Origin of the sequence: Nocardia rhamnosiphila NBRC 108938 (assembly GCF_000720425.1) — a bacterium.
GTDB lineage: Bacteria > Actinomycetota > Actinomycetes > Mycobacteriales > Mycobacteriaceae > Nocardia > Nocardia rhamnosiphila.
Genome location: NZ_JOAJ01000002.1, coordinates 453,942 through 569,284 on the forward strand (window position 1 = coordinate 453,942; position 115,343 = coordinate 569,284).

Genomic DNA, 115,343 nt, shown 5'->3' on the forward strand with positions numbered 1-115,343 from the left:
AATGAAGCGGGCATTACTTGCCGAAGCAGCTCAGGTGACGTCTGGTTCCACCTCCGGCACCAACCTGCGACACGCACCCCAGAGGCCATCTCTCTGAACATTCCAGGCCACCCGACGTGCATCGGGGCACGTCGCCCCGCCGTGTCGCCATGAGGACGACACCTACCGTCTACTCTCCGGCACTTCGAGACCGCGAGCACCTCGTCAACGCGCTGGTTCAGCATGCTGCCGGTAGAAGGAACGAACATTGGCAGATCGCGAGCTCTTCCCAAGGCAGACCGCTAGTCTTGTGCCGATCGATAATCGTCTGCCGCCCTACGACTTCAGCGATATCCAGCACATTTTCATCAGGGACACCATGAATCTGACTTCCGCCATCGAACGGTTCGACCGCGCCGGGTACGCCACACATATCGCAGAGGCCCACGAGCAGAGGACATTCGTTCAGAAGGCCTTCCCGCTCGATGATTGGCCGACGCTTCCCCTCGAGCGTTACGCGCTCGGCATGAACGGTGAGTCCTTCTGCCGAACATTGGAGTACGGTACTCCGGCACTCGGCAGTATCAGCGGCGGTAGCGCTGCCAAACACATCATGTTCCGGCACCGCACGGGTGAGTGGCGCCTCGCCACCTCGCTCGCGGGAATGTCCGTGGACGAGGCCTGGCAGCACCTGCGAAAACAGTTCGTGACCGCCTTCGAGATCGCTCAGCGTGGAGACTTCGCCGAACTCGACGACCTCGATGTGCTGTTGTCGGGCCCGGCACTGGTGACCAAGTCGCTGGCGACGTATTTCCCGCAACACTTCCTGCCCATTTACAGTGCCGCACACCTGCGCCACTACATCGAGGTCCTGAGGGGAGTTCCCGAGCCCAACGTTCCTGCCTGGCAGGCCAATCGACAGCTCGGTGAACTCGTCTCGAGCCGAGACGAATTCGTCGGCTGGTCGCCGGACGAGGTGGCTCGTCTGCTCTACGAGTTCTTCGACCCCCGCGCACGCAAGCGCCGCATTCTGAAGGTCGCTCCGGGCAACGATGCCCGGCTGTGGCCGGACTGCCTCGCCAATTCACATATCTGCGTCGGATGGGATGAGATCGGCGATCTCACCGAGTACACGAGCGATACCGAGTTGCGGGACGTCATGGACGCCACCTATCCCGAGCGAACCGGCGCGAACCTGTCGAAAGCTCGAAATTTGATCAGCTTCCGTGATCTCGAGGCGGGTGACCTGGTGGTCGCCAACAGAGGGATCGGTCACGTGCTGGCAGTCGGAACGGTGACGGGCGGCTACCGGTTCGACGACGACCGCGCCGAGTACAAGCACCTCGTACCGGTGGAGTGGGACACCACCTATGAGCGTGACCTTCCGGCTAACATGCCCGGCTGGCGGCAAACCTTCGCGAAGGTCACCGAGAAGTTCTTGGCGGAGCTGGAACCGACGTCGAACTCGTCCCAACCTGTCGCGTTCAATCGCGCACTGCCCCAGGATATTGCGCGTGTCCTGGGAGAACTCGAGCGCAAACGTCAAGTGATCCTGCACGGCCCACCCGGAACCGGGAAAACACGGTTGGCGCTGCGGACCGCACTCGCGATGACCGGCCGGTCCGGGTCGATCGACGCACGCGATGAGCGGGACGCGATCAAGGCAGTGCTGGGTACCGACATGGTCCAGCTGGTCACCTTCCACCCTTCCTACGGTTATGAAGACTTCATCGAAGGCTTCAAACCCGACCGGAATCCCTCGACCGACGGCCTACGCCTCACCCTCACCGACGGCCTGTTCCGCGCCCTGTGTGCGACCGCCGAAGCCAGTGCAGACGAGACGTTCCTCCTCATCATCGACGAAATCAACCGCGGTGACCTGCCACGTATCTTCGGGGAGACCATTACGCTCCTCGAATCCGATAAGCGCGGGCTCGAGCTGACCTTGCCGATCAGCGGGCGAAAATTCGCGGTCCCGGCCAATGTCCGGATCATCGGCACCATGAACACGGCGGATCGCAGCGTCAGCCACCTCGACGCCGCGATCCGCCGACGCTTCGCCTTCGTTCCCGTGGACCCGGACCCCGATGCGCTGTCCGGCGCGGTCGGACCGCTGGATCTGGGACAATTCCTGAGCGCACTCAACGCCCGGATCGGTCGCATCCTCGACGCCGACCATCACATCGGTCACGCCTATCTACTGCGTGGCGGAGAGCCGGTGGCCACGGAGGAAGAACTCGCCGCCGCCTTCTACTCGGATATCGTCCCGCTGCTGGAGGACTACTGCATCGGCAGGGTCGAGCTGCTGCGAGAGATCCTCGGCCGGCTCGCCGATAAGGACACCGCACGACCCGCCCAGATCGCCGTCGCCGACCTGCCCGGCGAACTCGCGGCCGAATACATTTCGACGGTGTCCGGTGCCGAAACCTGATCCTTGCCCGCACCATGACAGGGCCCACGGCCTTTGCCGCATCACGCTGCCGGAATACGGCTCGGTGATCGTCCCCGGGGACCATCTCACACTCCATGATCACGCACGGCTCACCGGGGGTGACAAAAGCCGCCGCATCTGCGGGGTTACTCCGCATCGCGACGGCTGGCGAATCACCGCCCGAGAGATTGTCGGTGTGCTGCGCCTGACGCGTATCCACCTGAATATCGCCCCGAAGATGGCATTCACCCGTAACTCATTGCTGCGCTGGACGGCGTATGCGATGAATGTCCCGGTGCCGCACGAAACCACGACGAGGGCCTGGCAGACCGATCGCACCGGCTTCACCGACCTGGTCGCCGCGGCGCTGCTCGCGGAGTGCCGGAGCCTGCTTGGTTACGGGCTCCGGCGTGACTATGTGCGCAACGCACGAATATCGCCGGTACTTCGCGGCCGGCTCGATGTGATGGCCCAGGCCACCAAACGCTACGGGATGCTCGACACCCTGCATGTGCACACCTTCGACCGTGAGACGGACATCTGGGAGAACCGCTTGTGCGGCCATGCCCTGCGGGCAGCCGGCAAAGCAGTCGCCGACCCTCGGCTCGCCCGCGAGCTCATATCCGTCGCCGACGAATTCCCGGCCTCCGGATCAGTCGCGACGGTTCTCCGCGCTCAGCTGAGGGCCCGCTATACCCCGTTGAACTTGCACTACCGTCCCGCCCACCTGTGGTCCGCCTTGATTCTCCGCGGCGGCGGGGTGAGCGACCTGCTCATCGACGCCGGAAACGCCGCGGACAGTCTTCTGTTGGATATGCCGCGACTCTGGGAGAAGGTCGTGGTCCGGCTGACCGCCGACTCGGCACCTGCCTTCGCAGCACCCGTGTCGCCGACCGATCGCTCGAGAATCAAGATATGCGGTGATCTGTCGAACCAGTCATCGTTCCGTCCGGACGTCCTGTTCCGAATGCAACAAGCCGACGGGGACGCCATGCTGCCCATCGATGCGAAGTACAAACACTACCATCGCACCTCGCTGGCCGCGGCCGATCTGCACCAACTCCTGACCTACGTCGCGGGCTATGCGCCCGAGGAGGCACCGATCGCCGCGATCATCCATCCGGCCCCCGAGTCCGGCGGGTTTCGGACGGTGCGCGTCCACGGCAACGGTCGTGAACTCGGCGCGGTGCGAGTCTTCGGTGTGGACACCGACATGCCGCCGGCCGCGGCGACCGAATGGCTCACGACCAAGCTGTGGACCGACGAATGAACACAGTCAGTAGAACAACGTGATCAGATCGCGCGATCTCTTGACCGGCCGCCTTCACCGGGCGGTCGTTCAGGAGCGCTGGTAGATCATGGCGGTGAATTCTTCGGCATGCCGGCCCGATACCTCGAAGGTGACTGTCGTGGGTTCGGCGGGACCATGGTCTCCGATCACCGGGCCGGATATCACCGAGAGGGTGAACTCGCGCATTTCCGGTAAGGTCAGCGCACCGAGTTGCCGCTGCTCCCAGCCTGTCCCGAGCAGCGCCCTGACACCGAACCTCTTACCGACCGACCTATCGTCTGATGGCCGCCACGCTCAGTACTTCGTCGAAATCAGCCCGAGCCCACGCGATACGCTGAACCTGTTGCCTTCTCAACCACGACGATCCCGCGCACGCTAATCTTCACGTTGGGATGTAGCCGAGAACGCCGCAGGCCTCCAGTTTGGTTTGGGAGCAGTTCTACAGTCGTACCGACTGCTCCCTATCAGTAGGATCAAGGAGAGACTCGTGGCCGCGCCGACTGTGATCATCGACCTGTCGCCTGTAGTTCGTCGCGGCGGCAGAAACGATTGGCGTCACGTCGAGATGGTTGTCAGGGCTTGGCGCGAGCAGAAGGACCCCGGCGCGGTCTTTTACGGCATTGCCGACAACAGCCTTAGACACCGCATGGATGGATACGGCAATCAACGCCTCGCAGAGTGGAAGCGGCGCGGCTGTGCACGATCCGTTCCGTATGCCGATTCGGAAGTGCTTGAGCTGGCTGAGGCGAATCCTGAGGCTGTGATCATCACGACGGACTTGTTCCGTGATCATCGCCGGACTTTCCCGTGGCTCCAGGGAAGCACCCGTCTGCTGCAGCCCGTGATCAGCGGACCGAACGTCACGTTTATTGAACTCGACTTCTCACCAATACCTCATTACGAAGTCTCCTGGCGAGCAGAGGAGGCCGACCTGAAGCCGAAGGGTCTGACGACGCCTCAGGCCCGGCGGGCTCTTCTGGACGAGTGGGCGTGCACCGACTCGACCTGTGTTTGGGCTGCAGCGCCCGTCATCGACGATGATCCGCGCTATGAGGATGGTCGAGTCTGCTGCCCCGAGTGCCGCACTCCAGCGCGTAGGGTAGGCGCGCGTGAGAACACGCGCGAGGTCGTCGTGCTTCTCGGGGATGACGAAGTTGACCGAATCCCCATTGCCGAAGGCACATCGCTTTTCGTAGGCCGGGGCAGAGGCGAGGACCGTTACGACGTCCGGGCCATCCTGGACGATCGACACTCCGCGCTTGTCAGTCGCGACCACCTCTGCCTTTCCAACCGGTCCGGCCGTCTTATCGTCGAAGAACTCGGCTCCAGAAACGGCACTGCTCTGATCAGGAAGGGCGGAAACGAATCGCGGCTTCAGCCTGGCGTTCTGCAAACGCTCGAGGCGGCCGATCGGATCAGCCTCGCACGCGACGCGCTGCAGATCCGTCCCTCAGGTCGAAAGCGCGCCCGCGGACGGTACGCCCCCGATCTCACCACTGCACCCTGGCTACTCAATGCAGACGCCGAAAGGAACTGAGCCGCAATATGTCATTACTCGATTCCTATGATCCTGTCGCGGCTCGCATCCTCCCCGTGGTCCTTCTATTGGACACGAGCGGGAGCATGCGTGAGGACGACAAGATCGATGTCCTCAACGACAGCGTGACCGAGATGATCGAGGAGCTCACCTCGGTCGACGCCGGCCACGGGTTCATCACTCTGAGTATCATCACTTTCGGAGACGAATCCGCTAACGTCGTGACCAATAACGTCCCTATCGCCGACATCGAGTTCACGTCCCTGAAGGCACGCGGACGGACGCCCCTGGGTGATGCTCTCCGTGTGACGCGGGAACTGATCGAGGACCGGCAAGCATTCCCCTCTCGCGCCTACCGCCCGACGCTCGCCCTCGTCTCCGACGGCATTCCGACCGATCCCAGCTGGGAGTCAGAGCTCGAGCACCTGTTGAAGAGTGAGCGAGGCGCCAAGGCCACACGCTTCGCGCTCGCAATCGGCGCCGACGCGGACAGGGAACTTCTCGGCCGGTTCAGCGGCGGCGAGGTTCATGAAGCGAGCGAAGCGGCACAGATCAGGAACTTCCTCAGATTCGTCACAACAACCATCACACAAGTGACGTTGTCGGTCTTCGAGCCCGATGTACCCGCTCAGTCCGACTCCGCAGAATCTATCCTTCGGCTGCAGAGCGACGATGCCTACTGAACTACGGGTCACGGACGAGACGGAGGTCGAATTCGTGCTGGGGTCGAAGATTGCCGAGGGGGCCCAGGGCGCGGTCTTCCGCGTCGACGGGCACCCCGGGTATGCCATCAAGCTCCTGAAAAAGTCCGAGGACTTGGAGCGGATCGCCGCTGTTCGGCGGCTTCCGCTGGACGGTTTGCCGGTCGCCGCACCGCTCACACTGATCCGCAACGGCGGCGAAGGCTACCTGATGCGTTTGGCAAGCGACATGACGCCTATCCGGGAGCCCTACCTCCCGCGTGAGTTCGGCGCTCGCGAGACCAACGCTCGTTGGTATCTCGAGACCGGAGGCCTCCGACGTCGCCTCGCCATCGCTGCCAACATCGCTCACAGCATCTCAGCTCTGCACGAACGAGGCCTCGCCTACGTCGACCTGAACCCGAACAACGTCATGGTGTCCGATGATCTGAGCCGTACGGAGACGTGGCTCATCGACACCGACAATCTGACCTCACGATCGAACCCGAAGTCGGACATACTGGGCTTTCCTGGATACGTGGCGCCAGAGAGACTCAGACGAAGCGCACCACCTTCCACACTGGCCGACAGCTATATCCTGGCGATCCACGTTTTCCGCCTTCTCGTGATGCGACATCCTCTCGAGGGTCTGGCTGCCGAGGCCGTCGATGGCGACACCGCACGTGACCGGATGGACCGGGGTAACTTCCCCTACGTCTCAGACCCTGACGACCGCTCGAACCAGCTTCCACCGCGAAGCTTTCCCGCTGGGCTCTTCCCTTTGGTGATGAGCGGACGGATGCGTCATTTGTGTGAACGGACTTTCGGCGACGGCAGAACAGACCCCTCCAAACGTCCTGGTTCTGCCCGTTGGCGCGACGTGCTCTTCAGCGCCTTGGACAACGTTGTCAGCTGCGCGAACGATTGCGGTTGGACCTACTACAGGCTGCAGGTCGGTTGCCCGAACTGCGGTGCCGACACCCCACCGACTGCGCTCATCACCGTCTACTCCGGCACGGCCGAGCAGCCACTGGCTGCTCGGGATTCGTTTGTCGTAACCTCCGACGCTGAAACCAAGGTTATGCCCCGCCATCTATGGGGTCGGCACGACCAGCCCGACCCCGTTGTCACATTCTGGCCGGTCCGTGGGGGCTTCGAACTCAGGACATACGACGATGCGAGGGTGACCGACGGTTCCGGCAGAGATGTTGCGAGTATTCCAACTCCCTCCCGTGGTGACGTCTATCGAGTGCGTCTCAGCGTGCCCAACCGCCCCAGCCGCTTTCTCGCGCTCCGATCGGTGCAACCGGCATGAAGTTGAGTCAGATCGCGTGCACCGCCGAACGCGCTGTGCGGCTCATACCGGTCCACTCGGTCCAGATCGAGGACGGCAAACCCGTCCGGCTCACAGTTACGCCGACGGGTGTCACCATCCACCATGACACCTACGTCGCGGCCTGCGAGCGCCCCGACCTTCAGGATGCCGAGTGGCTCGAGACGGCGTGTGAGTCCGGTTCGTATATCGCCGAACTGCTTACCTCATCGCAGAAGGTGATCGTTCGAGTCCTCACGTTCGCTGGGTTTCAGCGTTGGCCCGATGGCCGAATGGTCGGCGTCGACGACACAACCGTCGAGGACGTCAACCGGTCTCGTGGGCGAGCAGACGCTCCAGCAGAAGTCACGCAGTGGCTCGCCGGTGAATTGACACTCGATACCGGTGAGCCCTTCGCAGTGGTCACTGCCGGCGATGGCGAATTCGGTGCTGAGGCATTCCGCCTCGTCGGCGCCACGATTGTGGCCGACGTCCGACTGATCGATGACCGCCTGATCATTACGCGAGTCACCCACCGTACGCACAATTCAGAGCGCGGCCTCATCCTGGTGCGGGGAAAAGTCGCTGTTGTCGATGCGACACGGATGGGACGGATCAGCGCGGCCGAGAAACAAGAGATCAAACGTTTAGCGGAAGCGGACAACGCGTACCTGGCGGTCTGGGAGGAGTACAACGAGCTCGAACGCGAGGCCGCGCGCCAAGCAGCGCGCGACATCGGATGGGCCGACTACGACCGGTTTCGAGTCCGTGGCGATGGCTTTCTGGAATTCGAGCTGGTTCGGCACCCGCGTTCGGACGCGCTGCGCGAGCGCATCGGGCGCGATACGGTAGGGCTCGAGGCAGCCGCAGGGGTCGCATTCAATGACGAGGAGACCCGCGATGCCGTGATCGGTACAGCGTGGGTCACGGCCGAGGGAACGATTCGGTTGCGCCCGGACAAAACCTATCAGGACGGCACACTGCCCCAGCGCGGCACGATCGCCGGCGCTTTCACTCTGGACAGAATTCGCATCGAACGGCGTGAGAGGGCCAAAGCGCGGATCGCCCATGGCGAGACCGTCCCGGCTCGTCAAATGGGGCTGATTCTCGCAGATCAACGGCTCGATCCCATGGGTCGGGTGCGGCGTTACGCGCCGCTGTCACACCGAGTCCGGCAGATCCTCGGCGGAGAGCCCACGGAAGCTCAGGTGCAAGCGATCGATCTCGCGATCAACTCACGCGACATTGTGTTGATCCAGGGCCCGCCCGGTACCGGAAAGACACGCGTGATCGCCGCCATCCAGGCGCGCCTCACTGAACTCAACAAAGACGCTCCCGCACTTAACAAGCGGGTACTGCTCACCAGTTATCAGCACGACGCGGTCGCCAACCTTGTTCAGGCGGCCGATGACGGAAACCTTCCGCCGGTCAAACTGGGTCGAGCCGCAGGCGTTGACGACGAGACGTACCTCACTGCCTGGATCAACGACCTACAAGCACGGCTCGCCGAGCGGTACGAAAATGTTCGCCCCAACAAGGCGGTGCGCGCCCGCAAGGCTCTTATCGATCGCAGCAACGCATACCGTCGACAACCCTTCGATGTCGGTAGCACCGTGGATTTATTGAAGTGGCTTGCCGGGCAACTGGATCTCGTCGGTAGTGACGTTGTGCACGAGGCGGGCCGCTTGGCGAATCAGCTCGAGCACACCCTCGGAGCCGCATCCACTTCTCCCCGCTCGCAGGCCCTTGTGGCGCGACTGGCACGTTCCTTGCGTTCGTCGCCCGAGGGATATGCCGACGACGGCGACGTCACAGCGATGCGGGCCCTCTCCACTTCCGCCGTGTTCGATCTCTTGACCGACTCTCAACGGAACGTGTTGGAGATGGCCGCACGAGGTCAGGATGCCACGATTGCCGCACGCCGGCTTGCCGAGATAAAGCGAAGCCTGCTCGACCGACTTCTCGACGCCCGCGCGCGATCGAGCGTGATCGCGACGATGCCCACCGTCGAGGCCCTTCTCCAGCGTGCCCTCCACTCGGCCGATGAGGAAGTGGCGCTGGCCACGACTCCCATCGACCTCGCCGTCGAGCGGTTTCGTGATGCCGTTGAGCATCGGCCGGCGGCGATTCGACACTCGCTCCAGGCTCATACGCGTGCCTTGGCCGCTACCTGCCAGCAGGCGGTTTCGAGCAGCATGCGAGAGGCGCAATCGGTTCTGTTCGACACTGTGATCGTCGACGAGGCAGCCCGCGCCAATCCACTCGACCTCATGGTGCCGCTGAGTTTGGCGAAGGAACGTATCATCCTCGTCGGTGACCATCGGCAGCTCCCTCAATTGCTCGATGACAGTATCGTGCCGAGGTTGTCATCACGCCACGACGCGAATGTCGTCTCGGCCGTCCTGCAGAGATCGATGTTCGAGCGGCTGTTCCTCAAGCTCCGCGAAACGGAACACCGTAGCGGCACGAAAAGGGTTATCACCCTTGATCGACAGTTCCGCATGCACCCCGTGCTGGGTGCCTTCATCAGCAGGCAGTTCTACGCGCCCTTCGGTGAGCGCTTGAGCAACGGAAATCCGGATACGTCCTCGTTCGCGCACAACATCGCAATGTACGGCCGAGCGGCGTGCGGGTGGATCGATGTACCGGTGGCGAGAGGGGCCGAGCAGCGGGCCGGTACAAGCATAAGCCGACCGGCGGAGGCATCGATGATCGTCAGCGAACTGATGGTCGGCCTGCTGTCGTCATCTGAACTCACGTTCGGCATCATCACCTTCTATTCGGGTCAGGTCACCGCGATCTGGGAGGCCATGGCCGAGTCCGGGCTCGCTGTCAGGCAAGGCGACAACTTTGACCTCAACCCATCGATTCCTTGGTTGCGTACGAACCGTGACCTGCCCCGTGTCCGTATCGGGTCCGTCGACGCATTCCAGGGCCGTGAGTTCGATGTGGTCTATTTGTCGACAACGCGGTCGCGTAAACCAGGCTCCGGACGACGATCGAACCCGTACGGATTCCTTGTCCTGCCGAACCGGCTCTGCGTTGCCATGAGCCGGCAACGCAAACTTCTGGTGGCCGTGGGCGACGCCGCGATGATGACCTCGCCGGAAGGCCGAGAGGCAGTTCCCGCACTTGCCGCCTTCCACGACCTGACAGGGGGCGAGCATGGCTTCCGCCGAGCGGCGTGACCTCTCCGCGTACACACTTGCCGACTTAACATGGAGAATCCGGCATGTCGTGCTGACCCCAGCGGTCCGTTGGCGTGTGGTTGTCGAGCAGGTCAGAAAAATCGACCACGATGTCATTCTCGAAACTGTCCTTCGCTTGAGGGCGGCTGGAGAATCTTCCCCTGGCCGCATCGCCGACCTCCTCCAACTACCCGACGACTTGATCCGGCACCTCCTCGCGCAAGCGGTGACCGAGAAGTGGCAGGTGGCCGCCGGCGGGCAGCTCCAGGCGAACAGCTCACAGGTTGCTTGGGTCTATCGCGATCTGGCGACAGGGGAACTCTGGCCTGATCCGGCTCCGGAGGTGCCGCCACTACCCGTGCGATTCACCTCGGTCTTTCGCGGACGATTCGACCGCGGTACCGCCGGACGACCCATCTCCGTCGAATGCCTCCTGCTCGACACCGATGAGCACGATGTGGCGGAGCCGACCGGCATCGAGCTCGCCCGATTCAGCCGAGCTTCAGCGGACCGCAGCAGGCGAACCGCGATTGTCAGTTCTGGCGAATTGTGCCTTGTCGCGAGTCCGGTCGTCGGTCTGACGGCCGGGTACGCCATTGAGACCACACGGGGCATTCCCCACTTGAGCTTGACTCGTCACCTCGTCAAAGCGAGTCAAGAGCACCAAGCGGTGTCTCGCTGGCTCCATGAGGTTCCGGAGGCCGAGGCCCCGCCTTCCACGGATTTTCCTCTGAAGCAGGCGATCGCCGAACTGCGCGACATAGTCGGTGCACTGCGAACCCTTCAACATGCGGCAGACGAATTCGAAAGCGTTCTCAGCCGCGTCGAACTCTGCTTGAGTCGGTTTGTTGATCAGTATCAATACCTGCACGGCCTCGATACGAGCCTTGACCCGTCACCAGCCGACGCGGCCGTACTCAGCACCGGGTTCGAGCTCGATCGAGATGCCGCCGAGCTCCTGGCACGTTCGAAGCGTGGCACTCTTGGTCATAAAGTTTCCCGCCTGCTCCTGATCGAGGGGAGAGGGAACCCGCACAACGAGCAGATGCTGCGGCGTCTGGCAGCGTCCTCGGCTGAATGGCTGGCCGCTACACGCGCCCACAACTCTCATGTCTCACTGACTCAATTGGTAGACGCCACAATCGCGTTATGCGATCGGCTCATCACCGTATCGGAGAATGCTGATGTCCAGCAAGCAGGCCAAAGGACGCGATGCTGCCCGGAACGCCGCCAGGCTGGCTGAGGTCGAAGCCGCTCTTACGGCATGTCCAGAACCCCCAGAAGACGTCGTCGCCGAACTCGACAAGGTCGAGCTCGCCGAATCCGAAATCGGCACCGCTGTCCAGCTTCGTAACGCATGGATGAAGGTCAAGGAGCGAGAGGCCGGATGGCGGAAGGCCACGGAAAAGGCCGAGAGTGAGGCGAAGGCTCTTCAGGAGGCGCGCGATGCCCTCTCGACAGAACGGGACGTGCTTGCCGAACGCGCCGATCGGCTCGCGAATCGGGAATCCGAGCTTGTCCGTGAAGCCCTATCCATCGAAGAACAGCGCTCGGCGGCGAAGGCCGGCTTCGCCGCCGAACTGCGATCGCTCACCCAGGAAGCCGCTCAACTCCGCGACAATATCCTGGCCGAGGCCGCCAAAATCGAGTACGAGGCGATGGTGCGTGCTCGGGACATCGTCGCCGCGGCTCAGCGGGATCTGGAGGCCGAGCGCGCCGAACTCGCCGACAAATGGGTCGAACTTCGTCGCCGGCAGGTCGACCTGCGCGAACGCGAAGCGCGGATCGAAGCAGATCTCTCGTTCGCACAGGCGAAGGAATTGATGGTGGCTGAGCAGTTCGAGCGACGATTGGAGGCGCGGGTTGCCACCGTAAGTGATCAATTGGATGAAGCCAATCAGCTTCTCGAGTTGGAGCGTCGGCGCAGGGGAACGCGGGAGCAGGAGCTGAAAGACCTTCGTGCGGAGTTGGCGCGATACAACGAGGACCCGGACACCATCAGGCGCCGGAACGATGACTTGGTGCGGCAAGTGCGTGACCTCCGCGACGAACTCTCCCGGCGACCGCCCGCCGATGAGGTAGCGGAGTTGAGGCAGCGGGCCCAGACGGTCACTGAGGCCCAGGCGGAAGCGGCGCACTGGCAACAGCAGCACGACGCGATCGACCGACAGCTTCGTTACCAATTGATAAACGTCGGCGAGCTCGAGGTACTGCGCGACGAGCGTGAGGCGCTCACCGCGCAGCGCGAGACTCTCAGACAAGCAATTGAGCAGCACCGAGGGGACTGGGAAGAGTTGCAAGCCAGGGAAAGTTCCACGGAACCGTTCCCCGCTTGCTCCGCCTACGATCGGGACGACGTACTGTCGCGTCCTACCGCTACTCGGGACTTCGACACGTTGGCGGAGCTCGTCGCCGAGGTCCGCAACCGCATGGCAACCGACTCGACCACGGCCTTCTACTACTCCGAGTCCGATGTACGTCTCTTCCTCGCCGGATTGGCTTCGAGTCGGCTCCATCTCCTCCAAGGCATCTCCGGAACTGGTAAAACGAGCCTGCCCCGCGAGTTCTTCAGGGCCCTCGGAGGTGATGCCCAGATGATCGAGGTGCAGGCCGGCTGGCGCGACAAGGACGATCTCTTCGGCTACTACAACGCCTTCGAGAAGCGCTTCGTCGAGAGCGAGTTCACCAAGGCGCTCTACCGAGCACTGCTTCCTGCCAACGCTGACAGGCCGATGGTCATCGTTCTGGACGAGATGAACCTGGCTCATCCGGAGCAGTACTTCGGTTCGATGCTTTCGATTCTCGAGAATGCTGTCACCGAGCCGGGCCACATCGATTTGCTCACCAGCGTTCTACCCGGGCTTCCAGAACGATTCTCGGGGTCCCGCCTTCCTTTGCCACGCAATGTTTGGTTCGTCGGAACCGCGAACCATGACGAGACCACTGTCGCCTTCGCGGACAAGACGTATGACCGCGCGCATGTCCAGGAACTCCCGCCGCAGCACAAGCCGTTCGAGGCTCGCCGGCAAGGACTCGCTGACCCCATCTCGTTCAGGGCACTGGAGTCCGCGTTCGTCGAGGCCGGACGTGACTGCGCCGACGAGGTCGAGGAAGCGAAGCAGCTCCTGAACAAAGGCCTGCACGGTGAATTCGCACGTTTCGGTGTCGGTTGGGGAAACCGTTTCGAACGGCAGCTCGAACGGTTCGTTCCTGTGGTCCTCTACGGTGGCGGGAGTCTTACCGAGGCTGTGGACCACCTCGTGGCGACCAAGCTCGTTCGTAAGCTCAAAGACCGATTCGAAATTCGCCCTGATGATTTGGACCAACTCGCCGATAGTATCGAGAAGCTCTGGAAGCTCGATCAGGAGAGGCCGGAAAAGTCGATCAAACGAATCCGTGCCGAGGCCGATCGCCTCCGTGAAGGTTACCGAGCGTGACTCCCCCGCACGATCGCCTGACTGCTGAACCCGGCGAACCCGAGAGCGGGTGGACCGGCAGATGGGCCGAGGGGGCCATACACATCGTGGACACGGCGAGCGGCAGCACCAACAGGGATGCGGTCGAGTCGGACGACCTCGATGCGCTCATGGCTCTGGCACAAGGCCTCACGGACGCCGTGCTGTCCGGTTCGTGGCACAAGGGCAGCCGGGTGCCCCTGCTGTCCGGACGTGACGAGGAGAGCCTTCAACTCCATGCCCGGGAACGAATCCTTGAAACGAACTTGCCTTCCATCGCCCGCGTGTGCGAGCGGTTCGTCACGAGACTCGGCGAAAGATCGGAGCTCCTTCCGGTTGCCAGGGTGAAACGCCCCGCTCGAAAGGCGTTGGAACGCTTGTCGGCTCACACCGAGGATTGGGCGGCTCGAACCCTCTCCGGTCCGGTACCACGCCGGGCGCTGGCAGCGACTCGCGAAGAGAACGCCGACCTGTACGAGAACCGGATGGTGACCGAGCTCGTACATCCCATCCTCACGACCGCTTTGAGTCAACGAATCCGCCGCCTTCACCGGCTGACGTCCGACCTCGCAGATCTCGAGAAGGCCAAGGACGAGGGCACGCATCACCGCCGTCATCGCCTCTACGCATTCTGGGGAGCGGACGCGGCCCGGGCTGCCGAGTCATCGACTCGCACTGCTCAGACCCTGCGGGTGCTCGAGGCACTCGCCGCCAGGGTGCAATCTCTGCGAGGAAGCACCCTGGTCGAGACACTACGAGGTCGCCGAACGGGCCGACGCGGCCTCCGAAACACCAACGTCATCGCCAACGACAGGCACTACCGGGCCGCTGGCATGGTTTGGTCGGCCTACGAGCGGGAGCCGGAAGTCGACGAATCTCCAGAAAAGCGAGCGAGCCGGTTTCGGTCCAGACACCAAACGTTCGACATTTATGTCTTCGGTCTGGTCATTCGCGCGCTCGGCGATCTCGGTTATTCCCCCGACGAGGATGAGCTGCCGGGCGAACACGGGCCCGTCACTGTACGCGGCCCGTGGGGGGCGGTGGATCTCGCTCGAGGCCCCGACGGCGTCATCGTCCTCACGAGTCATCATCAGAGTACGCGCTTCGTGCCGTTACTCGACCTGGTCGGCCCGAATGACGAGCCGCAGACCATCGCTCGCAGATGGGCATCGGTGGAGGGCGCGGCCAAGAGCTGGACAGTGGTGGTGAATTTGGCGGCCGACGAGGCGATCCGACGGTTGCCTCGTGAACTCGCGATCGCTATGAGCTCCGTCGGACACGACGGCGTGAATCCAGAGCAGACCGTCACCTGCCTGCCCGTGTCTCCTTTGGAGACCACGAGCCTCGAGCGCGTCGCCCGCGCGGTCGCCATCGCTGTGCAGGTACCGGCCCTACTCGACTATCCCCGAGCTATCCTGCCAAGCGGGGCTCGGATGTCCGGCCGCCTTATTGATTACGTGATGGACGCCGATATCGCCCAACTCGGGTTGAGCCCACTGTTCCACCGCCCGAGGAAGGGCGAGATTGCTATCAGGCGTCCGCTCACCGGCTCAGAGCAGACCAAGTTAGATGCGACGATTCGTCGACTCTCGGACCGAGCGAAGTCCCCGGGATGGGAGCGCGACCTGATCACCGAGATCGAGTCACTGCGCTCGGCGATCGAGAGCACGGCCGCTTCAACAGCGGAACTCCTGACCTGCCCGCTGTGTGCGACTCGCGGCGATACGACCCGAGTCGGCCGCGATGCCGACATCTTCATGATCACATGTCGCTCGTGCGAGGCGAGGTGGGGTCACGAACGGTGTGGTCGATGCGGAGAGCGCATTCCGATCATTGAACCTGAGCGCCAAATTCGGAATCCCGATGTGACCGGTCCCGGATGGATCGAACGCATCTATGGTCGGGATGCGCTGTCCTCCCCCTGTTGGGCACGTACTGTCCCGGGACGATATATCTGCCCGGAATGCCGATCATGTTCCGTATCGACGGCGCGGGAGGGAGTCGATTGCGTTCGGTGCCAACCAGTAGAGAATGGACTGCCCCGGACCGTTGGTTGACCTCAGGGCTGAGGGACCGCGCCGGTGGACGAACGGGCGGTGTTCACCGCGGTCTTGTTCGATAATTCGGCATGCCGCCCGGTTCGGACATGCGGTATCCGCGGGCCGCGTGCGGTCAGAACGCTATCAGATCGCAGCACTCACGGCCGAAACCTTGTCCTCTCGGGCCTGAGCACACCTGCTGAGAAGCCGCGCGAAGAAGGTAGCTGTGCAATCTGCATCCAGCATCGACGCGCGTTACGGATGGTGCGCAGTCCGCCTGATCTTTGTCTTCTCGCCGACGACAGTGGTCGCCCCGACGGGATCGGATGTGCGGGCGGCGAGGCTTGCGCGGGCAAGGTGCTCCGGAAGTGCCGCGGAGAACTTCAGCCCCCGTACCGCGTTTGCGTCAACGGGGGGAGGCGGCCCGCCCCTAGCCGCGCGGAGCTCGGCCAGCCCCGACCTGATCTCGCTGACCGTGAGGTCGGAGTGGAGGCGCAGCGATTCGGCGGTGATCTTCTGCCGTGCCGGTACGAGGTCGGTGGCCCACGCGGCAAGGGTGCGGTTGACCTTGCTCCCCGCCCAGGTCCACCACCGCCAGTCGTCCCGGCTGTCGCGGGTGATCACGAATGAGTCTTCAGCGACATGGTCTCGGCGTAGCAGGCGCTGGTCCTCGAGACTGACGACCGCCCGCTTCGTGAGAGTCACTCCAGCGGGGACGGCGCCGAGCAGGACCTCTCTGATTCCACGGGTGATGGCGAACGAGGAACCGTCGGGTACCGAACTCCACTTGGCGCGGCCGGCGATATCGGTGGCTTCGACGTATACCTGCCGTCGCTTCCAGTCGGTATGCGTAACCTGCCACGACCTACCGGCCAGGAGCAGGATTCGTGGGCCTTCGACAACATCGGTGAGGACGCTCGATTCCACCGAGCCGATTTCTTGTCGCCCCGCGAACACCGTGAACTCCGGCGCGGCCGTGAACACGGCGAGGAGGTCCATGAAGTGGCGTCGGCCGAAGTGCTGCTCGGCTTCGGGCCCGATGAAGGCGCTGCCGGCGTCGTGTTCGAGGAACCCTCCGGCCAGCAGGTGGTCGAAGATTTCCTGTCCGTCGGCATCGAACAGTGGGAGCCGTCCCCATGCCTGTTGCCAGCCACTGAGCGGCACCCGGCGGGTTTGCAGGGCCGCTGCCAGTAATTGCTGGGCGGCGATATGCCGCGGTTCCGGGGTCGGGACCACGGGCTCGACCCACCCCGAAGCCCAGCACTGCAACATCCCGAGTGTGTCGAGGACAGCTTGGTCGGTGAGGCCGAGGAAGAGGCAGTTGCGGGTTGTGCCGGGCCGGCGACCGGTGCGGCCGAGCCGCTGCAGGAACGATGAGACCGTGCGCGGTGCGTTGATCTGGATGACGCGATCCAGATCGCCGACGTCGATGCCCAATTCAAGGGTGGAGGTGGCGACGATGACGCAGTCGCGAGCTTCGGCGAACGCCTGCTCCGATTCGCGGCGTTCCGCGGCGGACAGCGACGAGTGCGAGACGAAGGTGGTGATCTCGCGTCGGCGCAGCTCGGCGCCGAGTTCTTCGGCGAGGCGGCGGGAATCTACGAAGACCAGGCGCTTCTCGCCCGAGTGAAGTGCGGCGATCACCTTCGCGGCGTTCTCGACGCTACCGACGGAATCTACGGTGATCTCCGGTGCGACGGCGCTGCCGAGCACTGCGGGGGCAATGACCCGGCCGGGTCCGGTGGTTCCACCCTGGAGCCAGCCGAGAAGCTGGTCCGGGTTTCCGACGGTGGCGGACATGCCGACTCGTTGCAACCGCCTGCCGAGGAGTGTTTCGAGGCGGGCGAGGACTGCGAGCAGATGCCAGCCGCGGTCGTCGCCGGCGAATGCGTGCACCTCGTCGACCACTACGGCCCGGAGTCCGCTGAGCAGTTCACCGGCGTCCACGCTTTCGGAGACCAGCATGGATTCCAGAGATTCGGGGGTGGTGAGCAGGATGTCGGGCCGGTCGCGTTTGATGCGGCCACGGACCGATTGGCTGACGTCACCGTGCCAGTTCATCGCGGACCGGCCGAGCCATTCGGCGTACTCGGCCAGCCGGGGCTGCAGGTTGTTGAGCAGTGCTTTGAGCGGGCAGATGTAGAGCACCGAGATTCCGGTCCATCGCTCGGATTGCATCCGCGTCAGCAGCGGGAAGACCGCGGCCTCCGTTTTGCCGCCAGCGGTGGGCGCGAGCAGGATCGCGTCGGACCCGTTGATGATGGGCGAGACGGCTTCGGCCTGGAGCGCACGCAACCCCGGCCAGCCGAGCGTATTGACAATGTGGTGCTGCAGGGCGGGATCGAGCCGGTCGAATCCCGTCACCTAGAGCTCCACATCGTCGGCGCTGACCGCGCCGCGCTCGGTATCGGTGAGCTCCGTGGTGGTGACGGTCAGCGCATAGTGCTGTCGTGGATCGAAATCGGGGAATTGGTCGACTCGGTCGAGAATGTCGAGGACCAGTTTCTTGAGGAACAACCGCGGCGAGATACCGACCTGACCGCCGAGTTTTCCGGCGACAGCCGAGGCGAGGGCGCCAAGGTACGCGTCATCCACGAGCGTGCGAATGCGTTCAGGTGCCTGTGCACCCTCGGCGTATACCGAGCGAACCCGCATACCGACTTCGACGAGCCGGTCGAGGTCGAATCCGGCGAGCCGGATCTGCGGAGCCCGCGGGTTGTCGAACCGGGCGTCGGTGGTGAAGTCGGTGTGCAGGCGCTGAGCGAGCGGCGGAAGCGACTGGATGCCGAGCCGGCCGTCGAAGAAGGCGGGAGTACCGGTGATGAGCAGGTACAGGCCCGGGTAACGACCGGAATCGAGTTCGTCGATCCACTGCCGCAGCGCATTGAGCGCCTTGGCCCGGCTGTCCGAACGCATCCGCTGCAGTGTTTCGACCTCGTCGATCACCAGCAGCAGACCGGGATGCCGTGCGCCTTCCAGTACGGCGAGCAGGCCCTGCAGGAAACCCATCGCCAGGAAATGGTCTACGTCCTGGCGCACTCCGGCCGCACGCTTGGCGCCGGCACCCACGTGTGGTTGTCCCCCGAGCCATGCGACCAGTGCATCCGCTGTCGCCGCGTCACCCGAGGTGAGGGCGGCACGGTAAGCGCGCAGCACCATCGGATACACCGGGGTCGCCGAAGCGACCGTGGCGAGACGCCGTTCGAGCAGCGTGTCCACCTGCTCGACCGTGGCCTCTTCCACCCCGGCGGCCGCCGCGGCGTCCTCTTCTATCCCGAACAGCCAGGCGTCCAGCACATTACGGAATGCCGACGGTGGAAACGCCGCGGTGCGCAGTGACTCGGTGGTGCGCCGATAGACGGTTTCGAGTTTGTGCAGCGGCGTTTCCAGCTCGCTGATCTGTACCTCGGCCACCGCCAAACCGCGGCGCATCGCCCGCTGCTGCATCCATCGGGCGAAGAACGTCTTACCGGACCCGTAGTCACCGCGTACGGCTTTGAACATGGACCCGCCCGCCGCGACGGCTTCGAGGTCCTCGTCGACAGCGGGTACGAACCTGTCGATGCCTACAGCGAGCGCATCGAGGCTGCCGGCCGGGACGGTGCCCTGGCGCAGTGCCTGCAGGATCTCGCGCCGCCGGACCGGTGACAGCGCGCTCACGGCGCCACCCCGTACTGTTCGAACATCAACCCGGCTTCGAGTTCGACCTCGGTCCCGTTGTCGGATAGCACCACGACACCATCGGTGTTGAGTACCTGGGCGAGCACTGCGATCGCGGGACGCGCGCGGGTGGGTTTGACCTCGAGGACCTCGGCGGCACGCTGCAGCGGCAGGCGGCCGTTATTGTCGACCAGATCCCGCAGCAGCCGGCCGATCGCCGGCTTCTGGAATTTCGGCCGGAACTGCTGATACTGCTGTTTGAACAGTTCGCTGCCCAGCAATTCGGCGATGCGGTCTCGTTCGGCGGGCGCCGGTCCCCGGTCTGCGACTGGGGCTCCCAGATCGAACAATACGTCGGAGGACGCCGCGGGCTGCACTGCGGGAGCCGGTTTCGGTCGCCCAGTGGGCTTGCTCACGACCGGAGCCGGTGTCGGCTCGGGGTCCTTCCGCGTATCCGTCCACCATGCGGGTTGCGGCGGCGGCACCACCTCGAGCTCGAGATGTGGCGGTACAGCACCGTTGACCAGGATGGTCACCGGGATGATCGCCTCGGCCGGCGAACCACCACCGTGGTAGCCCGCTTTCAGTCCGGTGTAGCGCAGCTGTTCGTCCACGGCCAGAATCGCCCGGTTGTTCGCGGAGAGCACGCGCTCACCGGTGATGAGAATTTCGTCCTCTTCGGCCGCAGGACCCGCAACGGATGCCGGCCGGTACCGAGCGGAGACCTGCTGTCCACGCTGCACGCTCGGTTGTTCGCGCCGTTCGACGACGTGCCCGTGATCGCTCACCAGGACAACGGTCCGGCCGACAGCGGCCGCTGCAGTGAGCAACGGTCCGAGATGTTTGAAGCTCGACGTCCGCCAAGCCGTTCCGATCGGGTCGGATCTGTCCAGCGCATCGTCGATATCGTTGAGCACACAGGCGACCACCGGCCGGTGGGCGGTGTCGTTGACGGCGTCACGCACCACATCCGACAGGGACTGGGCGCGGGTGACCAGGTCCATCTCGGCCTTATGGAACAGTACCGGCGCGACCGTCCCGAATCCGTTGCGCTGCAACCAATTCGAGAATCCCGATCGCTCCTTGTCCTGCCCGCCTTCGGCGAGTACGCCGCTGAGCAGCGAACACCGCGAGAACTTGGTGACGGTCGGCAGCGCGGCGAGCGCCGTATGCGGCCACGGGATGGTGGTCGATCGGCATTCCTGCCATTGCGGTCGATGACGGCGCAGCGCATCCACGACCACTTCGTTGGATACCGCCGCGCTCATCCCGTCCGCGATCACGAGCAGTACCGGCGACGGCTTCGGGCCTTCGGAGGTGACACCGTGGAACCCGCCGGTGGGTCCGGAGGGTTTGGCGGTGAGTGGTTTGACGATGCGGTCGAGGACATCTTCGATCGGAAGCAGATCGCCCGAGTCCGGCCGGTGCGCACCCTCGGCGCGGAGTTGTTCGGCGAACAAGCGGTCGGCTTTCCGGCGCTCGGCACGCACAGTGCCCATGATCCGGTGGGTGGTCTCGGCGAGGCGGTGGTCGTCGGCGCCCACGAACGCGTCATTGACCGCGTCGTCCACCCACGACAGATCCTGCCGGTAGTAGGTGAGCCAGTCGGCGAGTCCGCCGGGGGTCGACCAGGCAAGGTCGCGGCGGCGCAGCAGTCGTAATGCGGCCGCACCCACCTGGACGTCGCGGGGTGCGTCCGGGGTGCCCACCCGGGCGGCGCGGTGGGCGACTACATCCGCCCACGCATTCTCCGCGGCGCCGAGGTCGCGGGAATCCACGGCCGCGGCGAGTGCCGCCGCGAATTGCGCGATACGGGGTGCCAGCGCCATCGGCAGCACATCCGAGCGGGCGACCAGCGGCTCGGCCCGCAGCCGGCGCACGGCGTCTTCGGCCCGGCGCAGCACCTCATCGGGCACATCGGTGCCGGTCACCGCGAGCGCCGCGGCGTTCCCCCAGGTGGTGAGCTGCTGTTCGGTGAGCGTCTGCCCACCGAGCTCGACCTCCAGCAGCGTCCGCACCTTGATGGTGATATCGCGTGGCGCGCTGAACGACGCGCTGCTGTCCCCCAGCAATGCCGCGACCAAACCCAGTGGCACGAGTTCCCCGGGCCCGCGCGTGCGCCATACGGTGACGAAGGTCGGTCCGAGGGGACCGAGCCGGTTGCCGATCCAGGTGTAGAACTGTTCGAGCAGGGCGGGATCGGTGTCCTGCCGCCACACGTCGAAGCGCGCGGTCGCCGCCGTATCCATCGACCACAGTGCGATGTGGTGTGGGGTGTATTCGGCGGGCCGCAACAGGAATTTGTGTTCCGAGAGCTTTGCGAAAAGGTGGTCGTTGGTGAGGACGCCACGTGGCGCGGGTGCCTGTGGGCCGTCGAGGTCACGCAGGGCCGCGCGGGCGGCCTCGTTGTTCAGCGACAGCAGATGGAACTCCTGGCGGGCAGCGCGGAACAGCTCCCGCAGCGCCGGCCACGGGTCCAAGTTCGACAGGCGGCCGGCAGTGAGATGTTCGAGGACACCCACGGGCAGGTCGCCGGATTGACAGTCGGTGAGGATGACCACCCAGTCGGCGCGATGCCGTTCGGTGAGTGCGTCGCGGATCGCGAGCACGCTCGTTGCGGTGCGGACGCGCACTGTTTGCCCGTCCATCTCGAACGTCTCCGGACCCGACCACACCGGGACGGCCGCTATCGCCACCACGCCGCGGGCATGGTTCTTCTTCTGGAATCCGGCGATCTGGCCACGCACCGCCGAAAAGTCCGCTTCGGGCAGAACCGCCGTGGTCACGGCTCCACCTTATTGATGGTGACCGTGAACGTGGCGTTCGGTTCGGTGGCGAGAAGTTCGAGCATCCGCTTCTCGACAGCGGAGAAGCCGTCCCGGCCGCTGATGGTGAAGGTATGCAATGACGCACTGGTCTCCGGCCGAGCCGGGACGGGCGGTGCGGGCACCGGCGCGGGTTGCGGCTGCGGGGCCGGTGCCTGCGCGACACCGGTCTCGAGCCAGGTGTTGCGGGCGTCGTCCGCGACGCGCAGGGCTTCGCCGAGCGGGCGCGACAGTTCGTGCTCGACGAAGGCGGCCGCGAGGGCGTTGACGATCGACCGCGCCTGCCGTCCCCGGTCGTCCGCGCCGGCTGCCGCGGTGCGCAGGATATCGAACCGATGCAGGGAGTACCTGCTCACCGTGTCGGCGACCACACCGGCGGTCGTGGCACTCTTCCCGGCTTCCAGGTCGGTGCCGGTGAGCGCAGTGGTCGCGATGGCGTCGACCACGGCGAGGTTGTCGAGATGGTTGAGGCGTGCGTCGAGCATGCTGTTCAGCTCGCGGGCGAGAGCGAGCCGCTCACCGGATTCGAGTCCGAGATACCGGTATGCCTCGGTGAGCACGTCGATGAGCCGCACCCGGTCGGCTCGCCCGGCGGCCGCGTGGTCACGGACCTGCTGGACGAATGCCGCGACATTGGACGCGGTGAGATATTCGTTGACGACATTCCCGGTGAGTTTCTTCCATCGGGTGCAGGCCTGCGCCCACACCTGCCGGTCGGGCAGTGCTTCGAGGCGCAGGCTGGTGCCGCGGCGGAACTCACCGATTCCGGGTTCGTCGATGGGGGACGAGTGCAGGAACCAGGAGCGTTTGCCCTGTGCCGCCCAGGCACCGGCGACGAGGTCGACCATATCGTCGGTCAGTCCCCGCTTCGGCCCACTCGCGACGATCGCGCTGCGCAACTCCTCGATGGGCACATCGTCGGATTCGTCGACCCCGGCGCGGGACAGTTCCTGGGTGATGCGGTTGCGCCAGGTGGCGAAATGTTCCGGTCCGGCCAGCAGGTGGGTGTCGTTGGTGCGGGCGACACTCAGCGATTCGACGATCCGCCGCACGATATCGCGTTCGCTGCGTTCGAGCGCGATCCGGCCGTCCGCCAAGGCCTGCGCTTCTCGCAACCTGGCGAGTGCGGTGTTGAGCTGGCGGCGGGTGATGAGCTGGTCGGCGGGGGTGAACTCCGGGTGATCGGGGTAGAGCGCCGCGAAGGCATCGTCGATCAGGCGGTTGGCCGCTTCACCCAGATCGTGACCGATGGGCGGCTGCACGGCGAATCCGGCGTGCAGGGAACGGAGGGGTGGCTGATTCTCGGGGAAACCGGCGCCGGCGGCGACGCCGTACGCGACTTGGATCGCGGTGCCGAGCTGTCCACGCACTTGTGTCTGCTGCTGCTGCAGGATCGAGCGTGCGGCCGTGCGGTCGGCGTCGGACAGTTCGTTGGCGTAGGAGGCCCATCGGTCACCGGCGAGCACATAGTTGAGGATGACCAGCCGCCCGAGTTGGCGGTTCACCTTGTCGCTGAAGAATTTCGGCAGCCAGACCACGGTGAACCGGTTCTGGCCGGTGCGCAGCAGTTCGTCGATGCGGTCGTGATCTTCGCCGGTGGTGTGGCCGGCCTCGTCGAAGGGGAGGTCGACGATCAGCCGGAGCGCGCCCTCGACCGAGGGCCGGAAGGCTTCGTCGGGCAGGTAGCCGTGGTCGCGGACATTGCCGAACACCACTTCCACCTGACGCTGCGTGCCGCGCCAGACCCGTTGCCGCAGTAGCGCGTTGTCGACCGTGTGCTCGGCGCCCAGCACACCGAGTTGTTCGGAGAGCAGCTCGCGGATGAGTTCACGCCGCCGCCCGTCGGTGTCCTCGGCCTGCGCGCGGCGCACGATCCGCTCGTAGTCCACCGATTCGAGAGTGACTGAGATGATCGGGTTGGCGTCCGCGGTGACGGCCAGTTCGGGAATCTCCGCGGCCCACTGTTTGACCTTGCCGGTGATCTGCCCGATCTGGTCGCCGGGGATGAGACTGATGACGCTGCCGTGGTTCAGCGACGCCAGGCGTGACGCATCGACCTGCTTGAGCGCGGGCACATTCGGTGCCACCGCCGACATGAGCAGCGTTTTGGCGATACGGATATCCGCGCGCAAACCGGGCGGCACATCCTTGTCGAGGGTGGATTCGGCGACGTTGGCGTTCCGGAAGAGCAGCGGCCGCAGCTTGTCGGTCCACAGCGACCGCGCCATCTTGAATGTGTGCACGGCGGCATCGTTGATGGGGGTGGCGTTGGCGCTGTCGATGATGTAGTCGAACGCTTCCCCGACGGGGATGACGTGATCGATGGTGAGCCGGTCGGCATTGTCCTCGAGCATCTGCTGCATGACCTTGAGCGCGGTGCGTTCGCGCTGCATCTGCCCGGACAGTTCGCGCAGTGTCGCGATGAGGGCCGGCGAGAACGGGTAGGTGAGTTTGAACGCGTCGGCATCGGCCCCGCGGTGCCGCTCATCGGTATTGATACCGTCCAGCAGCACATCCCACACCTGCGGACTGCGGTCCAGCCGTTCGAACGCGGTGCTGAGCGCCGCTTCGGCTGCGGCGTCGCGTGGCTTCAGTAGTCGTTTGTGCGCGATATACGGCAGGTTCTCGTCGCCGAGTTTCACCAGCCCGAAACGGCCCTCTTGATGCGCGAAGGCCCGTTCGACGGCCTGCTGGATCGCGCCGGCATCGGGCCCGCTGGCCACCCATTCGGCGAGATTGTGCTGGCGCGCCACGAACGAGATGACCGGCACCGCGAGTCGTCCCCGGCTGGTCTCGACCAGTTTGGTGATCTTCTGGACCTCGGCGTTGAACCGTTCCCGCTCGGTGATGAGGAACGTCAACCACAGCACCAGCTCGTCCAGCATGAGCACGACACCGTCGTAATTCAGCGATTTCGCGTGATCGGCGATCACCGCGAGACCGTCTTCGAGGGAGAGCCAGTCGGTATTGCGGGAGTAGCTGGTGAAGTAGGTGGAGATCAGCGCCTGCTGCAGCCGGCTGCGCTCGGCCGCGCCGGCATCCGGTGCGCTCGCCGCCGCGTAGGTTTTGGGAGTCCATGCGGAGGTGGCGGCACTACCACTGAGCGCCTTCCAATCCACCTGTGTGCTCGCCTGCGGAGCCCCCGAAGCATTCAGGGCGGCGAAGAACTTCTCATCGCCGACTTCTCGGCGCCTGTTGTCGGCATCCTCGAAAAGCCGGCCCGCCGAATGCAGCACGGGCGGCAACTCACCCGGATGCAGCGCAGTGATCTGGCGCAAGCACTGGTCGAACAGCGCCGATTCCATATCCTCCGAACCGAGGAAATGGAACGTCAGCCGCAGGAACTTCGCCTCGTTCACCGCCAGGTGCGCGGTAATGACCGGCTGCAGATCCGGCACCGATAGGGCCGGGGGCTCGTGCCCAAGGATCCCGTGCAGCATCGCCATGAAATGCGATTTACCGGACCCGAACGATCCGTGCAGAAATGCCGCCTTGTTCTCCCCCGTGCGCAGCGCCTCCTCGACCACCGCCAGCGCCGAGTCGAACGCTTCGGTGAGGGCAGGTGTCACCACATAGGAGTCGACGGTCGCCGCGAGATGCTCCGCACCCACCGAATCGGAAAGGCGCAGCACGTAATCGCTGGTGCCTTTCGATTCGGGGATATCGAACGTCTCCCGCAGGGTACGCGCGGGCGTGGAGCCACCGGGGAACACTACTGGCCTGCCTTTCCTGCTGTCGCCTTCCGGCCACGGGTCTTCTTCTCGGGCCGCCATGCCGCCAGATCTTGCACCGGCGCACCGACAGCCGCGGCTTTCTCGGCGAGCTGGGCGCTCAGGTACTCGGCGAGATCGACACCGAGATTCGGGTCGACACCGGAATGCCACTGTTTCACCCAGGGCAGCACCTCGGCGATCCCGGCGACAACCGGCACGAGGGACGCCAGCGGCATACCCTCCGACTCCCGCCAGGCATAGATCGTGGCGAGTGCCAAACCCTGCTGGGCATGGTTCCAACCGGCCCAGCCGAGCAGCGGGGTCGGATCGGTGTCACGCCCGGCGTCGGGGTAGGCGATGAATCGTTCCTTGGGGACATCGAGCTTCCCGCGATGCGACCAATACGAGGTTTTGAGGAAGTCGGCGCTGGTGTACTTCGGGGGGACGGGGATATCGGTGGCCTTGATCAGCCCGGCGTCCTCGTCGCGCTGCATATCCCACACCCGCTCCCATTCGGCCCGCTTCCGGAGACCGGACTCCTTGTAGCGGAGAGCGGCGAGATAAGGGACAGGCTGGTCGGCAAGCAGTTTGACAAGCGTGGCGGTGACCGGGGCGTCTTTCTGCCCTGCCCACAGGTCAAGGGCTTCGATGAACTCGGGGTCCTTCTCGACATGCCCGGCGAGTTCGCCGACAGAACGCGGGAGCGGGGTGCCTTGCGGGGTGAACCAAAGGCTCTGGTCCTCGAGCTTGTCCAGCAGCCAATCCTTCAAAGCACGCTGAAGTTTGGCATCCCATGAGTCGCCCGCCCATCGCCGCTTGTATTGCGGACGTTCGAGCAGCCGGATATATGGATTCGATCTAATTACGGAGAGACGCTTTTCCACGAGTTCTCGGTATTCAGCTGGCCAGTCTGTGGGAATTTCGGACTTGGCAGTGGAGCCATGGCGGGTAAACCAGTCGCTCTCGGCCTCACCCGCTGCGATCTTGCGGGCCAGCGCGATCTCGAAGGCGCGTTCTCCCAGAGCAATCCCTGGGGCGTGGCCCACAGGGAAAGTCAGATCCTCGTCGATCAGGCCGTAGTGGCGATACACCTCCCAGTCGAGTTCTTCCTGCTCGGCGACCAATTTCGACCGTACGTCAGCATGTTCATTACGAGCCGACTCAGTTGTGGCGTGAGGGGCACCGCTGGCTGTGATTGCCGAATTTGGCTCGTGTCCTGCCAGCTGACTTGCCAGCGTATCGATTCGTCGGGCACGCAGTAGTGGAGCTTCCTTAGTCAGTGGGAAGTCCTTGAGCGTTGTGCCCGTGAACTCGTAGAAATTCTCCCACTCCGACAGCGTCGTACGGGCGCCCTTGTTATCGACGGTGCTTCCTTTGTTGTGGCTGTTCTGCTTGAGCCAGAAGCACGCGGTCGAGCTGTTGAGGGCTCCCAGCAACCGCAGATGATCGTCCTCGCTCGCCCCCTCCGGCAACTTGATCACCGGCGCGGTACGGTTGAACACCTTGCCGCCACGATCGAGCACGAAGTGATTGTGCGTCGCAACAAACGCAAATCCGATCCCGAGTGCGTTTCGGTAACGCTTAGGGAAGAACATAGAGTGGTCGAACCACCTCAAGCCGCGTTCAGTGAGAGTTTGTTGATAGTCGACGCGGCGGCTCAGAGCAGTTCGGTTGAGCCACAAAGTTTGAGCCGCAGCTTCATCAAGCTCCTGCTGTAGCCCTTGCTGGTTATAAGGAAATATTGTTACAAGATCAGGCGACATGGCGTAATCGCGAAGGTCTTCACCGAGAACGATTGGGACGGTATCGCCAGTGTATCCGCGCGTTCTGGCCGCCTGCGGTGTGACATAGAACGCATCGTCCAGTCCTGTATGAGTTGTCCTGCCAACAGCGTCACAGTGTTCAGAAAGTGTGCTGAATCCAGCGCCTTCGATTGCAGAAAGGGTATCCACAGCCCCACCGCCACTCAAGCTCCACGGATGCTTGCGCAAGTTATCCCGCGGCAGGTCGGTTACCGAAACCCACTGGTCCTCAAATCCAGGTTCGTCGACATGCTCGGTGATCGAAGTCCATACCAAGCCCTTGGCGGGGTTTTCCGGCGCGCCCGGCTCTCCTTGAATGCCGAGAACGGCGCGGACGGTGTCGTGGGCCTTCTCCGCGTTCCGCCCTGCAATAATCACGGTCGGCGTACCGTGACCCGGGATATACGCTCCCGAGGTATCGGCAACCAGCCGAAGATCCTTACGGGCAAGGAAATTTTCGATCAGCGGAACACCGAACTCACGTTTCATGAAGGAGTTCGACGTGATCTGTCCGGTCCACCCCGCACGTACTCCGGTCTTCGCAAGGTCGAAGAACTTCTCCATGAATGGAACCGTCAGTGCATATGTGCCCTTGCAGTAGTGGTAGATCTCCCGGTAGCGAAGGTTCAATGCCTTGTCACTGACCGTGATATAAGGCGGGTTCCCCACCACCACGTCGTACTGCCCCGGTGCGAGGATACGCCGCAGCTCGCGCGCGTCTTCGGTGCTGTAGGTGAAACCCGAGGCGACGGCGTCTTTGTCGAATGCCGCGTCACCGAAGTCGAAGGCCTCCTTACCCCCTTGTTCGGGACCGTGCAGCAGCGAGTCGCCGGCCGCGAGGTTGAGGGTGAACTTCGGTGTGTGGACCAGAGATATCTCCTCGCACGCCTTCATCGCCGCGACGATCAGCCGAAACTTGGCGATCGCAACCGCGAACGGGTTCAAGTCCACGCCGTAGACCGAGGCCAGGGCGTTGTCCACCCGCGCACGTAATTCGACACCAGGCGCTTGCCGATGCCATTGCTCGACCAGCCGAGTGAACGCACCGAGCAGGAAGTGCCCGGACCCGCAGGTGGGGTCGATGAGTTTGAACCCTTCGAGCGGCCGGTCCTTCAGCGCCGGCTCGAGGGTCTGATCGAGGATGAACTCCTCCACGAACTCCGGCGTCTGCAGGAGCGCGTACTTCTTCTTCGCGAAGTCCGACAGGTCCTGATACAGATCCCCGAGAAACCTTGTGGACAGTGTTTCGTCCCGGAACGACCACCCCAACTCGCCCGAGTCATCGGTCTGCCGCCAGAATCCGAGCAACTGCTGTACCGCGTCCGACGAGGGCGAGATGATGTTCAATGCCGCGTGCTCGTCCACCAGCGCCTGCGTCGCCGGGTTGTTCCGCAGCGCATCGAACGACTGCTTCAACCACTCGCGGTACGAGCAGTCCTGGTGCTCGCGATAGAAGGCGTTCTCCGCATCCACCGCACGCTGTCGAAGCAGCGGTGTCGGCCCGGCGATCCACACCGCCGTCTCACCGAGTAGCAGGTTGTCCTCGCAGAACCGGACGAATACCGAGGTGAGCAGCCAGCCGACGGCCGCCTGGGTAAGCTGATCCTCCGACCAATCCGTCCATGAGGTCGCGGTGCGCTGCTCGCTCACCGCTTTGCGGTGGGTTGAACGCCATTCTTCGAGTTGTAACGAGTCGGCATTGAGGCGCTCGCGCATATCGTCGACCAGGAGGGCCAGTTGTGGCTTGAGGGCAGCTGTCAGTTGGCTTCCGGCGATCGTGGCCAATGCCATCAGGCGGGTTCCTTCACTGTCGTATCAGCGTTGTGCGCGGCCGCGCCGAGCAGCGCAGCCACCTCTCTATCGTCGATCTGCGCGAATTGTTCCGGGCTGTTGATCGGCAACCGGGTGCCGTCGACCTTCGACCCCGGACGACCACTGGCCTCGTCGCGCTGCGGCACCAATACCCACACCGCGTGCCGCGGTGGGGTGGTCAGATCGGTCCAGCTGCTCAGCACCTCAAGCTGTCCATAGGCGGCGAGCGTCGACAGATCGGTAAGAACCACCGGGCCGGGTGCGGTGTCGACGGCCTCTTTCAGCGTCGGGATCGCCTGCGCGACAAACCCTTTCAGTCCTTCGCGATCGGCGGCCGCGCCGGCGTCGGCGGCGAGGATCATATTCCAATCGATCCCCGCGGCGGTAGCCCTCGACCGAAGAGTGCTCAACAGCAGGTCGGTCACATCGATGTGGGTGGCGCCGAATTTGTCGGTCAGCACTTTCGCCATGTCATCCGAGGTGCCCAATGGGATCCCGAGCGCTCGGAACGTGCGCTCCTGTTTGCTCGCGAGGAGCAGGTATTCCACATCCGAGGTCCCGTGCTCGCGGCGCACCGGAGTAGACGGGCGAGTGTGCCGGGTCGGCACATAGGACGCCGCGGCTTGTTCCGGTGTGAACTCGTACCGGCTGAGCGTGTCGTTCCACTGCATATCCGGAACCACCGTCTGCACCAGGGCATCGAGTTCCGGACGCCGGGGCAGCGCCTTGGCCAATGCGGGGAAACGCGCCGCGAGCCGGGATTCCAGTTCGGGGCGTCCGAACACATCGCTGGACGATATGCCGCGCAGCAGTATCCGCAGGGCTTCGTCGATCGGCATCGACCGGGCGTGCAGTTCGTCGTTGGAGGTCAACGCCACCTGTGTCGATGCCGCGGCCGCGATACGCAGGAGGGTGTGCGCGGGGATCTCCACCGCATCGGCGGCGAGGTCCAGCAGCGCCGCCGCGGCCGCGCGCAACGCGGGTTCGCAGTCACCTGGCGACACCAACTGCGCCCCTTGTTCCGGCGCGGCGAGCACCAGCGTCTCGGCCTCGGCCGCGAGCACGGCGGGCAGCCTGCGAGGGACACCTGGCAACGAGATCATCGCGACCGTCCCGGAACCGTGTCTGCGCACCATGTTCACCGCGGCCGGGTCGGCGTCTTCGGTGGTGGCGTCGACCCGCGGTGGCGAAGCGAGCAGTAGCCGCAGCACGCCCAGCGCGGTGCGCTGCGGGTCAGCGGCGCCGTCAGTAGAGAGGGCGCCCGCGAGCTCGCGGGCCAGCAGGTCCGGAGTCGATACACCACCCGAGGATTCGAGCCGGACGAGCATCCGCCGATACAGGTCGGCAATAGTGGCTTCCAGCCGTGGATTCTTCGACCACAGTTTCGGGAACTCGCCGAAGATCTGAGCAATCCGAGCCGGGGTGACGCTGGCCCGTGGCGCGAGTACCTGGTAAGTGACGAAGGGATCATCCGGGCTCTTCGCGTGAGTGCCGAGAACCAGCTCGACGACCTGCCTGCGCATCGCCGACGGCTTCGTCGCGGCGGCGAACGCGAACATCTCGGCCAGCGCCGCGAGCGAGCCGACCGTATCCGACGGCTCGGGCGCCGGCGTCGAAACTGATGCAGGCTTCTTCGTTTTCGGCGCGGGCTCGGCCGGGGCTGCGAACACCTCGACCCATGCGGCCCGCATCGCTGTCGCGGTATCGAAACGCTTACGGACATCCCGGGCCAAGGCGATTCGGAAGAACGCCGCCAACGCTTCGGCACGAGTGGAGCTCATCCCCGCCGAGGTGAAGTCTTCGGCGGTGACGGCGACATCGTCGTCGAGCACCCGCGGATCGCTCAACCCGTCGCCGTAGACAGGGGTCGCGGCGGTCGCCATCTCGTAGAGCACGACGGCGGCCGAGTATCGTTCCGCCGCCGAATCGTAGGAGGTGCGGATACCGCTGCCCAGGAACGGATCCCGATAAGGCGGGGTCCCCGCATCGACCTGCTCGACCGGAGCCCGCGACAGTGAGAAATCGAACAGCGCCAGCCGGGCCTTCGCCCGCGCTCGGCCCTCGGGTTTCGCCAGGCCGAGATTGGCCGGTTTGAGATCGCGATGGGTGATGCCCGCGGCGTCGAGCGCGACCACCACATCGAGCAGTTCCTTACCCCAGGTGCGTAATTGCGCTTCACCGAGCGGGGTGTAGCGCACGACATCGGCGAGGGTTTGCTCGCCGCAGTTGCTCAATAGCAGTGCCGTGCGGTTCGCCAACTCGATAGGGCCCTCGAGCAATTCGACCACGCCGGGCACCGGCGGTGACTGCCGGGCGAGTTCGGTGAGGACCTGGGCTTCGTCGTGCAGCCTCGATGTGGCCGCGTCGTCCAAGCCCACTTTCAGCACCCGCAGGTGGTCATCGTGTTCCCGGTCGGCGACCAGCACCCCGCGCGCGGTGGAACCCGCGCCCAGCACCCGCATCACCTCGAACCGGCCACCCAGCAGCGAACCGGGCGCCGGGTTCAGCGGGTCGGCCTCCGGCGCCGCCCACACGGCCAGCCGATCACGGCGGTAATCGATGAGCTCCGCGACGAACTGCTGCGCATCGAATTGCGGGCGGCCCGAGCGGCGGTCGGTCTTCATCCGCTGCGATACCGAAGGCGCTGTTGCTTGCAGTACCAGCGCACGCAGCGTCTCATCGATGAATCCGGTGCCCGACGCCGCCAGGTCCAGACCGTGCTCCTGACGCAGGCGCTCCTGTAGTGCCGCGCGATCACGGGCCGGTGCCTGCCCGCCGGACAGCAGGTAGTAGGCGAGCGCGCCCAGTGAGAACACATCGAGAGCCAGCCGGTCCGCATCCGGCGCCCACCTGTCCTCCGGCGCCTGATACACCGCGTCGGACGGTGCGCTCCCGGGCGGCGGCGGTGTCCGCATCATCGTCGACGCCGGGGTATTGCCGCCGTGCACACGGCCGGCCCAGGACCAGTCGGCCAGCCGCACCCGTACCTCACCGCGGTCGAGCGACTCGATATGGAGGAGGACCGTGCTCGGGCCCAAACCTCGATGAGCCACGTGGTTGCGGTGCGCGTAGGCGACGGCCTCGGCGATCTGGGTGAGGACCTGCAACTGTTGGTCGGCGGTGAGGATGCGGGTGGCCAGCGCCAGGTCGAGCGGCTCGTAGCCGGGAAGGTCCCGGTAGACGAGGACGGTATTGCCGTCGTCGTCCTGCACAAGATCGTGCGGGGCGACGATCGCCTCGTGCCGCAGCGACGAGAGCAGCGAGAACTCGCGTTGCATCCGGCGGTGCGCCGCGGCCCTCGCCTGCGTCGGCGTGCCTGGGTTGAAGGAGACGACCCGCGCGCGACCCGGCTCACCGGTGCCCTTATGGGTCGCCGACCACTCCTGCCAGTCGTCACCGCTGGCCAGCGGTGTGCCCGTGATGGTCCAGGAGCCCGCGTCACGCTCGGTGCGGCGGGCGATACCCAGGTTCCGCAAGGCCAGCGCGATGATGACCGACAGGTCCTCGTCGATCCGCCGCGTATCGGTGGGCGGTTCCAGCAGACGCGTCGAGATCCCGGGCAAACCGGTCTCGTCCTCGAGACCGTCGAGACCGAACAGCCCGGATTTTGCCAGGTCGGGCATGTCGACCCGGAAGGGTGAACCGTGCAGGAACACCGACTCCTGCACGAACGGCAGCGCGCGCCGCACCTTCTCCACATTGAGCCCGTGCTCCAGCGCGACCTTGCGCGCCTCCTCCTCGATCCGCGTCGCCAGTCGCTGCGCCTTACGGCGGGTGAGTAGCAACGGAGAGCGTTGGGTGCGGGGCTTACCACCGCGTATGGTGCGAATCCAACTCGTCTCGCTACCCCGAAGCTCCCCGGTGTAATGCTTCAGCTCCACCAGATGCAGCCGGCGCCGGCCGAGGACCAAGGCGTCGACCTCATGCCACTGGCCGTGGTTGTCCATGAACTCGAAGTTCGTCCACGCCCGGTAAGGTGATGCCTTCGGAACGACGTACCGAAGCATCGACAGACCATCCGCTTCGTGCGGAAACGCCGACTTGGATACCTCGACCCACCGGTCGTCGTTCTGTGCCACGTCACCACCTACCGCTCAGTCCCCCGCGGCCGGTTGCGGGTCGCGTGCATAGGTAGGCGACATTACCAATCGCTGGACGGCCTCGAGTATCGGCGGACCAAAATGCCTGGACACTCTAGCGAGCTGGTCACGAGCTTGCCGGGCAGGCGAACACTAGTGAATCTGTAATACACAGGTGCGGTCCCACGCCGGCCGGCGCGAGCCGGCCGTCTGACTCGAGCCGGTCAGCTCGCGGCCTGTGTCCTCCCCCACAGCATCAGCGCCCAGCCGAGACAGGCGAATGCCGCCGTGCTCGTCACTGTGCGCACAATATTCCAGGCCACCCACCGCGACTCCGCGAACGCTTCCCGTACCGCTGCCGGATCGGCCAGGTCGGCGGGTGCGCCCGCAGCCTTCAACGCGTCGTTGAGCGGCAGATGCACGGCGAAGGTGATCACCACCGCCACCAGGTAGAGCAGTGCCGCGGCCGCCGCCCAGAACAGCACCGAGCGCCTGTCGCCACCGAGGTTCAGCAGCGCTGCCGCGATCGACAGGATCAAGGCGCCCAGGAAGGTGGCCAGGAACAGCGGATTGATGATCGCGCGGTCGATCGCCTGGTACGCGCCGATGAAGGTGCGGTCGTCGGTCGTCCGCAGGCCGGGCATGATCGCCACCGCGTAGATGCCGAACACTCCCGCCATCAGGCCGGTGGCCACGGTGGCCGCGATCAGTACGACGGTCCGGAATCCGTCCATCTCTTCTCACCTCGTTCGAGTAGTCCCCATTCCCGTTCGAGGCGTGCGGAGGCAGCCCTGAACAGGGCAACGGTACCGGCGGCCACCTGCACCCACCAGTGCTGAAAACGAGGGCGCTCCAGCATGGCTACGCCATCACTCCGCTCCGCAGCGAAGAGCCCGATATTCGTCGGTGAACTACCGGAAGCGAAGCCCGACCCCGACTCGGAACTGTCGACCGTGCGGATAGGTGTGTTTGTCTGTCACCTGTGATGTCGAAGTCGGTCCGTGCCGGTACCCATGCTCTCGCCTGGGCCGCGACGCTGGCAGGAGCTGCCGGGGTCGGGTTGCACTTCAACCGTTCGTCGGCGCAACCGCTGGTCTTGGGCGCTTCCATCGCGCCGTATCTGATGGTTTCCGCACCGGTCGCCCTGGCGGTGTGGGTGGCTCTGCGGCAGTGGCGTGGCGCGGCGGTGGCGGCTCTCGTTGCCGCCGCCGCGGCATGGACCCAGGTTCCGCTGTATCTCGGCCATCCGGGTACCGCCGACGGCCCCGAGTTGACGGTGATGCAGGCCAATCTATTGTTCGACGGAGCCGACCCTCGGGCCCTTATCCAGGAGGTGCGGGACCGGAAGGTCGGTGTGCTCACCGTCAACGAACTCACGCCGGCGGCAGTCGAGGATCTCGGCCGGGCCGGCCTCGACCAGGTATTGCCGTACCGGTACCTCTCACCCGGCCGGACCGCGGCCGGCACGGGGATCTGGAGCGCCTACCCGCTGTCGGAAACCGTCGAATACGACGGCTTCGTCCTGAACCAGCTCGCGGCGACGGCGACTATCCCCAGCGTCGGGCCGGTCACGGTGTACGCGTTCCACCCGGTGCCACCGGTTTACGGCACACAGGTCTGGGCCGATGAGTTGTCCCGGCTGCACGACATTCTCGGCCGATCGCCGGCCGACCGGCCGGTGATCGCCGGCGGCGACTTCAACGCGACCCACGACCATTCGCAATTCCGCGCGCTGATATCGGGGCGTTTCCACGACGCGGCCGAGCAGGCGGGTGCCGGACATCTCGTCACCTACCCGACCGACAAATGGTGGCCGCCGGTGGTCGGGATCGACCACATCGTTCTCGCGGACGCTCACTCGGTCGCGGTGGAAACCGTCGGACTACCCGGCGCGGACCATCGCGCCCTGGTCGCACGCGTCCGTCTGCCGGGTGTCCCTTGACAAGCCCCCAACAGAGACCCGGTGGCGGCGCGACGGTGCAACCTGGAACACGGCAAACCGTACTCACGGCCGCGCCCACCCCACCAATGCTGGAAATGATGGCTGCCACATTCTCCGGCTGCGGGCGCGCAGGCCATACGATTCAGGCATGTCCTCGCCCCGGATTGAGAAGCCCGACCTCCCCGAGTACATGACCTGGTCGGAACTGGAGCGACTGCCCGGGGAACTGGCGGATCAGATCGAGCTGTGGAACGGGCGCGTCGTGTGGGTGCGGCCTGGGCCACGCGAACACCAGAAGTTCACTCGACGACTGGTCAACGAGATCGAGCGCTGCGCGCGTGAGTACATGTCCACACGTCCCGAGCACTGCTGGGAAGTCGAGTCCGAAACCAACGTGTTCCTGGGAGCTACCGGAAAATCGGACTTCCTGGCGCCGGACTTTCTCGTGCATCGATGCATTCCGCCGTACCAGGATGTGCACGCTGCCGACACAGTGCTGGTCGGTGAAGTGCTGTCGCCGTCCAATACCCAATCCGATATCGAGGCCAAGAAGAGTCGATACGCCGCCGCGGGAATCCTCTGGTACTGGGAGGTGACTTTGCGACCGGATATCAGCGCCATCGCGACGATCCTGGCATATGGCCTGGAAACCAGGGTCGCCGAGTTACCCGAGGGCGTCCGCCCGCTGCACCGATCCGATTATCGCCTGGTGGGCGAATGGACGCACAGTGCCCCGGTGGGGGTGTCGTTCGGGTATCCGTTCCCGATCGATATCGGATGGTCGGCTCTCGCGTTCTGAACAAGAGTGCGCATCGCCCGGCAGCGTCGACCGGCTGTCGCCGCCGAGGTTCGGCAGCGCCGCGGCGATCGACAAATTCGTGCGGGCTTACCTGTCAGCCCCGCGCACGCGGGGATGGCCCGGATTCGGACCGGGGCCTATCCGGCTCAGCAGGTCCGCCAGGCACGGACTCTGCTGGAGCTCGATGAGAACAATCCCGATCGTGTGGGGCCGGTGCCGACCCAGGAAGTGGTCGCTGTCTGATCGGTATGTCCGGCTGGGTACAGGGAAGGCATCGTCTGCTGTGTGTCCGATTACGTGTTCGCCGAGGGTCCTCCGAGGGGTGTCGACGCCGGGGTAAAGTGGGCCGATCGTCGCAAGGTGTGGGGGTGGAATATTTCCGAATCCGAGGACTCGGGTCCTGTACTCCAGGTGGTTCCCGACGAGGTGGCCGACGCGGGCCAGTTCGTGCAGCAAACCGCGGACGCACTGGTCAACGCATTGAGTTCACTCGACATGGATATCGACGGTCTGTTCGAGGTATGGAAGGGTGTTTCGGCCACTTCCTATCGGGCAGGCTGGCAGGAGACCAAGCAGGGGGCGATCACAGTGCTGGAAGCCTTGGCTGATATCGCGGAGTTGCTCGGGGTAAACAGTCGCACCTACGTCGAGCAGGACGACAGCAACTCGCAGAGCTATGGCTCGCTGAACATCTGAGTCGGCGACAGAAGGGGACAAGGTTGGACGAGAAAGCATTTCAGGTCGATCTGGCCGAGCTGGAGAACATCACCTCGCGTGTGGGAAACTTCGTCGGATTCTTGGCCGACAGTCTCACCGGCCTGGAGCAGCGGATGACGGTCCTACATCAGACCTGGAGCGGTGACGCGGCGATCGCGCAGACCGATGCGTTCCGGCAATGGGCGGCGGGAGCGACCGACGTCGCCGAGGGAATAGACATCATGCGGCAGGCGGCCGTAGCCGCGCGAGACCGGTATACCGCCGCGATCGAGGCGAACCGTCAGATGTTCGGGCGATGACGTTCATCAGTGTTGCCCCGGGTGTCTACTACGAGGCGGCAACGATCTGCAATTCCGCGGCAGTCGCGTTATTCGGCGTTGTACGTACCCAGTTCGGCAAGCTCGCGTTCGACACGAAAGACATGGCGGGCAGTATCGGCGACGGCAAGATATGGGCGGAATCCTACGATCGGCAGACCACCGACACTTACCTTCTGTTCAAGAACCTGATAGGCGCCATCGATAATTATGCCGACATTTTGATCGAGGCCGGCTACAACCACGCGATCGCCGACTACGACGGAAACGGCCCTGCACCCGAGCGTCCCGTTACGCCGCAGCCCGCATTCATGACCTGCCCGGCGACGCCGGCTTCCGCCGGCGGTCCGGGAAGCGGACTGGTAGATGATGGCCTCGACCTCGCAACTCAGATCGGGGTGCCGATCCCCGACGGGGACGCCGACAAGTTGGGCAAGGCCGCTGCCTGCTGGACCGCCATGGCAACGGACCGAGCAACCACTGACCTCCCTTCAGAACTGGAACGGGCAGCTGTTCTGTTCCAGGCTGTGACGGCCCCTGACGCCTCCTTCATCGATGAAGACCTGCGGGAGATGAAATCGGCTGCTCAGGAATTGATCGCCGCGTTCGCCGACCTGGCAGCGGCGTGCCGCGATCAAGAAGCAGCGCACCGAAAGCAACGTTCGGAGCTCACAGCGGTACTCGAACAGATGGCACTCGACATCGGACAGGATATCGCTGTCGACCTCGTGCTGTACGTCGGTGCATCGCTGGTTACCTTTGGAATGGGCGCGGCGGCAGTGACTGCGATCCGTGCCGGCCGGTACGTCCAGAAAGTCGCCGTCTACGTCGGCAAGCTCCGAAAGGTCCTCAACGACTTCAAGCTGAAAACTGTTGTTTTGCTGAAGACGCCGGTTTCGGCGACCGGCCGACAGATGCAGCGCATCATGGATCTGATCAAGAAGCGCAGTGATGATATCGGTGACCGAAAGGTCGATGTGCCCGGCGGAAAGGCGCCGACGCCGGGAACAACTGAAGACAGTGTCAACAAGAAGCTTACGAACTACCTCCTGAACCAGGATCACCCTGCCGGGGGGCCGAAGGCGAAGTGGTTCGAACAAGCCCTCGGATACACCAAGGAGAACCAGGCGGACTTGGAACGGCAGATCAAATTCGATCCTGAGACAGCGGTTGAGACCGGGACTACGCAGTACGGAACCAAATACAATCAGACCATCCCCATCGTAGGTGCGAATGGTAAGACGATAGAGGTGAACTTCGCCTGGATCAGGAACGAGGACGGCGTTGTTCGGCTGGTGACCGCGATTCCGACCAAGAAATAGAGGAGTGGAGTGTACAGCGAAGGTGATGCGGTAAAGCTGGTGCATGCAGTGTCTCCGGAAACCCGGGAGTTCTGGCCTGACTCGGGTGACGAGGAAATACCCGCTCGTAGTGTCGGTGCAGTGGTGGCCGTCTACGGGTCCGAGTCTCGTGAGGTATCGTACGAGGTCGAATTTGTTGCCGACGACGGTGAAACACTCGGAGTTGTCACGTTGAACGAGACCGACATAGTACCGTTCGATTGAAGTCGGCCGTGCGAAACCGGGTTCGTCCGCAGAGGTCCGAGAATCGGCCTCGTCGGTACGGACCCGCAACAGCGTCTGCTGGGCCTGCGCCGCACTCGTTCCCTGATCGGGCAGTACTCGTGCGCGTAGCCGCCCCGGGTGTAACTGTTCCGACAGCGTGGTGGCTCGGCAACCGTACCTGCATCGACGACCGGGGGACGTTGTCGATCGGCAGACGCTGCGCTTGAAATCCGTGGATGCGCCGCCGAAACGAAGTCCGCGCCCTGGCGGTACCTCAACTCTGAACTGTCGATTGTGCGGATAGATGTGTTTGGCTGTCGCCTGTGATGTCGAAGCCGGTCCGCGCCGGTACCCATGCTCTCGCCTGGGTCGCGACGCTGACAGGAGCTGCCGGGGTCGGGTTGCACTTCAGCCGTTCGTCGGCGCAACCGCTGGCCTTGGGCGCTTCCATCGCGCCGTACCTGATGGCTTCCGCACCGATCGCCCTGGCGGCGTGGGTGGTCATGCGGCACTGGCCGCCGGTGATCGGGATCGACCACATAGTTCTCGCGGACGCTCACGCGGTCTCGGTGGAAACCGTCGGACTACCCGGCGCAGACCATCGCGCCTTGGTCGCACGGGTCCGTCTGCCAGGTATCCACTGACGAGCCCCGACAGAGACCCGGTGGCAGCGCGCCGGTGTGAAACACTACTCGACGACCCAGCGGTGCACGCCGAGCCCGGAGCCGTGCTCGACACCGCGGCGCGCGATGATCGGCGCGATTCCTTTGCCACGTACGAGTTTCCGATACTTGTCGTGGTCGTAGGCGCGGTCGGCATAGACCCGAACGGGCCGGTGACGGGGCCGGCCCCACCGGCCGCACATGCGACCCGTCCACCGGAGCCCGGGACCAGTCGATCAGGTCGCCGGCGTTGAGTTCTGCCAGCAGCCCATGCAGCCGCTGCCACACCCCGGCCTCGTGCCGATCACGCAACCGCCGCCAGCACGTCATCCCCGACCCGTAACCCATCTCCTGCGGCAAGAACTCCCACGGAACCCCGTGTACAACACAAACAATGTGCCGCACAACGCCTTCCGGTCAGCCAACCTCTTGATCAGATGGCTTCTTCGCGTGCGAAGGAGCCATGGTTTCTACTGAGTGACCGGGTTGTACACCAGATCGTAGACCCGCACTCCTGCGGTGTCGTACCACCCGTCGGCGCCTCGGCTGTAGACGATGTTGCCGTCGCCGCCGTACCAGTGATCGGCGTCGTTGGTCCAGTTCCGCCTCTCCGGGCTGATCGACTCTCTGGCTTGGGCTTGCAGTTCAGCCATCGTTTCGGGGGCGAGACCCGGGCCAGGGCTGGCCTCGGCGGCGGCGCGCGCTTCGATGATCCGGGCGTTGAACTGGTCGAATATCGCCTGGTTGCGAGTGTATTCGTCGCTGTTGAAGTAGTCCTCGCCGGTCAAGAGCGGCTTTTTCTTGCGGCCGGTGAATCGTTCGAACACAGGGCATCCCCTTCTAGATCTCGGTCATCTGAACGATGGTACGGCCGTTCGGAAGCGTGACCACCTCATGCACCATGAACGGTGTGTTGGGCCCGAACATCACTTCGTCGGGGCGTGTGGCGTACTCCCCGACAGGCTTGCCGGTCTTGCTCACGATCTGGAACTCGACGTTCTGCTGCTTGACGAATTCCGGGTCGATGCCTCCGTGCTTGAGAGTGCTGTATGTGAACCCGTGTTCGGTGACCGGCTTTCCCGGGACGTAGCGAGCCAGTTCTTCCGGGGTCAGAGTGATATGGCGAACCAGCGGACCCTCGTGGGAGGGCAGCTTGGCGAGGGCCTGTTCCAGCGCGGCAGCGCGGCGCTGTTCCTCCGATGTCAATGGCAGGCCTCTGGTCAGCTTTTCATTGAGGGTCATGCCACTGTCGGGCGACCTCATGGCGGCAGTTTGGATAGCCTTCTCGTCTTCGGGGCCGAACGACCAATCGGTGCTTTTACCGGGCCGGTGGCCGCCGGGCGCCTTCTTGTTGATCATCTGCCAGATCCGGTCCATGTTCGTCTTGTGGCTGGAGAAATCCGGAACGTCTTTGAACCCGCGCCCCAGGCCGGGGGATTTGAACAGCGTGATGAACGGTTTGATCTTCGCCCCGTACTTGGCGCACAGAGTCGAGTGCGTTTCGGAAGAGCAATGTCTTCGTCAGCGTGGCTGTCTTCGGCTCGAACATGTCGGATCGGGAAGGCGCCAGCAAACCTCGGGCGGGGCGCGGCGAGTTGGCGCCCGGCGCTCGCGCCATCGCGGAGGCGCTGACGGGAAACCTCGGTGCCGTGCTCGCCTCGAACTGAAATCAGTCCCTTCGGGACGAACCGGCCCCGCTGCTCGGCGCCGACACCGCCGCGGTACTGGCCGACCTCGGTGCCGCCATGATGCGGAACCAACCGCACTCCGGCCGAGCGGCGAAAGTGCGGTCGGTTCGTCCCGGGTATGTGCCCGTCAGTCCGCTGAGCCGAGTGCGCCCGTGCGCAGGCCGGAGGTGAAGGCGTCCCACTCCCCCGGACCGAAAACCAGAGCCGGGCCGGTGGGGTTCTTGGAATCCCGCACACCCACCAGTCCGCTGCGCAGATGGGCGACCTCGACACAGTCATTGCCACTGGTGCTGCGGCTGCTCTTGAACCAGACCGCTCCGGAAAGGTCGATGCTCATCCGCGATGCTCCCTCGCCGCCACCTCGATGAGGCGCTGTGTATCCGACTCGTCCAATGCTACTTGCAATATCGAATCCCGAGCCGCTTGATACTGCTCGACCTCGCTCGGCTTGTCCAAGTACAACGACCCGGTGAACCCCTCGACATATATGACAGGAGATTCGGTCAGAGCTGGGTTCACGTGATCCGGGAAGTCCAGGTAGACGAAGTGCTTCGTGGTCCACCCAAGATGATCCGTGGCATCCAGCGGTACGACTCGTAGCGAAACGCTCGGCAATGCTGCCATCTCCAGGAGATGATCCAGCTGCTCCGCCATGGTCTCGGCGCCACCGATCGGATGCCGCAGCGCGGCCTCGCTGAGCGCGGCCTCGAAGGTGAAATCAGACGAGTTGTGCAGCCGAGCCTGACGACGCTGAAGCAGAGTGATCTCCCGATGAAGCTCGATCGGTCTTCCGAGCGGCTTCGCGATCTCCCACATGGCATACCGGTAACGGTGAGTTTGAAGCAACCCTGGCAAGGTCGTTGTCTGCCAGGTGAAGACCTCACGCGCAGCCTGCTCAAGCCCGAGGAACATCTCTGCTTCGGGGACCACTGCATCGGCAAACGACGACTGCCACCACCCGTCTTTGCGAGATTCCTCAACCAGCCACAGCAGTTCGCGGCGGTCCTCCGCGCTGGCCTCGTACGCATCACACAGCGCGTTGATCACCATTCTCTTGGTCTCGCTGGTGCGCCCGGACTCCAAGCGCCACAGGGTTTGCGCACCCATCTCGCACCGGCGGGCCGCGTTCGCGCGGCTCATCCCCGCCTCCTCACGCAGTTCCCGCAGGCGGCGGCCCAGGACCCTGCGCGGCAGGGTCGGTGGGTTCGTGGCGTTCGATTCGATCGACACTGATCTCTCCCCTTCGTTAGCGTTACTCGCGGTTATTCCAACTCAAATGGAATAGTCGAGCCGTTTGGAATTACCTATCCACCCGGAGCAATTCCGTTGTGCGACCGAATCTTACGTATCGATTTCCAATCGGGAAAGTGCGTGGTTCACTGAATACGCGGACGCAGACGTGGGAACTTCCGCAGCGGAATTTCCCATATCGCACGCACCGGCTCGGCGAAACCGGAGACACCATGCAGTGTTCGCCGACCGGCGTGACCAGACCATTCCCGACGTTGCGAGGTGACCATGCAGTTCGGAGTACCGGTGACCGATCACCGGCCCGTGCCGGTGATGACCATCCAGCACGCCCACCAGGTGATGCAGACCCATATCGAATGCCTCTCGGCGGAGTGCCCGATCAAAAGCCAGGCCCGGGCGCGCCTGATCGAGGCACGCAGAATGGTTCCCGGCGCTCGGGATTTTACGGGCTACTGATACGTCCGGACGAAGGAAATACTCGGATGAAAGACAAATTGCCACCTCGTATTCCCGGTGCGCGTTCCATACCGAAGGGTTCAAATTGGCAACCTCCGACCGATATCGCCACCCTCGTCCGGGTGTGCAATGCCCTGCGCCGGTGGCCACCGCAGGAAAACGGGAAAGCCCGATGAACGGGACAACGGACAGCGACCAGCACATCGCCCTGTTCGATAGGCTCGCCACCCATGCCGAAAGCCTCGGTTACCGGCTCGTCCGCGAACCGGGCACACCGCTCGGCTGGGCGCTGCTGGACGCCGCGGACGGTGAAACGCTCTACGCGGCGGCAACTCTCACGGATATAGCGCGGTATCTCGATGAATAGCGGCGATCCCACGGCGCCTTACCCTCGTGCCCGCACGGGTTCGCCGACGCTGCCTCGAGTACCCAGGCACCTGCAGTGCGGGCTACCAGATATCCGGTTCGTTCTCGCGGAGCCGGCGCAGTGCGCGGTCGATCCAGTCGGCGAACCCGGCCGCGAGATCAGCGGCACCGGCCGGCCGCACCGTGACATGTTCGCGCGTCCGTTTCTCCAGGTAGCGGCCGTCGGCGGTGAGGTCGTACCACTGGGTCCGGTACCAGGGTTCGGGGCGATCCAGAATCGATCCGACGCGCAGGGCCGCCATACCGCCGCCGTCCGCGGGACGCTGCACGAGACGCCGATACTGTTCGCCGGGACCGCGCCGCAGGGATCGCTGCTGGTCGCGGCCGGGCGCGAGATCGTCGATATGGAACGTGCCCGCCGGTTCCCGGCCGGGATCGCACGACGGCACCAGGCCGGCGAGGCGTTTCGGCAGCTGTTCGGCGGCGAACAGCTGGGCATGGATCGAACCGTCGACACCGTCGATCACCGACTGCGCCAACACCACCCCGTAGTGGGTGGTGCGTGCGCCGACCACCCGGTACTCACGCACCCGGCCCTTGGTGGTCGCGGTCGAGGCGCCCAGGATCTCGATTCGCAGGTCGCCGTCGGACACGGTGTGCAGGGCTCGCCGGATCAGTTCGCGCTCGTCCCGGTCGTATCGCGCGCGCACGGCCGCCGCGTGGGCCTCGAACGGGTTGCGGGTCTTGTAGCGGCTCAGATAGTGCAGCGGGCGCGGGAACCGGTCGATCCCGTCGCGATACCAGAGCGCGGCGAAATCGTCCGGCTCCCAAATCCATGTGCTCATTGTCGGTGGTGTTTCCTCGATTATTTGACGGCTGCCGGTACCTCGGCGCCGCCGGCCGGTGCCTCGGGATGGGCAGACGATCGATCAGTCGCGTTCCGCCGGACGCGCAGCCGGTGTGTCAGCGCCCAGTACCCCGCCGGGAATCGTGGGTGGCAACTCCCCGAGCAGTTCGTCGGTGTTCTCGGCATTGATGAGATAGTCCGGGATTTCGTGCTTGTCGTCGTCCGCCGCCTGCTGGCCACGACCGGCCCCCGGCGACATCATCCCCGGCATACCGCTGCGTGCTGCGCCGGAACTGGTGGTGCCGGTGGAGGCCACCGCGGGAGTTCCGGTGGTGTTCGGGGTGCCGGGGACACTGCGGCCGGGGTCGCCGGTGGTCACCGGGCTGCCGCTGGGATAACCCGGGGTGCCCGGGCCGGGTGTGGTCGTGGTGGTGCTGGGCACGGTGGTGGTGCTGGGTGTGGTGGATATCGGACTCTCGGTGGTGGACGGTGTCGTCCCCGCGGGCGTCGTGCCGGGCTGTTCGGTGCCTGGGTCCTCCGACTGCGTGGTGCCGGGGTCATCGCCCGGTTGTTCCTCGCCGGGTTCCGTCCCGGGTTGTTCTCCGGTGGGGTTCTCGCCCTGCGGTCCGCCGGTGTCCGTGCCGTTGGGGTTGCCGCTCTGGTCGGTGGAGATGCCACCCGGGCCGGGCTGGTCGCCGGTGTCGGTGGGCAGGTCGGTGTGCAGGGGCTGGGTCGGGTTCACGGGGACGGGCAGGACCGGGATCCTCGTATCGGCCGCGACGAAACCGGTTACGTAGTAGTCCCGCATGACCTGCCGGGCCGCTTCCTCGTTATCGGTCCGCTCGTTGTCGAATCCGAGGAAGGACCACTCCCTTGGATCCCAGCTCGAACGCTTCTCGATCACCTCGGGCAGATTGTTCTGGGTACGCATGATCGACACCACGGAGTCGTAAACCTGCACGGCGAGCGCATTCAATGCGGGAACCAGATCTTCGGCTCGGGTGGCGTAATTGCCGATCGCCTGCCGCGACTGCTCGGCCGCCGGCCCCTCCCAGGCCGCAGCGCTGGACCGGCGGATCCGTGCGGCGAAAACCTGCACTCCACTTTCCCACTGGGCGGCTATTTGCCCGTACTGGTCCGACGCGGTCATCCCGTGATCACCCGGCGCCAACGGTTGGAACGCCCCGTTGATCTCCGAATGGGAGAACCCATTGGGTTCCTCCGGATCACCGATTTTCGGATTCTCGTTCTGAAAGGTCATCATTCCCCCTGTTTCGAACGGACCGACAAGCCCTGCGACCGCACCACGATGCTCCTACTGGCCCGGGGTGGCCGGGAAGGCCGGCGGCATCGCCAACGGCACGACCGGCGGCGCCCCGGCCATCAACTCGTTGTATCGGCCGGCGAACGTCTCATCGGTTTCCATGTACCGCTGCGCGATCACCCGGTGCAGCTCCTGAATATCCTCGACAATCCGGTAATGCTGCTCGAGAATTGCAAAGACATCATTGGAGTCTTCAGATTCCTTGGCCTTGGAGCGGAAGCGACCGACCATGACCCCCGCCGAAGGAAGATTTGAATTTCTCTCCCCAAGGTCCCATTTTTCCTGATCCGAAATGCCTTCCGCGATACGCTGCAACTCTTGGATCAGAAGCTTGAAGCCTTCACAATCGCGTTCCATGTAAACGAACTCTTCGGCGTTGACCCGGACAGCATCAGGCGATCCTGCACCAAGGTTTACCGATAACCGGCCCTCCCGCGCCTCGGTCAGCAATCCCTCGAGCGGCCGTGGCGGCGTGTCTTCACTCATTGCCGTACTCTCTCCTGCCAATTCGAACCTGTAGTATGAAGCGGCCGATTATGCATCCGGTATCAATGGCACGACCTTCTCTGCCAAACCAAGAGCGAGCTCGCAGGAATCGAGATGTCCGGTCTTGTCGCGCGAAGGCGGGTTGCTCATAGAAAGCTCGAGGCTTCCACCCTCCATCTCCACATAGAACAAGCAACGCCCTCGGGGATCAGACTGGTCGACGCCATGTACCCCTATCGCGGCACGTCCGTCCACGGTGTACTCCCCACGGAGCACGAAATCCTTGTTGTCACGCACCACAGGCAACGTCAGGTTCGTGGTCGTGATCCCCACCGCATAACTATCCGGAGCCACGTAACTGCACCCCCGCCACTTGATTCCACGCGACCCGTCGACATTCGCATCCGTCACCCCCCGCCGCAGATCCTCCGACGCCAGCACATCCTGCGGGATATCGGTACACGGGTCGAACGACGACGGCGCCTCCGCCGCGATCGGCAACCCGGTCGTCGTGGTCACCGGCGACGCCGTCCCCCCGGTCTCGGAACCACACCCCGCGACCAGCAGCGCAACCCCCACACCGAACAGAATCCCCCGGACCGACCGAACAGCGGCCATCACAAACCTCCCGACACCGGCATTCCATATCGAACCGGGAACCGGCCGGCCCCCCGCGTCCCAGTCGACCCTACCGACCTCACCATCCGTCACTCAACCGCGACCGTCCGCAGTGGGATTCCGGTGGGAAGCGTGAATCGCTCGTCACCGGATCCACAACCGTTCAGGACGGCAAGCCCGGATCAGGCGACGGACAAGCCCGGCAGGCCTCGGCGCCATCACACCAGGAACTTGCTCGGGTCCAAGAGCCGTTGCAGGATCGTCCCGCAATGTCCCACCATTGTGGATCGGTCAGGCCGGAGGCAGCGGGCGATAGGAGGCAGTGCCTGCCCGCATCGGTCAGCTTCGATGGTCTCACCGGCGTCGGCGTCGAATGCGGGTGCGGTAATCGATCCAGCGTCCCGTCTCCTGCGCCAAGGTGCACCACAGAGCAGCCAGGTTGACCACGAAGACCACCGTGAACAGCAAGAACAACCCGGCCGCGAGTTGTCGCTGAACCGTGTACAGGAGCAGGAGGCCCACCGGGATCGATAGCCCGATAACAGAGCAGAGGCCCGTCAAAACCCGGCCGGTTCGCCTGCCCGACAGCAACGAGATTCCCGCGGTGACCCATAGCGTTGCCGCGGCTCCGGCGGTGAGGCCGAGGACCATGTCGGGGGCGTTGAATCTGTGGGCCAGCGACCCGAGAGCCGCAATAAAGAGACCCACCGGAATCAAGCCCACGACCAGTGTGGTGATAGCTGCGGTGAAAGCCGAGAACCGCGACGGCGCCGATCGGTCCCGGCCCTCCTCGCGGCCGGAATCCTGCGGAGCCGGATAGAACTCGGCTTCGGTAGGCAGTGATGGTGCGGCCTGGATACCGGCAGCCGGGAACACCGGATTCGGTGCGGATGCCATCGCGTAGCCGTGGTGCTGCGCATTGTGCGTGGTGGGCGCGGCGCGGCCGGCGAACGCGCCGATACGCCGGCCGTCGAGCGCGTCGCGGGCCGCGGTGACGAACTCGGCGCAGCTTTCGAATCGGTCGTCGCGCCGCTTGGCCATTGCGCGCTCGAATACCGTGTCCACCGTCGGAGGGAGATCCGGTCGGACGGCGGTGAGCCGGGGCACGGGCTGCGCGATATGTCCCATCACGACTTGCCCCGGGTTGGTCGAAGCGTAGGGTGGCTGCCCGGTCAGTAACGTGAACAGGGTGCAGGCCAGTGAGTATTGGTCGGAGCGGTGGTCCACCACTTCACCGGACAACTGTTCCGGCGAGCCGTAGGCGAGGGTGGCCGTGAACGTACCGGTGGCCGTGATCTTGGTGGCGGCAGCGTCGGTGAGGCGGGCGATTCCGAAATCGGTCAGTACGGCGCGGGAATCCCGGAACGAATCAGCCTCTGAGATGAGGATGTTGGCCGGTTTCACATCGCGGTGCAACACACCACGACTGTGCGCGAAGTCCAGGGCCGACGCGATTTCACCGAGCAGCCGCACCGCTGTGCTCGCCGGATGGGCCCGCGCGTCCCAGGACGCGGCATCGGTCCCGCGGATGTACTGCATCGCGATCCACAGGTGGTCGTCGTCGGCTCCACGGTCCAGCACTCCGACTATGCCGGGGTGCTCGAGCCGGGCGATGACGTCGGCTTCCCTTTCGAAGCGGCGGACGAGCTCCGGGTCGGTTGATACCTCGCGGTTCAACAGTTTCAGGGCCACACTGCGGGGCAGCCGCGGATGCTGCGCCAGGTAGACGGTGCCCATACCGCCCTGTCCGAGTACTCTCTCGACCCGATATCCGGCGAAGGTCGCGCCCGCCCCCAACACCTCTGATCCCTCCGTAGCCGTATGTACTCCGTGACGGTACCGCAGCGCCGACAGCCGTCACGGTCGAGCCTGCGCCGGACGGCGGGCATACAGTCATTCGGGGCAAGTAGGGAATCAACGCCCCAGCAACCCGCTCTCCCTCTGCACAGATATCACCTCTCGGCGCGTCTCCACCCGGCTCGACCGGCAGCACGCACCCGCTGTTCGGTCCCGAAAGGCTCCGTCATCAACGGTTACGGCGCGATTCCTGCTTCGACCAGGCCTGCCGCGGGGATATCGCAAGGGTGGGCACCGGCGGCGTTTCGGCCGTGTCACCGGTATCCCCAATGTGGACTCGGCGATCGTCGCAAGTGTCGAACTGATCGTCGAGGCGATCACCGGGTTCGTCCGAGTGGAAACAAAGGTCTATCTCGCCGCCCAGCGTCTCGAGAACATGATTACGAACCCAGCAGGAATGATGGTGAACGCCGATGGTAAGAGCACCTGGCCAACCACGGAGTCGCACGAGTACGACAATCAGGACGACGGCTGGAAGCAGGACGGAGTCGAGGAATGAATCGCCGGCAGCTGAGGCAGAGTCGATCCGAATGGCTGCGATCGGTCACGGTGAGTGCCCTGTTGATTCTCGGGACCGTGACTGCCTGTGGATCCGAGGACACCGGAGCGGGGCCGATGTTCGGTGGACTGGCGAATTCCTGCGCTCAGGTATCAGGGCCGGCGATGGGCGCCATCCGCTCCTATACAGGCGCGCTGTTCAGCGACACGGTCGAGTTCGAAGATGAGAGCGCGGGATTTTCCGACCCGGAAGCAACCGTCAAAGTGTGTACGGCGCAATATCAGAAGATCGAACCCTGGGCGGCCGGGAATCCTCTTCACCGCACCATCACCCTGTCGATCTCACTGAGATCGGGCGATGATGCGGTCGCGGCCACGGAACGACATTTCGATCGGGCACTCGACGCTACGAAAGGCAGCGAGACAACCGGGCTCGGGGACGAATCCTTCGCATCCTGGGATGCTCCGGACAACACCGCCTCGAGTGCCTTTCGGAAGAGCAACGTCTTCGTCAGCGCGACCGTTTTCGGCTCGAATATGTCTGAGCGGGAAGGCGTCAGCGGACCTCGGGCGGGGCGTGCCGAGTTGGCGCCCGGGGCTCGCGCCATCGCGAAGGCGCTGGCGGCGGACCTCGGGGCGGTGCTCACCTCGAACTGATATCCGTCCCTTCGGACGAACCGACCGCCCTCAGCCGGGGCGGCGAGAGTGCGGTCGGTTCGTACGGGTACCCTTCGATCCGCTGAGCCGAGTCCGCCCGCGCGCAGACCAGTATCGCAGGCGTCCCATTCCCCGCACCGAATACCAGAGCGGGGCCGGTGGGCACTGCTGCATGGATAGAAGAATGTTCTCGATCGCCGATTCTGGCGCACTCGCGAGGATTTCGTCACCTGGATCGAACGGACCGATCACCGGCACCGCCGGCAAATTATCCTCGGCCGGTTGACGCTGCTCGAATGAGAGAAAATCAAAACTCCACCGGCCAGCCAGGCCGTGTGACCGAACCTGTCACCGGATCGTGCAGCATTCCCAATCCGGCCGAATGCCGTGTGATTACGCCCATTATCACTTCGGCGACCAGGTTACATCGCTAATTCCAGGACGGCCGCTGCCCACTCGGGTCATCGAGGACCCCGACCACCGCCGACCCGCTGCGCGTGAGAGCACTTTCGATTTCTCGCGCCACGATTTCGGTTCCTACACCACTGCTTCCGATGTAACCGTAGGCAACCAACTGCGAGAAAAGAGTACTCGTCATATACTCTTTCACGGTTTCATAGGAAAATACCGCCGATTCTCCGGATTCTTCGAACCGCTTGATATGCATTTCGACCTGAGCGCGCGGCATGCACATTCCTGAAACCGACGAAAGACTGTCGATATCGAAGCTTTCCAATTTGCATATTTTCACAAAACCCGGCTCCGCAGTGAGTCTGAATTGACCCGTATCCGCCGATTTCGCGCAAACAGAGTCCAGATCCCGCATCTTCGACAACTGATCACGAAAATGTTCATCGACCCGATACCGCCATACCGCATGTGCCTTTACCATACGCTTGTACTGAACAAGCACGAAACAGCGACGCTGTACATGATAGTAGAGAAGGTCGGGCCCGAGATCTTCCTCGATCAGCGTTCGGTTGACATTCATGACCCGTAGCGTCCGGTCACGGCCATCGCTGTACACACGGACGCCGAGTTCATCGCTGGCCTGTGGCGTCCACCCGAGAAAGTTGTTGGCATCATGCTCGATCAGGGCGTCTTCACGAGGTGGCCTTGCTCCACTTCTTGGGAGGAATGAATCCCTCTCGGAAATACTGAGCTTTTCGTCTTCCGACAGCAGCCCTCCCTCCGGACCGAGACCAGAGAATCCCGTAAACGCGATGATCGAGGCCAAGGCATCCCGCTCTTGCGCCATTCGGGCGATACGGGAAGACGAGCCGGAAAACTGGTACCCAAAGGAAGCATCGAGGTATTCTCCCAGAGATCGGTCGTGGTCGACCAAAAACTGCAGCACCTTAGCGGATGCATTGTCGGTGAACGCGCCGCCACCCTCCTTTATCGGCCTACGCTGCGATGACGCAAGCTGCGCCTCGACCATGGACAGACGGAGCTGATAGCGCATTTTGAATACGGAGCGAAACGAGAAGGCCCACCGTAGATCATCCGCCCTGGTGCACTTTTCCACTTCAGCAGCAAATAGGATCGACTCACCGTGCGCTATCAAGACGACCTTAGTTTTCATGCGATCAGGAATTTCGAACGACAACGTACAGGAGCTGGTATGGCCTTCCCGATCGTTTGCGACATCCACGACCCTGCGTAGTCTGGCCAGCGCACTGTTATCAGGAAATAGGATGCCGATCTGCCGCCCAGCCATAAACACCTTCCGATCTGAACCCCACCAGCGCGGCAACCCGCCGACCGCGCAGCGGCCAGCATAACTTGAACGCACCACACTCGCGATCCGGAAGCCCGTGCCGCGCTCCCTACTTCCTACCTGCACCGGCGATGGAACGAAGGCTGCACAAACGGCACCCAATTGGGCGAGATCTCCGAACTCGGCTACCGCGGAAGCAAGAAGGTCGTGCTCAACTACCTGCACCCCGTCCGCAGCACCGGCTGTCTTCCCCGCCCGGCACACAAACCGCCGTCGGTTCGCCGGGTGGTGGGCTGGATGATGAGCGATCGCGCCCGTCTCGACGAGTGGCTACCAGACGAGGTTCCCGACTGCCGCATCACTCCTGGCCCAGGAATATGACCATGTACGGAATCGTTGAACCGGTTCACCGGTCCTCCGCCAGGTCGCGGGCCGGCCCGATGACTCCCTCTCGCGAGGGAGAATTTTCGTACGGTATCGGCCGTGACCAACAACAACGCCGAACCCGATTTCGACGCGATCCTCGCCGCAATGCCACCGGCAATGGCCCGGCGATTCTTCGGTGAGCTGATCGCGGACGTCGCCGAGCAGCTGGGTCCGCCGGAACCGGCATCGCCTCATACCGTGCCGAGCGCGCGTCGGCCGCGCCGTTCCGCGCCGGTGACCTACCGGATCCGCATAGATCTACAACATGCGAAGCCGCCCACGTGGCGTCGGGTGGACGTGGCATCGGATATGTTCCTCGACGAGCTGCACGAGGTGATCCAGGCGACGTTCAACTGGTACAACTGCCACCTGCACCAGTTCGCGAGTTCCGGCGGTCACTTCGCCGAGGACGCCGAACTGTATCTGTCCCCGTACCAGGTGGAAGAGGGCGATCCCGGAGTGCCGGAGGGGCAGGTACGGCTCGACGAAGTGCTTGTCGACGCCGGTGACGCGATGTCGTACTGGTACGACTTCGGCGACGACTGGATGCACGTGCTGAAGCTGGAAGCGGTGCTACCGCGGGATGACGACGCGCCGCGCGCCCGCTGCACGGCCGGTCGGCGGCCTTCCCCAGCGGAGGACTGCGGCGGGATCCCCGGGTACGAGCTGTTCACCGCGGCGTGCGATACCGGCCATCGCGGACACGCACAAGCCCTGACGGATCTGCATCAATGGTATGGCGACGATTTCGACATCGACGCCTACGCACCGGTGCCATTCGATATCGACGAGATCAATGCGGCGCTGGCCGAATTCGGCACCGGCTCACATGCCGACGGCGCCGATCCCGAGGCCGGGAACGCACAAGAAATCCCGTCTGCACTCGCCGAGATTCTCCGGAGGACCGGCACCGTCCGAGGCAGACGGCAACTGCGGACGCTCGTCGCCGACGCCGCACTGGACCGGCCGGCCACCATCGATGCCGATGCGGCAGCCCGGGCTGTCCGTCCCTACATGTGCCTGCTGGACCATATCGGTGCCGACGGCGTCGCCCTCACCTCGGCCGGTTACCTCCCGCCCAAAGCGGTGGCAGCCATATTCGCCGACCTCGAACTGGGCGAGCGGTGGATCGGGAAAGGTAATCGCGAGGACAACACCTCACCGATCGCGAACCTGCGGCACTCCGCGCAACAGATCGGTTTGCTGCGCAAATATCGCGGCCGGCTCAACCGCACTGCCAAGGCGCGAGCGATCGGCGACGACCCGGTCCGGCTGTGGACGTATCTCGCCGAACGGATCCCCACGATGCTGCAGGGAAAGCCTCGACGCGACGCCGGCATCCTGTACTTTCTGGCGCTAGCAGCCGGTATGGCCGACAACGCCGAACCCGCTGCCGCCGCCATGCTCGGCGATATGGGCTGGTGCCTGGACGACGGTTCCCCGGTCACGACGCATTCGATAGCCGCGATCCTGCGCGATGTTCGCCATGCACTCGATCCCACCGGCCTGCGTTCCCCATCCACCGGTTTGGCCACCGAACGATTCGCCAGAGCAGTTCTGACCGTGTTGCTCGACGACGCAGCACAGTGAACCCCTGCGCTGGAACGACCATAGCCGGAGCTCCCGGCAGCGTGTGGACCGCCGTAGCGGGGACGCCGAGCGGCCGCAGCCGCGCCTCCCAGGACACCGCGGTGTCTGTTGCCAGTAACACGGTCACCATGCCGAGAACCGAACGGCGGCCATCACAAACCTCCCGACACCGGCATTCCATATCGAACCGGGAACCGGCCGGCCCCCCGCACTCAGCCGACCCTACCCAACCTGTAACCCCCGCTCAATCTGCGACCGACGTTGCGCTGCGCCGGACCGATCCGGCGCTGAGCAGGACAAGCGGAGCCGCAAACCGTCATTCGGGCAGGTAAGGGCTCAACCCCCCGACCACCCGCTCCCCTTCCGCACAAATATCGCCACCCGCCGCGCCTCCACCCGGACCGACCGGCAGACGCGACCAGATCAGTGCCATACCCTGCTGCAGTTCCACACCGAAGTAGCAGCGCTCCTTCCGTTCCGGGTCGAGTGCGTCACCGAATTCGAGTGCTGTCCGGTCACCGACAGTGGCGGGCCCGGCCGCCTGGTAATCCCGGTAGCGCGGGTCCTGCTGGAACTCGTCCAGCGAAGTGGGTCCGAAGTAGACTGCCGCGTCGTACCACCCGGCGGTGGACTTCCAGATACAGCCTTTCCAGCCGGAGAATTCGGTCCCGAAAGGCTCCGTCATCAATGGTTGCGGCACGATTCCTGCTTCGGTCAGGCCGGCCGCGGGGATATCGCAAGGGTGGGCGACCGACTGTGGTTCGGCCGTGTCACCGGTATCCCCGCATGAGGTAGTCGTCGCCGCGATGACTCCGGCGAGTAATACCTTCACCAGTGTTCTTCTCATTGCAGCCAAGTCCTCTGTTCCGGGTAGTCGTCGAAATCGTCGGGCCAATCACTCGGCCCTACTACGTTGTCGTCACGGCGTGACGTCGGTGGCGGCATCGGTGTCTCTGGCGTGGGAGCCGGTGCACCCCAGGTCCATATGTAGGAAGGCGAATTCTTCAATTCCGCCACCTCGGGCGGTACCGGTCGCGCGAACCATTCGATATCCTGCCAGCGGCATTCGCCCATCTCGACGCGCGCACTGTAGTGCCGCAACTCGGGTGAGGCATTCGGCATCGCCGCCACCGACGCCATGAGCTCCTCGGTGACCGGAACCGGATCGCTCCACAGGTCGTCGAGGACGGTGCGCTCTACTCGCAGGCTTGCCGTCTCCAGACGTTCCGCCGCGGCGAGAACGCGATGGGCCATGGATTCCACACCGGGGTCCAGATTCGGATCATCGAACATCGACACCGCCTGGTTCAGCCGCCGACCTCCACCGAACTACCGTCATACCGCGTCCTCCCACGGCGCACGCCCGGAGCCCACCTCATAGGCTTCCTTCGGCCGGTTCAGGGTGTCCTCGGCCTGGGCCACCTTCGCGACATCGTTCACCAGAGCCGCCCGGCGAGCGGCATCGTCGGCACGGCTGGTGATCGGCTCGAGCTTCTGGGTGACCCAGTCCTTACCTTTGCCGACCGGGTTGCCGAGCCACTCCAGGAATTCCTTGGTGCGATTACGCACATCCTCGATCTCGTTGATGATCGTGTTGACGAGATCGACTATGTTCCAGATCTTCCTGGCCATATCGACGATTTCGATCGCCGTGCCGATTCCGGGAATCTTCTTGACGAGGGCCTTGAAGATTTGTTTGGTACTGCGGAAGTCGACGAAGGATGTCACGAAGTCGCGGAGCTTCTCGCAGGCCCGTCGGACACCGTCGCGGATCTTGTCCGCGACGATGGTGAGCAGATCGCAGATGACCCGACCCACGGGCCCCTCCCACTTCATGGCCGAGATCTGGCTTCCCGCCCACGTCTCGAAGGCGATGGCCGCTCTGCCGTCCCAGTGTGGGCCCACACGGCGCACCGCGTCTTCGAGATTCGCGGCGGAGCTCTCCATCGCATTACCGGCGACCTTGTACGTTTCACCGATCCGGCGGAGTTCGTTCCAGTTCGCGGTGATGCGGGAGACGACCATCTCCAAGATGTTCACCTCATTGCCCGCCATCCTGGTGACGTTCTTGACCGCCTCGTTGACATCGCCGACGACACCGGTGGTCTCCGCGATCAGATCCGCGAGTCCGGCGGCGCGGCCGAAGGCGGGTCCAGCTTGATCTCATTGGGTTTCGGATATGCGACGGGATCGGGATAGTCCATGACCAGGCCGGTGTTCTCCCGATCGACGTCGACGGCCACCCCCTGCCCGGTGATCAGGTTCGTGGTGGCCGCGTTGAGTGCCTCGTAGGTTTTCTTGTCCTGGTCGTGATACATCCACGCGGTGCGGTTCAGCTCGTCGCCGCTGTTCGCGGTGGTATTGCCGATACCGGCCATCCGGGTTTTGAACACCCCTGCCGCGTGCGTGAATGGTGCTGTCAACGGCTCGAGTATGGCCCCGCCGAGTCTCTCTGGGCTGACCACGCAGTGCGCGCCGACGAAATCGGCGATGGCCTTTGCATCGGCGCCGATGACATCCAGCGCGTTTCCCAACCCCGCGATCTGCGAGGACTCGGCTACCAGTGTTTCCGCCACCTGTCCGACCTTCCTTCCATCATCGGTTCGTAGTGTGCAGAGAAGTCAGGATCGCTTCGGCATCGCCTTCGCTCAGCACGTCCGGCAGACCGGTGTGACGCTGCAAAAACAGCACCATCACCTCGGCAGAGGCGTACGCGGAAGTGGCCACGACATCGAACTGCGCGGTGCTCGGGTCGCACGACGACTCTCGAGCGATCCCGGTGACGACCGCCGTGTATCGGATGGCCGGTCGCCCGGAGACTTCGGCCTGCACCGGGCCTCGGATCTCCACGTCGGGCCGAGTGCCCGCGGTGTCGGAGAAGATCGCACCGGCTCGGCCGGCCGCTTCGCGCGCCGCGGTGTCGATATCGGTGCCGTTGCGACCCTGGACCCCGACTCTCGCCAGGGCCGACCCTTCGGTCTCCGGACAATAGCCATATCCGTAGTCGCTCACGGCACCGTAGGACGCGATCGTCCGACCGCCCTCGGACCAACTCACGGTCCGGCCGTTGGAAGGGCGCCAGCCGTTCGCCGCGGGTACGGAATAGTCGAGCCCGTACCTCGTCGGCACAGCCCTGGGTTGTCCCTCGGCCACCTCGGGTAGCGGCGGCGGGAAAGGCCATGGAGGGAAATCCGGGCGGTAGCGGCGGATCCGTCGGCGACTCAACCGGAGCCGGGGGCCGCCACGATGGAGCAGCCTGCTCCACTTCGGGCACCGTGTCGGCGTAGGGGTTGCCGATCCACGCGATAACCAGCATCACCGCTGCGGCGACACCCATCCAGCCGGCGACCTTGGCGAGCGGGCCGATCACACCCGATCGAACAAGTGCGGTGAAAAAACTACGCAATTCTCTGTTCCTTACCCCGGTTTGTCCGCACCGTGGAAGGCCCTGACTCGGCTTTTCATGCCACTCCTCGCACAGATTGATCAGCGATCCAGTAGATCAGACGCCGCCGGGAGCGGATCGGTTCCCCTTCTCCGGATTATTCGAGGAATTGCTCCCCCACATCGCCGGCGCCGACGATCACCGAGCGCGAAGTCGGCCACGGTGCCGACGTGTGCGCCGAGGTGGAGCGGTGGGCGGTGGTTACTGCGCGCCGGAGAGGGTAGCGCTCACCCACCCCCTTCGCCATAGCATGGGAGCATGTCCTCGCCCCGGATCGAGAAGCCCGACCTCCCCGAGTACATGACCTGGGAGGAGCTGGAGCGTCTGCCCGATGAGGTGGCCGGTCGGATCGAACTCTGGGCCGGGCGCGTGGTGTGGCTGCGGCGCGGGCCCGCCGAGCATCAGCGCTTCACCCGCCGCCTGACCAACGCCCTCGAATCGTGTGCGCGCAAGAGCATGGCGGAAAGGCCGGAAACTTGCTGGCAAGTGGATTTCGAGAACAATGTGTTCCTCGGGGAGCAGGGTAAATCGGATTTCCTCACGCCCGATTTCCTCGTGTACCGATGCCTGGAATCGCCGTACCAGGACATTCGGGCTGCGGATACCCTGCTGGTGGGTGAGGTGCTCTCCCCGTCGAACACCCGATCCGACGTCGAGGCCAAGAAGAGCCGCTACGCGGGCGCCGGGATCCCCTGGTATTGGGAGGTGGCGCTCGCAGCCGACGACAGCACAATTGCCACCATCCGCGCCTACGCACTTCAAACCGGCGCCGCCCAGCTGCCGGACGGAGTTCATCCTCTGCACCCCACCAATTACCTGCTGGCGGGGGAATGGACGCCCGCCGATGAGGATGGAGTTCTGATCGACTTTCCGTTCCCCATCCGTATCGGCTGGCCCGAACTGGCCTTCTGACCCACGCACCAGCCGCTACCTGCGCCTTTCGAATGGTCAGCAACCGCGCGGCTGGGCACGGGCCAGCCCACCCCCCGTGCCTTCGCGATATCGAGCAAGGTCTTCCATCTGGGCGCCCCCTCGATGGTGACGGTCCGCAGCCGGGCGGCCTGCGCGTCCTCGAACAGCAGTGCACGGCCATCGTGATCACGACGGCCACAAGGTGGGCACATGCTGCTCCGCGTCCATCGCGACGCCCCGCGGCAACCCCAACTCGAGTCGCCGCGATACTACGCCGCTGTTCCGTCGCCGACGGACTCGCCGTGTTCGCCGAGTCGGGGTGGCGGCCGGTAGTCCGGGCTCCAGCCGGCGACGTGTATGGACGAGCCGACGAGCCGGTGCTCCCCTGCCTGTACGACCATGTCCGGGGTCGCCTCCAGTGCCTCCGGCAGCGTGCGCACCGCCGCGGCGGGGACGCCGAGCGGCCGTAATCGTGCCTCCCAGGACGCCGCGGTGTCGGTGGCCAGTACGGCGGTCACCATGCCGAGAACGGATTCGCGGCTGCTCACCCGTTCGGCCATGGTCTCGAACCCGGCCAGCCCGGCCTCACCCGCGAAGAGCTTCCAGAACCCGTCGTGGGTGATGAACAGCGCGAGATACCCCTGTGCGGTCGGGAAAAGCTGAGCCGGAACGTAATACGAGTGAGCGCCATAAGGCCGGCGCTGAGGTTCGGTGCCGTTGTCGAGGTAGGCGGCCGCGTGATAGTTCAGCTGGGACAGCATCACATCGCGCAAGGAGACATCGATCTGCCCACCCCGCCCCGACACGATCTGGGCGAGCAACCCCAGCGCGGCGGTCAGACCGGTGGAGTTGTCGGCGGAGGAGTACCCCGGCAGCGTGGGTGGTCCGGCGGGATCGCCGGTGAGCGCGGCGACACCGGTGGCCGCCTGGACGACGTAGTCGAAGGCGGGGTCGTCCCCGTTGTCCAGACCGAAACCGGTGAGGGCGACGCAGACGATCCGCTCGTTGTATCTGCGCAGCGCCTCGTAGGTGAGTCCGAGTTTGCGGATGGCCGAGGGTTTCAGGTTCACCAGCAGTGCGTGGGCATCCGCGGCCAGTTCGCCGAGGCGGCGCTGCCCGGCCTCGGCGGTCAGATCCAGGCAGATGCTGCGTTTGCCGCGGTTGAGGCTGGCGAAATACGAAGCACCGACCTTGCGTGAGATATCGCCACCCGGCGGTTCGAGTTTCACCACGTCCGCGCCCAGGTCGGCCAGCATCATGGTGGCGTAGGGGCCGGCCAGCATGGTGCCAACCTCCAGCACCCGGATACCGGCCAGCGGCCCGGAAATCATGGCGACTCCTTCGAAGCGGGGCCGTGCGGTCCGCGGAGTCCAGGGCCAAGACGGCGGTATCGCATCATGGCAGCTCCTTCGGCGCAGATCGATGCGGGCCGCGAAGGCCGGAGCGAAGGCGAAGGCGAAGGTATCCCATCATGACAGCTCCTCCGGCGCGTGTTCATGCGGGCCGCGGAGCCCGGAGCCAAGGCGGAGGCGCGTCATGACAGCTCCGCCGGCGCTGGTTGACGCGGGTCGCGGAGGCCGGCACGGAGGCGGGGGTATCGCATCATCGGAGGTCCTTCGCGATCTGCGCGATCATCTCCCGGGTGCGGCGTTTGGAGGCGATCAGTTCGTCGCGGGTGTCACCGATGGGCAGCAGGCGGACGGACAGGTCGGTGGCGCCGGCCTCGGCGTAGCGGCGCAGGCCGGCGGCGATGGCGTCTTCGTCGCCGGCGATGCAGATATCGCCGATATCGCGGGCGTCGCCCTGTTCCAGCAGGCGCTGATAGTTCGGGGAGACCTCGGCTTCGCCCAGGATGCGGTTGGCGCGCTCGCGAGCGGTGGCGATATCACCGGACGCGCACAGGCAGATAGGCAGTCCGGCAACGATTCTCGGGGCGCCGCGGCCGGCGTCGGCGGCGGCTTTGGTGATGCGGGGGGCGATATGGTCGGCGATGGCGCGTTCGTCGGCCATCCACAGGATGGTGCCGTCGGCGTGTTCGCCCGCGATGCGCAGCATGACCGGGCCCAGCGCGGCGACCAGGACCGGCAGGGGCGCCACCGGGCCGAGATCGAGGGGGTTGTGCACGGTGAAGCTGCCGTTGGACACTTCGATGGTGCCGGGTCCGTTCAGGGCGGGATTCAGGACCTCGAGGTAGTCGCGGGTGTAGGCGGCCGGTTTCTCGTACGGCAGGCCGAGCATGTCCTGCACGATCCAGTGATGCGACGGCCCCACGCCGAGGGCGAGCCGGCCGCCGGCGACCGCGTGCGCGGACAGGGCTTGCCGGGCCAGGGCGATGGGGTGCTGGGCCTGGAGCGGGACCACCGCGGTGCCGAGTTCGATCCGTTCGGTCACCGCACCGAGCAGCGCCACGGTGACCAGTGCGTCGAAATCGGTGGGAATCTGGGGAATCCAGGCGGTGTCCATACCGGCCGCTTCGGCCCATTTGATGTCGTCGATCATCCGGGCGGCCTTGCGCGCGGTGTCGCCGCGCTCGGGTCCGATCATCACGCCGATCCGCACGATTCCTCCACTCTCATGATTCGGGTGGAGCCGCCGCCCACCGTCACGGCGGCGGCTCCGGGCCCGGACGACGCGGCGTCCGGGGGTCAGGGTGAGGGCGGCGCCGGGGTTCCGGTGAGCGCCCGCATCTCGGTGACGAGTACGTCCAGCGGGGTGCCGGTCGGGAAGACGGCGGCGGCGCCGGAGGCCCGCAATTTCTCGATATCGCCCTGCGGGATGGTGCCGCCGACCACCACCGCGATATCGGCGGCGTCGGCCGCGCGCAAGGCGTCGACCACGCGCTGGGTCAGGGCGACGTGCGCGCCGGACAGAATGCTCAGGCCCACCACCGCCACGTCCTCCTGGACGGCGATGGACACGATGTCCTCGATACGCTGCCGGATCCCGGTGTAGACGACCTCGAAACCGGCGTCGCGCAGGGTGCGGGCGACGATTTTGGCACCGCGATCGTGGCCGTCGAGACCGGGTTTGGCGACCAGTACCCGTGCGGTCATCAGAACACCACCGGCTGCTGGAATTCGCCCCAGACCGATTTCAGGGCGGCGGTCATCTCGCCCACCGTGCAGTAGGCGTTCGCGCAATCGATCAAGCGGTGCATGAGGTTGTCGTCTCCTTCGGCGCCCCGCGACAGCGCCGCCAGGGTCTCGCGGACGGCGGCGGTGTCGCGTTCGGCTTTCACCTTGGCCAGCCGTTTCAACTGGGTTTCGCGGCCGTCGGAATCCAGTTCGTAGGTGGAGATCTCGGGGGCCGGCTCGTCGGAGACGAATTTGTTCACCCCGACCACCGGTTTCGCGCCGGATTCGATGTCCTGGTGCAGTTTGTAGGCCTCGTCGGCGATCAGGCCCTGCAGGTAGCCGTCCTCGATCGCCCGGACCATGCCGCCGCGGTTCTCCAGGTCGGTCATGATCTCCTGGATGGCCGCCTCGGTCTTGTCGGTGAGCGCTTCCACGAAATAGGAGCCGCCCAGCGGATCGGCCACCCGGGTCACCCCGGTCTCGTAGGCGAGGATCTGCTGGGTGCGCAGTGCCATGGTCGCCGATTCCTCGCTGGGCAGGGCGAACGGTTCGTCCCAGGCGGCGGTGAACATCGACTGCACGCCGCCGAGCACCGCGGCCAACGCCTCGTAGGCGACGCGGACGAGATTGTTCTGCGCCTGCGGGGCGTAGAGGGAAGCGCCGCCGGCCACACAGCCGAAGCGGAACATCGACGCCTTGTCCGTGGTGGCGCCGTAGCGTTCGCGCACGATGGTCGCCCAGCGGCGGCGCCCGGCCCGGTATTTGGCGATCTCCTCGAAGAAATCGCCGTGGGTGTAGAAGAAGAACGAGATCTGCGGGGCGAACTTCTCGATACTCATCCGGCCGCGTTCGACGACGGTATCGCAGTAGGTGACGCCGTCGGCGAGGGTGAACGCCATCTCCTGGACCGCGGTCGCGCCGGCATCGCGGAAATGCGCGCCGGCCACCGAGATGGCATTGAAACGCGGGACCTCGGCGGCGCAGAACTCGATGGTGTCGGCGATGAGCCGCAGCGAGGGTTGTGGGGGCCAGATCCAGGTGCCGCGTGAGGCGTATTCCTTCAGGATGTCGTTCTGGATGGTGCCGGTGAGCTTCGCCCGGGGCACGCCTTTCTTCTCCGCCGCGGCGACGTAGAAGGCGAGCAGGATCGCGGCCGTGCCGTTGATGGTGAAACTGGTGCTGATCTTGTCCAGCGGGATGCCGTCGAACAGGATCTCGGCGTCGGCGAGGGTGTCGACCGCGACACCGACCCGGCCGACCTCCTCCCCCACTTCGGGATCGTCGGAGTCGTAACCGCATTGGGTCGGCAGGTCCAGCGCGACCGACAGGCCGGTGCCGCCCTGATCCAGTAGATAGCGATAGCGCCGGTTGGACTCTTCGGCGGTGCCGAATCCCGAGTACTGCCGGAAGGTCCACAGCCGTCCCCGGTATCCGGTGGCGTAGTTGCCCCGGGTGAACGGAAACGCGCCGGGCGCGGGCGGTTCGGTACGCCGGTCGGCCGGTCCGTAGACCGGATCGAGCGGGATACCCGAGGAGGTATGGACTGCGTCGTTCATCGTTGAATACGATACTTGCAGAAAATGAGAATGCCAATACCGCTTCACGCGAACGCATAATCGACCAGGAGTGACATGCCGACCGAACAGCAGATCTTCACCGACCGGACCCTGGTGATATCCGGAGCCAGCCGCGGCATCGGCCTCGCCGTCGCCCTGTCGGCCGCCCGCCGCGGCGCCAACGTGGTCCTGTTGGCCAAAACGGCCGAACCGCATCCGAAGCTGCCCGGCACCGTGCACACCGCCGTCGCGGAGATCGAGGCGGCCGGCGGAAAAGCGGCCGCGGTGGTCGGCGATGTGCGGGAGGAAGCCGATGTCCAGCGGGTCGTCGAGACCGCGCTCGAACGGTTCGGCCGCATCGACTACTGCGTGAACAATGCCAGCGCCATCGCCACCGACCCCACCGAGCAGCTCTCGGCCAAGAAGTTCGACCTGATGCAGCAGATCAACCTGCGCGGCACCTTCCTGCTGACCCGGGCCTGCCTGCCCCATCTCCGGCAGGCACCGAACCCGCACATCCTGACCGTCGCGCCGCCGCTGAACACCAGCCCCCGCTGGCTCGGCGCCCACCCCTCCTACACCCTCTCGAAATACGGTATGACCCTGCTGACCCTGGGCTGGGCGGCGGAGTACGCCGACGCCGGGATCGCGGCGAACTGCCTGTGGCCGCAGACCTATATCGCGACCTCGGCAGTAGCGAATCTGCCCGACGGTTCGGACCTGCTGGAGCGGTCACGGGATCCGCGGATCATGGGCGACGCCGCCGCGGAAATCCTGTCCCGCGCGGCGCGGTACAACACCGGCAACTGCTATATCGACGCCGCCGCCCTCATCGAATCCGGCCGGACCGACCTGTCGGAATACGGCGGCGGCACCAACCCGATGCCGGATATGTTCCTCGACTGAACCGGCCCGGAGTTCGCCGGCCGGCGCCTCGACTCAGGCTTCGACCGCGGTGCCGCAGATACCGCACACCTCGAGCGTGCGGCGCTTCCAGCGCGCGACCGGCACGAAGAACACCGTGAACTGCTTGAACTCGCGTACCCGCATCCATTGCGTCGTGTTGTGGCAGCGTGGGCATGTTCGGGTTCCGCCGGGGCCGAGGTTGCGCCGCTTGGTGCCGAAACCGAAGATGAAGAACATCAGCCCAGCGTAGAGGGCCGATCGATGACTACCGCCGGTTATCAGTGGTGCGCCGCCCCACCCCCATTGTCTTACCGGGCCCGATCCGGGAAGGCCGAGGCTTGTCGCGGACCGCCAGGACGCGCGGGCGATGATACTCTCCCGGCCGCGCGTTGATCCGCACTTCGTGGTGGGCCATCTCCTTGGCTGCCGCCTTGGTGAGCCCCACGACCCCGGCCTCGGCGGCCGAGTAATTGGTTCGGCCGCGGACAGTGGAGGTCGGGAAGGGTCCGGCCGTCGGTGTGGCTGCCCCGGGCAGGCGATGGGAGGCCGGGCCTCTGCCGCCCCTTCTCCGGAAGGGGCGGCGCCCCGGGGGCCGCAAAATACCTACACTGAGCCGATGGTCCGGTTATGGAGCGCGAGTCCGGTGACCGATGCCGCGACGTCCGGCTCCGCGCCTCCGCCGCGACGGGGCGCACCGCGGTGACCGGGCCCGGCCCGCGCTGGCTCGGTGGCGTGGTGTTCACTCCCGGGCTGATGGCCTTCACGGGCGAGATCGGCGATACCGCGGCCCATTCCCATGCCGCCGTCCAGGTTCTGCTGGTGACCGGCGGCGAAGTCCGGCTCACCGACGCGATGGGGTGTACGGCCGTCGCCGGATCGGCCATCATCCCGCCCGGCGTACGCCATGAAGTGCGTGCGTCCCCCTCCGCCACCGGGTTCATCGCCTACCTCGACTCCGCCGATATCGCCGGGCGCGCCGCTCTCGCCCGGCTGCACGGCCTGCCCCTCGAAGCCGTCACCAGCTGGATCACCGCCGCCGTGCCGCGCGCGACTGCCACGGCTCCGTCGCCGGATCCCGCACCGCGGCCCTCGATCCGGTCCCCGCACCCCCTGGTGACCGAGGCCCTGCGGGTGGCCGGCGCGGCCGGTTTCCCACCGACGCTGGGAGAACTGGCCGCGGCCGTGGCCATTTCACCGAGCCGGCTGTCCCATCTGTTCTCCCAGCACGTCGGGCTGCCGTATGCGGCGTGGCGACGCTGGACCCGGTTACAGCTGGCGTCCCGCACGGTCCGCACGGGCGGGACACTCACGGAGGCGGCCCACGCGGCCGGCTTCACCGACAGCGCGCATCTGACGAAGACCTGCCGGGATCTGTTCGGTATCACCCCCACCGAAGCACTGGCCGCGGGCGGCTGGCGCGCGCCGGGCGGCTCCCGGCTCAGCTGATTTCTACAAGCTCACGGCCCGCGGCCGGACGACGCTGAGTACATGTCCACCTCTGTCCGAACCTTTATCCGCTACGGCTACGTCCCGCTGATGTTGCTCGGTGTGAACGGCGCCGGGATCGCCCTGGCCGCCGGCGGCGCGCACAAGGCCTCGCTGCCGGCCCTGCTGATCGTCGCCGTCGCACTCTCCTTCGCTGCCGAACGTCTGCTGCCGTACGAGACGACCTGGAACTCCTCCCACGGCGATACCCGGCGCGATACCGCCCATACATTCGTCAACGAAACCCTGGCCCTGGCCGGTGTGCTCGCCGTCCCCGCACTGGCCGCCCTCGTCCCCGGCGACGGAATCTGGCCCACGCACTCGCCGTTCGCCATTCAGGTGCTGATCGCGATCCTGGTCGCCGACCTGGGGATCACCCTCACCCACTACGCCAGCCACAAGGTGGGGCTGCTGTGGCGGTTCCATGCCGTACACCACAGCGTCACCCGCTTCTACGGCCTCAACGGCCTGATGAAACACCCCCTGCACCAGACCGTCGAAACGGCCGCCGGCGTCACCCCGCTGTTGCTGGCCGGAATCCCGGTGCCGGTCGCGGCGGCACTGTCGCTGGCCGTGGCGGTACAACTACTTCTGCAACACTCCAACGCGGACTATCGTGTCGGCCCGTTGACCCACGTACTCGCGCTCAACGCGGGCCATCGCTTCCACCACCTCAAGTGGGCGGGGATCGGTGATGTCAACTTCGGGCTGTTCACCCTGCTCTGGGACCACCTGCTGGGCACCTATGGTTACGATCCCGAACGCAGGTTCAGCAGTACCGATCTGGGCATGGCCGCAAAGCCGGACTACCCCGTCGACTATCTGGCCCAACTCACCGAACCATTCACCCGGCACGGGGGCTGCGAGTTCACCACCGGCGGTGCGGTGGAAAAGCCGACGGAGCCGACGGCAGCCGTCCGGGATGCCATTGCCGGACCGCCGATCAGCTGAAATCGGAGCATCACGCCCGGGTCGCCACGACGGCGAAGTTCAGCGGGATCCGCGGCGCCCCGGGCGGCAACGTCCACCCCTGCGGGCACGGCACCAGGCCGGGGAAGGCGGGCCAGTCCATGATCGGCAGTTCCTCGACCGCCTCGATCCGCAGCCCCGCCCGCAGCAGCGCGCCGACCACCTCGCCCAATCCGTGCCGCCACTCGGACACGGCGTCGTGCGCGATCTGCCCGGCCGAATCCTCGGTATAGCTGCCCGATTCGATGTAGGTGCGGTGACCGCCGCCGCCCAGATAGTCATCGCTGATCTGCCAGGGTTCGAATTCCATGGATCCGAGGATCGGATGGTCGTCGCGGATCAGGAACACTCCACCGGGCTCGAGGAGGTCGTGGATCGATCGCGCCCAGTCGTCCAATTCGGGTAGCCACACGATGGTTCCGGCACTGGTGACGACGAGATCGAACCGGCGGTCCAGCGCCGCCGAGGCGAATCGTGCGTCGCCTTCCACGAAGGTGATCTCGTGGCCGGCGGTCTGCGCGATCCGCGCGGCGTGGCTCAGCGAGTTGGGCGAGAAGTCGAGCCCGTGCACGTCGATCGCGCCCAGGCGGGACCAGGAGAGTGTGTCGATGCCGATATGACACTGCAGATGCAACAGGGACCGGTCCCGTACCCCCGATTCCGGCAGATGCGCGGACAGCGCCGCCAGATCGTTGCGCACCACCGGGGAGATTCGCCCGGTATCGGCCACGAAGGCATCGACGTCATACATCCGCGAACGCCGGTGGACCTCGGCGCGGTCGTCCCAGTTCGCCCGGTTGGCGGCGATCGCCGCGGCCTCGTCCATCATCGGTCCCTTCCACAAGTCGGTATCGCGAGCGACCGTTTTCTATCACACCCGTGATAGAAACCTGAACCGATTTTCTAGACTGTGGCGGTGCCGGTCCGAGTAGATGCCGAGGCGCGCCGCCGCCATATCGTCGACGCCGCGCTGCGCCTGATCGTGCGCGGCGGTATCGCCGCCGCGACTTTCCGGAAGGTCGCGGTGGAGGCCGACCTGAACGTGGGGTCGGTCCGGCACTACTTCGCCGACCACGAATCGCTGGTCGTGGCCGTGGCGACCGAAGTCGGCGACCGGATGGGACAGCGGCTCACCCGACATCCCGCACCCGGGAACGGGGACCGCGGGGCGGCCCGCCGGCACCTGCTCGCCGTGCTCGCGGAACTGGTACCGCTGGACGAGGAGCGCCATCGCGAAGCGGTCGTCCTGCTGGAGATCATCGCCGCCTCCCGGCTCGACCCGGCGTTCGGGCCGGTGGTCCGGCAGATGGCCACGGATCTGCGACAGGTACTCATCGGCGCGGTGGCCGCCACCGGGACCGCCGACCCGGCCGCTGCCGCCGCGCATCTCGCCGCGCTGGTCTCCGGTCTCTCGCTGGACGCGGTCACGCCGCACGGGTCCGTCGATCGCGCGACGATTCTCACCGTGCTGGAACGCCACGTAGCGACCCTCTGAAAACACCGGACGAAGCAGATCGACCGGAACCGCCACACAGCCCCTGGAGCAGGGATGACACAGCGGCCGCAGTTCTGTCGCGGGAGGCGGAATTGCCACCCAGCCGATACAGCAGTACTGAACTAGTTCAGCACTATGTTAATCTGGATCCATGAGCACGATGAAGAGCCTGCCGTTCAGCGATTTGGTTCGGAAGCAGACATCGGTTTTCCCACTACTCGCCGACGCCGACGTGCTCTTGGAGCGCCGCGATGCCGAAAACGTCGTGCTGATGCGTGACGAGCGGTATCGCGCCATGGACGGCGCACTCAGGCTCGCCGCCCGGTCGCTCGGCCTGGTAGCGAAAGCGAACCGGAATTTGGCCGAGGAGGTCCTTGCCGAAGAACTACCCTGGCTACGCTGGCTACCGGCCGAACACCGGCCCGAAGCAATCGGAGAACTCCTCGACGATCTGCTCGCCGGCGCGGACACCGGGCACTACCTTCCATTCCTCAGGGATCTGATTGCGTGGAAGCACACGGCCGAGATCTACACGGACCCGGCGTTGGTGGCGGAGCTGAGCGGTCCGTTCAATACCTCCGAGTTCGTGGAGGTCGACCGGCCGGGCAAGCGCAGATGATCCGTCACAAGCGAGGCGACGAGGTTCCTCGCCCCAAACCGTGGCGGGAACTCCTGCACAACACAGACACGGCACGCGGTTGGTCCGAACTGGAGCGGCAGGCGATCGACGCATTGGATCGCGCTTGGGTCGCAATCACCTCCGAACCCCGCAGCGTCCGGAATCCAGGTCGTCAGCACCGATTGAAGGCGACTCTGAGCGCGGTGAAAATCGACGGTACCGAAATGGAGCAGTGGCAGTACGAGGTCACCAGCGGGGCGCGGATCTGGTACGCCATCGACGATGAGCAGCGGACATTGTGGGTTACCAAGGCCGAAACCGGCCATCCGGGGATCACGGACCGCGGAAAAGGCGGCGGCCGCCGCTCCCGGTGACCGCGGCCGGTTCCGCGTTGTAGCGCCTGCCGGTCGCCGTCGAATGGCCGGGGCGGAATGGTCCCACCACGCCGCCCCGGCTCTCAGAACGTGGCCGGCATACTCTCCCAGCCGCGCACTGTGGAGGTCGGTGAGAGTTTGGCGTTCGACGCGTCGGCCTCCCACTCCGGGAAGCGTTTCAGTATCTCCTCCAGCGCGATCCGGCCTTCCAACCGCGCCAGTGCCGAACCCATGCAGAAGTGGGTGCCCACGCTGAAGGCCAGGTGCGGCTTGCTCTCCCGGTGGATATCGAACACGTCGCCGTCGGGGGCGAACTGCCGGTGGTCGCGATTGGCGGCGCCGATGAGCATCATCATGGCGCTGCCCGCGGGCACCGTCGTGCCGTGGAATTCGATATCCCGGGTCACATAGCGTGCCACGTGCGGCGCGGGGGGTTCGTAGCGCAGCAGTTCCTCGATGGCGGCGGGGATCAGAGATGGGTTCCGGACGAGTTCGCGCCGCTGGTCGGGGTGTTCGGAGAGGACCTTGCCCGCCCAGCCGATCAGCCGGGTGGTGGTCTCGTTCCCGGCCCCGGATACGACATTGATGTAGGTGAGGATTTCGGCGCGGGTCAGGTGGCGCAGCGTGCCCGTCTCGTCCTCGAATTCGACAGTGAGCAACTCGGAAATGATGTCGTCGGACGGGTTCTCGGCCCGCCAGTCGACGTATTTCTCGAACAGTTCACCACTGGCCAGGCTCTCCGCCGACACCGCCATCGGCTTGCCCTCTTCGGTGCGCATCTGGTCGTTGGCGAAATCCCGGACCGCTTCCTGGTCCTCCTCGGGAATTCCGAGCAGCATGCCGATGGTCCGCATCGGCATCTGCGCGCCCAGGTCGGCGATGAAATCGATGCGGCCGGTGCCGACCAGCGGATCGAGGCTGCGCCGGCAGAACTCGCGCACCTTCTCCTCCAGCGCCGCGATCTTGCGCGGCGTGAACATGCGCGACAGCAGTTTGCGGTGCATGGTGTGGACGGGCGGATCCTCGAAGATGAGTACACCCGGCGGGATCTCGATATTCGCCTTGATGAGTTCGATGATGGCGCCGCGTGCGGAGCTGAAGGTGTCTTTGTCGATCAGCGCGGCATTGACGTCGGCGAAGCGGCTCAGCGCGTAGAAATCGTGTGTTTCGTTGTAGTACAGCGGTCTCTCGTCACGGAGCCGTTTGAACATGGGATAAGGGTCGGCGTTCAGCTCGACATCGTAGGGGTCGTAGTAGACGTCGCTGGGCGCGCTGGTCGTCACAGGTCGTCTCCTCTCCGGGAGTTGTGCGGCGTGGTCACCACGTCACGGGTAGGCGGTAGACGCCGAAGGCGAGCTTGTCGTGTTTGAATTCGACGTCTTCGGCCGGAATGGCCAGGCGCATGGCGGGAATCCGCCGCAGCAGGGTTGTGAAGACGATCTGCAGTTCCACCCGGGCCAACTGCTGGCCGACGCACTGGTGCGGGCCGAAACCGAAGCCGACGTGGAGGCGGGCCGGGCGGGTCAGATCGAGTTTGTCGGGCTCCGGGAACTGGGCGGGATCCCAGTTGGCCGGGGCCAGGTCGATGATCACCCCGTCGCCGGCCCTGATCGTCTGCCCGCCGATCTCGATATCGTCGAGCGCGACCCGGCGCTGACCGTTCTGGATGATGCTCAGATAGCGCAGCAGTTCTTCGACCGCATTCGCCACGACCTTGGGATCGTCGGTATCGCGCAGCAGGGCGAGCTGCTCGGGGTTCTCGAGCAGGGCGAGAGTGCCGAGCGCGATCATGTTCGCGCTGGTCTCGTGGCCGGCGATGAGTACCCCCGTGCCGATCTGGGCCGCCTCCTTCATGGAGATCTCGCCCGCGGTGACACGTTCGGCGAGTTCGGTGACCATATCCTCGGCCGGATTCTCCATCTTGGCCTTGATCAGATCGATCAGGTACCGGGCCAGGCCGACCCGGCCTTTGGCCGACTCCTCCTTGGTGGCGTAGCGGGAGACACCGGTGGTCGCGTGCTGCTGGAAGAACTCGTGATCTTCGTAGGGCACGCCGAGCATTTCGCTGATCACCAGCGACGGCACTGGCAGCGCCAGGGCTTCCACCAGGTCGGCGGGCCGCGGGCCGGCCAGGATGGCGTCGATATGGTCGTCGGTGATCTGCTGGATGGCGGGGCGCAGGGCGTCGACGCGTTTGACGGTGAACGGTTTGGTCATCATCCGGCGAAACCGGCTGTGCTCCTCGCCGTCGGTGTTGAACACCGATTTGGCGCGGTGGTTGACCAGGTCGAGCATGCCCTCGTTCCAGTGCGGAAATCCCGGCTGCGAATCATCGACGCTGATCCGGGGATCGGACATGAGCGATTTGAGTTCGGCGTAACCGGTCACCAGCCACGGGGTACTGCCGTCCCAGATGCGCACGCGGCTCAGCGGACGGTCGCTGATCAGGCCGAGCACCTCGGGTGGCGGCGCGAACGGGCAGCCGGGCGCCCGGTCCTGTGGATAGGCCAGGATCTCGGCGGGGTCCGGTGCGGCCTGGATGGGTGTCTCGGCTCCGGAAGAATTCGACACTGCTACTCCTCGTGGACGTGAATGGCCATGGCGGGGCACACGGCGGCGGCCTCGCGCACCTCGTCGGCGAGCTCGTCCGGCGGGTTCTCGTCCAGCAGGACGACGATGCCGTCGTCCTCGCGCTGATCGAACACCGCGTCCGCCGCCATCACGCAATGCCCGGCGGCGATGCATTTCCCTTGTTCGACAGTCACTTTCATGACGTTCTCTTTCTGGTGGTGATGATCGCGACTCGGCCGGCTCACGACGATCCCGCCGGGGCGGAGGCGGAACCGTTGGCCGCCGGGTCGGGTCTGCGGGTGCGCAGCGGCTTACCCGCGGTGGTGCCGCCGTCGACGGTCAGGACCGTCCCGGTGAGATAGCGGGACCGGTCGCCGGCGAAGTAGACGGCCGCTTCGGCGACGTCCTCGGGCGTGCCTTCACGGGGCAGGGGGCGGTCCTGGTTCATCATCTCCCGCATGGCCCGCGTCATCCGCTCCGCCTTTTCCGGCGACATGGTGGTGGAGGCCTTGGCAAGCAGATCGGTGGGGATGTTGCCGGGGGCGAGACAGTTGACCCGGATGTCGTACTGCGCGAGTTCGATCGCCGCGGATTTCGTGAAATGGATGACCGCCGCTTTGGAGGCACGGTAGGTCATCACCCCGCCGCCGGCCTGCACCCCGCCCACCGAGGACAGGTTGATGATCGAGCCGCCGCCGTGCTCGGACATGTGCCGGGCGGCCAGCCGGGTTCCCGCCATGACGCCGAGCACGTTGACCGACATCACCCGATGGAAATCGGCGAAATCGTCGTGCAGGATGCTGCGGTGCATCGTCCCGGAGATCCCGGCGTTGTTGCACATGATGTCCAGGCCGCCGAAGCGTTCCACCGCGCACTCGACGAGTGCGGCGAGCTGCTCGGGGTCCCCGACATCGGTGGCCCGGAACAGCGCGCCCGCGCCACAGCGCCGGGCCACAGCGGCGCCGCGCTCGGCGTCGAGATCACCCACCACCACCCGGGCCCCTTCGGCCACGAACCGCTCGACCATGGCGCTGCCCAGCCCGGTCGCGCCACCGGTCACCACCGCGACCTTGCCCGCCAACTCATTGCCCATGCCCTGAATTCCTCTCGTCACGACTTCCGTAGCCCCCGTGGGTCCCGCGCGGAACCTGCGATTCATCCGCTGCGCGGGTAGCCGGAGGCCGGGGACTGCCGGTCCAGGAAGTCCAGTAGCAACGTGTTGACCGCTTCGGGTCGTTCCAGCTGTGGGCAGTGCCCGGCCCCGTCGACGACGGCCGAACGGGCGTCCGGGATACGGGCCGCGAGTTCGGCGGCCCAGCCCGGGGGCAGGAGTTTGTCGGCGCCGCCTTCGACCACCAGGGTCGGGACCCGGATCCGCTCGAACGGGCGGTCCCCCGGGCCGGGCGGCGGCGGGGCATCGGGACGCCGGAACCGCGCGGCCGCGATCGCCTCCCACGCGCCGGGGGCGGTCGCCGAGTCGAATCGGCGGCGCACATAGTCCTCGTCGGCCGGGTAGGCGGGCGAGGCGAACAGCGCGGTGACGATCCGGCGCATGGCGGGCAGGGTGGCGTCGAAATCGTAGAGGGCCTGCATATGCTCGCCGGCCCGGATCTGCCCGCCGCCGCAGATGGTCACCATGGCCCGCACCGGCAGCACCGGATGATCGGCGGTGGTATCGGCCAGCAGATTCACCGCGCCCATCGAATTGCCCACGAAAAACGCGGATTCGATGCCGAGCAGCGCGCAGAACCGGGCGAGGTGCCGGATACGCAGCCCCCGGCCGTCGGTGAAATCGACGACCTTGGCCGATTCACCGAAGCCGAGCATATCGGGCGCGAAGACGTGGTAACGCTGAGCGAGCGCGGAAATGGTTTCTTCCCAGCCTATTTCGGCGCTCGCCCCGAACTCGCCCCCGTGCAGCAGGACGACCGGTTCGCCCGCGCCCGCCTCCAGGAAATGGGTGTGTAGTCCGTCCACCACGAGTGTGCGGTGCATGTAACCACTCGTGCTGTGCCGATCCAGGACGCCCGCGGGCCCTGAACCGCCACGCTCCGCTTCCGGCCCCTGAACCGATTCGCTTGTGCTGTGTCCACCGAGGACGACCGAGGACTCTCCGTGGTTTCGCCTTGCCGGCTCCCTCGTGCTCTCACCCCGTACCACCGAGGATCCGCCACGGCCGCGCTCCGCGGGCGCCTGCCTATCCGACCCGCTCGTGCTGCGTCCTTCCAGCACGACCCGGGTCCCTCCGAGGTCGCGCTCCCCGGCCGATTCCCGGTCCGAGTCGCTCATACGGTGCCGCCGATCGCCCTGGCGCTGGTGAGCACCTGCGCGGCCAGCAGCTCGAGCTGACCGCGTACCCCGGGGTCGGCCAAGGCCCCGGTGTCGTCCCAGATCTTGTCCGCCGAATTGATCGCCACCCCGATGGGTGTGGGCCAGGCGCGCAACGCGTGACCGATACCGCGCAGCTGGCCGAGGGTGCCGACCGCGGCCTGCCAGCCGTAGGCGCAGGTGATACAGCCCCAGGGTTTGTTGTCCAGGTAGACCGTGGGATCGGTCCGCATATCCTCCACATAGTCCAGCGCGTTCTTCACCAGACCGGAGATGGCGCCGTGGTAGCCGGGCGATCCGACGATCACCGCGTCGGCGGCGCGCAGTGCCTCCACCAGTGCGATCGCCTGCGGGGTGCGGGCGGGATCGTGCGGGTTGTACATGGGCAGATTGATATCCGCGCCGCTGAACAGCGCCGTGCGGCCGCCACGCCGCTCGACCTCGTCCAGGCAGTGCCGGAGGGCGCGCTCGGTCGAGGAATTCGCCCGCAGCGTCCCGCCGAGGCCCACCACGAACGGCCGTGTCGCGGCGCCGAGTTCTGTGCGATCCACCATTGTGCTTCCCACGGACATGACCGGCCCTCCTATTTGATGGCGATCGGGTTGATCGGCGAACCCACGGCTCCGACGACGCGCAAGGGCGGTGCGATCAACTGGAATTCGTAGACACCGTCGGCGGCGCAATCGGCGGCCAGCGCGGTGAAATCCCAGTATTCGCCCAGCATCAGTCCCATATCGCGGAGGCAGAGCATATGCATCGGCAGGAAGGTGCCCGTGACACCGGAGACCGGGTCCTCGACCATCAGATTGTCCGCCGCCACCGCCGCGATCTCGTGTTCGTGCAGCCACTGCGCGCAGCGCCAGTCCAGGCCGGAATAGGGTTCGGTGCCGTCGCCGGCTTCCAGGAAACGGTTCCACCAGCCGGTGCGGACCAGCACGATATCGCCGGATTCGATGGTCACGCCCTGACGTGCGGCCACCTCGTCCAGTTCGTCCGGCGTGATCGGCTCCCCAGGGGCCAGGAAGGTATCCGCACCACGATGTTTCACCAGATCCAGCAACACGCCGCGGCTGGTGATTCCCTTGCTGTCGACCTTGTCGATACCGCAGTGGAACGCGCCGAGGCTGGTCACCGAATTCGCCGGGAAACCGTTGTAGAGCTTGTCGTCGTAATAGACGTGGGAGAACGCGTCCCACTGGGTCGCGGCCTGCAACGGCATGACGACCATATCGTCGTTGAACCGGAACGGATTGTCCTCGAAGAATCCGCTCAACTGGCCGGCCACCGAATTACGCAGCCATTTCGGGCCGTACTCGACGAGGGTTTCGGCGTCGCCACCGTCGACCGTCATGAGGTGGGTCGGGTTCTGCCGGAACTGGAACGCGCCCTGCGGACCGGAGGAGCCGAAATCGATACCGAGCGGGAACACTCTCCCGTGCCGCACGAGTCGCGCGGCGGCGGCGACTTTGGCGGGGGTGATGAAATTCAGGGTGCCGAGTTCGTCGGCCGCGCCCCAGCGCCCCCAGTTGCGAACACTGTCGCCGACCTTCCGGAAATCGGTCAAAGTCGCCACGGTGCTCCTCCTTCCACAGTTCTCATTCGTTGGGCGCCGGTGTCATTGCGCGTCCGTGGGCGCGGAGCCGGCCAATTCGTCCGCCAGGCGTCCGGCGATATTGCCGCCGTCGACCCACAGCACCTGGCCGGTGATGTAACCGGCGGCCCGGCTGTTCAGGAACAGCAGTGCCGCTGCCTGTTCGACGGGGTCGGCGGCCCGGCCCAGGGGTTTGGGGATTCCGTCGAGGTAGTCCTGGCCGTAGGCGTTGCGCAGCTGGTCCAGGATGGGTGTTTCGGTGACGCCGGGTCCGGTGCAGTTCATCCGGATACCGCGGGCGGCCAGTTCCACCGACCGCCGCACGGTGTAGAGGATGATGGCCTCTTTGGACAGCCGGTACCCGCCGTCGGCGAGCGCCTCCGGGTGGTTCTCGCACCAGGCGATCCCCGCGGCCATCGACTCGGTGTCCAGGAGTCCGTTCACCGCCCACCGGTTGTCCAGATAGCCGGCGGCGGCCAGCGAGGAGACACTGACCACCGCCGAACCGGGCGCCATATGCGGCACCAGGGCTTCGGTGAAATGCCGGAGTCCGAGGAAATTGATGGTGGCCACGCGCAGCGGGTCACCGATTCCGGACGAGACGCCGGCGATATTGAACAGCGCGTCGACACCCGTACCGACCTTGCGCGCGGCCCGGTCGATGGAGTCGGGGTCGGCCTGATCCATTTCGTAGAACGCGTCGAGTTCGGTCCCGGGGCGGAGCAGATCCAGCCCGACGATCTCGGCGCCCAGATGCCGCAGCTGATGCACCACACAGGCACCGATGCCGGAGGCACAACCGGTCACCACCACGCGTTTCCCGTCGAAACGCCACCGTTGGTCGATCGTCTCCACCTCCGGCACCTCGCTCTCTGTCCTGCGGCCGCGGGCGGCGGCTCAGCCCTGCTGTTCGTCCTTGAGCCGCTGGGCGGCCTGCACCCGGCCCTCGTTGATCTCGGCCATCGCCTCGGGGATCTCGCTGGCGGTGAACTTCCCGCCGCGGCCGGTGGGCAGACCGCCGAACGAGTACTCCTCGTCGAAGTCCGGCGCGGCCAGCGGACGCCGTCGCCGCTCGACCTTCTCGATGACCGGCTCGAGCCGCTTGGCCTTCGCGGCCACGGCTTTCTCGTCGCGTTCGATGAATTCGGGCAGGATCTCCTTGCCCATGATCTCGATGGACTCCATGGTGCCCTCGTGGCTGCGCGGATTGAGCAGCAGGATGATCTCGTCGACCCCGCTCTCCTCGTAACCGCGCAGGAACTCGCGGACCGTGTCCGGCCCACCGATCGCGCCGCGACCGGGACCGTAGGCGAGGGTCTCGTCCTCTTTCACCGCATCCAGATACTTTTCCCACACCCCGGTCCGGCCGGGGGTGTGCATACCGGTCATGTAGTAGTGCATGATCCCGAACGAGAAGAAGCCGCCACCCACACCGAGCCGTTTCACGGCCTCGTCGTCGGTGCGCGCCACCATCATCGACAGGTCGCCGCCGATGGCGAGGATGTTCGGATTGAGCTGCGGGACAGTGGGTGCCGCCTTCTCCTCGAACTCCTGGTAGTAGCCGCGCACCCGTTCCCCGAGCGGGCCCGGGCCGGTGTAGGCGAAGCTCAGCGCGCCGATCCCCTTCTGCGCCGCCATCTGCACCGAGGAGGGCCGGGTACAGGCGACCCACAGCGGCGGATGCGGGGTCTGCCGGGGTTTGGGGATGACATTGCGCGGCGGCATCTCGATGTGCTGGCCTTTGAACCCGGTGAACGGCGTCTCGGTCATACAGCGAAGGGTGACGTCGAGCGCTTCTTCCCACTGGCCGCGTTTATCGGCGGGGTCGATATTGAAACCGCCGAGCTCACCCACCGAAGAGGATTCACCGGTGCCGAACTCGACCCGGCCACCGGACAGGTGGTCGAGTGTCGAGACCCGTTCGGCGACACGGGCGGGATGGTTGATGCCCGGCGGCAGGTGCATGACGCCGAAACCGAGGCGGATGTTCTTCGTCCGCTGGCTGGCGGCCGCGAGAAACATCTCCGGCGCGGTGGAGTGGCAGTACTCCTCGAGGAAATGGTGTTCGGTGAGCCATACGGTGGAGAAACCGGCCTTATCCGCAGCTTCTACCTCGGTCAGCCCGTCCTGGAACATCTCGAATTCGTCATCGTCGCTCCAGGGCCGCGGCAGGGCGAACTCGTAGAAGAGGGATATTTTCATCGGTTACCTCCAGTGGAATCGATCGTCACGTCATTTCCTTCGGCCGGCCGGACCACCCCTTCGCCGGTATCCCCCGCTCCGGACAGTGCCCGCCCGGCGCAGTGCTCGGCGGCGATGTATCCGAAGGTCATGGCCGGGCCGATGGTGGCGCCGGCGCCCGCGTAACTGCGGCCCATGACCGCGGCCGAGGTGTTGCCGACCGCGTACAGCCCGCCGATCACCGACCCGTCGGCGCGCAGTACCCGGGCGTGCTCGTCGGTGCGCAGCCCGCCCGAGGTGCCGAGGTCGCCGAGGACGATCCGGAATGCGTAGTAGGGCGGTTTCCCGAGCGGGAACAGATTCGGGTTGGGCAGCGTGGGGTCGCCGTAGTAGTTGTCGTACACGCTGTCACCGCGCTGGAAATCGTCGTCGTGACCGGCCAGGGCGAGTGCGTTGAACCGGGCCGCGGTGGCCTCGAGTTCGGCGGCGGGTACGCCGATCTTCCCGGCGAGCTCGGCGAAACTGTCCGCGGTTTTCACCACACCGGATTCCAGCCAGGCCGCCACCATCGCGAACCCGGTCGGCACCGGCGCGAACGGCACCTTCGGAATCGGCAGATGCCCGCCGATCACATATTTGTGCCAGGACGCGTTATCGGTGATCAGCCAGCATGGAATATGGGTCACTCCGGTGCGCTGGCCCGCGATCATGGCGTGCCCGAAATCCATATAGGGCGCGGCCTCGTTGATGAACCGCTTACCCGCCCCGTTGACGATGAACTGGGCCGGCATCATCCGCTCGTTGAGCATGAACTGCATCCGGCCGTCCGGCCAGTGGATGGCCGGGAACCACCAGGCCTCGTCCATCAGCTCGGTGGCCGCGCCGGCCTGCTGCCCGGCCCGGATACCGTCACCCAGGGCCACCGGGTTACCGAAACTCCAGTCCTGCTCGACTTCCGGTAGTTCCGCTTTGCGCCAGGCCATATCGTGGTCGAATCCGCCGGTCGCCAGGATCACGCCGCGGCGCGCCCGGATCCGTACCGGTTTCCCGTCCCGGGCAACGACCGCGCCGGTCACCTGTCCGTCGGCGCCGGTGATCAGGGAGGTCATCGGCGAACCGAGCCACAGCGGGATATCGCGCTCCCGCATGGCCAGGCGCAACCGGGCGATCAGGGACTGTCCGATGGCGGCGATCCGGTCGCCGAACACATGCGCCCGGAACATCCGCCAGATCAGCTTCAGCATCACCGCCTTACCGCGCCAGTTCTGCCGGACCTGATAGAACAGCCGCAGATCCTTGGGCCCCAGCCAGATCCCCTTCGGCGCGAGGGCCAGTGGTTTGAGCAGCTTCTCTTCCTCGTCACCGAGCTCGCGCAGATCGATCGGCGGTACGTTGATGGTGCTGCCCTGCGGCGAGCCGCCCTCGAGTTCGGGGTAGTAGTCGGCGTAGCCGGGTTTCCACACGAATTCCAGCCATCGGCTGTGCTCTTCGAGAAACGCCATCATCTCCGGCGATTTCTCGACGTAGGCACGCAACCGCTGCTCGGTGACCAGCCCACCGGTGATGGTCCGCAGATATCCGACCACCGCGTCGGGGTCGAGCGCGAACCCGTCCCGCTGCTGCGCCGGCGCGTTGGGTACCCAGATACCGCCGCCGGACAGTGCGGTGGAACCCCCGTAATAGTCGGCCTTCTCCACCACCAGGGTGTCCAGGCCCAGCGCGTCGGCGCGCAGCGCGGCGCTCATCCCGCCGCCGCCGGACCCGATCACCAGCAGATCGACGGTTTCGTCGAAGTCCGTCTCGTCGGTGCTCACTCATCGCCTCCTGTCGTCGGTCGGCTCATCCGCGGGCCAGGCCGTGCGCACGGCGAAACCGGCGATGAGCTCGGGCGCGGGCCGGTAGTAGCGCACCTCGGTTCGATACGAGCCCTGCGCGGCCAAGGCCGCGAACGCGGCCACCCAGGTGCGGACCTCGTGCGCGGAATTGCCCGCCACCCGGGTGATCTCGCTGTTGGCCCAGTCGTCGACGGCCGCCAGGCGGCCGGTGTCCACCAGCTCCAGGAACGCCCGGTCCCATTCCGGGTTGAGCGGCTGCAGCGGACTGTCGCCGGCGGCGAAGTCACGGGCGGCCGCGATCACCGCGGTCTGCCGGGCGGCCCGCTGTTCGGTGGTCATCGGGCGGCCGTGCACTATCCGCTCCAGCACCGGTTCGGGGGCGGTCGCCCGCTGTGGCACCGGCGGGTCGTGGGACAGACCACCCGAGCCGATGACGAGAACCCGCTTGCCCAGGGTCGCGAGATGGCGGCCGACCGCGGTACCCAGCGCCCGCACCCGGCGCAGCGGGCCGAGCGGTGTCGCCACGGAATTCACGAAGATCGGGATCACCGGCCGCACGGTGGCGTCGCCGAACAAGCGCTGCAGTGGCTGCACAGTGCCGTGATCGACCGACATCTCCGCCGAGGTGGCGATATCGATCCCGCCGTCGAGCAGCGCTTCGGCCAGTCGTAGCGCACGATCCGCCGGGACGTTCAGCGGTCCCGCGTGGGTCCCGTAATCCCCCACCGCGGTCGCTGCCGTGCCGACGCAGAAGGGCGGCATGAGCTTGTAGAAGAACCCGTTGTAGTGGTCCGGGGCGAAAAGGACCACCAGCTCCGGGTCGAAGTCGCGCACGAAATCCCGGGCCCGGTCCAGGGCGGCCCCGACCTCCGCGCGCAGGCCGGGACCCGGCCCCGGGAGATCAAGGAGCGGGCTGTGCGAGACGCAGCACACGGCCAGCGGCATCGGTACCTCCCGGAGTGAGTTCGAGGGTGTTGCGCAGCGCCGCCCCGAGTTCGGCGGCGTGCTGGGCGATGGAGGCGCCCGCGATACAGCGGTCCGGGCGTAGGAAGAGCACCGAATCGAGTTGGGCGTCGAACCACTTCTTCAAGGCGCCGGTGCTGTCCCCGACAACCACCACCTCCGGGTCGTCGTGGCCGGTCCAATGCAATTGGGTGGCGGGCCGCGCCTCCACGAAACGCGCCCCGAGTGCCTTCCAGAGTGCGAACTCCTTCTCGCCCAGAACTTTTCGCGGATGGTTGTTCCAGCACAGCACCGCGAACCACGGCCCCAGCGCGTCGTCGAGCAGTACCGCGGGCTGCGCGCGGGTCGCGACCCGCGGTTGGATGAACAGGGTGCCGACGGCGGACTGCGGCGAACGCGACCAACCGTGCACCACCGCGCCGCGGTCGTAGCGCGGCATGGGTTTGAACCGCATGCCGAGCACATACCGTTTCAGCGGCGGTACCAGCGCCAGCCCCCGCACCAGGACATCCCGCACCGCGGCGACCTGATGGTTCGTCGGGGAGATGACCCGCCCGACCATGGTGGACAGATCGATCATGGCCCGGGCGTGTTTGCGCCGCTCCTGGTCGTAGGTGTCGAGCAGCCCGTCGCCGGCGGTCCCCGACACCACCGCCGCCAGCTTCCAACCGAGGTTCGCCGCGTCCCGGATACCGCTGTTGTAGCCCTGGCCCTGCCAGACCGGCATGAGATGCGCGGCGTCACCGGCCAGCAGCAGGCGGCCCCTCCGGAATTCGCCGGCGATCCGGGAATGGTGGGTGTAGACCCGGCGCCGGATCACGTCGAGGCGCTCCGGATGCGGTACGAACGGCGCGAGCAGCCGGGCCAGGAACTCCGGTGTTTCGGCGTCGGCATCGGATTCGTCGGCATGCAGGAGGAATTCGAATCGCCGGATGCCGTGGGCCAGCGAGATCGACACATTCGGTCGCGCCGGATCCGCCCCGACTTCCACATTCGGATGTCCGAGCGGATCACCGTCGATATCGACCACCAGCCAGCGGGTCGGTGAGGTGGTGCCCTCGAAACTCACGCCCATCGCATGCCGGGTGGTACTGCGCCCGCCGTCGCAGCCCACCACATAGCGGGCGCGGACCTGCTGCGGACCGTCGGCGGTGTCGAGCAGGGCCCACACCTCGGCACCGGTGTCGTCGCATTCGCGCAGCGCGGTCGCCCAGCGGATCTGCACACAGTCGAAGCGGTCGAGCCCGGCCAGCAGTTCGGCGTCCACCAGCGGCTGGATGAATCCGCTGCGCTTGGGCCAGCCGAATTGCTGGTCGGTCGGCGCGATCTCGGCCAGCAGCCGCCGCTGTCCGTCGACGAACCGCATGATCTGGTTCGGGTTGGTGTGCGGCAGGATGCGCTCCACCAGGCCGGTGGACTGCAGGGTGCGCAATGATTCGTCGTCGATGCCGACACCGCGCGGGTAGTCGATGAGGTCCGGGCGTTCCTCCACCAGCAGGGTGTGCACACCGTAGCGGCCGAGGGTATTGGCGATGGTCAGCCCGACCGGCCCCGCACCGACGATCAGCACGTCGAAGAGCTCGGGCCCGCTGCCGTTTCCGGTATCCATCTCAACCACCCAGCAGAAATTCGAGATGCAGTGCGTCGAACGCCGCGGGCGCCTCGTACTGCGGCCAGTGTCCGCAGCCGGGTAGCACCTCGAAGCGGGCACCGGGGATCATGGACGCGATCCGCGTGCCCTCGGCGACGTCGGCGGTGGGATCGTCGCTGGTCCACACCACGAGCGTCGGCGCGGTGATACCGCCGTACTCCCGCGGCCCGAGCAGATTCCGGGCCCGGATCTCCGGATCCTGTAGCGCCATGATGTCGCGCATGGCGTCGACGAAACCGGGCTGCCGGTAGACGCGCTGCCGGCTGGCGACGATATCGGCGTAGTCCTTGGATTTGTCCGCCATCAGCCATTTGATCCGGGCCTGCACCGTCTCCCAGGTGGGGTCGGCGGCCGCCGCCATGGACAGGGTGATGATCCGCTGCATGACCTCCGGATCGGCCTGTGAGCCGCCCGCGGTGTTGAGCACCAATTTGTCGACCCGGCCGGGATGGTCGTAGGCGGCCCGCGCGGCGACCCAGCCGCCGAGCGATTCACCACTGATATGAGCGCGGGCGGCGCCGATGGTATCGAGGAACGAGATCAGATGCCGCACATAGTGTTCGACTTCCAGGGGATGCCCGGGTCTATCGGTGTACCCGTGGCCGAGCATATCGATCGACCAGGTGGAGAAGTGCTCGGCATGCGCCGCCAGATTCCGGACATAGGCCTCGGCGTGCCCGCCCGACCCGTGCAGGAACACCAGCGCGGGCCTGCCCCGGTCGCCGGCGTGCAGATAGCGCGTGCGCGCCCCGGCCACATCCAGGTATCCCTGACTGAACGCGACACCCTGCAGGTCGCACCACACACTCTCGTATTCCGACACTGCTACCTTCCGCTCTGTCCACTGCCCCGGCACCGCGGCGATCACGCCGTACGGTCACCGTGTTCGCTCAGTACTTCACCGATTCGCCGGTGGCCGCGTGATGGCCCGCGCGCAGACCCCAGACCATCCCGGGCCCAAGGGTCCCGCCGGCGCCGCCGTAGGCACGCCCGGTCACTCCGGCCATCGCATTGCCGACCGCGTACAGCCCGGGGATCACGCCACCGCCGACGTGCCGGACCCGCCCGTCGCGATCGGTCCGCGGTCCGCCCTTGGTGCCCATGGCGCCCACGGTCACCGGGACCGCGTAGTAGGGGCCGTTATCGATCGGTCCGAGCGTGCGCCCGACGACGGTTTCCGCGTCCGGGTCGCCCCAGTAGCCGTCGTATTCGCTGGCACCCCGGCCGAAGTCGGGATCGGACCCCGCCGCCACGGCCCGGTTCCAGGCGGCGACGGTGCGACGCAACCCTTCGGGATCGATACCGGTCCGGGCGCCGAGTTCGGTGAGGTCCGCGGATTCGCAGAACCAGTCGGGTGCCACACCACCGGGTTCGACGCCCAGGAATCCGTAGCGGCGCAGATGTTCGGCGTCGAACACCATCCAGCCGGGGTTGTTCACATAGCCGCCGCGCGGGTCCAGGTAGTGGAAGGCGCCCGCCATGGAGTTGTACTCGGCCGCTTCGTTGACGAACCGCGCACCGGCCCGGTTCACGATGATGCTGCGCGGCCGGGTGCGTTCCAGCCGGACACTGCGGCTGCGTTGCCGGCCGTCGATGGTGTCACCGGGCAGCTGCACCACCGGGACCCACCAGGCCTCGCCCATGTTCCCGAGGTCGGCGCCGTGCGCCATGGCCATCCGCAGCCCGTCGCCGGTGTTGTTCGGCGGTGACACCGGGCCGGTCATCGGCCCTCGCAGAAAGGCTCTGACCAGGCCGGGATCCCATTCGAACCCGCCGGTGGCCAGGACCACGCCGCGACGAGCCCGGACCGCCGACCGCCTGCCTCCGATCTCGACCCGGACCCCGGTCACCGCCCCGTCCGCGGCGAGCAGATGCACGGCCCGGGCTCCGGTGCGCGGGGTGATCCCGGCGGCGAGTACGCCCTCGAGCAGCCCGGCGACCAGCGCCTGACCCGCCACACAGACATCGGCCGAGGCGTCGCCGAGTACCGCCCGCAGCCGGGCCCGGGTCTCGGCATCGAAGCCGACATTGCTCCAGTCGAGCGGGAACGTGGTGATCCGGTCGCGCCATTCGCCGAGCCGGGCCAGATCGTAGGCCGCGGGGCCCAGCGACCGGCCGCCCGCGGGCTGACCGCCGGGCAGCTCCGGCTTGTAATCCGGGAACCCGTCGGCCACTTCGAATTGCACGGCACTGTGCTCTTCGACGAAATCGAGCATGCGCGCGCCCGTGCGGACGAACACCTCGACCAGTTCGTCGTCCATGGAGTCCAGGGACTGCGCGTTCAGGTAGGCCAGTGCGTCGGCGACGGTGAGTTCCCGGTCCGCCCGGGCGTGCGCGGGAATCCAGGCCAGTCCGCCGGATACCGCGCTCGTGCCGCCGACCGTGGCCGCCTTCTCGAACAGTGCCACCGAGGCACCCTCGACGGCCGCGGCGAGCGCCGCGGTGAGCCCGGCGGCTCCGCTGCCCAGAACGACTACGTCGGCCTCCTCGTCCCAGGTGTTCGACGGATCGGATCCGGCAGCCGATGGCTGTTGCGATGGCACTGCGCTGTCCTTTCGGCGAGCAGGCGGAGAGGCGCCGGTCCCGGCGGGCTGCCGTGCGGAGCACGGGCCGGACCGGCGCGAGTAAAACGATAATCTCCCTTTATGAGAATACTATTCTCGCAGGATGGATGCCGCAATACCCTCTCGGATCAAATGTTTCTGGATCTTGCCGCTGGGGGTGCGGGGGAAGTCCGTGGCCTCGAACAACCGCTCCGGAAACTTCTGCCGTGCCACTCCCGCGCCCTCGAAGAAGGCCCGCACCTCCGCCCGGGACGGGAGCTCACATCCCGGCTGCAGCCGCAGCACCGCCCCCACCACCTCCCCGAACCGTTCGTCGGGTAAGGCGATCACCACCGACTCCGCGACCTGCGGCATGGCGTCGAGCACATCCTCCACCTCGCGTGCCCCCACGTTCTCGCCGCCGCGGATCACCACATCGGCTTTGCGATCGGTGATGGTCAGGCAGCCGTCGGCATCCAGCACCCCGATATCGCCGGTGTGATACCAGCCGTCGGCGTCGAACGCCCGCGCGGTCAGCTCCGGATCGGTGTAGCCCAGGCACAGATCCGGTCCGCGGCTGAGGATCTCGCCGTCCGCGGCGATCCTTATCTCCACACCCGGCATGGGCCGGCCGTCGGTGGTGAGCCGCTCGCGCGCGGGGGCGTCGAGCGCGGAGGCCGTGATGGACGGATGCTCGGTACTGCCGTAGGCACGGAAGGCGATCACGCCCAGATCGGTCAGCGTCCGCGTCACGGCGGCCGGCACAGCCGAACCCCCGAGCCCCACATAGCGCATATGTGCGAGATGCCCCGGGGTGTAGTCGGGGTGCTCGACCATACTCGTGACGAAATACGGTGGGCCGCCACCCACCACGAGCCCGTCGGATCGCATGAGCGCCAGCGCCCGCCCCGGATCCCAGACGTCGAGCAGGTTCACCGGCCGGCCGTGCAGTACCGGGAGCAGGCAGGCGCCCACCATTCCGATGAAGTGACCCACCGGGGTGGCGGTCAGCTGGTCTCCACGGTCCTCCCTGTTCCGTTCCGCGAGCTGCACCGATTCGCAGCCGAGGGTCTGATGGCTGTGCACGACACCCTTGGGCGCGCTCGTCGTCCCGGAGGTGAAGGCGATGAGCGCGGGGGCGGCCGGGTCGGCGGGCAGTACTCCCGGCATGGGTTCGTCGGCGAGCAGATCGTCGAAATCGCGCCCCACCACGCCCACGACGGGCACCTCGGCACAGACCTCCGGATCGTGCACGGTACGACCGAACTCGGCCATGGTGATGAAAACCCGCGGCCGGGCGACCCGCAGGATATGGCCCAGTTCCCTGCGCCCGTAGAAGTGCACGATCGGCACCACCGCGGCACCCAGGAATGACGCCGCCCAGAAGGTCGCCGCGGCTTCCATCCAGTTCGGCAGCTGGAACGCCAGGACATCACCGGGGCCGACGCCCCGGGCCCGCAGGCCCGCGGCCAGCCGCCGGGCGACCCGTTCGACCTCGGCGAACGTCCCCCGCCAGGGCCGCACCTCGGAATGCACCCGGAATTCGGTCTCCGGCGCGGCGGCCAGGCCGCGGCTCAGCAGATCGCCCATGGTGTCGCCGGTCCACCAGCCCTCGGCGATATACCGGGCGCGTAGTTCGTCGGCCACCATCCGGGTCACCGGACCCCACCTCGAATATGCCGGTCGGACATAACGGTTCACCCCTTCCGCGCCGGCGGAATGCCCGGCACCCCATTCGAGGCGCCCGCGCGAGCGCGTCGGAGTCGTATCCGCCGACTGGTGAAAATGGAATTCTCTATCGAAGCGAACGATAAAATCGCCTCAGGCTTTCGGCAGGCCGCGCCCGTTACCGGTTCTCGGCAGCCGAATTGCCGCGTCGGCCGGAATCGGACCATCGACCAGGCTTCTTCCGAAACCTTGCCGCCGAGCCCACAGGTAGAGTACCGTTCTCGTATGCGAAAACGTAGTTCTTTTCGCATACGAGAACAGCCGTATGTCCGCAGCCGGTACCCGGCGGTGCTGGGTCGACACCGAATCGGGGCCGCGGCCGGATCGACGCGCGGCGCGCGCCGCGCACCCTGCCCCGTGCCCGCGGCCGCTCCCGGCGGTCCGGCACACCGGGCAGGTGGCTCCCGAAAACAGATCGAAAGGGAATGCTGTGGGACGTGTCGAAGGCAAAGTCGCATTCATCACGGGCGCCGCACGCGGTCAGGGCCGTAGCCACGCCGTACGACTGGCCGAGGAAGGCGCCGACATCATCGCGGTCGACCTCTGCCAGAACATGTCGACCATCGGTTACCCGCTGGCCTCGCCCGAGGATCTCGAGGAAACCGTGCGCCTGGTCGAGAAGACCGGCCGCCGAATCATCGCGTCCCAGACCGATGTCCGTGACGCCGTCGCCCTGAAAGCGGCACTGGACGCGGGCGTCGCCGAGTTCGGCAAGCTCGATATCGTGATCGCCCAGGCCGGCGTCGCGGGTATGAAGGGCGCACCGGATATCCAGGCGTGGACCGATGTGATCAACACGAACCTGGTCGGCACCATCAACGCCATCCAGGCCGCGCTCCCGCATCTCGGCGAGGGCGCCTCCATCGTGGCCACCGGCTCCACCGCGGCAATGGTGGACACCAGCAAGGTCGACAATCCCGGTTCGGACCTCGGCGGTATGGCCTACGTGCATTCCAAGCGCGCCCTGTCGTACTACGTCTTCGATATCGCCCGGCACCTGTCCCCCCGCGGTATCCGCGCCAACGTGGTCCACCCCACCAACTGCAACACCGACATGCTGCAGAGCGAGCCGATGTACCGCTCGTTCCGGCCCGATCTCGAGAACCCCACCCGCGCCGACGCGGAACCGGCCTTCTATGTCCAGCAGGCCATGAAGACACCGTGGATCGAACCGGTCGACATCTCCAACGCCATCCTGTTCCTCGTCTCCGACGAAGCCCGCTTCGTCACCGGTATGCAGTTGCGCGTCGACGCCGGCGGCTACCTGAAGTGGTACGACCACAAACTCTGACCCCGCCCGGCCACGCCGGTGCCGGCGGCGCGCGCACGCAGGCGATCGTTGCGCGTGCCGCCACACCGGTGGCGAGTCGGCACCCGACTCCCGGAGCGGCGCAGAGTTCCGGGCCCCGGCGAAGGTTCGCCGCACCCAGTGATCAGCAGAGGGACTACAGACCGTGACTTCTACGGATAACGACCAGCGCAAGCAGAACCGGTACCACTTCGATCGGCACACCCCCGAATACCGCGAGCAGTTCACCGAGATCACCCACGAGATGCACGCGAAATGCCCGGTGGCGTGGACCGACACCTACGACGGGCACTGGGTCGCGGCCGGCGGAAACGCGGTCTTCGAACTGGCGCGCTGCCCCGAGGTCTCGGTCGATCACGACGTGCACAACGAACGTCGCGGCTACCAGGGTATTTCCATCCCCAAGGCACAGCGGGCCGCCCTGGTCCGCGGCGGCATGCTGGAGATGGACGAACCGGAACACCGCACCTACCGCTCCGTGCTCAATCCGTATCTGTCCCCCGCCGCCGTCAAACGCTGGCAGCCTTTCATCGACGAAATCGTGCGGGCCTGCCTGGACGAGAAGATCGAAACCGGCCGTATCGATTTCGTGGACGATCTGGCCAATATCGTCCCGGCGGTCCTGACCCTGGCCATGCTGGGCATTCCGCTCGTGAAATGGTCGGTGTACAGCGATCCGGTGCACGCCTCGGTGTACACACCGGAGGATTCGCCCGATGCCCCGCGCGTCGCCGAAATGCATCGGACCATGGGCATCGATATCCTCACCAGTCTCCACGAAGCGAAGACCGCCCCCCGTCCGGGCCTGATCAAGGCACTCACCGAACTGCGCATCGACGGTGAGCCCGCGCCCGATATGGAACTTCTGGGCATGATGGGTCTGCTCATCGGCGGCGGTTTCGACACCACCACCGCGCTCACCGCGCATTCACTGGAATGGCTGTCGGAGAACCCGGCTCAGCGGGAGGAGCTCAGCCGGGACCGCGACGAACTACTCGACTCGGCCACCGAGGAATTCCTGCGCTACTTCACTCCCGCGCCCGGTGACGGCCGCACCATCGCCGACGACTGCACCTACCAGAACACCGAGTTCCGCGAGGGCGAGCGGCTGTGGTTGTCCTGGGCGATGGCCAACCGTGACGAATCCATCTTCCCGGACCCCGACGATATCGTGCTGGACCGTAAGGGCAACCGGCACTTCAGTTTCGGGCTCGGCGTGCACCGGTGCATCGGATCCAATGTCGCCCGCACCGTGTTCAAGTCGATGTTGCTGGCGGTGCTCGACCGGATGCCGGACTACACGTGCGACCCCGAGGGCACGGTCCACTACGACACCATCGGTGTCATCCAGGGCATGCGGCATCTGCCGGCCACCTTCACCCCGGGCAAACGGCTGGGGCCCGGTCTGGACGAGACTCTGGCTCAGCTGCAGCGCATCTGCGACGAGCAGGGCCTGGCCGCGCCGGTAACCGAACGGCCCGACGCCGCGGTGATCGACTTCGACTACTGACCGCACGGTACCGGCCGATACCGCGGGGTTCGGCCGGTATCTCTCTCCGACGAGGTGATCGCGATGCAGGACCTGCCCGACGGCACCCGCACTCCGGTGATCGACACCAGCGTGCACATCTTCTTCCGCTCCAACGACGATATGCGCTCTTATCTGAACGAACCGTTCAAGAGTCGCGGTATCCCGGACCCGGAAATGGACTGGTACGGCGCACCGGGTGGCGAGTACGTCAAGGGTGCCCGCGGGCCCCACAAGGGGTACCCGGGTTCGGACCCGGAATTCGTCGGGCAGCACCTCTTCGAAGAGCGCGGGGTGGATGTGGCCGTGCTGCATCCGATGACCCGCGGCATCCTGCCCGACCGCCATCTCACCACCGCGGTACTGTCCGCCCACAACGACATGATGGTGTCACGCTGGCTCGACAGCGGCACCTACTGTGATCACTTCCGCGGCACACTGCGGGTGAATCCCGAGGATATCGGCGGAGCGCTGCGCGAGATCGATCGCCTCGGCGGCCATCCGCGGATCGTTCAGCTCGGGATCCCCCTGCAATCGCGGGAAGTCTACGGAAAACCGCAGTTCTGGCCGCTGTGGGAGGCGGCGGCAGCGGCGAACCTGCCGGTCGCCGCGCATATCGAGACCGGGGAGAGTATCGGTCTGCCGCCGACCCCGTCCGGGCATGCGCGCACCTACGAGCAGTACTACGGGTTCATGGGGCTGAACTACCTCTACCACCTCATGAACATGATCGCGGAGGGTGTGTTCGAACGGTATCCGGGCCTGAAATTCGTCTGGGCCGACGGCGGCGCCGATCTGCTGACCCCGTTCACCTGGCGGATGGACACCTTCGGCCGGCCCCACCTCGAACAAACCCCCTGGGCACCGCGGATGCCCAGCGACTATCTGCCCGGCCACGTGTACTTCGTGCACGCCACGATCGACGGCCCCGGCGATGCCCCCCACGCCGCCGAATGGCTGAACTTCACCGGTAAGGACGACATGGTGATGTTCGGGTCCAGTTACCCGCACTGGCACAGCGGCGATACCGACACCCTGCCCGCCGCGCTGACCCCGCAGCAGCGCGAAAAACTGTACTGGCGCAATGCCGCCGCCTTGTACAGCATCGATATCGACGCGGTCACCGCGGTCGGCTGATGCTGCTGCGGGCGGCCGCATCCGCGATAGGGCGATACCTCCGCCTTCGCTACGGCCTCCGCCGACCATATGCAGCCCCAACGAAGGAGGCGTGATGACAACAGCACAGGTACGGGCGCGTGTACCGTCCACGGAGCTGGTTCCGGTTCGCGTCGTGGATTCCGATGTCCATCCGGTCCCCCGGCGGGGCGATCTGGTGGACCATATCCCGGAACCGTGGCGCACCTCGTTCTTCCTCGGTCACCGGGTCGGCGACACCATCGTCTACGACGCGCCCGACTACGCCCATTCCAAGGCGATGCGGGTGGACACCTTCCCCGCGAACGGCGAGTTCCCCGGTAGCGACCCCGATATGGCGTTCCGCCAGCTCATCATGGAGGCCGGCTCGGATATCGTCATCCTCGAACCGACAGTGAAGGCGACCCGGTTGCCCGAGGCGACGGCCGCGATGGCCACCGCCGTGAACCGGTGGCTGGACGCGCAATGGCTGGACGCGCACAACAACTGGCACCGGCGCTGGCGCGGCTCGATCTGTGTGGCCATCGACGATCCGCGGGCCGCGGTCGCCGAGATCGAGCACTGGGCCGGGCACGAATACATGGCGCAGATCCTCATCAAGGCCGAACCCCGCCCGTCGTGGGGCGATACCCGCTACGACCCGATCTGGGCGGCCGCGGTGAAACACGATATTCCGGTGAGCTGCCATCTCAGTCGCGGCGCCTACGAGACCATGCCCATGCCGCCGGTCGGTTTCCCCAGCTACAACCATGATTTCATGGTCACCTACTCGCTGCTGGCGGCGAACCAGGTCATGAGCCTGATCTTCGACGGGGTCTTCGATCGGTTCCCGGCGCTGCGCATCGTCTTCGTGGAGCACGCGTTCACCTGGATCCTGCCGCTCATGTGGCGGATGGACGCGATCTACGCGGCGCGCGGGTCGTTCATGTCGATCACCCGGAAGCCCTCCGAATACGTGAAGGAACACATCAGGTTCACCACCCAGCCGCTGGACTACCCGGAGGACAAAACCGAACTCACCCGGGCCTTCGAATGGATGGAAGCGGACAAGATCCTGCTGTACTCCTCGGACTATCCGCACTGGACCTTCGACGACCCGCGCTGGCTGGTGAAACACCTGCCGCGCGCGGCCCGGGACAACGTCATGTTCCGCAACGGTATCGAGACCTATCATCTGCCGGAGACCGTACCGGCGCTGCCCGGACAGATGCGGGTGCACTGATGACGGAGGAGTTCGAGACGCCCGGTGCGGCTCCCGTACCGGACGAGCAGGCCGCGATGAGTGGCGCAGCCGCGCAGTCGGCGAGCACGGGACAGCCCGGGGCGACCGCAGACGCACAGCCGACGGGCGCCGGGACTCCCGGGGCGGCCGAAGGCGAACGGGTCCGGCTCGCCCAGGGCCGCGAACACGTGGTGGCCACCGTGGACGAGATCCCGCCCGGATCCTCCAAGGTGGTGCCGATCGGCCGGCACGGGGTCGGTGTCTACAACGTCGGCGGCACCTTCTACGCCATCGCCAACTACTGTCCGCACGAGGGCGGCCCGCTGTGCGCGGGCCGGACCCGCGGTCGCACGGTGGTCGACGAATCGGTCCCCGGCGATTCGGTGATGGTGCGCGACAACGAGTTCATCTACTGCCCGTGGCACCAGTGGGGTTTCGAACTGGCCACCGGTACCACCGCGGTGAAACCCGAATGGAGTATCCGCACCTATCCGGTGCGGGTGGTCGGTGACGACGTGCTGGTCACCGCCTGATCCGGCACCGCCGGAAAACCTACGACGACCCGGCCGGCCCAGTGGGCCGGCCGCGGGAGTGCCCGCCACGGTCTACTCCCCGAACCCTTCCAGGAGTGTGCGATGCCCGCGGTAACGGTGAACGGCGGCAAGGTCGTCTACGAGCTACTCGGCGCGGCCGGAGATCTCATCGTGCTCACCCCCGGCGGCCGCTACAGCAAGGATATTCCCGGGCTCCGGCCGCTGGCCGAGGCGCTGGTCGCCGGCGGGTACCGGGTACTGCTGTGGGACCGGCCCAACTGCGGCGCCTCCGATATCCAATTCTTCGGGCAGACCGAATCGCATATGCGTGCCGAAACGCTGGCCGGGTTGCTCGCCGAACTCGACACCGGTCCGGTGATCCTGGCCGGCGGTTCCGGTGGCGCCCGCGATTCGATGCTCACCACCATGCTGTATCCGGATCTGGTCACCGATCTCGTGCTGTGGAATATCGTCGGCGGGGTCTACGGCACCTTCAATCTCGGTGCCTACTACGTGCTGCCGAGCCTGCAGGCGGTGCGAGGGCTGGGTGTCGAGGGACTGCCGCGGATGCGGGAGTGGCGGGAACGGATCGCGGAGAACCCGGACAACGAGCAGCGGCTGCGGTCGCTGGACCCGGAAGAGTTCGTGAAGCTGTCGCTGCGCTGGCTCAACGCCTATGTACCGAAACCGGGACAGACGATTCCGGGCGTGGACGACGAGATGTTCGAACGGATCCGGGTGCCCACCCTCATCATCCGGGGCGGGGCGCACGATCTGGACCATCCCAAACGGACCTCACTCGAGGTGAGCTGCCTGATCGAGGGATCCACCCTCATCGATCCGCCGTGGCCCGAGGACGCCTGGGAGCGCGCGATGGAGGACCGGGCCCAGGGCCGGGTGCAGCAGTACAACATGTTCGACACCTGGGTGCTGGCGGCGCCGCAGATCCTGAAATTCCTGGGCGCGCGATGAACGGGTCGCCCGCGCCCTCAGACCGCCCGGATCCGGACCTCGCAGTTGGTGGAGGCCTCCAGCGCGGTGTGGATCCGGCTCTCCGGGACCCGCTCCAGATCGGATTCGCGCAGCAGCACCTGCAGGATGTCGTAGCCCTCGGTGCCCGGCACCCGGACGATCTCCCCGGTGAGCCCGAATCCCGCCAGGACCCCGTACGCGTCCGCATCGGTACCGCGACTCACGTAAGTGATCACGCCCGGCACCGCCGCCGTACCGAACACCCGCGCGCACTCCGCGACCACCCGTTCGGTATCGGCCGCGGCGTCGGCGGTGTCCAGCAGCACCTGCAGTTCCCGGCGGCCGCGCGGCGCGGCAGTCAGGTCCCGGTCCAGGAGCCGGGCGCCGGATTCGGCGAGACCCGCGGCCAACTCGGCCGTACCCCGGACCAGCGAGTCGGCGGCCAGTTCACCGGCCGGGTCCACGTTCACCCGCAGCACCGCAGTTCGCATGCGTTTCAGCCTAACGGGCGCGGCCGGCTTCGGCCCCTCCGCAACGAACGCGCAGCCGCGCCCGATATCCGCGGCCGGACGCCGCGCCCACTCAGGAGGGACGATGCAGCACATCTTCTCGTCGGCCGGGGGCCTCACCGTGGTCCCCTACCCCGGTAGCGACCCACGCCTGCTCCTCACCGGCGGCGGGACCGAAACCGCCTACGAATACCGGGACCGGGGCGGCTACCGCCCGGTCGGGTCGGTCGCGGCCCTGGCCGACGAGGTCGAGCGCAGCGGATTGCGCGGCCGGGGCGGCGGGGGATTTCCGTTCGCGGTGAAGGTCGCCGGAGTGCGCGGCGGCAGCCGGGTGGGCGCGGGCGCCCCCACCGGCTGGACCGACACGGTGGTCGTGGCCAACGGCGAAGAGGGCGAGCCAGCGTCGTTCAAGGACCGCTGGCTGCTGCGCCACCGGCCGCACCTGGTACTGGACGGCCTACGGTTGGCGGCAGCGCTGGTCGGTTCGCGGCGGGGGTACGTCTATGTCTCCGACCCGGAAGCCGCACGGTGTGTCGCCGCGGCCCTGGAGGAACTCGGCGGCGCGCTGCCCGACGGACCGGATATCGCTGTGGTGCAGGTCGATCCCGGGTACGTCGCCGGGGAGGAGACCGCGGCGGTACAGGCCATCGACGGCGGCCCCGCCAAACCCACCGATAAACCTCCGCGTCCCTTCGAAGCCGGTGTCGCCGGACTTCCGACGCTGGTCAGCAATGTGGAGACGCTGGCCAATCTGCCGTTCCTGGACCGCTGGGGCGCCGATACGTATCGGGCCGCCGGCACCGCACTGTCCCCCGGCACCTTCTTGGCGACGGTCACCGCCGCCGGACGCCGGCCCACACTCTACGAACTGCCGCACGGCCTTCCGTTCACCGATCTGCTCGCCCTGCATGAGGTCGCGGAATCCGAGCTGCGCGGCGCCTTGATCGGCGGATACTTCACCGGCCTGCTGGACCGCACCGTCGCGGATCTCACCCTGGATCACGAAACCCTGCACCGCGCCGGTGCCGGGCTGGGCTGCGGGGCGATCGCCCTGGTCACCGCGGAGTGCCCGGTGGCGGTGGCCGCGGGAGTCCTGAACTATTTCGACCGGGAGAACGCCGGCCAGTGCGGATCATGTTTCAACGGCACCGCGGCCATGGCCGCGGCGGCCACCGCGCTGGCCGAGGGCCGGGCCGCCGTCGAAGATCTGCACCGGTTGCGCCGCTGGGCGACCGTGCTGCGCGGACGCGGGGCCTGCGGCACCCTCGACGCCGCCTGCAATACCGCGGCGAGCCTGCTGGAACGATTCCCCCGGGAGGTCGCTGCCCATCTCGACGGCCGGTGCCCGGACTGCGCGGCGGGCCCCGCGCTCGACCACGCCCCCTACCGGGTGGCCACGGAGGTAGTGCCGTGAAGATCAAACTGGACCGCACCCGGTGCGACGGGTTCGGCCTCTGCGCCAAACATGCCCCCGACCATTTCCCCCTCGACGACTGGGGTTATGCCGTGCTGGCCGGCGGCCCGGTCATCGCGCCCGCCGACGAGGCCGCGGTGACCCGCGCCCTGTTCGACTGCCCGGTGCACGCCATCACGATGCTGCCCGAATCGAACCGGGTGAACGGCGAACCCACCTCGGACACCGGTGCTCCGGAACCGCGACCGGCATGAGCGCGACCGTGCCGGCGCTCGAGCCGAGCACCGGCACGGTCCGCGTCCGGGTATCGCCGGCGTACTAGCGGGAATCGTCCCAGCCGCAGGGCATACCGCAGGTGGTATGCGTTTCGCTGGTGGTACCGCCGTCGGCGTAGGTGCGTACGGTCGTGGACGCCTCGGCCGGGTACCCGCACCGCGGACACGTGGAGAAATAGTCCAATACCGGATACACCGTAACCAGGACCGGTTCTTCCGGACGCATCCCGGGCGGCAGCGGGAGCGCCGCGCCGGAGGTGGCGTTCAGACAGGATCGAATGACGAGATCAGCCATGAGTCCTCTACCTTCGACAGGGTCACGCGGACGCTGCTGGCCGCCAGCGCGGGATCGGGTTTCTCGGCGCTGGTGGTCGTCTGGTTGATGAACAGCAGCGCGACCGCCGAATCGGCGTGGAGTTCGGCCACCGCGGACCGAACGATCGTCGCCGTCGTCTTCACCGACTTCTCCTTGGCCGCGGGTGCGATGACCTTCTCGGTGAACTGGTTGTAGTAGGTCAGGAAATCGCCGGTCATCCGGGCTTTCGCCGCCGCGAAATCGGTGTCCAGCGACTCGGGGGAATACGAGAGCAGCGCGACAGTGCCCTCGGTCGCCGCGGTGAGGACCTCGTTGCGCACGGCGTCACCGTGATCGTCCGGACGGTACTGGAAGACCAGCAGGGAGGCGGCCACGACCACCGCGGCCACGGACACCAGCGTGAGCAGCAGCGGTTCCGGGGAACGGCGCGCGGTACGGAGGAAGCGGGGGATTCTCACGGCACGAACTCCACTTTCGACATCTTCAGGGCCGGGCCGTCCCGGGTGACGGTGACACTCAACCGCCACACCCGCGGCTCCTGCTGCGCTCCCGCGGAATTGGTGATCCGGGACACCGCGGAGACGAGCACCACCGCCGACTCGTCGGTCATGGATTCGACCGCCGAGGCGGTGATCTCACCCTGCGTGGCGACCTTCGACTGTTCGACGACCTTGGTGAAATCCTCCGAGCGCGTCTGGAAATCGGTGCGGAAGGCGCCGGTGGAATTGTCGAGCACCCGCCGTACGTCATCGGCGGCCCGCCCGGAATCCATGCTGGTGAGCGCCAGGACCCCCTGCCGCGCGGCCGCGAGGTACTCGTCGGCGCGGGCCTGTTCGGCGCCGATCCGATGGTGGTTCCAGATCGAGAAACCACTGATCACCAGCGCCGCGACCACCACCACGCCGGCGAGAGTCCGGCCCAGCGCGCGGCCCGGCGGCAGGCGGTACGCCGGTCGTGGCCACCGCCGGAACACCCGGGCGCGCCGGGTCTCGTCCGCCTTCGCGAGCTTATCCCTGACGGGTACGGCGTCTTCCGAATCGACGGAATGCGCCCCGGATGTATCGGGCGCGGGACGGTCCGGATCGGCGCCGGACTCCGTGTGCTCCGGATCGGACCCGGCCCGCTCCGAATCCGTACCGGCCGCCACCGCCGCGTCCTCGTCCGGTTCGGCGGCGGGTGCAGTATCGTCCGCGAACTCCGTCGAGGTTCCGGCCACCGGCGCCGCAGCGCCCGGTTTCTCCGCTCCGGTACCGGAACCGGGCGGTTCGCCCGATGTCCCGGCCTCCCGGCGTAGCCGCGCCGCCCGGGCCCGGGCCCGAGCCGCCGTCGCGGACGCCTGCGCGGCGACCGCTTCGGCTTCCGCGGCCGCCGCTTCGGCGTCGGCTTCCTCCGCCGCCAAGATCAGCGGGTCGGTGGTGGCCTGTGTCATGTTCCCACCTCGATCACTCGTCTGAAGGGCACTTTCGGCGCACCCCGCCCGCGGCCCACGCACGGCCGGAGCGAATGCGGAGATACGTCTAATCGCTCGCGGGCAGCGGCTTCGCTTCCTTGATGGCCAGCGGCGTACTGCCGACACTGAGCGTCCCGGCGCCGGCCTTGGTCACGAGCACTTCGGCGCCGCCGTCGTCGACATAGCGTTTGCCGATGAGATTGCCGTCCGCGAAACCCTCCTGCGGACTTCCGGCCGAGTCCGCCGCGCCACCGTCGATGGGCACCATCGGCACCCCGCCGGCCCGCAGATCGTCGAGGCTGTCGGCGGCCCGGACGATGATGACCTCGGTACTGCACACCTGGCTCCGTAGCCGGGTACCGGTTTTGACCATGAGCGTTGTTCCTTTCTCCGGCTGCGCTACGCGCCGGCGGTCTCGCGGGTGAGATCGGCGACGAGTTCGCGGCGCAGGATCTTCCCGGTGGGGGTGGCGGGGAGTTCGGCTCGGAACACCACGCGGTCCGGGGTCCGGGAGCCGCGCAATCCGGACCGCGCGTAGGCGCGCAGCTCCTCCGGATCGGGGACGCTGCCGGGATCCGCGGGCACCACCACCGCGACGATGATCTGCCCCCATTCGGCATCCTCGACGCCGACCACCGCGACCTCGTGCACGGCCGGATGCTCGACCAGGAAGTCCTCGATCTCGGCCGGGGCGATGTTCTCGCCGCCCCGGATGATGGTGTCGTCGCTGCGACCGTGGATGAACAGGTACCCGCCCTCGTCCAGTACCGCGAGATCTCGGGTCGGGAACCAGCCTTCGGCGTCGAGTACCGAGCCGATCCCGGTGTACCGGCCGGAGACCTGCGGCCCGCGGACGAACAGTTCGCCGACCGTACCGGCGGGCACGACCGCGCCGCCCTCGTCGCGGATCTGTACTTCGATCCCCGGTACCGGCTGCCCGACCGAGCCGAGCCGCGCGGCGACCGCCGAGTCGGTGGCGGCCAGGGCGGCCCGGTGATCGTCCGGGCCGAGGACCGCGAGGGTGGAACTGGTCTCGGTGAGCCCGTAGGCGTTGACGAAGCCGACCTCGGGCAGCAGTTCGAGCGCGGTCCGTACCAGGGGCAGACCGACTTTGGACCCACCGTAGGCCAGGGTGCGCAGGGTGGGCAGGCGGGCACCGCTCGCTTTCAGGCCACTGATGATCCGATCCAGCATGGTCGGTACGACGGTCGCGGTGGTGACCCGTTCGGACTCCACCAGCCGGATCCATTCCTGCGGTTCGAAATTGCGCAGGTACACCATTTTCCGGCCCGCGTACAGGTTCGACAGCGCCGCGCCGACCCCGGCCACATGGTAGGGCGGTACGCAGATCAGGGAGACGTCGTCGGGCGCGGCGGAGGCGAACTCCACCGTGCCGGTGATGTAGCCGACCAGATTGTTGTGCGAGAGCTCGACGGCTTTCGGCTGCGAAGTGGTCCCGGAGGTGAACAGCACGACCGCCGCGGACTCGGGGTCGGGTTCGGCGCCGGCCGGGTCCGCGGTCCGGGCCTGCTCCAGGAATTCCGCCGAGGCCCAGAGCAGGTCGGCCGTACCGGTGACCGCGTGCGCGTAGGCGTCGTCGTGGACGACCAGTGGCGCGTCGAGGCGCCGCACGAGTTCGGCGAGTTTGTCGCCGCTGAGCCGATAGTTCAACGGGGTGAACGGCACTCCGGCCCGGGCCGAGGCGAAGATCAGCAGCGGCAGCAGCGCACCCCCGGTACCGACATACGCGACGCTGCGCGCCCCGGTAGCCGCGATCGCGCCCGCACCGCCGTGTGCCAGTGCGTCCAGCTCCGCGCCGGTCCAGCGCGATTCACCGGAGACGACGGCCACTCGATCCGGGTCGGTCGAGGCCGCCATATCCAGCAGTAGCGAAATACTCATACGACTACTTCCTGAACGCCGAGCGTCCCCGCGCCCAGCCTGTGGTGATATCGATATTCTCGGAAACTGAGAATATCATATCCGCTGCACTGTGCCGTCGCTTCGCCGACCGCGCGGTCTGCTCCCGCCGGCTCACCGGCGGTTTTCACCGGCGCCTTCCGCGTCCCCGAGCACTCCGAAGGCGCAGAGGTTCCACACCTCGGCCGCGGTGATCGCATTCGACCCGTCGTCGGTGCGGGCGCCCTGGGCCACGAACATCACCGTTTGCAGGGTCATCGCGGCCAGCCGGCGCGGTCGCGTACCCGGCCGGAGATGACCCGCGGCGGCCGCGTCGCGCATGAGATCGGCCAGCAACTCGAACAGCGAGGCGTGCGCGACCTGGATCTCGATGGGGTCCGACATCAGCAGTTGCGGCGCGTACTCGGTGAACAGCGGACGATGCGCGCCCGGGTCCGGCCGGCAGAACTCGAACAGCAGCTCCACCGCGAGCCGCAGCTTGTCCAGCGGATCGTCGTCGTTACCGGTGGCCTCCCGGATCTGACCGGCCACTTTCGCGATCGCCTCTTCGTAGAGCGCCAGCAGCAGTTCGTGCTTGCCGTCGAAGAGCAGGTAGAAACTGCGCAGCGACTGACCCGCGTTGTCCACCACCTCGTGCATGGTGAAATCGGTACTGCCGCGTTCGGTGATCAATGCCCGGGCGGCGTCCAGGAAACGCTGAACCGCGGCGCTGCCGAACAATTTGGTGGTACGCACCGACCGCGCGTCGATCCGCTGCTGCAGGGTCAGCCCACTGCCGGCACTCCGCATGGCCGTACCTCCCGTCACCGCGGCGACTCGCACCGGAGTGAACCCGTTGTCCGGCCGGTCGCCCCACCTTTGAAAACTAGAGTATCTCTATAAGAGAATGATATTCTCATAATTCGCAAAAGGAGGTCCATCGTGCAGCTGACTTTCGACGAGGACGTGGAACGGTTCCGCGCCGAGTTCATCGCTTTCCTCGACGAGTACCTGCCGCCCGAGGCCACCGCGGTCGAACGACCGCGGTCGAGCTCACATGTGCCGCCCTGGGCCCGCGACTGGCAGTCGGTCCAATTCGATCACGGCTGGCTGGTGCCGGGCTATCCGCCCGAGTTCGGCGGCCGCAATGCCACCGTCCTGCAGCAGTACGTGCACCGCGAGGAACTGGCCGCCCGCAAGATCTACGAGAGCTGTAACCCGCAGGGCCAGGGCATCATCGCCGCCTCCCTCATCACCTTCGGCACTCCCGAACAGCAGCGGAGATGGGCCGTACCCATCCTGCGCGGCGAGATGCCGGCCGCACTCGGCATGAGCGAACCCGGAGCGGGTTCGGACCTGGCCGGGCTGCGGACCCGGGCGGTGCGCGACGGTGACCATTTCGTCGTCGACGGCCAGAAGGTGTGGACCTCCGGCGCGCACGATTCCGAGGTGATCCTCACCTTCGTCCGCACCGATCCGGCGGCCCCCAAACATCGCGGTATCTCGGTACTGCTGATCCCCACCGATACCCCGGGGGTGCGGCGCCGGCCGTTCGCGTCGGCGTGCGCCGCCGACGATCTCGATTTCAACGAGGTCTTCTTCGAGGACGCCCGCGTTCCGGTGGAGAACCTGGTGGGTGAGCTGAACAAGGGCTGGACCGTGGCCAACGGCTCGCTCGGGCACGAACGCACCCTGCTGTGGATGAGTTTCGCCCAGCGGCTGCGGATGCTGGTCGCGGATTTCACGCCACGCACCGAACTCGACACCGACCGCTTCGCGACCTCGGTGATGGATCTGCAGGCGCTGGAACTGCTGGGCTCGGCGGCCCTGGCCCGGGAATCGCGCGGCGAAACCGATGTGGCGGCGCTGTCGGTACTGAAACTCCTGGGTTCGGAAGCCGTGCAGAACGGCCTGGAGGCCGCGCTCGACGCGGCCGGCGCCGACGGCTTGACCCACCCCTCGGTCACCTCCCGGCACAATCTGCTGAACCTCGAGGATCACGCACCGAGCTGGTTCGAACGCTATCTGCGCAGCTTCTCCGGCACCATCGCGGGCGGCACCTCCGAGATCCAGCGCAATATCATCGCGCAGCGCGTCCTCGGTCTCCCCCGCAGCTGACAGAAAGGAAAGCCCGGGGCGGGAGCAGAATCGCTGCTCCCACCCCAGGTATTCAGTGGGGGAGCATCTCCTCCCAGCTGGTGTGGCTGTCGGCCACCAGGTCGGTCTGCCGGTAGAGCTGCCCGTCGGGTCCCAGGTATTCACCCGTGTTCGGGTCGTACTGGGCGAAGGCGACAGCCGGCGCGGCGGCACCCGGCGCGGTCGTATCCGCCGCCGGCGCGTTACCCGGCGACGGGGCGAATCGCGAATCCGGGGGGATGCCTTGTTCTTCCAGCTCCGGGTCGCGCGGGTACGGCCCGACCACCGGCTGGTCCGGGGCGACCGGGACGAAATCCTGGTCGCTGTTGCAGATGGCCGCGGTCGGGGCCCGCTTGGCGGGATTGCCGGCACACGGGATATTGCGTGCGCCGCGGACCGCTATCGGATGGTCCTGCGGCAGTTTGCAGTAGAGATTGTCCGGGGTGTCGATGGTGGTCACGTCCTGGGGCGACCGCCACTCCGACGGTGGGAGGAAACCGACCGTACACGCGGGCGGATCGGAGACACCGCTGATCCGGAAATCGCCGATGCCGAGCCCGGACGCGTTCTTGGTGGGCTGCACCGCCTGGACCAGGGACACCGCCGGCGGAAGCAGCACCAGCAGCTGTTCCAGACCAGCGTTGTAGGTAACCGCCAACTGCCCCACTGTGGTCAGGTTGGACAGCAGGACCGGCAGGGTGAGCTGTAGCGAATCCAGCAGTTCGGACACCTCGTCGGCGAAACCGGGCCCGGAGTGCAGCAGGGTGCGCAGCTGCGGATCGTTCGCCACCAACTGCCCGGTGACATCGGCGGTGGCGCGGGTCCAGATCCGGATCGCGTCCGCCGACCGCACCTGCGAATCCAGCAGCGGCACGGCGTCTTCCACCAGGGTGCGCGTGTTGTCGCCGACACCGTTCAGTGTCGCGGTCAGTTCCTCGGCCGAACCCAGCAGCGAATCGAGATCATCGCTCGCGCCGTTGACACCGGCGAACATCTCGTCGAGCAGCCGGCGCAGATCGTCCTTCGGGATCGTCCCGACCAGCGCGCTGAGCCGGTCCAGCATCGGGCCGACGGGTTGCGGGATCTCGGTGTCGCGGCGGGCGATGGTGGCGCCGTCGTACAGATACGGCGGGGAATCGGTGCGCGGCAGCAGATCCACGTACTGCTCACCCACCGCCGAGACGCTGCGCACCTCGGCGATCAGATCGGCCGGGATGCGGCGCGAGCCGTCGATCGCGAGCGTGGCTCGCACGCCGTCACCGGACAGGTCGACCCGGGTCACCTTGCCCACGCGGATACCCCGGTAGGTCACATTGCCGAACCGGTAGAGCCCACCGGCCTCCGGCAGGTCCACCGTCACATCGATGGTGCCGACCCCGGCCAGGCTCGGCAGTTTCATATAGAACACCGACATCACGACCAGGCCGATCACCGAGATGATACTGAAGATGATCAGCTGGGCACGAACGAAGCGGGACAGCAGCATCAGCGGCCTCCGATCCCGGGCGGCAGGGGTATCTGCGGTAGCGGTAGCTGCGGCAGGGGGAACGGCAACGCGGGTGCCGGGGCGGGCGGCGCAGGTGGCGGCGCCGGGGGCTGCTCCGGTGCGGGGGCCGGGGTGGACTCCGGGGCCGGGGCGGGCGGCGGCGCGGTCACTCCGAAACCGAGCGGATTCTTCGTCTGCTCCGCGTAGCCCGGGTCGCCCACCGCCGCCTGGATGACGGCGGTGGGGTCGCCCCACGGCGTACCCAGCAGCAACTCCCGGCGCAGTCGCGGGATGGTCAGGTCGACCGTCGCGAACAGGTTGATGAAATCGCCGCGCACCCCGTTGTCGACGAGGTACTGCCCGTAGGGGAACACGGTCGCGAACGCGATGGCCTTGTTGATGTCCGGGCCCACATCGGCCAACGCCTTCAGCGTGGGTTCCAGATTGCGCAGGTTGGTGAGCAGATCGTCGTGCACCGCGGTCAGCACCCCGTTGGCCGTATCGTTGAAGGTGCGCAGGTGGTCGAGCGCGGTCACCAGGTCCGGCCGCTCCCGGATCAGGACGTCCAGGGCCGGCGGGATCCGGCGCAGGGCCTCGGTGAGGACGTCGCGCTGGGACGCGAAGGTTCCGCCGAGCCGGTTGAGTCCGTCGATGGTGGCGACGATATCGGCGCGCTGGGCGTCGAGCGCGCCCAGGAAGATGTCCAGCCGGTCCAGCAGGGCGCGGATATTCGTCTCGCGCCCCTCGAACGCCGCCCCGAGACTGCTGACGATATCGCCGACCTGGCCCAAACCGCCGCCGTTGACCACCACCGACAGCGAGGCCAGGGTCTGCTCGGTCGACGGGTAGGTGGCCGTGTCGTCGAGGGTGATCCGGGCGCCGGAATCCAACCGGCCCTGCGGCGCCTGCCCGGCCGGCGGATCCAGGGCCAGATGCATCGATCCGAGCAGACTGGTCTGCCCGACCCGCGCCTGCGCGTTCGCCGGAACCACCTCGCCCGGCTCGATGGATACCTCCACCAGCGCGTGCCAGTTCTCGACCCGGATATCGCCGATACTGCCGACCACCACATCGTCGATCAGCACCGGTGAGTTCGGGGTCAGGGTGCCGACATCGGCCATTTCGACGTAGAGCGTGGTGGCGTCGGGACCGCGGCCCGTGGCTCCGGGTAACGGCAGCGAGTTCACCCCGTCCCACGCGCATCCGGAGGCGGTGGCGATCACACACGCGAACCCCATGACGGCCCTGCGCACCCGGCGCGCACGTCCCTGTCTCGCCATGGGATCACCGCCCACCGGGGAAGAGGATTTCGGCGAGGGTGGGCGCCGGTGGAGGTGGCGGAGCCGCCGGGTCGACGGCCGCCGCCGCGGGAACCAGATCGGGTTCGCTGTAGATGATGTTGTCCGGCGAGGCCGAGGGCCCGAGTCCGGGATTCACCGGCACCGGAAGGTAGTTGAAGTTCATCAGTCCGAGTACCGGCCCGAGGTAGTCGCGGCATTTGCGCGCGGCCTCTTCGGCGCCGATATTCTCCACGCTGGCGATACCGCCGCAGACGAACTCGATCGGATTGGAGAAGTTGTTCAGCACGAAAACCCCTGCTTCGGTGCCGGTATCGGGGTTGTAGATGTTGTAGAAGTTGGCCAGGCTGGTCGGGAAGATGTGCAGCAGCTCCTCGAGCTCGCCCCGGTTGTCCACCAGGTTCTGGGTGACGTCGGCCAGCCGGCCCACCTGTTCGCTCGCCTTGTCCCGGTTCTCCGAGACGAAGCGCTGCACCTCGCCCACCGCGATGGCGAGATTGTTCAGGGCCGCGTCGAGCTCGGAACGGCTGCTGTCCAGCACGCTGGTCAGCGTGGCCAGCCGGTTCTGGAACTGCACGATCTGCACATTGCTGTCGCGCAGCGCGGTGACGAAGATCTGCAGGTTCTTGATGGTGTCGGCGATATCGCCGCTACCGTGCGCCAGGATGCGGCCGACCCCGGACAGCTGTGCCAGCACCTGGCGCAACTTGTCGCCATTACCGGCGAGGGCATCGGCGGCGCTGTCGATGAACCGCCCCGCGGGCCCGGAGGATTTGTCGCCGTCGGGTCCCAGTTCGGTGGCCAGCCGGGTGAGCTGGGTTTTGATCTCGTCCCATTCCACCGGCACCGCGGTGCGTTCCAGCGGGATCACGGCACCGTCGGGCATGGTCTCGCCCTCGCCGCGATAGGCGGGGGTGAGCTGGACGTAGCGGGAGTCCACCAGACTCTGCGCGACGATCACCGCCCCCGCTTCGGCCGGGATGTCCACGTCCCGGTCGATGCGCAGTGCCATTTCCACGGTGGTGCCGCGCGGTTCGATACCCGCGATGGTGCCGACCTTCACCCCGGACACCCGCACATCGTCGCCGGGGTAGATGGCGGTGGCGGTCCCGAATACGGCACGAATGGTGGTGGGCGCGAGCACTGTCCGGTTCACCACGACGAATGCGGCGGCCACCACCGCGACCGCCAGGATGCCCGCCACGAGCCGTGTGATCAGTGCCCGGTTCATCGCGGCGCCTCCGGTTGTGGTGCCCCGGGTTGCGGTGCGGCCGGTTGCGGAGCCGGTGGCTGCGGGACCGAGCCGCCGAACGCGGCGTCCACGAATGGCCGGATCCACTGGGCCGGGATCAGGTTGGCGACATAGGCGTTGTAGAACGGTCCGCCGGATACCGCTTCGCCCTGGGTGAGGGAGGCTTTCGCCAGACCCGGGATGGCCGCGGCGATATTGTCCCGGTTGCGCTGCAGTAGTGCGGCCACCGAATTCAACCGGTCCAGGGCGGGCCCCAGCCGGGCTTCGTTATCGGCCACCAGCTTGGTGAGCTGATCGGCCACCGCCGCCGTATTGGCCAGCAGCGTCGCGATCGCCTGTCGGCGATCATCGAGGACCCCGATCAGCGTATTGGCATTGAGCAGCATGGTGTTCACCTGCTGACTGCGGTCGGCGAGGATCGCGGTAACGTCCCGGGACGCGGTGAGCAGATCGCGCAGCGCGGTATTGCGGCTGTTGATGGATTTCGACAGCTCCGACAGGCCGTCGAACGCGGGGCCCAGCTGCGGTGCGATCTGATCCAGTGTGGACGACAGCATATTCAGCGAGTTGTTCAGCGAATCGGTATCCATGGCACCGGCAGTGGTGGTGAGGTCGCCCAGCGCGTCGGTCAGCGAATAGGGCGATGAGGTCCGCTCCACCGGGATGGTGTCCAGCGGGCGCAGGTGTTCGGTGCCGCGCGGAACCAGGGTCATGATCCGCTTGCCCAGCAGCGAACCCGTCTTGATCTGTACCGAGCTCTCCGCCCCGACCGGAACCGAGCTGCGCACCGTGAACACCACCCGCGCGTCCCCGTGGTCGAGTCCGACCTCGGTCACCGAGCCGACCCGCACCCCCGACACGATCACCTCGTCCCCGGCCTCCAACCCACCGGCCTCCTGGAAAACGGCTTGATAGCGCACCGTGGTGCCCCAGGCGATCGCCTGCTGTGACTGCAGCCCGAGGGAGATGACACAGAGGATGAGCACGATCCCGACCAGACCGTGCCGCAGCAGATGTCTTCCGCGATATCGAAACATCTCAGGGAGCGCACCTTCCGTCGGTCTGTACGGCGGCCGGGATCTCCACGACCTGCCCGGACAGATCGTTGACCCGTAGCGTCAAATCGCACAGGTAGTACTGGATGAAGTTGCCGTATGCCCCGGTGCGCACGAGTTTGCGGAAGTTCTCCGGCGCCTTCTGCAGTGCGGTGTCGAGGGTCTGGCTGTCGCCGTCGATATTCGCGGCGAGCTGGTTGACCTGCGCGATCGCCCCGGCCAGCGGCGACCGGCCCTGGGTGAGCAGATCGGCGACGGTGGCGGTGCCCGCCTCCAGCGAGTCGATCGCCGCGGCAATGGGGTCGCGGTCGTTGCTCAGTTGGGTGATGAGCTGTTCGAGCCGGTCCACCAGATTCGTGAACCGGCCGCCCTCCGCGGACAGCGTGGTCATCACGGTGTGGAGATTGTCGATCAACTGCTCGATGACCTCGTTGTTGTCGGCGAGCGCCGCGGAGAACGACGCGGTCCGGCCGAGGATGGAGTTCACGGTGCCCTCCTTGCCCTGCACGATTTCGAGTAGCGACCAGGTCAGCGCGTTCACATCCCGGGCGTTGAGTCCCTGGATCACCGGTTTCAGCCCGCCGAGCAGCAGGTCCAGATCGAGGGCCCCGACAGTGTTCTGCACCGGCAGCTGCCCACCGGCGGGCAGGGCGTTGCCGGGTTTGTCGGTGAGTTCGAGATAGCGGTCGCCGACGAGGTTGAGGTAGCGCACGGCCACCTGCGTGCCGGTGGTCAGCGGCAGCGCGCGGTCGGCGTCGAAATCCACCCGCACCCGGTGGTCCCGCTCCAGCGTGACACCGCGCACCGAGCCCACGACCACACCCGAGACCCGCACGGTGTCGCCGTCGCGCAGGCCCGACGAATCGGCGAACATCGCCGAGTACTCGGTGGTGGATCCGCTGCGGTACTCCCCGAACACGATGATCAGGCAGGCGGAGAGCACCACCATCACCGCGGCGAAGATGCCGAATTTCACCAGCGGGGTGTTCCGATTGCTCATCACGGGGCTCCCTTCCCGGCGGCAGCCGGACCGAACAGCGCCCGCGCCAGCGATTCGGTGTTCAGGGTCAGCCCGGACCGGAACGGCCCGGCGTGCGGATTGGCGCCGATATCGGTGACCACGTACGGCGGGAAATCCTCGTAGCCGACCGGCAGCATCGAACACTGCGGCCCGCCCGAGGCCGCGACCTTCGGCAGATGATCCGGATAGCGGTAGGGCTCCACGCCCCAGAGGAAGTTCGCCGACAGGCCGATACCGGGCACCTTCACCGGATCCACGGACGCCAGATAGCCGAGGCCGTCCAGCGCGCAGGTCAGGGCCTGCCGGTAGCGGTTGGTGAGGTCGGTGGTCGGGACCAGGACGTCGAGGGCGCTCGCCAGCGCCGGTCCGTTGTCGCCGATCACCCGGTTCCCGGTATCGGCCAGACCGATGAGACTCATGAGCAGGACGTCGAGCTGCTGTTGTTCGGCCACCACGGTATCGCTGAGCGCGGTGGCGTTGCCGACGGTCTGCATGAGGGCGGGCGCCGAATCCGCGTACACTCCGGCGACCTGCGGCGCCATCGCGAGATCGGCGCGCAGTGCGGGCAATCCGGGCTCGAGTTTCGCCAGGAACGCCTCCAGATCGACCATCATCTGGCCCACCCGGTCACCGCGCCCGCGCATCGCATTGGCCAGCGCGCCGAGCGTCTCGTTGAGTTTCTCCGGCTGGATCTCGCCGAGCACCTCGGTGAGCTGCTGGAACACCGTATTGATCTCGACCGTCACACTGTCGGCGGCGAACACCTGGCCGGGTTCGAGATGACGGTCCGAGGGCTGGTCGGGCGGTACCAGCTGGATGTACTTGGCGCCGAACACGGTGGTAGAGGCGATATCCACGGTGACATCGGCGGGAATGCGGTCGAGTTGGCCGCGGTCGATGGCCAGTTCGATCTCGGCGGTGCCGTCCGGGCGTTCGGCGATCGACTGCACCGCGCCGACGGTCACTCCGCGCAGTTTGACCTCGGCGTCCGGGTACATCACCAGACCGGCCCGTGGCGACCGCACCGTTACGCCGACGGTATCGGCGAACGCACCCTGGAAGAGGGCGACCGCGAGGACCACGACGGCCGTTCCCGCGGCGACCGCCAGCAGACCCGCGGCGGGCCGGCCCGCCGCGGACAGCGGCCGGAGCCGATCCCGCCAGCGTCGCCCGGCGGCGGGAGCCGACGGGTGCGGCCCCACCGCCGGCCGATCCGGCCAGGACTGATTTTCCTTTGCCACCAGCGCCATCCCTACCCCGACAGCTCGAAGTTTCCGTTGGACCCGTACACGGCCAGCGAGACCAGCAGCGTCACCGATACGACCGCGATGAGCGAGGTGCGCACCGCGTTGCCGACCGCGGTCCCGACACCGGACGGACCGCCGGCGGCGAAGAAGCCGAAGTAGGTGTGGATCAGCAGGATCGTGATCGCCATGAGGATCGCCTGCAGGAACGACCAGATCAGGTCGATCGGGTTGAGGAAGGTGGCGAAATAGTGGTCGTAGAGTCCGGAGGACTGTCCGAGGATCACCACAGTGGTGAACCGGCTGGCCAGGAACGAGGCGATCACCGCGATCGCGTACAGCGGGGTGATGGCGATCATCCCGGCCATGATCCGGGTGCCGACCAGGTACGAGATCGGCTCGATGGCAATGGATTCCAGGGCGTCGATCTCCTCGTTGATACGCATGGCGCCCAGCTGCGCCGTCACGCCTGCGCCGAAGGTCGCCGCCAACCCGATACCGGCCACCACCGGCGCCGAGATCCGGACATTGATGAACGCGGACAAAAAGCCCGTGAGCGCCTCGATTCCGATATCGCCGAGGGAGCTGTACCCCTGTACCGCGAGGGTGCCGCCGGTGGCGAGGGTCAGGAAACTGACGATCACCACCGTGCCGCCGAAGGCGGCCAGCGTGCCCGCGCCCATACTGATCTCGGCGATCAGCCGGATGGTTTCGCGCTTGTACCGCCAGGCCGCCAGTGGCGCGGACGCCAAGGCCTTCACATAGAAGATGGCATGGTCACCGACCCGGCCCAGGATGTCCACCGGTTTGCGCAGGCGGCGGATCAAGACCGGATACCGAGCCGTCAGGACCTCGGAGGCTGTCATCGGATACCTCCTCTCATCCGGTCGTCAACTGGATGCCGATCGCCGTCACCATCACATTGATGACGAACAGCGACATGAACGCGTAGACAACGGTCTCGTTGACCGCATTGCCGACCGCTTTGGCGCCACCGGTGACGATCAGCCCGCGATAGCAGGCGACGATCCCGGCGACCAGCCCGAACAGCAGGGCTTTCACCGACGAGATGATGACCTCGTTGATACCGGTGAGCAGCGTGATACCGGCGACGAAAGCGCCCGGGTTCACGTCCTGTACATAGACCGAGAAGACGTATCCGCCGAGCACCCCGATAATGCAGACCAGGTTGTTCAGCAGGAGTGCGACCAGGCCGGAGGCCAGCATGCGCGGGGTGACCAGACGCTGGACCGGGTCGATCCCGAGCACCTCCATGGCCGCTATCTCCTCCCGGATGGTCCGGGAGCCCAGGTCGGCGCACATGGCGGTGGCCCCGGACCCGGCCACGATCAGCACCGTCACCATCGGGCCCACCTGGGTCACCGCGCCGAAGGCCGCGCCCGCCCCGGAGAGGTCGGCGGCGCCGAGTTCGCGCAGCAGGATATTGAGCGTGAAGCTGACCAGCACGGTGAACGGAATCGCGACCAGGAGCGTGGGCACCAGCGAGACCCGCACGATGAACCACGCCTGTTCGAGGAACTCGCGGGTCTGGAAAGGGCGGCGGAAGGCGAATTTCACGGCGTCGGCGGTCATGGCGAACAGCCCGCCCACAGTCTGGAGAGGTCCGGCGACGCGATCCTTGGCCCGGATCCAGACCGGGGTGCGGGTGGTCATCCGAGCCTCGCGGTGCCGCGAGTCGAAGCCGGGTCGTTCGGGCGGTCCCCCGGCGGGCCCGGGATCCACCCGGGCAACGAGGAATTCGGCATCGAAGTGCTCCTGTCGAACGATCGACGGCTCGGTGGGTGTTCCGGACGGCGTACCCCCACCGGGACGGGGCGGCTCCGGACGAGCCGCGGCGCGACGAGCGGTACCCGGGGGACGGCTACGGATCAGGATCCGATGGCTGCGGCCGTCTCAGTCGGCATGCTGTCGCATATCTCGGTACGGAAATGTCATTCTCAATTTCCAATAGGATGGCATCCGAATTGGGAGAATTCAATACTTGTCGGCAAGTTGCCCGGAATACCCAGGCAGACCGGGCAAACGGCTGCGCGACCGCGGCGAAACCGCCTCGAACAGGCATGATCCCCCACCGCACGGTCGGCGAAACCCGCGCGTCAGCCCCCGGGCGACTCCCGAGTTGTGAAATTCAACGTTTCAAAATCCCCCGACACTTCGGACCCGGATTGAATTCGCACGAATGCGTACGAAACGCTTTAGAGATCACGCGATCCCGCACCGAACCGCGAACGGAATAACAGCGGCGCCACCCCGCCTCCCACCTGTCCGGCCCAGGGACCGGCCACCTGCCGCCGCACCACTGTCCGGGTCGGCGCGATACCGCACCGACCCGGCCCGCCACTACCGCACCCCGACGGGATCACCCACCGCGGGATGCGCCGACGAAAGCTCAGACCGCGGGCACCAGGTCCGCGCAGAACGGCGCGTACTCCATGGCACCGCTGCGGAAGATCTCACTCGGCGTCACCGCGGTGGGCGACAGCCCGGCCGCCACCATCGCCTGCGCCTTGAACGCCCGCGCCGCGTAGCTGAGCCGGTGCAGCACCGGGTCCACACCGTGATCCTGACCGGCCGGCCAGCCGTCACCCCAGACGACGACCTCGATCCCGCGATCCTCGAGTGCCCGCAGTACACCCTTGCGGGCCCGGCCGTCCCGGCTACAGACATCGGCATTGACGGCCAGGGCCTGCGGCAGCCGGCCGGGCACCTCCGTCGCCAGCACCGCGTCGAGTTCACGCACCTCGGCGCCGAGAATCTTCAACGGCCGGGTATCGGAGGGTTGCGCGAGCAGGACGGTCACATCCCAGCCGGCCACCGATCGATCGAACAGCCACCCGCCGGCGAACTGGACCGCATCGGCCACGGTCGCCGCCACCACATCGAGCCGGTACCTCATCACATCTCCTTCGCCGCCAAGTCGCGGGCCAGCGACTCGGTGTAACCGTTGAATACGTCGGCCAGCGGGATCGAACGATCGAGCAGCCATGAGATCTCCATTCCGTTCAAGAAGGCCACGATTTCCACGGCACGCATCCGTGGATCGATATCGCGCCGGTACCGGCCGCTGTCCTGGCCTCTCCGGATCGCCTGGACGACGAGTTCGACAGCCGTATGCCAGCGATCGAGCATTCGATCGTGCAACGGCGCCTCGGGCATCAGGTTTTCGACGAGCAGCACCACAAAGGTGCCGACCAGTTCCGGATGGCGTTCCATCCGGGTGACCACCTTGCGGATCTCGACCACGAGGTCACCGCTGATATCGGCGTCCTCGAGATCCTGGGCGTCGCGGGCATCCAGAACGGCGTGCAGCAGTTGCTCTTTCGAGGAGAAGTGGTGCAACAACCCCGCGGAGGTCACTCCGGCCTCTCCGGCGATCTGCGCGAGTGTGGTCCCGCGCCAACCATTTCGGGTGAGCAGTCGCTGCGCGACGGCGAGGATGCGTTGCCTGCGGTCTTCTCCCTTGGCGAGAAGTGAGGCGTAAGGACGAGGAGCTGTCATGGCCCGAACCCCGATCTGACAAACCTAGTGAACACACAGTAGGTTGGTTTCAGGCCTGTGACAAGGGTTACAAGGAAGTTGCCCCGGCAATGGGCCTTCACAGGCGAATCGCGGTCGCGACCGATTCGGAATCCACCGAGAGCACCTGTTGCGCGGCCCGGCGTGAACCCCTGATGAAAATAGCATTCTCCCTGCACTAGCCGCAGAAGAACAACCAAATCCAGGCACACCGATAGAACGTCACTCTCCTAATGTGATAATGTCGTTTTCAGCTTGGCGGGTGACCACCGGGACCCGGCCGCGCGCAGCACCGATCACCCGAGGCGACCGGCCATACGGAATCGGCATGACACCGTGACGGCAACGGCAGCCCGGGACCACGACCGCCGACGGCAGATTCGCGAATCAAACGATCCATTGGAGGGTCACGATGCCGACTTCGCCCAGCAGTGCCCAGCTCTACCCGCCGCAGGGTTTCGGCCCGCCGAAGGATCGCCGGGGCCATGCCGAGGGCACACTCGGACTCCCCGCCGGCACCGAGGTCTTCTCCGCCGACAATCACATCTCCCTCGCGGACGACATCTTCTACGAACGATTCCCCGAGGAGCTCCGGGACAAGGCGCCGCGGGTGTGGTACGAGGACGGGGCATACCAGATCGGGCGCAAGGGAAAGTCGTTCCTGCCGGGTGATTTCAGCCGGGTGCTGATGCAGTACGACCCCCTCGACGGCTCCGGGAGCGGTAACCTCGAGGCCCGGGTGGCGGATCTGCGCGCCGACGGGATCGACAAGGAATTGGCCTTCCCCAATTCGCTGCTGGCGCTGCTCTTCTATCCCGACAAGGCGGTGCGGGAGCGCTGTTTCCGCATCTACAACGAGTACATCGCCGAGGTGCAGGAGCGCTCCGGCGGCACGCTGTACGGCGTCGGACTGATCAACTGGTGGGACGCCGAGGGAGCGCGCCGCACCCTGACCGAGTTGAAAGCGCTGGGCCTCACAACGTTCCTGCTGCCGCTGTCGGCCGGCAAGGACGACGACGGCAATGTCATCGATTACGGCAGCACGTCGATGATCGGCGTCTGGGACGCCATCGAGGAATCCGGGGTACCGGTATCGCACCATATCGGCGAATCCCCGCTGTCCGCTCCGTGTGAGGTGAACAGTGTCGTGGTCGGCATGATGCACAATGTGGCCCCCTTCCGGGAGCTGTTCTCCAAGTACCTCTTCAGCGGGATCATCGACCGGCACCCGGGTCTGCAGATCGGCTGGTTCGAGGGCGGGATCAACTGGGTCGCTTCGGCCCTCCAGGACGCCGAGCATATGAACGCGTCCTACCGGCACATGTACAACCGCCCGGTGGAACACGAGGTCCGCCACTACTGGCAGAACCATATGCGGGCCTCGTTCATGGTGGACCCGCTGGGTCTGGCCGTCGTCGACCAGATCGGTGTCGACCGGGTGATGTGGTCCTCGGACTATCCGCACAACGAGAGCACCTTCGGCTACTCCGAGCAGTCGCTGGCCGCGGTCGTCGAGGCGGTCGGTCCCGAGGACGCCGCGCGCATCGTGAGCGGGAACATCAAGGAATTCCTCGGTATCTAGGCGCCGAGGGCGAGAAGGACCGATTTCGATGACCGCATTCCCCGCCGCGACCAGCGCGGCGATCGATATACCCGACCTCCCGGATCGCGCCCGGATGCGCCGGGAGACCGGGGCACGCCTGCGTTCGGCCATGGCCGAACGCGGAGTGGACGCGGCGATCCTGCTGCTGAACAACAATGTCGTCTACGCGACCGGCGCCAACTGGCCGCTCGGGGACGCCGGCCTCGCCCACGTCGAGCGACCGGTCGCCGTGGTCACGGTGCACGACGAATGGCCACATCTGTTCCTGCCCTTCCGGGCCGGCGCCGCGGCCGAATCCGACCTGCCCGAGGACCATCTGCATCCGCCGGTATATCTCGAATTCGACGAGGGGGTCACGGATTTCGCGCGGAAACTGGCCGAACTGGTGCCCGCCGGGTCCACCTTCGCGGTGGACGAGTACACCGGCGCCATGCTGCGGGCGCGCGACCGCCTCTTCCCGGGTGGGAAACCGGTGGACGCCGCCACGGTCATCGGCCCGGCGAAGCTGATCAAAACCGCCGACGAGCTCTCCTGTATCCGCAAGGCCTGCCGGATCACCGAGGAAGCGATCGTCGACATCCACACCGGACTCGCGCCCGGGCAGCGCCAGATCGACCTGTCCGCGGGTTTCGTGCGGCGCGCGTTCGAGCTCGGCGCCACTGCCACCATGCTCGACGCCATCTGGCAGGTCATGCCGGAAACCAAGGCCGACGGTGTCTGGACCAAGCACGGTGATCTCGCGTTGCCGCTGCTCACCACCGAGCGGGAACTCGCCGCCGGCGATGTGCTGTGGACCGATGTCAGCATCACCTACAACGGGTACTGCTCGGATTTCGGCCGCACCTGGATCGTCGGCCGGGACCCGACGCCGCGCCAGCAGGCGCAATACCGGAAATGGCGGGAGATCCTGGACGCGGTACTCGCGCAGATCCGGCCCGGCGCGACCGCGGCCGAACTCGGTGCTGCGGCCACCGCGGCGGCCGGGGGGCATCGCCCCTGGCTCCCCCATTTCTACATATCGCACGGAATCGGCGTGAGCGCCGCCGAGGTGCCGATGATCGGCACCGATCTCGGCGCCGAATTCGACGAGAACTTCGTGCTCCGACCCGGCATGGTGCTGGTCCTCGAACCCGTGGTGTGGGAGGACGGCACCGGCGGCTACCGCAGTGAGGAGATCGTGGTGGTTACCGACGGAGGCTTCGCGCCTCTCACCGACTACACCTATGCCCCCTATGGCGATTGAGATCCTGCCGGACGATCGCGCGCTGCGGGTGGGACGCCGCGAGCGCGTGCTGGCACAGATGCACGCCCACGACCTCGATGTACTCATCGCCGGACGGCAGGCCAATGCCCGCTATCTCTCCGGCGCGCCCCAGCTGTGGGTGGCGGGCACCCGGCCGTTCGGGCCGGTGGCCCTGCTCGTGCGGCGTACCGGCGCCGTCCATCTGCACAGCACCTGGGACGAGGGGATCCCCGAGGACATCCCGCACGAGAACCTCTACGAGACCATGTGGGATCCCCGCAATCTCGTTGCCGTGCTGCGGGATATCGACGGTGCGGCCGACGCCCGGCGCGTCGGGACCGATGCGCTCTCCCCCGGTTTCGCCGAGCTGCTGCCCACCGCGTTCCCGAACGCCGAGATCGTCGACGGTGAACTGGCCTTCCGGGCGGCCCGGCGGATCAAGACCGCGGACGAGATCGAAACCCTGCGCGCCGGACTGCGGGTCGCCGAACAGGGACTCGCCGCCGGACTGGCCGAACTCGCGCCCGGGGTCACCGAACAGGGGCTGGCCGGAGTCCTGCTCGAAGCGTGCGCCGCGGGCGGGGTGAGTACCCCCGCCACCCAGGACGCGGCATGGGTGACCGCCCGGGACCATCCGTGGCGGCGGGCCACCGCGGACCGGCGGGTCCAGGAGGGTGATCTGGTCGCCTTCTCCTCCGGGGTGCTCGCCGACGGATATATCGGGGAGGTCGGGCGCACCTGGCCGGTCGGGCCGGTGACTCCGGCGACGGCGAAACTCTACGGCCGCTGGCGCCGGCTGTGGGACGGGCTCGTCGCGGCCTGCCGGCCGGGCGCACCCGCGGCCGGGCTGCTCGACGCCTATCTCTCCGCCGGCGAGCCGCTCCCGGCCCTGCCCGTGGCCCGCGGTCTCGGCATGGGTTTCGACCCGCCGGTCGTCGCGCCCGCCCTGCGACGCACGGCCGAGGCCGAGATCCTCGAACCCGGCATGGTGCTCGCCGTGACCGGTTATGTCTGGGCCGAGGGAGTGGGCGCGGTATTCGGCCGCGACGCCGTACTCATCGGCGCGGACGG

101 protein-coding genes and 2 pseudogenes (1 of these 103 only partly in view) are annotated in these 115,343 nt (G+C 66.2%); 40 read left to right on the forward strand and 63 right to left on the reverse strand.

Annotation, left to right across the window (positions count from 1 at the left end; genetic code table 11):
- Positions 1–247: 247 nt before the first annotated feature.
- Positions 248–2,410, forward strand: coding sequence for an McrB family protein (locus IG75_RS0110990; protein ID WP_210436799.1), 2,163 nt, complete (start codon positions 248–250; stop codon positions 2,408–2,410).
- 64 nt (positions 2,411–2,474) lie between these two features.
- Positions 2,475–3,680, forward strand: coding sequence for an McrC family protein (locus IG75_RS0110995; protein WP_051714484.1), 1,206 nt, complete (start codon positions 2,475–2,477; stop codon positions 3,678–3,680).
- Positions 3,681–3,749: 69 nt separating this feature from the next.
- On the opposite strand, the gene IG75_RS39040 is transcribed toward IG75_RS0110995, so the two are convergent.
- Positions 3,750–3,887 carry a hypothetical protein gene (locus tag IG75_RS39040; RefSeq protein WP_156058820.1) on the reverse strand — a complete coding sequence of 46 codons (138 nt, stop codon included), beginning with the start codon at positions 3,885–3,887 and terminating at the stop codon, positions 3,750–3,752.
- A 301-nt stretch (positions 3,888–4,188) separates the two neighbouring features.
- On the opposite strand from IG75_RS39040, the gene IG75_RS0111005 reads away from it, so the two are divergent.
- The 7 genes from IG75_RS0111005 to IG75_RS0111035 are packed head-to-tail and all read left to right on the forward strand — an operon-like array spanning position 4,189 to position 15,930.
- Positions 4,189–5,238 carry an FHA domain-containing protein gene (locus IG75_RS0111005; protein ID WP_156058822.1) on the forward strand — a complete coding sequence of 350 codons (1,050 nt, stop codon included), beginning with the start codon at positions 4,189–4,191 and terminating at the stop codon, positions 5,236–5,238.
- A gap of 8 nt (positions 5,239–5,246) precedes the next feature.
- Positions 5,247–5,921 carry a vWA domain-containing protein gene (locus IG75_RS0111010; protein WP_030521116.1) on the forward strand — a complete coding sequence of 225 codons (675 nt, stop codon included), beginning with the start codon at positions 5,247–5,249 and terminating at the stop codon, positions 5,919–5,921.
- A complete protein-coding gene (locus IG75_RS0111015; RefSeq protein ID WP_030521117.1) occupies positions 5,911–7,233 on the forward strand; it encodes a protein kinase domain-containing protein in 1,323 nt (440 codons plus the stop codon). Before IG75_RS0111010 ends, IG75_RS0111015 begins: the two co-directional genes overlap by 11 nt.
- Positions 7,230–10,418, forward strand: coding sequence for a DEAD/DEAH box helicase (locus IG75_RS0111020; RefSeq protein ID WP_030521118.1), 3,189 nt, complete (start codon positions 7,230–7,232; stop codon positions 10,416–10,418). The genes IG75_RS0111015 and IG75_RS0111020 overlap by 4 nt, the downstream gene beginning before the upstream one ends.
- Positions 10,396–11,661 carry a hypothetical protein gene (locus IG75_RS39045; RefSeq protein WP_063045347.1) on the forward strand — a complete coding sequence of 422 codons (1,266 nt, stop codon included), beginning with the start codon at positions 10,396–10,398 and terminating at the stop codon, positions 11,659–11,661. The genes IG75_RS0111020 and IG75_RS39045 overlap by 23 nt, the downstream gene beginning before the upstream one ends.
- Entirely contained in the window at positions 11,603–13,855 is a 2,253-nt protein-coding gene (locus IG75_RS0111030) for an AAA family ATPase (protein WP_030521120.1), read from the forward strand. Before IG75_RS39045 ends, IG75_RS0111030 begins: the two co-directional genes overlap by 59 nt.
- On the forward strand, positions 13,852–15,930 hold the full coding sequence (locus IG75_RS0111035; protein ID WP_030521121.1) for a hypothetical protein: 2,079 nt from the start codon (positions 13,852–13,854) through the stop codon (positions 15,928–15,930). Before IG75_RS0111030 ends, IG75_RS0111035 begins: the two co-directional genes overlap by 4 nt.
- A 237-nt stretch (positions 15,931–16,167) precedes the next feature.
- On the opposite strand, the gene IG75_RS0111040 is transcribed toward IG75_RS0111035, so the two are convergent.
- From IG75_RS0111040 to IG75_RS0111070, 7 genes are all read right to left on the reverse strand, one after another.
- On the reverse strand, positions 16,168–18,276 hold the full coding sequence (locus tag IG75_RS0111040; protein ID WP_030521122.1) for a DEAD/DEAH box helicase: 2,109 nt from the start codon (positions 18,274–18,276) through the stop codon (positions 16,168–16,170).
- Positions 18,277–19,572 carry a BREX system ATP-binding protein BrxD gene (gene brxD / locus IG75_RS0111045; RefSeq protein ID WP_030521123.1) on the reverse strand — a complete coding sequence of 432 codons (1,296 nt, stop codon included), beginning with the start codon at positions 19,570–19,572 and terminating at the stop codon, positions 18,277–18,279.
- Positions 19,569–22,358, reverse strand: a complete 2,790-nt coding sequence (gene pglZ, locus IG75_RS0111050; RefSeq protein ID WP_030521124.1) for a BREX-2 system phosphatase PglZ — start codon at positions 22,356–22,358, stop codon at positions 19,569–19,571. The genes brxD and pglZ overlap by 4 nt, the downstream gene beginning before the upstream one ends.
- A complete protein-coding gene (locus IG75_RS0111055; protein ID WP_245713296.1) occupies positions 22,355–26,170 on the reverse strand; it encodes a BREX-2 system ATPase PglY family protein in 3,816 nt (1,271 codons plus the stop codon). The genes pglZ and IG75_RS0111055 overlap by 4 nt, the downstream gene beginning before the upstream one ends.
- Positions 26,110–29,703 carry a BREX-2 system adenine-specific DNA-methyltransferase PglX gene (pglX, locus tag IG75_RS0111060; RefSeq protein ID WP_030521126.1) on the reverse strand — a complete coding sequence of 1,198 codons (3,594 nt, stop codon included), beginning with the start codon at positions 29,701–29,703 and terminating at the stop codon, positions 26,110–26,112. Before pglX ends, IG75_RS0111055 begins: the two co-directional genes overlap by 61 nt.
- Positions 29,703–33,803: a protein kinase domain-containing protein gene (locus IG75_RS0111065; protein WP_051714485.1), complete on the reverse strand. Its 4,101-nt coding sequence runs from the start codon at positions 33,801–33,803 to the stop codon at positions 29,703–29,705. Before IG75_RS0111065 ends, pglX begins: the two co-directional genes overlap by 1 nt.
- A 224-nt stretch (positions 33,804–34,027) precedes the next feature.
- Positions 34,028–34,537, reverse strand: coding sequence for an anthrone oxygenase family protein (locus IG75_RS0111070; protein ID WP_030521128.1), 510 nt, complete (start codon positions 34,535–34,537; stop codon positions 34,028–34,030).
- A 251-nt stretch (positions 34,538–34,788) separates the two neighbouring features.
- Between IG75_RS0111070 and IG75_RS0111075 the strand changes: the two genes are divergently transcribed.
- The 7 genes from IG75_RS0111075 to IG75_RS0111110 all read left to right on the forward strand — a co-directional run bounded on the left by IG75_RS0111075 (position 34,789) and on the right by IG75_RS0111110 (position 39,787).
- Complete coding sequence (locus tag IG75_RS0111075; protein WP_030521129.1) at positions 34,789–35,745, forward strand: endonuclease/exonuclease/phosphatase family protein; 957 nt, start codon at positions 34,789–34,791, stop codon at positions 35,743–35,745.
- Positions 35,746–35,893: 148 nt separating this feature from the next.
- Positions 35,894–36,544 (forward strand): Uma2 family endonuclease, encoded by a 651-nt coding sequence (locus tag IG75_RS0111080; protein WP_030521130.1) that lies wholly within the window; start codon positions 35,894–35,896, stop codon positions 36,542–36,544.
- A 285-nt stretch (positions 36,545–36,829) separates the two neighbouring features.
- On the forward strand, positions 36,830–37,240 hold the full coding sequence (locus IG75_RS0111090) for a WXG100 family type VII secretion target (RefSeq protein WP_162183788.1): 411 nt from the start codon (positions 36,830–36,832) through the stop codon (positions 37,238–37,240).
- Positions 37,241–37,263: 23 nt separating this feature from the next.
- A complete protein-coding gene (locus IG75_RS0111095; RefSeq protein WP_030521132.1) occupies positions 37,264–37,560 on the forward strand; it encodes a WXG100 family type VII secretion target in 297 nt (98 codons plus the stop codon).
- On the forward strand, positions 37,557–38,900 hold the full coding sequence (locus IG75_RS37315) for a DUF6883 domain-containing protein (RefSeq protein WP_030521133.1): 1,344 nt from the start codon (positions 37,557–37,559) through the stop codon (positions 38,898–38,900). Before IG75_RS0111095 ends, IG75_RS37315 begins: the two co-directional genes overlap by 4 nt.
- Before the next feature lie 9 nt (positions 38,901–38,909).
- Positions 38,910–39,143: a DUF4926 domain-containing protein gene (locus IG75_RS38200; RefSeq protein WP_081876794.1), complete on the forward strand. Its 234-nt coding sequence runs from the start codon at positions 38,910–38,912 to the stop codon at positions 39,141–39,143.
- A 323-nt stretch (positions 39,144–39,466) separates the two neighbouring features.
- Entirely contained in the window at positions 39,467–39,787 is a 321-nt protein-coding gene (locus IG75_RS0111110; protein WP_156058826.1) for a hypothetical protein, read from the forward strand.
- Positions 39,788–39,834: 47 nt separating this feature from the next.
- Here the strand turns inward: IG75_RS0111110 and IG75_RS40195 are convergent.
- The 5 genes and pseudogenes from IG75_RS40195 to IG75_RS0111140 form a co-directional block, all read right to left on the reverse strand.
- Positions 39,835–40,224: pseudogene (locus IG75_RS40195) on the reverse strand (transposase); the annotation flags it as partial.
- A 51-nt stretch (positions 40,225–40,275) separates the two neighbouring features.
- Positions 40,276–40,632 carry a hypothetical protein gene (locus tag IG75_RS0111120; RefSeq protein ID WP_030521136.1) on the reverse strand — a complete coding sequence of 119 codons (357 nt, stop codon included), beginning with the start codon at positions 40,630–40,632 and terminating at the stop codon, positions 40,276–40,278.
- A 13-nt stretch (positions 40,633–40,645) separates the two neighbouring features.
- On the reverse strand, positions 40,646–41,164 hold the full coding sequence (locus tag IG75_RS0111125; protein ID WP_156058828.1) for a hypothetical protein: 519 nt from the start codon (positions 41,162–41,164) through the stop codon (positions 40,646–40,648).
- A gap of 456 nt (positions 41,165–41,620) precedes the next feature.
- Positions 41,621–41,830 carry a DUF397 domain-containing protein gene (locus IG75_RS0111135; RefSeq protein ID WP_030521138.1) on the reverse strand — a complete coding sequence of 70 codons (210 nt, stop codon included), beginning with the start codon at positions 41,828–41,830 and terminating at the stop codon, positions 41,621–41,623.
- Positions 41,827–42,723 carry a helix-turn-helix domain-containing protein gene (locus IG75_RS0111140; RefSeq protein WP_051714486.1) on the reverse strand — a complete coding sequence of 299 codons (897 nt, stop codon included), beginning with the start codon at positions 42,721–42,723 and terminating at the stop codon, positions 41,827–41,829. The genes IG75_RS0111135 and IG75_RS0111140 overlap by 4 nt, the downstream gene beginning before the upstream one ends.
- Before the next feature lie 288 nt (positions 42,724–43,011).
- On the opposite strand from IG75_RS0111140, the gene IG75_RS0111145 reads away from it, so the two are divergent.
- Together IG75_RS0111145 and IG75_RS0111150 are read left to right on the forward strand one after the other, a co-directional pair.
- Positions 43,012–43,200 (forward strand): hypothetical protein, encoded by a 189-nt coding sequence (locus IG75_RS0111145; RefSeq protein WP_081876823.1) that lies wholly within the window; start codon positions 43,012–43,014, stop codon positions 43,198–43,200.
- 172 nt (positions 43,201–43,372) lie between these two features.
- Positions 43,373–43,567 carry a hypothetical protein gene (locus tag IG75_RS0111150; protein ID WP_030521141.1) on the forward strand — a complete coding sequence of 65 codons (195 nt, stop codon included), beginning with the start codon at positions 43,373–43,375 and terminating at the stop codon, positions 43,565–43,567.
- Positions 43,568–43,649: 82 nt separating this feature from the next.
- Here the strand turns inward: IG75_RS0111150 and IG75_RS0111155 are convergent, their stop codons facing one another.
- From IG75_RS0111155 to IG75_RS37320, 5 genes are all read right to left on the reverse strand, one after another.
- Entirely contained in the window at positions 43,650–44,411 is a 762-nt protein-coding gene (locus IG75_RS0111155) for an ESX secretion-associated protein EspG (RefSeq protein ID WP_036513305.1), read from the reverse strand.
- Positions 44,412–44,495: 84 nt separating this feature from the next.
- Positions 44,496–45,677 carry a hypothetical protein gene (locus IG75_RS0111160; RefSeq protein WP_051714487.1) on the reverse strand — a complete coding sequence of 394 codons (1,182 nt, stop codon included), beginning with the start codon at positions 45,675–45,677 and terminating at the stop codon, positions 44,496–44,498.
- A gap of 51 nt (positions 45,678–45,728) precedes the next feature.
- Positions 45,729–46,223, reverse strand: coding sequence for a hypothetical protein (locus IG75_RS0111165; protein WP_030521144.1), 495 nt, complete (start codon positions 46,221–46,223; stop codon positions 45,729–45,731).
- Between the two features lie 48 nt (positions 46,224–46,271).
- Complete coding sequence (locus IG75_RS0111170) at positions 46,272–46,841, reverse strand: DUF3558 domain-containing protein (RefSeq protein WP_030521145.1); 570 nt, start codon at positions 46,839–46,841, stop codon at positions 46,272–46,274.
- A gap of 354 nt (positions 46,842–47,195) precedes the next feature.
- Positions 47,196–48,641 carry a serine/threonine-protein kinase gene (locus IG75_RS37320; RefSeq protein ID WP_051714488.1) on the reverse strand — a complete coding sequence of 482 codons (1,446 nt, stop codon included), beginning with the start codon at positions 48,639–48,641 and terminating at the stop codon, positions 47,196–47,198.
- Positions 48,642–48,969: 328 nt separating this feature from the next.
- Between IG75_RS37320 and IG75_RS0111180 the strand changes: the two genes are divergently transcribed.
- Positions 48,970–49,197: a hypothetical protein gene (locus tag IG75_RS0111180; protein ID WP_030521147.1), complete on the forward strand. Its 228-nt coding sequence runs from the start codon at positions 48,970–48,972 to the stop codon at positions 49,195–49,197.
- Positions 49,198–49,247: 50 nt separating this feature from the next.
- Positions 49,248–49,853: a hypothetical protein gene (locus tag IG75_RS0111185; protein ID WP_156058830.1), complete on the forward strand. Its 606-nt coding sequence runs from the start codon at positions 49,248–49,250 to the stop codon at positions 49,851–49,853.
- A 430-nt stretch (positions 49,854–50,283) separates the two neighbouring features.
- On the opposite strand, the gene IG75_RS0111190 is transcribed toward IG75_RS0111185, so the two are convergent.
- On the reverse strand, positions 50,284–51,798 hold the full coding sequence (locus IG75_RS0111190) for a hypothetical protein (protein WP_156058832.1): 1,515 nt from the start codon (positions 51,796–51,798) through the stop codon (positions 50,284–50,286).
- Positions 51,799–52,056: 258 nt separating this feature from the next.
- Here IG75_RS0111190 and IG75_RS0111195 point away from each other — a divergent pair, with 258 nt between their 5' ends.
- Entirely contained in the window at positions 52,057–53,589 is a 1,533-nt protein-coding gene (locus IG75_RS0111195) for a plasmid pRiA4b ORF-3 family protein (RefSeq protein ID WP_051714489.1), read from the forward strand.
- Between the two features lie 316 nt (positions 53,590–53,905).
- On the opposite strand, the gene IG75_RS0111200 is transcribed toward IG75_RS0111195, so the two are convergent.
- The 5 genes from IG75_RS0111200 to IG75_RS41005 are packed head-to-tail and all read right to left on the reverse strand — an operon-like array spanning position 53,906 to position 56,742.
- Positions 53,906–54,436, reverse strand: coding sequence for a DUF3558 family protein (locus IG75_RS0111200; protein WP_081876796.1), 531 nt, complete (start codon positions 54,434–54,436; stop codon positions 53,906–53,908).
- Positions 54,433–54,882, reverse strand: coding sequence for a hypothetical protein (locus IG75_RS0111205; RefSeq protein ID WP_030521152.1), 450 nt, complete (start codon positions 54,880–54,882; stop codon positions 54,433–54,435). Before IG75_RS0111205 ends, IG75_RS0111200 begins: the two co-directional genes overlap by 4 nt.
- 42 nt (positions 54,883–54,924) lie before the next feature.
- Positions 54,925–55,644, reverse strand: a complete 720-nt coding sequence (locus IG75_RS0111210; protein WP_030521153.1) for a hypothetical protein — start codon at positions 55,642–55,644, stop codon at positions 54,925–54,927.
- A gap of 59 nt (positions 55,645–55,703) precedes the next feature.
- Positions 55,704–56,165 (reverse strand): hypothetical protein, encoded by a 462-nt coding sequence (locus IG75_RS0111215; RefSeq protein ID WP_030521154.1) that lies wholly within the window; start codon positions 56,163–56,165, stop codon positions 55,704–55,706.
- 19 nt (positions 56,166–56,184) lie between these two features.
- Positions 56,185–56,742 carry a DUF8017 domain-containing protein gene (locus tag IG75_RS41005; protein ID WP_486644353.1) on the reverse strand — a complete coding sequence of 186 codons (558 nt, stop codon included), beginning with the start codon at positions 56,740–56,742 and terminating at the stop codon, positions 56,185–56,187.
- Positions 56,743–57,292: 550 nt separating this feature from the next.
- Between IG75_RS41005 and IG75_RS0111230 the strand changes: the two genes are divergently transcribed.
- The gene (locus IG75_RS0111230; protein WP_030521156.1) at positions 57,293–57,946 is read left to right on the forward strand and encodes a Uma2 family endonuclease; all 654 of its coding nucleotides are present in this window, start codon (positions 57,293–57,295) and stop codon (positions 57,944–57,946) included.
- A 269-nt stretch (positions 57,947–58,215) separates the two neighbouring features.
- Here the strand turns inward: IG75_RS0111230 and IG75_RS0111235 are convergent, their stop codons facing one another.
- The 4 genes from IG75_RS0111235 to IG75_RS0111250 form a co-directional block, all read right to left on the reverse strand.
- Positions 58,216–59,277 (reverse strand): CaiB/BaiF CoA transferase family protein, encoded by a 1,062-nt coding sequence (locus IG75_RS0111235; RefSeq protein ID WP_030521157.1) that lies wholly within the window; start codon positions 59,275–59,277, stop codon positions 58,216–58,218.
- A 271-nt stretch (positions 59,278–59,548) separates the two neighbouring features.
- On the reverse strand, positions 59,549–60,505 hold the full coding sequence (locus IG75_RS0111240; RefSeq protein ID WP_030521158.1) for an LLM class F420-dependent oxidoreductase: 957 nt from the start codon (positions 60,503–60,505) through the stop codon (positions 59,549–59,551).
- An 86-nt stretch (positions 60,506–60,591) separates the two neighbouring features.
- Positions 60,592–60,999 carry a cobalamin-dependent protein gene (locus IG75_RS0111245; RefSeq protein WP_030521159.1) on the reverse strand — a complete coding sequence of 136 codons (408 nt, stop codon included), beginning with the start codon at positions 60,997–60,999 and terminating at the stop codon, positions 60,592–60,594.
- Positions 60,999–62,576 carry a methylmalonyl-CoA mutase family protein gene (locus IG75_RS0111250; protein ID WP_030521160.1) on the reverse strand — a complete coding sequence of 526 codons (1,578 nt, stop codon included), beginning with the start codon at positions 62,574–62,576 and terminating at the stop codon, positions 60,999–61,001. Before IG75_RS0111250 ends, IG75_RS0111245 begins: the two co-directional genes overlap by 1 nt.
- A gap of 75 nt (positions 62,577–62,651) precedes the next feature.
- Here IG75_RS0111250 and IG75_RS0111255 point away from each other — a divergent pair, with 75 nt between their 5' ends.
- Complete coding sequence (locus IG75_RS0111255) at positions 62,652–63,482, forward strand: SDR family oxidoreductase (protein WP_030521161.1); 831 nt, start codon at positions 62,652–62,654, stop codon at positions 63,480–63,482.
- Positions 63,483–63,515: 33 nt separating this feature from the next.
- Here IG75_RS0111255 and IG75_RS0111260 read toward each other — a convergent pair whose 3' ends face one another.
- Positions 63,516–63,719: a zinc-ribbon domain-containing protein gene (locus IG75_RS0111260; protein WP_030521162.1), complete on the reverse strand. Its 204-nt coding sequence runs from the start codon at positions 63,717–63,719 to the stop codon at positions 63,516–63,518.
- 139 nt (positions 63,720–63,858) lie between these two features.
- A pseudogene (locus tag IG75_RS39055) lies at positions 63,859–63,963 on the reverse strand (SDR family NAD(P)-dependent oxidoreductase); the annotation flags it as partial.
- Positions 63,964–64,109: 146 nt separating this feature from the next.
- Here IG75_RS39055 and IG75_RS0111265 point away from each other — a divergent pair.
- Positions 64,110–64,928 (forward strand): AraC family transcriptional regulator, encoded by an 819-nt coding sequence (locus tag IG75_RS0111265; protein WP_081876798.1) that lies wholly within the window; start codon positions 64,110–64,112, stop codon positions 64,926–64,928.
- 42 nt (positions 64,929–64,970) lie between these two features.
- The gene (locus IG75_RS0111270; protein ID WP_051714490.1) at positions 64,971–65,918 is read left to right on the forward strand and encodes a sterol desaturase family protein; all 948 of its coding nucleotides are present in this window, start codon (positions 64,971–64,973) and stop codon (positions 65,916–65,918) included.
- Between the two features lie 10 nt (positions 65,919–65,928).
- Here IG75_RS0111270 and IG75_RS0111275 read toward each other — a convergent pair whose 3' ends face one another.
- Positions 65,929–66,762 (reverse strand): class I SAM-dependent methyltransferase, encoded by an 834-nt coding sequence (locus IG75_RS0111275; protein WP_156058860.1) that lies wholly within the window; start codon positions 66,760–66,762, stop codon positions 65,929–65,931.
- A 90-nt stretch (positions 66,763–66,852) separates the two neighbouring features.
- Between IG75_RS0111275 and IG75_RS0111280 the strand changes: the two genes are divergently transcribed.
- From IG75_RS0111280 to IG75_RS39060, 3 genes are all read left to right on the forward strand, one after another.
- The gene (locus IG75_RS0111280) at positions 66,853–67,431 is read left to right on the forward strand and encodes a TetR/AcrR family transcriptional regulator (protein ID WP_030521166.1); all 579 of its coding nucleotides are present in this window, start codon (positions 66,853–66,855) and stop codon (positions 67,429–67,431) included.
- Positions 67,432–67,591: 160 nt separating this feature from the next.
- Positions 67,592–68,050, forward strand: a complete 459-nt coding sequence (locus IG75_RS0111285) for a hypothetical protein (RefSeq protein ID WP_245713295.1) — start codon at positions 67,592–67,594, stop codon at positions 68,048–68,050.
- Between the two features lie 203 nt (positions 68,051–68,253).
- Entirely contained in the window at positions 68,254–68,424 is a 171-nt protein-coding gene (locus IG75_RS39060) for a hypothetical protein (protein WP_156058838.1), read from the forward strand.
- An 83-nt stretch (positions 68,425–68,507) separates the two neighbouring features.
- Here IG75_RS39060 and IG75_RS0111295 read toward each other — a convergent pair whose 3' ends face one another.
- The 15 genes from IG75_RS0111295 to IG75_RS0111365 form a co-directional block, all read right to left on the reverse strand.
- Positions 68,508–69,707, reverse strand: coding sequence for a cytochrome P450 (locus IG75_RS0111295; protein ID WP_030521169.1), 1,200 nt, complete (start codon positions 69,705–69,707; stop codon positions 68,508–68,510).
- 34 nt (positions 69,708–69,741) lie between these two features.
- Positions 69,742–70,965, reverse strand: a complete 1,224-nt coding sequence (locus IG75_RS0111300; protein WP_030521170.1) for a cytochrome P450 — start codon at positions 70,963–70,965, stop codon at positions 69,742–69,744.
- A 32-nt stretch (positions 70,966–70,997) separates the two neighbouring features.
- Positions 70,998–71,195 carry a ferredoxin gene (locus IG75_RS0111305; protein WP_030521171.1) on the reverse strand — a complete coding sequence of 66 codons (198 nt, stop codon included), beginning with the start codon at positions 71,193–71,195 and terminating at the stop codon, positions 70,998–71,000.
- A 41-nt stretch (positions 71,196–71,236) separates the two neighbouring features.
- Entirely contained in the window at positions 71,237–72,088 is an 852-nt protein-coding gene (locus IG75_RS0111310) for an SDR family NAD(P)-dependent oxidoreductase (RefSeq protein WP_030521172.1), read from the reverse strand.
- A gap of 62 nt (positions 72,089–72,150) precedes the next feature.
- Positions 72,151–72,990 carry an alpha/beta fold hydrolase gene (locus IG75_RS0111315; RefSeq protein ID WP_030521173.1) on the reverse strand — a complete coding sequence of 280 codons (840 nt, stop codon included), beginning with the start codon at positions 72,988–72,990 and terminating at the stop codon, positions 72,151–72,153.
- A gap of 290 nt (positions 72,991–73,280) precedes the next feature.
- On the reverse strand, positions 73,281–73,877 hold the full coding sequence (locus IG75_RS0111320; protein WP_030521174.1) for an NADPH-dependent FMN reductase: 597 nt from the start codon (positions 73,875–73,877) through the stop codon (positions 73,281–73,283).
- A gap of 29 nt (positions 73,878–73,906) precedes the next feature.
- Positions 73,907–74,896 (reverse strand): cyclase family protein, encoded by a 990-nt coding sequence (locus tag IG75_RS0111325; protein WP_030521175.1) that lies wholly within the window; start codon positions 74,894–74,896, stop codon positions 73,907–73,909.
- 42 nt (positions 74,897–74,938) lie between these two features.
- Positions 74,939–75,769, reverse strand: a complete 831-nt coding sequence (locus IG75_RS0111330; RefSeq protein ID WP_030521176.1) for a coniferyl-alcohol dehydrogenase — start codon at positions 75,767–75,769, stop codon at positions 74,939–74,941.
- Between the two features lie 42 nt (positions 75,770–75,811).
- The gene (locus IG75_RS0111335) at positions 75,812–77,116 is read right to left on the reverse strand and encodes an LLM class flavin-dependent oxidoreductase (protein ID WP_030521177.1); all 1,305 of its coding nucleotides are present in this window, start codon (positions 77,114–77,116) and stop codon (positions 75,812–75,814) included.
- Complete coding sequence (locus IG75_RS0111340) at positions 77,113–78,909, reverse strand: FAD-binding protein (RefSeq protein WP_081876800.1); 1,797 nt, start codon at positions 78,907–78,909, stop codon at positions 77,113–77,115. Before IG75_RS0111340 ends, IG75_RS0111335 begins: the two co-directional genes overlap by 4 nt.
- The gene (locus IG75_RS0111345) at positions 78,910–79,875 is read right to left on the reverse strand and encodes a 3-carboxyethylcatechol 2,3-dioxygenase (RefSeq protein WP_030521179.1); all 966 of its coding nucleotides are present in this window, start codon (positions 79,873–79,875) and stop codon (positions 78,910–78,912) included.
- Positions 79,832–81,502 (reverse strand): bifunctional 3-(3-hydroxy-phenyl)propionate/3-hydroxycinnamic acid hydroxylase, encoded by a 1,671-nt coding sequence (locus IG75_RS0111350; RefSeq protein ID WP_030521180.1) that lies wholly within the window; start codon positions 81,500–81,502, stop codon positions 79,832–79,834. Before IG75_RS0111350 ends, IG75_RS0111345 begins: the two co-directional genes overlap by 44 nt.
- Before the next feature lies 1 nt (position 81,503).
- A complete protein-coding gene (locus IG75_RS0111355) occupies positions 81,504–82,367 on the reverse strand; it encodes an alpha/beta fold hydrolase (protein ID WP_030521181.1) in 864 nt (287 codons plus the stop codon).
- Between the two features lie 67 nt (positions 82,368–82,434).
- Positions 82,435–84,087: an FAD-dependent oxidoreductase gene (locus tag IG75_RS0111360; protein ID WP_051714491.1), complete on the reverse strand. Its 1,653-nt coding sequence runs from the start codon at positions 84,085–84,087 to the stop codon at positions 82,435–82,437.
- Between the two features lie 111 nt (positions 84,088–84,198).
- Entirely contained in the window at positions 84,199–85,737 is a 1,539-nt protein-coding gene (locus IG75_RS0111365; RefSeq protein WP_030521183.1) for an AMP-binding protein, read from the reverse strand.
- A 508-nt stretch (positions 85,738–86,245) separates the two neighbouring features.
- On the opposite strand from IG75_RS0111365, the gene IG75_RS0111370 reads away from it, so the two are divergent.
- The 6 genes from IG75_RS0111370 (at position 86,246) to IG75_RS0111395 (ending at position 92,534) form a co-directional block, all read left to right on the forward strand.
- On the forward strand, positions 86,246–87,106 hold the full coding sequence (locus tag IG75_RS0111370; RefSeq protein WP_030521184.1) for a mycofactocin-coupled SDR family oxidoreductase: 861 nt from the start codon (positions 86,246–86,248) through the stop codon (positions 87,104–87,106).
- A gap of 163 nt (positions 87,107–87,269) precedes the next feature.
- On the forward strand, positions 87,270–88,634 hold the full coding sequence (locus IG75_RS0111375; RefSeq protein ID WP_030521185.1) for a cytochrome P450: 1,365 nt from the start codon (positions 87,270–87,272) through the stop codon (positions 88,632–88,634).
- Positions 88,635–88,697: 63 nt separating this feature from the next.
- A complete protein-coding gene (locus IG75_RS0111380) occupies positions 88,698–89,789 on the forward strand; it encodes an amidohydrolase family protein (RefSeq protein ID WP_030521186.1) in 1,092 nt (363 codons plus the stop codon).
- 94 nt (positions 89,790–89,883) lie between these two features.
- Complete coding sequence (locus tag IG75_RS0111385; RefSeq protein ID WP_030521187.1) at positions 89,884–91,029, forward strand: amidohydrolase family protein; 1,146 nt, start codon at positions 89,884–89,886, stop codon at positions 91,027–91,029.
- A 188-nt stretch (positions 91,030–91,217) separates the two neighbouring features.
- Positions 91,218–91,562, forward strand: a complete 345-nt coding sequence (locus IG75_RS0111390) for a Rieske (2Fe-2S) protein (protein WP_051714523.1) — start codon at positions 91,218–91,220, stop codon at positions 91,560–91,562.
- 102 nt (positions 91,563–91,664) lie between these two features.
- Positions 91,665–92,534, forward strand: a complete 870-nt coding sequence (locus IG75_RS0111395; RefSeq protein ID WP_030521189.1) for an alpha/beta fold hydrolase — start codon at positions 91,665–91,667, stop codon at positions 92,532–92,534.
- Positions 92,535–92,551: 17 nt separating this feature from the next.
- Here IG75_RS0111395 and IG75_RS0111400 read toward each other — a convergent pair whose 3' ends face one another.
- Positions 92,552–93,025 carry a hypothetical protein gene (locus tag IG75_RS0111400; protein ID WP_030521190.1) on the reverse strand — a complete coding sequence of 158 codons (474 nt, stop codon included), beginning with the start codon at positions 93,023–93,025 and terminating at the stop codon, positions 92,552–92,554.
- 103 nt (positions 93,026–93,128) lie between these two features.
- On the opposite strand from IG75_RS0111400, the gene IG75_RS0111405 reads away from it, so the two are divergent.
- Positions 93,129–94,457 (forward strand): NADH-ubiquinone oxidoreductase-F iron-sulfur binding region domain-containing protein, encoded by a 1,329-nt coding sequence (locus IG75_RS0111405; protein ID WP_051714492.1) that lies wholly within the window; start codon positions 93,129–93,131, stop codon positions 94,455–94,457.
- The gene (locus IG75_RS0111410) at positions 94,454–94,711 is read left to right on the forward strand and encodes a ferredoxin (RefSeq protein ID WP_051714493.1); all 258 of its coding nucleotides are present in this window, start codon (positions 94,454–94,456) and stop codon (positions 94,709–94,711) included. The genes IG75_RS0111405 and IG75_RS0111410 overlap by 4 nt, the downstream gene beginning before the upstream one ends.
- 64 nt (positions 94,712–94,775) lie before the next feature.
- On the opposite strand, the gene IG75_RS0111415 is transcribed toward IG75_RS0111410, so the two are convergent.
- From IG75_RS0111415 to IG75_RS0111440, 6 genes are all read right to left on the reverse strand, one after another.
- A complete protein-coding gene (locus IG75_RS0111415) occupies positions 94,776–95,027 on the reverse strand; it encodes a hypothetical protein (RefSeq protein ID WP_156058842.1) in 252 nt (83 codons plus the stop codon).
- Complete coding sequence (locus IG75_RS0111420; RefSeq protein ID WP_156058844.1) at positions 94,997–95,506, reverse strand: twin-arginine translocation pathway signal; 510 nt, start codon at positions 95,504–95,506, stop codon at positions 94,997–94,999. The genes IG75_RS0111415 and IG75_RS0111420 overlap by 31 nt, the downstream gene beginning before the upstream one ends.
- Positions 95,503–96,477, reverse strand: coding sequence for a hypothetical protein (locus IG75_RS0111425; protein ID WP_030521195.1), 975 nt, complete (start codon positions 96,475–96,477; stop codon positions 95,503–95,505). The genes IG75_RS0111420 and IG75_RS0111425 overlap by 4 nt, the downstream gene beginning before the upstream one ends.
- An 88-nt stretch (positions 96,478–96,565) precedes the next feature.
- Positions 96,566–96,871 (reverse strand): hypothetical protein, encoded by a 306-nt coding sequence (locus tag IG75_RS0111430; protein WP_030521196.1) that lies wholly within the window; start codon positions 96,869–96,871, stop codon positions 96,566–96,568.
- Between the two features lie 26 nt (positions 96,872–96,897).
- Entirely contained in the window at positions 96,898–98,400 is a 1,503-nt protein-coding gene (locus tag IG75_RS0111435) for a class I adenylate-forming enzyme family protein (protein WP_030521197.1), read from the reverse strand.
- Positions 98,401–98,532: 132 nt separating this feature from the next.
- Positions 98,533–99,207 carry a TetR/AcrR family transcriptional regulator gene (locus IG75_RS0111440; RefSeq protein ID WP_051714495.1) on the reverse strand — a complete coding sequence of 225 codons (675 nt, stop codon included), beginning with the start codon at positions 99,205–99,207 and terminating at the stop codon, positions 98,533–98,535.
- A 132-nt stretch (positions 99,208–99,339) separates the two neighbouring features.
- On the opposite strand from IG75_RS0111440, the gene IG75_RS0111445 reads away from it, so the two are divergent.
- Entirely contained in the window at positions 99,340–100,515 is a 1,176-nt protein-coding gene (locus tag IG75_RS0111445) for an acyl-CoA dehydrogenase family protein (protein WP_030521199.1), read from the forward strand.
- 52 nt (positions 100,516–100,567) lie between these two features.
- Here IG75_RS0111445 and IG75_RS0111450 read toward each other — a convergent pair whose 3' ends face one another.
- The 10 genes from IG75_RS0111450 to IG75_RS0111500 all read right to left on the reverse strand — a co-directional run bounded on the left by IG75_RS0111450 (position 100,568) and on the right by IG75_RS0111500 (position 111,408).
- Positions 100,568–102,016 carry an MCE family protein gene (locus IG75_RS0111450; RefSeq protein WP_030521200.1) on the reverse strand — a complete coding sequence of 483 codons (1,449 nt, stop codon included), beginning with the start codon at positions 102,014–102,016 and terminating at the stop codon, positions 100,568–100,570.
- A 2-nt stretch (positions 102,017–102,018) separates the two neighbouring features.
- Positions 102,019–103,299 (reverse strand): MCE family protein, encoded by a 1,281-nt coding sequence (locus IG75_RS0111455; RefSeq protein WP_081876824.1) that lies wholly within the window; start codon positions 103,297–103,299, stop codon positions 102,019–102,021.
- A gap of 4 nt (positions 103,300–103,303) precedes the next feature.
- Positions 103,304–104,548, reverse strand: coding sequence for an MCE family protein (locus IG75_RS0111460; protein WP_051714496.1), 1,245 nt, complete (start codon positions 104,546–104,548; stop codon positions 103,304–103,306).
- Positions 104,545–105,606, reverse strand: a complete 1,062-nt coding sequence (locus IG75_RS0111465) for an MCE family protein (RefSeq protein ID WP_030521203.1) — start codon at positions 105,604–105,606, stop codon at positions 104,545–104,547. Before IG75_RS0111465 ends, IG75_RS0111460 begins: the two co-directional genes overlap by 4 nt.
- Position 105,607: 1 nt before the next feature.
- Positions 105,608–106,624, reverse strand: a complete 1,017-nt coding sequence (locus IG75_RS0111470) for an MCE family protein (protein WP_030521204.1) — start codon at positions 106,622–106,624, stop codon at positions 105,608–105,610.
- Positions 106,624–107,886 carry an MCE family protein gene (locus IG75_RS0111475; RefSeq protein WP_245713294.1) on the reverse strand — a complete coding sequence of 421 codons (1,263 nt, stop codon included), beginning with the start codon at positions 107,884–107,886 and terminating at the stop codon, positions 106,624–106,626. Before IG75_RS0111475 ends, IG75_RS0111470 begins: the two co-directional genes overlap by 1 nt.
- A gap of 11 nt (positions 107,887–107,897) precedes the next feature.
- Positions 107,898–108,755, reverse strand: coding sequence for an MlaE family ABC transporter permease (locus IG75_RS0111480; protein ID WP_030521206.1), 858 nt, complete (start codon positions 108,753–108,755; stop codon positions 107,898–107,900).
- Positions 108,756–108,768: 13 nt separating this feature from the next.
- Entirely contained in the window at positions 108,769–109,563 is a 795-nt protein-coding gene (locus IG75_RS0111485) for an MlaE family ABC transporter permease (RefSeq protein ID WP_030521207.1), read from the reverse strand.
- A 736-nt stretch (positions 109,564–110,299) separates the two neighbouring features.
- Positions 110,300–110,806 carry a hypothetical protein gene (locus IG75_RS0111495; protein ID WP_030521208.1) on the reverse strand — a complete coding sequence of 169 codons (507 nt, stop codon included), beginning with the start codon at positions 110,804–110,806 and terminating at the stop codon, positions 110,300–110,302.
- Entirely contained in the window at positions 110,806–111,408 is a 603-nt protein-coding gene (locus tag IG75_RS0111500) for a TetR/AcrR family transcriptional regulator (RefSeq protein ID WP_030521209.1), read from the reverse strand. The genes IG75_RS0111495 and IG75_RS0111500 overlap by 1 nt, the downstream gene beginning before the upstream one ends.
- A gap of 430 nt (positions 111,409–111,838) precedes the next feature.
- Between IG75_RS0111500 and IG75_RS0111505 the strand changes: the two genes are divergently transcribed.
- The 3 genes in view from IG75_RS0111505 to IG75_RS0111515 are tightly spaced (at most 28 nt apart) and all read left to right on the forward strand, a layout consistent with a single transcriptional unit that may run on beyond the window.
- Positions 111,839–113,008, forward strand: coding sequence for an amidohydrolase family protein (locus tag IG75_RS0111505; protein WP_030521210.1), 1,170 nt, complete (start codon positions 111,839–111,841; stop codon positions 113,006–113,008).
- Positions 113,009–113,036: 28 nt separating this feature from the next.
- Positions 113,037–114,272 carry a M24 family metallopeptidase gene (locus IG75_RS0111510; protein ID WP_030521211.1) on the forward strand — a complete coding sequence of 412 codons (1,236 nt, stop codon included), beginning with the start codon at positions 113,037–113,039 and terminating at the stop codon, positions 114,270–114,272.
- Positions 114,262–115,343, forward strand: partial view of a M24 family metallopeptidase gene (locus IG75_RS0111515; protein ID WP_030521212.1) — the 5' portion only. It continues 43 nt past the right edge of the window; 1,082 of the gene's 1,125 nt are visible here — the first part of the coding sequence; its start codon is at positions 114,262–114,264; the stop codon falls past the right edge of the window. Before IG75_RS0111510 ends, IG75_RS0111515 begins: the two co-directional genes overlap by 11 nt.

What these genes read in the sequence shown, in the direction of transcription:
- IG75_RS39040 (WP_156058820.1), bottom strand. Translation starts at nt 3,887, where the DNA reads ATGCGCGAGTTCACCCTCTCGGTGATATCCGGCCCGGTGATCGGAGAC.
- IG75_RS0111010 (WP_030521116.1), top strand. Translation starts at nt 5,247, where the DNA reads ATGTCATTACTCGATTCCTATGATCCTGTCGCGGCTCGCATCCTCCCC.
- IG75_RS0111015 (WP_030521117.1), top strand. Translation starts at nt 5,911, where the DNA reads ATGCCTACTGAACTACGGGTCACGGACGAGACGGAGGTCGAATTCGTG.
- IG75_RS0111020 (WP_030521118.1), top strand. Translation starts at nt 7,230, where the DNA reads ATGAAGTTGAGTCAGATCGCGTGCACCGCCGAACGCGCTGTGCGGCTC.
- IG75_RS39045 (WP_063045347.1), top strand. Translation starts at nt 10,396, where the DNA reads ATGGCTTCCGCCGAGCGGCGTGACCTCTCCGCGTACACACTTGCCGAC.
- IG75_RS0111030 (WP_030521120.1), top strand. Translation starts at nt 11,603, where the DNA reads ATGTCCAGCAAGCAGGCCAAAGGACGCGATGCTGCCCGGAACGCCGCC.
- IG75_RS0111055 (WP_245713296.1), bottom strand. Translation starts at nt 26,170, where the DNA reads ATGGCGGCCCGAGAAGAAGACCCGTGGCCGGAAGGCGACAGCAGGAAA.
- pglX (WP_030521126.1), bottom strand. Translation starts at nt 29,703, where the DNA reads ATGGCATTGGCCACGATCGCCGGAAGCCAACTGACAGCTGCCCTCAAG.
- IG75_RS0111070 (WP_030521128.1), bottom strand. Translation starts at nt 34,537, where the DNA reads ATGGACGGATTCCGGACCGTCGTACTGATCGCGGCCACCGTGGCCACC.
- IG75_RS0111075 (WP_030521129.1), top strand. Translation starts at nt 34,789, where the DNA reads ATGTCGAAGTCGGTCCGTGCCGGTACCCATGCTCTCGCCTGGGCCGCG.
- IG75_RS0111080 (WP_030521130.1), top strand. Translation starts at nt 35,894, where the DNA reads ATGTCCTCGCCCCGGATTGAGAAGCCCGACCTCCCCGAGTACATGACC.
- IG75_RS37315 (WP_030521133.1), top strand. Translation starts at nt 37,557, where the DNA reads ATGACGTTCATCAGTGTTGCCCCGGGTGTCTACTACGAGGCGGCAACG.
- IG75_RS0111125 (WP_156058828.1), bottom strand. Translation starts at nt 41,164, where the DNA reads ATGATCAACAAGAAGGCGCCCGGCGGCCACCGGCCCGGTAAAAGCACC.
- IG75_RS0111135 (WP_030521138.1), bottom strand. Translation starts at nt 41,830, where the DNA reads ATGAGCATCGACCTTTCCGGAGCGGTCTGGTTCAAGAGCAGCCGCAGC.
- IG75_RS0111145 (WP_081876823.1), top strand. Translation starts at nt 43,012, where the DNA reads ATGCAGTTCGGAGTACCGGTGACCGATCACCGGCCCGTGCCGGTGATG.
- IG75_RS0111150 (WP_030521141.1), top strand. Translation starts at nt 43,373, where the DNA reads ATGAACGGGACAACGGACAGCGACCAGCACATCGCCCTGTTCGATAGG.
- IG75_RS0111155 (WP_036513305.1), bottom strand. Translation starts at nt 44,411, where the DNA reads ATGAGCACATGGATTTGGGAGCCGGACGATTTCGCCGCGCTCTGGTAT.
- IG75_RS0111160 (WP_051714487.1), bottom strand. Translation starts at nt 45,677, where the DNA reads ATGATGACCTTTCAGAACGAGAATCCGAAAATCGGTGATCCGGAGGAA.
- IG75_RS0111165 (WP_030521144.1), bottom strand. Translation starts at nt 46,223, where the DNA reads ATGAGTGAAGACACGCCGCCACGGCCGCTCGAGGGATTGCTGACCGAG.
- IG75_RS0111170 (WP_030521145.1), bottom strand. Translation starts at nt 46,841, where the DNA reads ATGGCCGCTGTTCGGTCGGTCCGGGGGATTCTGTTCGGTGTGGGGGTT.
- IG75_RS0111200 (WP_081876796.1), bottom strand. Translation starts at nt 54,436, where the DNA reads ATGAGAAGAACACTGGTGAAGGTATTACTCGCCGGAGTCATCGCGGCG.
- IG75_RS0111205 (WP_030521152.1), bottom strand. Translation starts at nt 54,882, where the DNA reads ATGTTCGATGATCCGAATCTGGACCCCGGTGTGGAATCCATGGCCCAT.
- IG75_RS0111210 (WP_030521153.1), bottom strand. Translation starts at nt 55,644, where the DNA reads ATGGCGGGCAATGAGGTGAACATCTTGGAGATGGTCGTCTCCCGCATC.
- IG75_RS0111230 (WP_030521156.1), top strand. Translation starts at nt 57,293, where the DNA reads ATGTCCTCGCCCCGGATCGAGAAGCCCGACCTCCCCGAGTACATGACC.
- IG75_RS0111235 (WP_030521157.1), bottom strand. Translation starts at nt 59,277, where the DNA reads ATGATTTCCGGGCCGCTGGCCGGTATCCGGGTGCTGGAGGTTGGCACC.
- IG75_RS0111245 (WP_030521159.1), bottom strand. Translation starts at nt 60,999, where the DNA reads ATGACCGCACGGGTACTGGTCGCCAAACCCGGTCTCGACGGCCACGAT.
- IG75_RS0111250 (WP_030521160.1), bottom strand. Translation starts at nt 62,576, where the DNA reads ATGAACGACGCAGTCCATACCTCCTCGGGTATCCCGCTCGATCCGGTC.
- IG75_RS0111255 (WP_030521161.1), top strand. Translation starts at nt 62,652, where the DNA reads ATGCCGACCGAACAGCAGATCTTCACCGACCGGACCCTGGTGATATCC.
- IG75_RS0111260 (WP_030521162.1), bottom strand. Translation starts at nt 63,719, where the DNA reads ATGTTCTTCATCTTCGGTTTCGGCACCAAGCGGCGCAACCTCGGCCCC.
- IG75_RS0111265 (WP_081876798.1), top strand. Translation starts at nt 64,110, where the DNA reads ATGGAGCGCGAGTCCGGTGACCGATGCCGCGACGTCCGGCTCCGCGCC.
- IG75_RS0111270 (WP_051714490.1), top strand. Translation starts at nt 64,971, where the DNA reads ATGTCCACCTCTGTCCGAACCTTTATCCGCTACGGCTACGTCCCGCTG.
- IG75_RS0111275 (WP_156058860.1), bottom strand. Translation starts at nt 66,762, where the DNA reads ATGGACGAGGCCGCGGCGATCGCCGCCAACCGGGCGAACTGGGACGAC.
- IG75_RS0111285 (WP_245713295.1), top strand. Translation starts at nt 67,592, where the DNA reads ATGAAGAGCCTGCCGTTCAGCGATTTGGTTCGGAAGCAGACATCGGTT.
- IG75_RS0111305 (WP_030521171.1), bottom strand. Translation starts at nt 71,195, where the DNA reads ATGAAAGTGACTGTCGAACAAGGGAAATGCATCGCCGCCGGGCATTGC.
- IG75_RS0111310 (WP_030521172.1), bottom strand. Translation starts at nt 72,088, where the DNA reads ATGGGCAATGAGTTGGCGGGCAAGGTCGCGGTGGTGACCGGTGGCGCG.
- IG75_RS0111315 (WP_030521173.1), bottom strand. Translation starts at nt 72,990, where the DNA reads ATGCACCGCACACTCGTGGTGGACGGACTACACACCCATTTCCTGGAG.
- IG75_RS0111320 (WP_030521174.1), bottom strand. Translation starts at nt 73,877, where the DNA reads ATGGTGGATCGCACAGAACTCGGCGCCGCGACACGGCCGTTCGTGGTG.
- IG75_RS0111335 (WP_030521177.1), bottom strand. Translation starts at nt 77,116, where the DNA reads ATGAAAATATCCCTCTTCTACGAGTTCGCCCTGCCGCGGCCCTGGAGC.
- IG75_RS0111345 (WP_030521179.1), bottom strand. Translation starts at nt 79,875, where the DNA reads ATGCCGCTGGCCGTGTGCTGCGTCTCGCACAGCCCGCTCCTTGATCTC.
- IG75_RS0111350 (WP_030521180.1), bottom strand. Translation starts at nt 81,502, where the DNA reads ATGGATACCGGAAACGGCAGCGGGCCCGAGCTCTTCGACGTGCTGATC.
- IG75_RS0111365 (WP_030521183.1), bottom strand. Translation starts at nt 85,737, where the DNA reads ATGGTGGCCGACGAACTACGCGCCCGGTATATCGCCGAGGGCTGGTGG.
- IG75_RS0111380 (WP_030521186.1), top strand. Translation starts at nt 88,698, where the DNA reads ATGCAGGACCTGCCCGACGGCACCCGCACTCCGGTGATCGACACCAGC.
- IG75_RS0111385 (WP_030521187.1), top strand. Translation starts at nt 89,884, where the DNA reads ATGACAACAGCACAGGTACGGGCGCGTGTACCGTCCACGGAGCTGGTT.
- IG75_RS0111395 (WP_030521189.1), top strand. Translation starts at nt 91,665, where the DNA reads ATGCCCGCGGTAACGGTGAACGGCGGCAAGGTCGTCTACGAGCTACTC.
- IG75_RS0111400 (WP_030521190.1), bottom strand. Translation starts at nt 93,025, where the DNA reads ATGCGAACTGCGGTGCTGCGGGTGAACGTGGACCCGGCCGGTGAACTG.
- IG75_RS0111405 (WP_051714492.1), top strand. Translation starts at nt 93,129, where the DNA reads ATGCAGCACATCTTCTCGTCGGCCGGGGGCCTCACCGTGGTCCCCTAC.
- IG75_RS0111415 (WP_156058842.1), bottom strand. Translation starts at nt 95,027, where the DNA reads ATGGCTGATCTCGTCATTCGATCCTGTCTGAACGCCACCTCCGGCGCG.
- IG75_RS0111425 (WP_030521195.1), bottom strand. Translation starts at nt 96,477, where the DNA reads ATGACACAGGCCACCACCGACCCGCTGATCTTGGCGGCGGAGGAAGCC.
- IG75_RS0111430 (WP_030521196.1), bottom strand. Translation starts at nt 96,871, where the DNA reads ATGGTCAAAACCGGTACCCGGCTACGGAGCCAGGTGTGCAGTACCGAG.
- IG75_RS0111435 (WP_030521197.1), bottom strand. Translation starts at nt 98,400, where the DNA reads ATGAGTATTTCGCTACTGCTGGATATGGCGGCCTCGACCGACCCGGAT.
- IG75_RS0111440 (WP_051714495.1), bottom strand. Translation starts at nt 99,207, where the DNA reads ATGCGGAGTGCCGGCAGTGGGCTGACCCTGCAGCAGCGGATCGACGCG.
- IG75_RS0111455 (WP_081876824.1), bottom strand. Translation starts at nt 103,299, where the DNA reads ATGGCGAGACAGGGACGTGCGCGCCGGGTGCGCAGGGCCGTCATGGGG.
- IG75_RS0111460 (WP_051714496.1), bottom strand. Translation starts at nt 104,548, where the DNA reads ATGAACCGGGCACTGATCACACGGCTCGTGGCGGGCATCCTGGCGGTC.
- IG75_RS0111465 (WP_030521203.1), bottom strand. Translation starts at nt 105,606, where the DNA reads ATGTTTCGATATCGCGGAAGACATCTGCTGCGGCACGGTCTGGTCGGG.
- IG75_RS0111470 (WP_030521204.1), bottom strand. Translation starts at nt 106,624, where the DNA reads ATGAGCAATCGGAACACCCCGCTGGTGAAATTCGGCATCTTCGCCGCG.
- IG75_RS0111480 (WP_030521206.1), bottom strand. Translation starts at nt 108,755, where the DNA reads ATGACAGCCTCCGAGGTCCTGACGGCTCGGTATCCGGTCTTGATCCGC.
- IG75_RS0111485 (WP_030521207.1), bottom strand. Translation starts at nt 109,563, where the DNA reads ATGACCACCCGCACCCCGGTCTGGATCCGGGCCAAGGATCGCGTCGCC.
- IG75_RS0111495 (WP_030521208.1), bottom strand. Translation starts at nt 110,806, where the DNA reads ATGAGGTACCGGCTCGATGTGGTGGCGGCGACCGTGGCCGATGCGGTC.
- IG75_RS0111500 (WP_030521209.1), bottom strand. Translation starts at nt 111,408, where the DNA reads ATGACAGCTCCTCGTCCTTACGCCTCACTTCTCGCCAAGGGAGAAGAC.
- IG75_RS0111505 (WP_030521210.1), top strand. Translation starts at nt 111,839, where the DNA reads ATGCCGACTTCGCCCAGCAGTGCCCAGCTCTACCCGCCGCAGGGTTTC.
- IG75_RS0111510 (WP_030521211.1), top strand. Translation starts at nt 113,037, where the DNA reads ATGACCGCATTCCCCGCCGCGACCAGCGCGGCGATCGATATACCCGAC.